The sequence below is a fragment of the Rickettsia canadensis str. McKiel genome, from assembly GCF_000014345.1.
GTDB lineage: Bacteria > Pseudomonadota > Alphaproteobacteria > Rickettsiales > Rickettsiaceae > Rickettsia > Rickettsia canadensis.
Map to the genome: position 1 here is coordinate 288,358 of NC_009879.1, position 96,643 is coordinate 385,000.

Here is a 96,643-nt window from a genome sequence, read left to right on the forward strand (position 1 = left end):
TTTGAAAGAAGCAGTAGAAAAAGCAGGGTTTACTTATACGCTAAACCCGGGTGAGGGTGCATTTTACGGTCCAAAGCTTGAGTTTGTATTAACAGATGCGATAGGGCGGCAATGGCAATGCGGTACGCTTCAGATGGATTTTGTATTGCTGGAGCAACTTGATGCTAGCTATGTTGCAGCAAGCGGTGAAAAGAAAAGACCTGTAATGCTGCATAGGGCAATACTTGGTTCACTTGAGCGTTTTATCGGTATATTGATAGAAGAGTATGCGGGGTGTTTCCCGTTATGGCTTGCACCAGTACAAGTTGCTATTGCAACAATTACAAGCGATTTAAACGATTACGCTTTAGCAGTACAAAAAGCTTTAATTGATAATGGTGTAAGAACAGATATTAATATCTCACCTGATAAAATTAATTATAAAATTCGTGAGTTTTCTAATCACAAAGTACCACTAATTGCTATAATCGGTAAGAAGGAAAAAGAAAATAAACAAGTAACAATTAGAAGACTCGGAACTACTGACCAGCAAGTATTATCGGTCAAACAGTTAATAACATTAATTAGCGAAGAGAATAGTAAGTATCTTTAAGAAAAAAATGTATACTTGTCTACCGACTCTTCATTTACTCGTAGTATATATGAAATTTGGAATTACCTAAAAAAAGAATTGCTAGAGACTGATCCACGCAACAATGCCGGTTCATAATGATGGCTTGGGTATTCATACAGAGAAGTTTGCTCAATTTGACCAATATTTCTTCAACTGATGTGAAAATTACAACTAATCCCATTTCTTTTTTATGGGCTGTTATAAAGCCATATATTTATATCTGATCATGATTTTTGGCACACCCTATTATATATTAACTAATAACTATAAAGCTTTTACTTGATTTATTTACACAAAATGAACAAATTACGTTTGTCCAAAGTTATAAACCGATAGTATGTTTAAATGGCACAATTTATACTTGACTAGGGCTTAGCATGTTCACGATTTTGCTCAACATGAAGTAATCACTGTTTTAATTTACACTATACGTATTAGCTAATTTTTATTATAAAATGTATCAAGCAATTGAATATAAATTATATCAAACTATACTTAGTACATTATTTTCCAGTATGACACTTGCATTATGGCTTTTTACCAAACTTGTCAAAATGGAGCAAATGATGCAAGATGTTTAGTATAATTTATTTGGTATGGTAGCTGATTGTATTAGCAACATCTTTACTATTTTTGCATTTGCAACAAAATAGTGAGAATTAAATAAAATAGACGATTATTACCTCAACGTACACAATTTAGCGATTAAAATTAAATATTATATATGATCGCATTATCTCTATAATACTGAACTTTAGTATATTTGGGATATTTAATAGGAGTATTTGTATATGTAATTTACCTATGTAATCTAGGTGATATTGGTATTGGGGATATAGTTTTTATTATTTTTCTAACGTTGCTATTTGTTGAAAATTCTTGACATGCTACTATCAGAGTTAAAGACCTTTTGGAAGATGTGGTGGCCGTTGTTTATTCTGTCTTTACAATCATGCAAATTTCGCAAGATAACATAGATAAAGAAAATTTAGCTGAATTAAAGATTTCTAAAGGTAAAGAAATATCCTTTGCTTATAAAGAAGGTAGCAAGTGGCTATTGTATGGTGTATTCAGGCGGTGGTAAATCTACTTTGATTGAATTATTGTTGAAAAATTTTAAAGCTTGAATCGGAGATATTATAATTGGTAACCAAAGCTTTTATGATACTTCCTCTAACTAAGAGATACGATATAATTCTTTAAGATATTATACTTTTGCATCGCTCAATCGGCGAGAATATTTGGTATGCAAAAGAGAATGCCAAGCAAAAGGAAATAAAAAGTGTTGCAAGAGCTGCGAATAGCCATGAATTTATTGATAGTTGAACAGCAAAATATAACACCATTGTCGGTGAGGGGTGTAAAACTAAGTGGTGGGCAAAGACGATGGATCGCAATTGTCTGTAACGGATGTGTTTGAGTCTTATTTTAACTGGTGTATAATGTAAGGTATCCTAATTCTATGAAACAAAAATAACTATAACCTAATAAAAGGCATTTGTTACATTTATAATCAAATATTCTATGAAATATTGTTTTTAATTGCCAATCTTTTTCACAAGATGGACAATTTGAATAATTAGAACGTACATATGAGTTTCCTGATACCGGTTCTGCTATAGAAAACTTTCTTTTTCAAACATTTTTGTATTTGCTTACTAATTTTTCTTCCTTCTTTTGATAATTGTGTTTCCATTAATGGTTCTAATTTTATAGCTTGAAAACTATAAGTTGTAAGACGCTGCATAATCATTTTTCCAAGCAGTAATATCTTCTTCAAGATAAGGATCTTTATCATTTATTATATATAAACGTAGATATTTCCCTTTATCAGTTAGGTAATACAAGCTACTCTTCATAAGTTTTTGACTATGACATACGGTATAAATAGAGAATTTTGCATTTTCAATATTTTCTTCTATATAAAGCGGTGTTTACTAAGATAACAGCTAACTATATCAGTAAACACCGTTTTATTGATATAGTTAGCTGTTATCTTATAATTGGTTATTATGCCTAGTTGCTTTAATTTATTTTTTGTTTCTAATGCATTATGACAAAATGTGAATCATATAAAGTATCTTTATTAGGAATTACACTATAAAGTACCAAACTATTTGTGGTTGGGTTAAAAATTTTTATTTAATATATTTCCATTTTTATACGAAGAAGCTGCAAATTGCCAAAGTAAATGCCAAGCTGTATCGTAATTCTTGAATAAGAATTACTTACTTTTATTAAACGATATAGTAACAAGATATATATTTGACATTTTTTAAATAAAATTTACCTATTTCGCTAGGAATGCTGCCTTTTATAATTTAACTTAATTGGAGTGTATGACTAAAAAAGATGAATATTTAGGAATAAATGCCTAAAAATAATAATAAGTATAAAGATAAAAACATAATTGAATTTGTAATAAAAGCAGAAATTGTCTTTCATCTTGGTTACTCAATATTTTAAACCTGCTTTGAAGAGGAGTATAAAATACTGCTCTCCAAAGCAAAGAAGTATATTATACCCCTAAAGCTTTTTTACCTTTAGACTGTTCTTGTTCAACTGTTTGGGTATGAGATTTGGCTTGAGGGATTGCAAGGTCGACTACATGTTCATATCTAACACCGTTTTCAAGTAAAATCTGACCACATTTATTCACTTGAATCACATCTTCTTTAGAGAATTTATTTAAAATAATTTCTGTGATATCATAAAGAAATTTCCAAGATAATTCTATTCTTTCTTGTAATGTTAGCTTTTTATTCTTTGGTTTTTTACTATTAAGAGCAACATTTTTGGTATTATCAACATTACTTCCTTTAGTAGGTAATATATTTTTTTTACGTGCTGCTATTTTTTTATACATTAAAAATATTACTATTAATGCTAAGCAACCTATGGTAATTAAAATATGAATATGAGAATTAGACACTATTTGCTCTTCCTTGTTGTTGAGTTAAATTTTGTGTTTTAGAAAGCATGATAAGCACTGCTTCACCTAATATTAACTAAGCTAGCTATATCAGGAGCTAACTTTACAACTGCTAAGACCGGAAACGGTAATAAGTTAGTTTTTATTGCTCAACTTATAACATTGCCAAGTCCCTCTTACTGCCGGGTATTAATTCCTACTATTTTTTACATTACTTGCAATTTCTGTAGCTTTTGCCACTGCTTTACATAAATAAGGATTCTATCTTTGCAGCAAAAGAAGCTTTTGGATTTTAATACTTTTAATAATTCTGTTTTAGTTTCATTGAGATTATATTGATAATAGTATTCTTTACGGGATTTAATTTGTCAATATTTATATCTTTCGGCATTGCAATTTTAATATTACTTTTTAGTTCTACTATGTTTTCTTCTACTTTATCTTTAACTTTTTGGTATATATTTAACAACCTATACAACATTCTCTAGGGAAGCTTTATTATTAGGATTTTTATTTGCTATTTCAATAATTTTTCGAGGCCGTTCTTTTGATATTTCTAAAATTGTGGCAACTTTCTCAGCTTTTGTATATCTTTTTAAGATTTTTATTGCCTTTAATTTCTTATCTCGTTTCTTTTATCATTATGCAATTTTGTTACTTTTGGCAATATCTTGTTAGAGTCAATAAGATTATTTATTTTTCAAATATTCTGCTTGTTTGGATAAATATCCCAAGAATCGGCATTTGAGTTGATATAACCTGACTAACATTAACATATTTTCTAATGATTTTCTAATTTGTTTATAAGCTCCAAGATAGAGTTTATCTAATTCTTGCTGAAATTTTAAAGCTTGTTCTAAAACGTTGAAACATTTTTCTATAATAATCCGGTCAAATAAAAAGATATCTTTTGTTTTTAACTGTTCTTGATATACTTACTCAAGTGTGCCGTGGATAGAGTAGTTAATTGTCCCATTAAAAATTTTTTCTATTGTTTCTACATCGATATTTTTAGTGTGAGATAATTCATTTAAAGAATTTTGTAAAATTATAAAATAAATGATCTTCTAAATCTTTTACATTTATTTTTAAAGTTGACGGTAAACCACCTATTATCACTTATAGCTTAAAAGATGAATTTATTATTGCTAATTTTATAGTCTCTTTGGTTGGTTAAAACCTCCATCTTCCAGATGCGAAAGCTTTAGCTTGCCATGTTGAGCCATGATGCGTTAGCATCATAAGCCCCATGACTCAATATAGCAACAAATCACGCACCGTTTACTATCATCGATATCACATATAGTGTGGATTACAAAATATCGATACAAGGTATTAACCTATGACATCAAAAAGCGAGTGAGAGAAATTATTGCAGTAGTTGTAGAAGAACTCAATGTTAAAATAGAAAATGGAGTAATATCAAGCGATCATATACATATATTTGCCAATATACCACCTCATATTAAAGTGAGTGAATTTGTGCAAAAAGCCAAAGGGAGATCATCAAAAAAAAATACAAGAAGAATTTCCAATATTAAGAAAAAAGTATTGGGGTAGACATTTATGGGTGGTAAGAGAATACTTTAGTGCGACTAGTGGTAATGTGACTGATGACATGATTAATGAATATATTAATAGACATACTGATGCTCATGAACCAGTAATGACTACTAATATAAGACTGGAATAAGCTTTAGCTTGATTCAGCGACTTCTAGTCGCTATAGACAAACTTTCATCTCTCAGATGAAAGTGATTGATTGTTAATCCACTGAAGCAAGAAAAATCAATTATAAACATAAAATTTATTAGTTTATTATCAAATGTTAATTTGAAAGCTTTATAATTATAAAATAAAATGTAAAATAGTTATCATTGCCCTTAAGATTAATTTTTGTTATATTATGTGCTAACTTGCTACAATAGATTTATGTTGTTTTATTGGGGTATTCTCACAAGATTAAACTACTCTAACTAACATATTATCAATTATTCAAAAAATTTATGCGTAAATTAACTACATTTATTGTTATATTATTACTCACTAGTTCAGCTACTTCTGTTGATTTGCAGGAAGCTTTAACTGAAGGGTATAAGAATAATGAGGAGCTGAAAGCTGCGAGAATTAAATTTCTGAACTCAATTGAGAGTTTTCCACGAGCTTTTGCAGAGTTTATGCCTAGTGCCGGATTACAGATTAATAGAAATAATACTAAAAATAAATATAATAAAAAATATGCAGATAGACTTGGTCTTATCCTAAGGGAAACAGATAGTGATCAAGGTGCATTCACAATTGAGCAATCATTATTTAATGGTGGTTCTAGTGTTGCAGCTCTTAAAGCTGCTCAAGCAGGATTTAGAGCATCACGAGGCGAATATTATGCTGGCGAACAAAAAGTATTATTCAATTTAATAACTGTTTATCTTGATTGTTTTGAGAGCAAAGAGAAATATGATATTTCCGAAAGTAGGGTCCGTACTAACATACAACAAGTTAATACTGTTGAAGAAAAATTAAGGCTTGGAGAAGCAACAGCAATAGATATAGCTACTGCAAGAGCAGGGCTTGCAGCGGCAGAAACGAATAAGCTAGCTGCTTATGCTGATTTTCAAGGAAAAAAAGCAAATTTTATTAGAGTATTCGGAATAGCACCAACTAATATAACTATGCCTGATTTACCTAAAATGTTACCTGCTTCATTAGATGAGTTAACAAAAAAAGCTGCTAAGTTAAATCCTGATATTGATTCGGCAAGGCATAATGTGACTTCTGCTAAAGCCTCAGAAATGGCAGCAAAAGGAAAATTATTGCCGCAAGTAAGCGTAAAGTTGCAATCTGGTAGAACTCACTATAATCCGCAAGATCCAGTTGTACAAAATATAAACACTAAAAGTGTTACTACTACTCTTTCAGTAAATATACCTATTTATCCTGAAGGAGGAGCTCAATATTCGAGAATTAGATCGGCTCAGAATCAAACAAGAAATAGTGCAGTTCAGCTTGATAGTGCGATAAAGCAGACCCAAGCATGGGTTGTAAGTGTGTGGGAGGGATTTGAAGCAGCAAAATCACGTATTGTTGCAGCTAATCAAGGTGTGGACGCTGCTCAAATATCATATGATGGTACTGTGCAAGAAGAAATAGTCGGGTCTAAAACGATATTAGATGTTTTAACTGCTGAAGAAAAATTATATGAAGCGAAAATAACTCGTGTAGATGCGTATAAATCTTTAGTACTTGCGGCATATCACATGAAATTGTTAACCGGAGAGCTAACGGCTCAAAATTTAAAACTTAAAGTAAAATATTTTAGTCCTGAAGAAGAGTTTAAGACTATTAAAAAGAAAATGTTTATAGGTTTCTAACGTGAGTATAGAAAGTAAGAAGAACCAAGATATGTCTATAGAAGACATATTAAAATCGATCAAAGGAGTAATTAACGAACCTAAAAATCCTATTCACGGAAATGATAGTGAGAATGAAGATATATTAGAGCTAACAGAGATAGTAAATCAAGTTGAAGAAGAAAAGTTAATATCCACTAAATCTGCTGAGGCCATAGGTGATATTTTGAAAAATTTTACCGATACTATTAAAGATAAAAAACTGGATAACAATTTTCCATCTAAAAATGCACTTGAAGAATTAGTTGTTGAGATGTTAAAACCCGAACTTAAACTGTGGCTCGATAAAAATCTACCTTTACTTGTTAAAGAGTTAGTAGAGATTGAAATAAAGAAATTGGTGCAGAATAGTAAGCGGTAGGGTAATTATGTCATTCCAGCGAAAGCGGGAATCCAGAAAAATACCTTAATATAGATAGGTGCATATTTAAAAAAATAAACCTATAGCAAAACAAGTTTTTTATAGGTTTTACTCGAATCAAGCCTACGCAGGAATGACATCGATCCTATTATCAACTAAATTATTTAATAAATAATTATATGTTAAATAAATTATGTAAGATATTATTTTTTATCAAGCTGTTATTAATGACAGGACAAAGTTATGCTGTACCTCCTACATTACCACCCTCATTACCTGATGTCGAAGTAGCTACTACCGAAGACAAGGAGTTTAGATATAATTCAGATACTTCTATTTTTGATAAATTTAAGCAATTTTTTAGTAAACCACAAAAGAAATATATATCTCCTAAATCAACCAATGAACAAACTAAAACAGCTGATCAAGAAGAACCAAAGCTTTCACAAGAGCCTAATGAAAATGAACATGCTGATTCGTTTATGGATATCAGTAATGTAGTATTGCCTAGTGCTGCAAGTAATAATGATGTGTATACAAATACCAATCATGAAAGTAGTGTAAATTTAGCTTCTTATGATAACATACCGGATATACAAGTTATGCAACAAGAACCTAGTGAGTCAGAAATAGCTGAGACTTTTATAGATATTGGGAGTACAAAGTTACCTAGTGCTACAAGTGATGAAATGCGTGATGCTGAAATTGCTGCTAATGTACATGATGAAAATCTAGCTTCCAATATTATAACTCGTAACAACATACCAAGACCGATGGTATCTATACCTCTGGCTCGTCCCGGAAGCTATGTAGTACCTCCATCACCGCCTGTGCAAATATATAAACCGACCAATTTGTTGGCTGTGCATAAGAAGCATATTCTGCTTAATCCACCTCCTGATGTTCATAAAACGCAAGAAAGCATAATACCTATAGCACCACCTGCAACATCGTCTATACCTAATATGCCTGCTATTTCTCTGCCTGCGGTTAGTACACCGGTAACCCAAGATACTAACCCAAGTACCATACCGGCAATAGTACCTCTGGTAGGAACTCCGGTAGTACCTAGTAATGTACCTGTACCGCTAGCAATGCCTACAGATCAACCGTCTACACAACCTATAATGCCGAGTAGTACAAATACAGCTATTAGCACTACGCCTATAGTAGTCCCTGACACTAATTTTTCGGCAGATATAAATAACTCGCAAGAGACATTGACGGCTAGCTCGAATATACCGAAAAAACAAGATTGGAATACTCCGCTCATACCTGTTGTTGTAGTGAATCCTAATCAAAGTAAGTCTTCAGAGATGCAAGTTAAGAATAGTCAAACTACAAATAATCAAGAGAAATCACTACCGGTAAGCTCTCCAAATGTTATGATGCAAGAACAATATAATAACATAAATAATGAAACATTGGAATCGGCAACAAAATTTGTTAAAGATGAAACGCAAATGTTACTTTTACCTGATGATGATATAGTCCTTGGTAAACTAACGGAGCAAGCGACTTTAGAGCAGATGGATATGTATGCATATATAAGGCTATTCCAAAAGAAAGAAGAATGGATAGTAAATGCCGAAAGAAGAAAAGTTGTAGAGAGTTTTATTAAATATGATAATGACATAAATAAAAAGAAAGATATTTATGCCAACCTATCTTATTATGGTGCAGTAGATAATGCTTTTAGAGCAGTGGATAGAAACAATCTTTTTGGGCTGCGTGCGTTACTTGATGTTTATCCGATATTGCAAGAAAAGAGCAGACTAGGTGAAACATTACTAACTGCTGCTACTTATAACGATAATTATTATTTAGCAAAATTTTTGGTCATACGCGGCATTAAAATTTCTACTTTAAATTATAAGTGTCAATATCCATTAGATATTGCCTTAGTTCAAGGAAATTCTAACATAGCGTGCATATTAATCAAAGCTAAAGGTTATAATTGACGGTATTCTTTGCATAATTGTCATCCCGTGATCAAGTCATGGGATGACGTCGGATATTTTTTCTTATCAAGATCATAATTCAAATAATTCTTGCAAAGCATAATTGCTTTTCTATATTAAATAGTTTAATTTAGGACAAAAAATAATTAATTACCTCCCTTGATATATGCATGATTTATTCAGCTTTAACAAAGAAAAAAAAATTAAGCTAGTTAATAATAGCTATAGTGCAAAAGATATTGAAGTATTAGAGGGGCTTGAGCCTGTTCGTAAAAGACCGGGGATGTATATTGGCGGCATCGATTCAAGTGCTATGCATCATTTAGTATCTGAGGTGCTGGATAATGCTATGGATGAAGCAGTTGCAGGTTATGCAAGTATTATCACGATAAAAATGCATCAGGATCATAGTATTACTATATTTGATAACGGTCGTGGTATCCCTATTGATAATCATCCTAAATTTCCTGATAAATCTGCTTTAGAGGTAATTTTAACTACTCTTCATTCGGGCGGTAAATTCTCAAATAATGTTTATCATACTGCAGGTGGTTTACACGGTGTTGGAATATCGGTAGTTAATGCTTTATCTAAACATTTAGATGTAAAGGTTTATAAACAAGGTAAATTATACAGTCAAAGTTACTCTAAAGGAGAAAAGTTAACTGGTTTAATATGTGAAGAAGCGCCTAAAAGGCTAAGAGGTACATCAATAAATTTCACTCCCGATCCAGAAATTTTTGGTGAAAAATTACATTTTAATCCTAAAAAGATTTATGAGCTGGCAAGGTCAAAAGCTTATTTATATCGCGGTGTTACTATAGAATGGGAATGCGAAGTAGAAGTGTCGTCAGATATACCTAAAAAGGCATTAATAAATTTTCCAAATGGTTTAAAAGATTATCTAAGTTCAAAAATAACTCTCGATAATTTAATTACTCAGGAAATTTTTTCAGGCAATATAGAGTCTAAGCCGGATGGGGTAATACTTGAATGGGCAATCTGCTGGCAAAATAACGATAACTCGGCATTTATTCAATCTTACTGTAATACTGTTCCAACTCCACAGGGAGGAACACATGAGCAAGGGCTTAAGTCGGCTATTTTGCGTGGGCTTAAAACATATGGTGAAATGATAGGGAATAAAAAAGCTGCTAATCTGACCATTGAGGATATTTTAGAAACCGCAAGCGTCGTACTTTCTATTTTTATATCTGAACCATCTTTTCAAGGGCAAACTAAGGAAAAATTAGTATCACAGGGTGTAAGTAAGCCTGTTGAGAATATAATAAAAGATCATTTTGACCACTTTCTTAGTAGTAATAAAGCTTTAGCTACTAATCTTCTTGAACATGTAATTGCTATTGCTGAATTTAGAATAAGTAAGAAAAACACAAAAAATATTTCTCGTAAAAATGCTACTCAAAAATTACGTTTACCCGGTAAACTTGCCGATTGCACACGAACATCACCTGAAGGAACGGAATTATTTATCGTGGAAGGTGATTCGGCCGGAGGATCTGCAAAACAAGCACGTAATAGAGAAACACAGGCAGTGTTACCATTATGGGGAAAGGTGCTAAATGTTGCGAGTTCTAGGCTTGAAAAAATCGTTAATAATCAAGCAATACAGGATTTAGAAATAGCACTTGCTTGCGGTAGTTTAAAAAATTATAAAGAAGAAAATTTGCGTTATGAAAAAATAATTATTATGACTGATGCAGATGTAGACGGAGCCCATATAGCTTCGTTATTAATGACTTTCTTTTTTTTACGAATGCCGAAATTGGTAGAAAAGGGGCATTTATATTTAGCGAAACCTCCGCTTTATCGCTTAACACAATCTAATAAAACTTATTATGCAGCTGATGAAGAGGAAAAAGCTAGGTTAACGGATAAATTATCCAAAACAAGTAAAGCTCAAATTGAAGTCGGTAGATTTAAAGGGCTCGGTGAAATGATGCCTGCTCAATTAAAAGAAACTACTATGCATCCTGAAAAAAGATCGCTTTTAAAGGTGACTTTAGAAGATTTCCAAAATGTCGATAAAATAGTAGATGATTTAATGGGTAAAAAGCCGGAAAAAAGATTTCAATTTATTTATGAACAAGCTTTAGTTAAAATGGACAAAATTATCAATGATTTAGATATTTGAAGAAAAATGTCACTACGTGGCTTGAGACCATCAGGGTCTTAGCAGTTTGTGATACAAGATCCCATGATCAACTCGTGGGATGACATTGAAGAATTTTATTCACACATTGCTGATGCATCTTTCTCAATGACGTTAAAAACACAAAATTAAACACATATTTGGAGTATTATGTTATTACGTTTAATTATAACACTATGGTTTAGTATAAATTCTATTTGTACATTTGCAGAAGAAGAAAAAGAACCTGAAAATAAAATATCGAATCAGGAAGCTTATAAGCAATTTCAAAACGTATTTGAACGTATAGAAAAGGATTACGTACAGATACCCGATAGGCAAAAAATGATAGATGCAGCAATTAACGGTATGTTAAATTCGCTTGATCCTCATTCAAGCTATTATACCGATGAGGATTTAGAAGATATTTTTACTTTTACAAAAGGTGAATTCGGCGGAATCGGTGTTGAAATAATGTATGATAGTGGAGTAATTAAGATAATATCTCCTATTGACGATTTACCGGCTTTCAAAGCAGGGCTTAAAGGTGGGGATTATATAGTAGGCGTAAATGACGAATTAGTCTCTACACTCGGTCCTCATAAAGCTATAAAAGAAATGCGTGGTACAGCCGGTACTAAGGTTAAATTGTTGATAATTAAGGAAGAAGAGGCAAAACCGCAAGAAATAGAACTTACTCGTGAAATAGTAAAAATCAAGCCGATCAAAGCACATTTAGAAAAAAATAATATTGCGTATATACGTATAACTACTTTTAATGAGTCAACAATTTCTGAGCTAAAAGCGGCGGTAAAGAAGTTGAAAATTGAAAGTAAAGATAACCTTAGAGGTATTATTCTTGATTTACGCAATAATGCTGGAGGTATACTCGATCAAGCTATTGCCGTTAGTGATTATTTTATTGATTCCGGTGTAATTGTAACAACAAAAGGTAGAACTGCATCAAGTAATAGCGAAATTAAAGCAAATGAGTTTTCGTTAAAAGCTCCCAAAGTACCTATGATAGTTTTAATAAACGGTAATTCTGCCTCTGCCTCGGAAATAGTTGCTGGAGCTTTGCAAGATCATAAAAGAGCAATAATACTTGGTACTAAGTCTTTCGGCAAAGGATCAGTTCAGTCTTTAACACAAATCAATTCTAGGGCTGCCGTAAAACTCACCATATCTAAATATTACACCCCAAGTGGTCGTTCTATTCAAGCAGAAGGAATAGAGCCTGATATTATAATTGAGCCGGCAAAAGTCGAATATCCTGAGGTAAAAAAAATAGATAAGCGTTTTTCAGAGAGTTCTTTAAAAAATTACTTAAAGAATGATAATGAAAAAAATAAAGATCATTCATCTAAAAACAAAGATAGTAAAAAAGAAACAAAAACTAAAAATAATAAACAAGAAGAGAATGAATTATCGGAATTATACAAAAAAGATTATCAATTTGCTCGTGCTTATGATGTAATTACAGGGTTAATTATTAATAAGAAGTTGGAAACAAGCGATATTAAACAAGAAGATAAGGACAAAGAGTAATATCATTCTCTGTTATTCCCACTTTGTTGTATGGATCATCCCCTATGTCATACACGTGTAGGCAGGCGGAAAAAACCTTAATATAAAATTATATTAACAAAATAAACCTAAAAAACAAGTTTTTGTAGGTTTTACTGGATTCCCCCCCGGTCTACCTGGGGCATGATATCCTAAACGTTTGTATAGGGGCCAAAGCTACAGGGTGATATCGGTGTTGAGCTAAAAAACTACTAGGTCTTGTAATGAATCATAATAAGTATATAGTAAGATTATCATTCATTATATTGTTTCTTAATATTGTCATAAATATGATGTTTTACCGTTATTTTATGATAAAAGAAATGATAGTAAAACACGTAGCTTTGGAACATACTCAAATTGTAAAACTTTACACTGATAATATTTGGAATACTCATAAGAACGTAATCAGTAAATTACATAAATTCGGTTATTTAAAATTATTACAAGATCAAGAGTTTATTGATTTTGTAAAGATTACCGCTCAATGGTTCACCAACCTTAATATTAATATTTCTATCTACGATCTTAAAGGTAATAAATTCATCACTAGTAATATGTTACATATGTATAGTGTAGAAAACTATAAAGATGATAGTTTGGTTGAGATGGTTACCGCAAAAATCGATAAATTTTTTTTAAAGTCTTTTACTTCAAAAGCTCCGCTTCAAGATGCTTTTGAAGGTATTGCAAGTCATATATTATTACCAAGGGTAATAATAGAAAATGAGAGTGACTTAACAGTGGAAGAAGCTTCTTTTGTTACTAGCTATATCCCTGTTATAGATAATAATTTAGATTACCCTGTAAATGCAGTATTTGAGATTAATACTAATATTACCAACCAGTGGAAAAATATAACATCTCTTGAGCAAAAGGTTTTTATAACTTTTATTATTATTTTTATAATATTCTGTACTATTATTATTAGTAATACTAACTATGCTAGACAAATTATTGAGGAGCAGCTTGAAACAAATAGAAATTTAAAAGCTCAAATAGTAAAATTAGAAAGAACCAGCTCTTCAAATACAAAGTTTTTTGCTAATATTAGTCATGAGTTGCGTACACCACTTAATTCTATAATAGGTTTTTCGGAAATTCTTATGTCAGAAAGGGATGCAGAAAAAAGTAAGAATTATATTAAAGATATAAATGATGCCGGTAAACATTTACTTAGTATGATTAATGATATTTTAGATCTGTCTAAAGCTTCTGCCGATAAATTAAAAGTAGATAGTATGGATCTTGATTTAAATAAATTAATTAGTTCTTCACTGGCACTTGTTAAGTCTCGTGCCGATCAAGCCGAAGTAGCTTTAATTAGTAAATTACCGAAAGAGCATGTTGTTATAAAGGCTGATCCAAAAAGGCTAAAACAAGTATTATTAAATCTTTTATCAAATGCTGTGAAATTTACAAATTCTGGAGGAAGTGTTACTATTGCACTTAAAAAAGACGAGTTAGCAAAATTAGTATATATAAAAGTTATAGATACTGGCATCGGTATTGAGGAAAAAGATATTCCAAAAACTTTGTCAGTGTTTGGTCAAATTGATAGTGAGCTTAGTCGAAAATATGAGGGCACCGGTCTTGGGTTGCCGCTTACTAAAAAGCTGGTTGAACTTATGAAAGGTAAATTTGATTTGCAAAGTAAGATAAATAAAGGTACCACCGTAACAATAACTTTTACATATGACGATAGTATTGAAATATAGGCATTGTAAAATAAGAGTTGATAGCTTTAAAATTCTACGTCATTGCGAGGAAAAACTATAAGTGTTGACAAAACAAGGAAGAAAAACATGCTAATTCGTAGTATTTTTTTTGTTATGTTTTTGGATTGCTAGACTCCTTTTAGTCGCGTAGCTCATGATGAAATCTATAGTTATTAGGCAATGCCAAAAAATTATGTAGAATATTAAAAAATTTTCGGTATTATAAGAATAAGTTATAAATTTTTAAACAATATATGAGACTGATTATCTTATTATTTACTTTTTTATTTTCTATAGTGTCCTTTGGAGAAAGCGAAACTATAAAAGGAAAGCCTTTAAAATATGTAGTAAATAATGATTTTGAAAATAGGCTAGATGAACAGGAAAAAGAAATCAGAAGATTAATTGGTGAAGTTGAGGTTTTACAGCATAAAATTGATTTGTTAACACAAAACTCAAATATTCCGAATCAAGAAGAAAATACTGAAATTTCAGAAGATAATAATTCAAAAAGCCAAGATGTTTTTGATGTAGTTTTGCTAAGAGATATGCCTGATGATACTGCTTCTAAAAAACCCATTACGGTTAATCAGGATATAGCTCCCGATAAGCAAGCTTATGATTTAGCTCTAGCTGCTTATAAAGATAATAAGCTTACTGAAGCACAAGATAAATTTAAAGATTTTATCAAAAAATATACTAACAGTTCGTTAATTAGTAATGCTTATTTTTGGTACGGGGAATGCTTTTTTAAACAAAAAGATTATAACGGAGCAGCGGTTAACTATTTAAAAGGCTATAAAGAGTCACCGAAAGGGGCAAAATCTTCCGATGGGTTATTAAAGTTAGCACTGTCCTTAGGTGAACTAAAAAAAACTCAGGAAGCATGTAATATGCTTGCTAAGCTTGATAGGGAATTTCCAACTAATAGAACGGTCGCATTAAAGAAAATGACAGAAGATGCTAAGATCAAATTTGGCTGTAAAAATAAATAAAAATAATAAAATATGACTGATATTTTAAACGAAGTATTAAGTGATCAAAATGAAGTAAAAAGGTTAATTTTTTTCAAAAAGCTTTTACCTATAATAATAATCATTTCTATAATAGTTATTACTATAATGGTTGTTATTAATAATAATAAAGATAAAAGAATTAAAAATAACCAAAAAAACGGAGATATTCTTGTTAAAACCGTTGGTTTGGAAATTATAAAAGATAATAAAGAATTAGCTTTTAATACTTTAGAGAATTTAGTTACGAATAGTAATACTAGAATAAAAGAAATAGCTGCATTAGAACAAGTAGCTATAAAGATTTCGGAAAAAAAATATTCAGAAGTGAAAGATCTGCTTAATAAAATTATTGCAAATAAAGAATATTCTGAGATTTCTACTTCTTATGCACGTATTGCATGGTGTGCCCTTGCCATTGATGATCAAAATCTAGATATTCAAGATAAAGCAAAATTGACAAAATATTTAAACTATTTTGATGATGAGAAAAAACCTTTTTGGGCTACAGCAACTATTATGAAAGCTATGTGGGATATTAAGAATAATATGACACTGCAAGTAGAAAAAAATCTAAAAAATTTATTAATTTCAAATAATGTATCTGATTTGTTAAAAGATCAGGCTAAGGCTCTACTCGTAAATTTAAATAAATAATAATTCGTACTTAAGGAAAGATATGACAAAAAAAATAGCACTTCTGTTATTACCGTGGATTTTAATTTCATGTAACGGGCTTGGACCGCAAAGGGTAAAAAATATTGTTGAACTGACGCCTAAATTATCAATACAAACTAATGAGCCGATATATTTAGATTCTAATGCAAATATATATGCGTTTAATGTAAATATGCTTAAGAATAAACAGTATAGTGTCACTACAAGCAAAACAATTACCGAGCCGGTTTTTATAGGTAATATTATTTATGCATTGGATGTTAGATCAAATATTTCTGCATTTTCTATAGAGAAAAATAAGATTATTTGGTCTTATAATTTAAGTAGACATAAAAAAGATAATTATATAGGCGGTGGAATTTTACATTATAACGGAAAGTTATACGTAACATACGGTTCAAGATTGTTAGTAGTACTAGATGCAAAATCAGGTTATGAAATAATTAGAAAAGAACTTCCGGATATTATTAGAATGAAGCCTGTTATGTTAAATGATAATACTGTCTTAGTGCAAACTATCAGTAATCAAACAATCGCTTTAAATGCAGAAACTTTAAAAACTGTATGGGAGCATGAAAGCCTTGCAGAAGTTTTATCGGCTAGTTATTTTATGAGGCCGATAGTACAACATGACAATGTAATAGTAACTTATAATTCTGGGCAAGTACTAGCCTTAAATATAAAAAACGGTGAAGTAAGATGGAATTTTGACTTTGCAAATCTTAGCGATCATATAGCTATACCAAATTTTGACGAATCAAGTATTTTGTGTGCACCCGTTCATGATAATATGAATTTATATATAGCAACCGGTCTTGGTAAGCTTATTAAACTTAGTACAGCAACTGGCAGTGTGATTTGGCATGTAAATGCAGAGGGTATCCAATCAATGTCTTTAATCGGTAATAGTCTATTTGTCACAAATAATGCAAGACAAATAGCAGCCTTTAATCCTGAAACAGGGAAGGTAAAGTTTGTAGCTGATTTAAATGACAGGAAAGATCCTAAGAAACTAAAATCTGCTACTTTTTTAGCACCTTTCATTGGAGTTGATAATAACAATAAGCGAAGTTTAAATGTTATTTCCATTAACGGTGTTTTATATAGTTTTGACTTGGATAATAATGAATTAAACATAATGCCTCATATCGGCAAAATTATAAAGAATATTCGTTATTATGGTTTAAGTACAAATAATCATCTATATTTCTCTACTGAGAGAAATATCATATTCGGAAGTAAATAGATTATATTTCACTTGACAAATGGCAGGTGTTAATGCTATTAAGTATGTTGCTTAAGTCTTTATTTAAAAAATTAAAATTAAAAGATACTATTGTGAAAACTTATTCTGCAAAACCATCGGAAATTGAAAAGAAATGGTGGGTTATAGACGCAAAAAATATTGTACTCGGACGACTCGCTAGCAGAGTTGCTAATATGCTACGCGGTAAGCATAAACCTAGCTTTACTCCTCATTTAGATTGTGGTGATAATATAATCATAATAAATGCAGCGCATGTAAAATTAACAGGTAAAAAAGCAAATACTAAAGACGGCAAAATATATTACAGACATACAGGATTTCCAGGGGGTATTAAAAATACTACGGCAGGTAAAATCTTAGCCGGTAAACACCCTGAGAGAGTGATTAAAATGGCTGTAAAACGAATGATTACAAGAAATGCTTTAGGTGCTAAGCAAATGAGTAATTTGTATGTTTATGCAAATAGTGATCATCCTCATGTAGGACAGGAGCCTGTTATTTATGATTTTGCAAGCCAAAATCCAAAAAATAAAAGTAATTACCTATGACAAAGTTAAAGATTAAGACAGACAAGCCATTAACTACAGCAGTTCTAACTTCTAAGAAGCTAACAGTAAAAGCACCTAGAGAAAAAATAGATAGTGCAAGTAAGTTTTATGCTACAGGGAAAAGAAAAAATGCTATAGCACGAGTATGGCTTAAAGTAGGAAAAGGAAAAATAGTTGTTAATAAAAAAACAATCGACCAGTATTTTTCTTCTGAAACTTATGTGAAAACAATCTTACAACCTTTTGTTTTAACAAAAACTATTGATCAGTATGATGTAATTTGTACCGTTAGAGGTGGAGGAATTTCAGGACAAAAAGGAGCTATTTTACATGGGATTTCTAAAGCTCTAGATAAATCTGCTCCGGATTTTCATGCTATGTTGCGTAAAGGCGGTCTTTTAACACGTGATTCTAGAGTAGTAGAGCGTAAGAAATACGGACAGCGTAAAGCACGTAAGAAAACACAATTCTCTAAACGTTAAGATAAAATTTAAGGTATTTGCCATTGTTGCATGGCTCTAATAATCACTCCCGCTTTTGCAACAACTTTAGTTAGCGCAATATCTGTTAACAATATATTATTTCTCCCCTGGCGGGGTAGCTCAGTTGGTTAGAGCGACGGAATCATAATCCGTGTGTCGGGGGTTCAAATCCCTCCCTCGCTACCATTCATTCATCTTTTTGAAAGTTCTAGTTTTTTAATAAATTTTTGTATAAGATAAATGTATAAATATTTTAATTAAGCTCTTTGGAGGTTTCTAACAAGATTTAATTTTCATTAAAAAATATATCAAAATAACAAATATATCAAAATAACAAATCAATTAGAAACTTTCACAGAGTCTAGCATTTTATGACATTGATTTTAAAACTTTAATTTTTATATTTATAGTCTGATATATGTCAGATCATTACCTAAAGGGTTTATGTATCTAAAAGATATCGACCCTACAATTATCCAAAGTATGTGTTATTATGCAGATGAAAATTTTGTTGGTAAAAAGGTAGAGGGTTATAAAGCACCGGAAGCAATTTTAACCATAGACGCTGCGATGATTATTCACTTAATTATATATGATGCATATAGACCACAAAAAGCTGTAGAACACTTTTAAAGATGGACCAAAGATAATATTGATCAAAAAAATAAGAAAAACTTTTATTCATATATAGATAAGTCTAAATGTTTTACATTAGGCTTATATAGCTGAAAGATCCAGTGCATATAATGAATGTAGTACAGTAGATTTATTAATAAAAAACTTTGGCATAGAAGTTATCTAAAGTCATTAAGAGAAAGTTGAAAGACGAGCGTGTTATATCCTATTTAATAGCAGACATGTTGACCTATTTTATGCAGCTTCACATCATGATAATAAATTAGTTGATAAGCAATATTTAGCAAAGCAAAACATTACATTCTGAAATATAAAAACATAATTTTAAAGCATGTCAAATTGAGTAGTAGCATTATATACTTGAAGATGAACATTATAAAGATTAATATTTTAACTTTAATATAGAATAAAAAACTATGACAGTATTAAGTGAAAAAAAATGTATTCCGTGTGAGGGTGGAGTTCCACCACTTGAGAAAAAAGAAATTGATAAATTATTAGCTGAATTACAAAATGAATGGCAAGTAAATGAATTAGGACATCTTTATAAGAAATATAAATTTCCTAACTTTGTAAAAGCTCTGGACTTTGCAAATAAGATAGCTGCAATTGCAGAACAGGAAGTACATCATCCGAATCTAAATATATCTTGGGGAGTATGCAATGTTGAAATATGGACTCATAAAATTAATGGTCTTACGGAAAACGATTTTATATTGGCTGCAAAAATAGAAAGTAAAATCTAATTGTTTTTGGGCTGTAATAGTTAATTATTTAAGTGAAAATAATAATAGCAAAGGATGAGCAGCTAAATGATGGTTTCTTATTAAGTTATTGAATTATAAGAATTAATAATCTTAATAATAAGCTATACTTATTATAAACATAAAAGTAACATTATGCCAAATTATCATATTAAGTTTTTACCAAAGGTATATTCCATGCATTTAAAACTTTTTCGAATACCTCTTTTGAGATGAGCATACTGATCATACTTTGTACATATTGCTGAAAAAATATATTTTATGTGGATTGGTTAAAGAACTCAAATTTACATTTGAAGATATAAATTCGTGGTTTTTAATGCTGTAAGATCACATTGATAAGGTTAATTGGGAAACTGAACCCACCACAAATTACTTCCTAAGTAATTTTATTATAAATAAAGAATCAATAATATTATATGGTTGAATCTAGTTGCGATATTAGTTTTGTCTAGAGGTACAAAATGAGTGTGCTTGTATTTATATTTTAGGCAATGATACAGATACCTCATTATAAATGCTGATCAACAAAATAGTGATCAGCATAATGTATGTCTAGGTTTCAAATAGAGGATCAAGAGGCTCTGAATAATTAAGTATATAAAACTCTTACTGAATTAATGAGTCAAATTCTTTTACGACGGCTTGATAAAGTTTCCGTTTGAAAGGAATTATAATAGATAATAGCTCGTTAAGTGATGCCCAACGCCATTGGTCAAATTCCGGATTAGAGGTATTGATATTAATATCTTCGTTATTTCCGGTAAATCTAATTAGAAACCAGCGTTGTTTCTGTCCACGAAAATTACCATTCCACAATTTAGGTATTAAAAAACTTGGTAAATCATAACTATACCAGCATTTGCTTTCGGCAATAATATATCCTTTATCACTCCCTATTTCTTCGAGCATCTCACGCATTGCTGCAATACTTGGAGTTTCGCCGGGCACTATACCACCTTGCGGCATTTGCCATGCAGATATTTTTGTATCTATTCTTTTACCGACGAATATATGGTTATCAGCATTTAATATCATCATGCCGACTCCTGGTCTATATGGTAAATCAAGATGTTTTTTAGAAGCATTTCTCATTATTTTTTTACTTTAAAAAATCAATTATAATTTTACTACTTTATTTTTACCTGTTCTTTTAGCTTCATACATAGCGTTGTCAGCACGTGCAATGAAAGATTCTATTGATTCTTCTTTTTTATATTCCGTAACTCCAATTGAAATAGTTTTTTTTAAAGGTTCTATTTGATCTTCAATGTGAAAATCCATATACTCTATTTTAACTCTCACTCTCTCCGCAGTTTCAATTGCTTTAGAAATATCTATATCCGTTAAGAGTATAGTAAATTCTTCACCGCCAAATCTTGCTATTAAATCTGTTACTCTGAGATTATTCTTCAAAATACGGGATACAATTGTTAAAATCTTATCGCCTGCTTGGTGACCATAAGTATCGTTTACATATTTAAAATTATCGATATCACACATAAGTAAATATAATTTAATACTTTCTTTATTAGCTTTCTCAATCATTTGTTTGAGGTGTATATCGAAATAGCGACGATTAAATAAGCCGGTTAAGCAGTCTTTAGCTGCTAAATTAACACTTTGTTCAAGATAATTACGTAAATTATCTTGATACTGCTTACGCCTTAATTGTGTTCTAATTCTAGCAAGCAATTCACTTTCCTCTATAGGATAAACAAAGTAATCATTAATGCCGAGTTCAACACCTTTCACAACTAAAGGCATACCGTCTTCATCAATTTGTAAAATTATTACCACTCCGCTTATTTTTGCTTTACGTCTTAAAATAACACTGATTCTTAAAGGATCGTCATTTTCGAGTGTACTACTGATAATTACTAAATCAGGTGTATATTCATTTATAATATCTAATTCATCGGAATTACTGATCACCTTTATACTTGCGGTAATCTTAAGTAACATTTGCCTTATATTTTTTGCTTGTACTACATCATCATTAATGAGTAATATTTTTTTATCTGCAAAAGTGTCATGCATTTCAATATTTGTGACACCTAATAATGCATTAGTGCTATTACGAAGTTTTAATTCATCAATTAAGCTTTTCATTCTGTATAACGATTTAAGCCTTACAAATAAAGCAGTATCATTAATCGGCTTTGTTAAAAACTCATCAGCTCCTGCTTCAAGACCTTTAACTCGATCATCAATATCGGAAAGTGCAGTTACCATTACAACTGGTATATGAGTAGTTTCCAGATTGGTTTTTATCCTTTTACATACCTCAAATCCATCCATTTCCGACATCATAACATCAAGTAGTATAATATCAATTTTTTCCTTTGTAAGAATTGCTAATGCTTCTTTGCCGCTATTTGCAGTAAGAACCGTATAATACTCTTTTAAAAGTTTAGCTGTTAGTAACTTGATATTAGTTTCTATATCGTCTACTACTAATATTGTGGTCATAAGATTAAATTCTTGTTTTTAAAGGAAAAAATTTGTATATTTATACTTTATTTTAAGTCTTAACATGTATAATATATGAAAATTTCAGCAAATTCAATTAGAACAGGTAACATATTAGTGTATAGTAATGATTTATGGGTTGTAAGCAGAACGCCGGAACATACGCAACCTGGAAAAGGTGGAGCTTATGTACAAGTTGAGATGAAAAATTTAAAAACAGGGACAAAGCGTAACGAAAGATTCAGTTCTTCCGATTATTTAGAAAAAGCCGAACTTGAACAAAAAGATTATCAATTTTTATATTTTGAAGGTAACGATTTAGTATTGATGGATATAAAACATTTTGATCAAATAAATGTGCCCAAGGAAATTTTAGAAGAAAAATTACCTTTCTTAGCTGAAAATATGATTGTTAAAGTCGAGTTTTATAATGAAAAACCTTTAAATATTGAGCTTCCTCCAACCGTTATAATTGAGATTAGTGAAACTGATCCGGTAATAAAGGGAGCAACGGCTACCGCTTCTTATAAACCGGCAATTTTAACAAACGGTATTAAAGTTAAAGTACCGCAATATTTAGAAATAGGGGAAAAAATTGTTGTCAAAACTGATGATATGACATATGTCGAAAGAGCAAAATAAGTATACTACTTAAAAAAAATGGCGTTGTCGTTCTACAAGAGCTACGGTACGAACTATATTAAGTATATACTGCGTTCCGATGACTTTGAACTTATTGCTCTTTTTAAAGTTGAGCTTCGTATACTGTTCATTTACTTTAATATTAATTAAATGCAGCCTATAACTAATTTATTAATTAATGCCCTGCGTAAAGCAGTTAAGTTTTTGCATAGGGATTTTTTAGAACTCGAAATGCTACAAAAAAATGCTGTAAGAAATGAGGAATTTTGCAAGCGATCTTATTTAAAATTGAAAACTTTATTATGTGAAGAATTACAAAAACATACAAAATATTTATTTTTTTCAGAAGATAAATTCGATTTAAATAATAATTATGATAGTGTTTTTTTAATGAACCCTATAGATAGCTTAAATAATTTCGTTAGAAGCATACCTTTTTTTGCAATATCTGTCACTTATTTAAAAAGGAATCAAGGAGTTTTAACTCCTATTTCTACAGTAATATATTTTCCCGCTCTTAATGAAATTTATTATGCTGAAAAAGGTAAAGGAGCTTGGATAGAAAAAAATAATTTAAACTCTCATTATCAAAGATTAAGACTTAGAGTTTCTGATAATGCCGATTTAAAGAACTGTTTAGCAATTATTGAAGATTTAAATCGTAATAATTTGGGGGAGGAGATAGATAATATTAGATCTTTTGGTTCTCCTTGCTATGCAGCTACGCTTGTAGCGTCAGGTAAAGCTGATTTGATATGTTTATCATTATTAAATTTTACATTATATTATGCATTTGAGCTTCTTATTAAGGAAGCAGGCGGTATAATTATAGATTCTAGCAATAAATTTATATATTCAAATCGCTATCTTGCTAAGAAACTTAAAAAATATTAGATAAGAAATTATTTTAGATTTGCATTTTTATTGTTAGAATATAATAATATTACTATATAATTATTATGCATAAAGTTATGGCACATTATAAACAGTTTGAATTTGACTGTGATTTTGGTGGACAAAGATCCAAGTTTAAATTTTATATAGGTACGCCGCAAGAAGGGCATCATCCGCTACAATTTCAAGCAAAATGGTTATCTGAGGAACGAGGCGGTACTATTCCTGATGAGGTTATGAAAGCAATATCACAGCTAAATGATCTTGCCAAAAAAAATGGTGTTCCACTGTCGGATTTATGCGTATATGCTCTTGGTACTGCTCAAGAAGTCCAAACTCAAGAAGAATATGAAGACAAGAATGAGAACCAAGAAGATAAAGCAGAGCAGGCATAGTTAAATAATAAGGAGATTCATAGAGATTAAAATGAAACACTATAATGATTTATTTAAAATTATTCACCGCGAAGGATATATCTTTATTGCTAGTTTTGCATTAGTAAGTTTTTTATTAGCATCATTTAATACAAAACTTGGCTGTATTGGGTTTATTGCTACTGCGTGGTGTATTTACTTCTTTCGTAATCCCGATCGATATGTGCCTATAAATGATGATTTGGTCATAAGTCCTGCAGATGGAGTAATTCAAGAAATTAAGGAAGCCTTGCCTCCGCCGGAATTAGGGCTTGGTGATGTGGCAATGATTAGAGTTAGTATTTTTCTAAATATTTTTAATGTACATGTTAATAGAATTCCAGCAAACGGAAAAATTTTAGCTCTTCATTATAATCCAGGAAAGTTTTTTAATGCTTCACTTGATAAAGCTAGTATTTATAATGAACGTCAATCAGTATTAATGGAAACTGATCAAGGGCAGAAAATTATTTTTGTTCAAATAGCTGGACTTATAGCAAGGCGTATAATTTGTGATTTAGAAGAGGGGAATGAAGTTAAAACAGGTGAGCGGTACGGTATAATTCGTTTTGGTAGTAGAGTAGATGTTTATCTACCGTTGAAAACAGCTTTATTAGTGAGTAAGGGGCAGACCACTATAGGCGGTGAAACTATCATTGCTGATTTTGGACGTAAAAAAACAGCACAATTCAAGTTTAAGAGGAAGTAGATATTTTTACGTGTAGTCAGGTTTGATCCACTGCTATATGAGCGTCTAGAATATTACATTCCGGTAGATGCAGGAATCTAGTAGAACATATAAAAAACAAGTTTTGTATATGTTTGTTTTATCAAATATGCAATTTTTCAATTAAGGTTATTTTTATCTGGATTCCTGTTTTCACAGGCATGAAGTAAAAGACGTATATTTATTAAAATACATTTTGAGTATAAAATTGTTAAAAATTCGAAAATCTATAATAACTAAGCCTGTACCTATAATAAAATTAATTCCCAACTTTATTACGTTGCTTGGTCTTGTAACCGGTATGAGTTCTATAAAATTTGCTTTGGATAGTAGATGGGAACTTGCGGTATATTGCATTATAGTAGCGGCAATTATTGACGGTATCGATGGTAGAATAGCAAGGATGCTAAATGCAGCTAGTCCATTTGGTGCAGAGCTTGATTCATTATGCGATTTTGCTAATTTCGGTATTGCTCCTGCTTATTTAATATATTTATGGTCTTTTCAACAATATGAGTATAAGGTATTGTCATCAGCAGTTATGCTATTATTTATAGTGTGTATGGCGTTGCGTTTAGCTCGCTTTAACGTTGGTATTTATCAACCGACACAAGATAAAAAAACTGAATATTTTTTTACCGGTTTACCTGCTCCATGCGGTGCTTTACTTGCTTTAACGCCTGTAATGATAGATTTTGAAATCGGTACGTTATTAAATATCAATACTCGTACTCACACTATAACAATTAATATATACTTGGCTATTATAGCTTTGCTACTTGCTAGTAGGCTTCCTACAATCTCAACAAAAAATTTAAGTATTAAACCTGAGTATTTATCGCTTGCAATGATTTTAGTTGCTATTGTTATTATAAATCTTATCATATATCCATGGTATTCAATGCCGTTAATTGCAGTTATATATATTCTTTCTATACCAATTTGTTATTTTTTTAAACATAGAGGATATTGGTCAAATTAAATGCTGAGGGTATTACAACACGCTATCAACAAATATACACATCATCCATTTACTAAATATGTAATTATTATAGCCTTAGTAATATTTATTTATTTTGGATATAGAATTTATGTTTGGGCAAATACACAATCCACGGATAATGCTTACATAGATGCAGATATTTCAAACGTTAGTGCTGAAGTTAGTGGTGTTTTAATAAAGTTATTTGTCACTAATAATACTAAAGTTAATAAAGGTGATCTGATAGGTGAAATTGATGATAGAGATTATAAAGCAAAGCTTGCAGCACTTGAAGCATCTATTGAAGCTTGCAAAAAAAATATAGAAATTATAGAACAAAAAACCTCAATAGGGCGGATTAGCTTGGAACAAGCGGCTGAAAAATTAAAGCTTACTAAAATAAGCTTTGATATTGCTACAACGGATTTTACTAGGGTGCAGGAATTAAATAAGGCAAAATTGGCTAGCTCTAAAACATTAGATGATGCTAGAAATAATTATCAAAAAGCAAAAACAGCTTATAAACAAGCACAATTAGATTTAGATATATCTAAACAAAATGTTGCTCTTTTAGATCTTGAGAAATCTGCAGCAAAAGAAAAATTCAAAGAATTAACAGAAAATAAAAAAGTTACCTTAAGAAGCTTACAAAGTACTAAACTTATTGCTATGGTATCGGGTATATTCGGTAATAGTAGTTTAGCAATCGGAAATTATATATTACCTGGAAGAGTCTTGTTCTCTATAGTTCAAGATAATACTATGTATATTCAAGCTAATTTTAAGGAAACGCAAATTAAGAAATTTAAGTCCGGTATGAAAGTAAAAATTGAGTTTGATGCTTTGCCTAAAAAAGTAATTTACGGGAAGATTCGTAATATTGCTCCTGCTACCGGTTCTAAATTTAGTTTAATCCCACCCGATAATGCTGCCGGTAATTTTACTAAGATAGTACAACGTGTACCTGTTTTAATAGATTTTGAATCCCCAAATGCCAATTTAGTGCCAGGCATGTCAGCAATAGTATCAATTAGAACTGATCAAAAGATATAAAAATTATGATTATATATATTGTTAGCGATGATAGTGCATTTGCTGCTATAAAATATATACTTATATACTTGATCCTCACAGAATTCTCATAGTCAAAAAATCATGTAAAATATTATAATGATTTATCTATAGGTCCATTATTTGATGTAGATAGTATTAACCCTCCTGCTAGAATGATCTTTTGGGAAAAATTATTACAGTAAAGAATTATTGTATCTCTACCATACAATGAAACCTATAAGTACTAATACCTTAAAATTATGGGCTCAAGAATGAAATATAATCAGTAATATTTCCAATTATATACGTAGGCGAGGCTTGAGTATCAACTAGAGTAGTAGGTGAGGTGATGGGTAGATCATATTTCGCATAGCGAATGCTTTGGAGGTTAAAAGTTCTGATAGATATTGATAAGGTAAAAATGTAGCAAATGCCACATCATTACAGGGTACATATTCCCGCGAAACTTTTTATGTACTTAAAAATATTAACTTCTTATTATTTACCCGTTAATTCTGCTAATTCTTTTTTTAGTTTTATTACTAAAATTTGTAATTTTTCAAATTCTTCGCGAGTGACGTAGTGACCTTTAAGTATTTTATCCTCAATTATGCTGCAGCTTTTATCCACTATACTATTTAAAGCTTTTTGTGCTACGCTGCTAGCTCCTACTGCAACTTTTATAATATCGTTTGTTTTCATCATAGTACCTCTATAGATAACGCATGTAGACCGTTATTAAATTCATCGACAAGTAAGTTATTAATAGTGCGATGATTAGCAATTAGGCTTTTCCCCTGTAAAATTTTTGCAGAAATTCTTATTTTTATATGGCTGTGGATTCCATCATAGTGACTCGTATGTTTATAGCTTTCATCTATTATTTCTTGAAAATATGGTTTTAACACACTTAATTTCGCTTGTATCCTTTCTATGCGGCTCATATTTTTATTTTTTATTTCATTTACAGTAAAAATATCCTACTATTCTTAAGTATATAATTTTATGATAAAAATGGCAATGTCGGAATTAATAACGGATTATAAAGATTTACAAGATGAGATAGATAAATTGGAAAAAGGTGTATGTTTTGCTTGTAGATTAGTTAATTATGATGAAATAGAATTTATAGAGCAAGATAAATACTTTATAATTAAAGATTTAGCTCAAATCATTGAAAATGTAAGCGCAGAACTTAATATTTTGTCAAAGTTTAAGAAAATAAAGCAAGATAGAATATTATTTATCCTAAATACTATTGATTCTAACTTAATTAAAAATTTTGCTAGAAAATTATACTTATTTTCGCAGCTTTATATTAATGAACAGAAGCCGGCAATTTATATGAATTGTTGTATTGCTAGTATTAAATTTCCAAAAGTAAGTAATAATGCTAAAGAAATTGAAAAAACATTAAATATGTTACTTGCACAAAATAATAATTATTATTACCGTGAATATAGCAGCACAGCACATGATTTGGGAAATATACGAAAATCTAACCTTCAGCTTAACTTACTACGACAAGCCTTAGCAAACAAGACTATGCGATTTGCTTACCAACCTATAATAGATCGCAGTACTATGAAAATTCAATATTATGAATGTCTGCTTCGTATACCTGATGAGAATGGTGTTTATATTTCCGTAGGTCCTATAATTCCTATTGCTGAAAATAAAGGATTAATTTTTATAATTGATCAAATTGTTTTAGATATGACTGTTAATGAACTTGCCCAAAACCCAAACTTAATATTAGCTGTTAATATTTCAAATATAGGAACAATCGATGAAGCTTTATGGGAAATAGCAGAAAACTTATTAAAAGCTTATAATGTTCGAGATCGCTTAATTATTGAAATTACGGAAACTTCTTTCAATGAGCATTATGATAAAATAATTTTGTTTATTAATAAGCTACGTCAGTATGGATGTAAATTTGCATTAGATGACTTTGGTTCAGGTTTTACTTCTTTTAAACAACTCCAAAGCTTACCTATTGATATTATCAAAATTGACAGTAAATATGTACGTAGTATTACAAGTGACGTACAAAGTAGGTATTTTGTAGAAAGATTAATTAGAATTTCAGAAGATTTAGGTATTGCAACGGTAGCTGAATTCGTAGAAAACGGAGAAATAGCTAAATTTTTAATTGATCTAAAAGTTGGTGGGTTACAAGGGAATTTCTATTCTGAAGCAAAGTTTGATAGGGTGGATGTCATTCCTACAGAGTCGGGAATATAGATTGTAAGGAAAAACATAGTTTTGATAAAGTAATCTCTTGCCAAAGTCCTTAGATTGCGACGCTCTCTTTGTTCGCTTGCAATGACATGAATTATAACCCTTGACAACATCCATAAAAATCTATATGCAAAACTCAACTTTAAATGATTAAACTTAGATGCTGTTACTTGAATTAAAAAAAATTAATCAAACCTTAGAAACTATACATTTTATAGGTATCGGTGGCGTTGGAATGAGCGGTATTGCCGAGATATTACATAATCTAGGTTATAAAGTACAAGGTTCTGATTTAGTAGAAAATTATAATACTAAAAGGCTTGAGTCATACGGCATTAAAATATTTTTAGGACATGTTCCACAAAACATTACCAATGTTTCATATGTTGTTATTTCATCGGCAATTAATCCAGATAATCCTGAAATACAAGAAGCATTAGAACGTAAAATTCCGATTATTAGACGTGCGGAAATGTTGGCTGAACTTATGAGATTAAAATGTTCCGTAGCAGTTTCGGGATCGCACGGTAAAACCACTACTACTTCTCTAGTTGCTTGTTTATTTGAGGCAGCAGGCTTATGTCCCACGGTTATTAACGGTGGAATTATAAATAACAGATCTACTAATGCATATCTTGGTTCAAGTAATTATTTAATTGCGGAGGCCGATGAGTCCGATGCGACATTTATTCATATCCCATCAACTATTGCGATAATAACTAATATTGATCCTGAACATTTAGATTATTATAAAGATTTTGCAACATTAATTAGTGCTTTTAGAAGCTTTATTATCAATTTGCCGTTTTATGGTTTTGCAGTTTGCTGTATCGATCATAAAATAGTTCGTAAGTTAGTAGATGATATTACCGAAAGGAAGATTGTTACTTATGGCATTGATTCGGCTGATGCTCATATTATAGCATTTAATATTAACACTGATATTGCATCCTCTACTTTTGACGTAAAAATTAGTTTACCAAATGTGCTAGGTACAACGATTATTGAAAAAATTACTATTCCAATACCTGGAAGACATAATATTTTAAATAGCCTTGCTGCAATTGCTGTTGGGATAGAATTAGATTTTGGTATTAAAGCTATTAAAAATGGCTTTAATAATTTTAAAGGGGTGAAGAGGAGGTTTACTAAGGTAGCTGAATATAATATGGCTTCAATTATCGATGATTATGCTCATCACCCTGAAGAAATTAAAGCAACGCTTGCTACGGCTAAAAATATAGCAAATAAACAAAATGGTAAAGTTATTGCTATTTTCCAGCCTCACAGATATTCAAGAATGCAGCATTTATTTGATGATTTTATGCTTTGCTTCGCTGATGCCGATATACTCTATATTACCGATATATATGCTGCAGGTGAAAACCCTATAGAAGGAATAACAGGACAAAGTTTAGTTGATAAGATTACTAAGAATAAGTATCACGATCAAGCCAATTTTCTAGCCACACTAGATGATGCGGTTGGAGTTATTATAGATAATGCAGTTTCCGGTGATGTGATCATTATGATGGGAGCAGGTAATATTTCAAGTTTTGCAAATGAGTTACCAAAAAAATTTGGTAATTTATGATGACGTTACCGATAGTAAAAGGCGAGTATAAAAAAGATTATAATTTAAAACATTTGACATGGTTTAAAGTAGGTGGTAATGCCGAAATTTTCTTTAAACCTTTTGATAGCGAAGATTTAGCAAGTTTCTTGAGACAAAATAAGCAAAAATTACCTATAACTACTTTTGGTGCAGGCTCAAACATTATTATAAGAGACGGCGGTATAGAAGGCGTTACAATAAAGCTTGGTCAGAGTTTTAGTAATATTGATTTTATAGATGATAATCATTTAGTAGTGGGCAGCAGCTGTCTTAATTATAATTTAGCAAAATTTTGTCAAGCAAATGCTATTTCCGGTTTTGAGTTTTTAGTAGGTATTCCTGGTACTATTGGTGGTGGTGCTGCTATGAATGCCGGTGCTTACGGCTCTGAATTTAAGGATATTATAGTTAGAATTGAAGCGATCGACTTTGCAGGAAACTTTCTAACATTTACTAACGAAGAAATCGGTTTTAAATATCGTAGTAATAATTTACCAAAGAATTTAATTATTCTCAAAGCCATTTTTAAAGTAAATAAAGGCGACAGTGAAAATATATTATTACGGATGAATGAAATAAATGCTACGAGATCACGGACGCAACCTATTAAGGAACGTACAGGTGGTAGTACTTTTGCAAATCCTGAGGGGGGGCTTAAATCGTGGCAGCTTATTGACAAAGCAGGACTTAGAGGCTATAGAATAGGTGGTGCTTCGGTGTCAGAACTTCATTGTAATTTTATGATAAATAACGGTGATGCTACTGCTAAGGATTTAGAAGATTTAGGGAATTTTGTTAGGCAAAATGTATTTGAAGATAGCGGTGTTAAATTAAACTGGGAAATAAAACGAATCGGTAAATATGTTTAGGATGTCATTCATGCATTCTATGTCCATTCCTGCTTCCGTGGGAATGACAATAAGAGCCATGCGAAAATATGCATCAATATCAAATACATTGGGTGGAACATTCTGAAGTTAAAATATTGAGTAATATAGTTGTTCGACTTGAATACAAGGAGCGAGGAGTGAAGTCTATAACTAATAGGAGAGCGAGACACGATGCAGTAAGTGAGTCCAAATCAATTGACTATAGCGGTAAAAAGCATATAGCGTTAGTAGCAGGTGGTATGTCTGCTGAGCGTGAAGTATCTTTAGTGTCAAGCAAAGGGGTAAGTAAAGCCTTAATTGCATTAGGATATAAAGTAACCTTTATTGATATGGGAGCAGATATTGCATTTAAATTACAAGAAATAAAGCCTGATATCGTTTTTAATTGTCTACACGGTACATATGGTGAAGACGGTTGTTTGTCAGGATTACTTAATATAATGCGGATTCCTTATACTCATAGCGGTGTGTTATCTTCAGCGTTAGCATTCGATAAAATATATTCTAGGAGCTGGTTTTTAACAAATAATATTAATATGGCAGAAAGTATTGTCGTAAATAAAAGCGATAATATAAAGATTGAACCTATGAAACGACCATATGTAATTAAGCCTATAACGCAAGGATCAAGTATCGGTATTGAAGTAATATTTGAAGAAGATGATTTTAACTTTGCCAATTATGATTTTCCTTATGGTGATCAGGTAATAATAGAGAAATATATAAAAGGGCGAGAGTTGCAAGTAGCAGTATTAAATGGCAAAGCTTTAGGAGTTTTAGAGATTAAATTACTGAAAAATCGTTTTTATGATTATGAGACTAAATATACTGAAGGATTTGCTGAGCATCTTTGTCCTGCTCCAATACCTACTAATTTATATGACAAATTACTTATAGAATCAGAAAAAATTTATAAAACAATGAATTGCAAAGGTCCTGCTAGAGTAGAGTTTCTTTTAGAAGATCAAACAAATAAATTATATGCTTTGGAGATAAATACTCACCCAGGTATGACTCCTTTGTCAATAGTGCCAGAAATTGCAGCTTATGCAGGGATAAATTTTACTAACTTAATTGAAGAAATTATAAAGGCGGCAAGCTTTGAATCATGAGACAAAAAACAATCTCAAATAAACAAAAACAGACAAAAAAAACTAATAATATCTCATTACGCCGTAAATTAGGACTAATGTACACAAAAGCAATATTAGCGCTTAAGGTTGCTTTAATGATTTTTGTATGTCTATTTGTTTTTACAAAATATTTTGCCGGCGTAAAAACCTACTTAACAACAAATATATATAAAATAACAACAAAACTTGGTTTTAAACTTGAGAATGTTATAATTGAAGGACAGCAAAATGTCGATGAACCTACAATATTAAAGGTTTTAAATGCGAGTAGTGGTAGCCCTATTTTTGCTCTTAAGTTAGATGCAATTAGAAATAATTTAAAAAAAAATAAATGGATTAAGGAAGTATATGTCACTCGAAGGTTACCAAATACGGTATATATAAAATTATTTGAAAGAGAACCTATTGCTATTTGGCAAATCAATAATCAGCTTTTCTTGGTTGATGAAGAAGGTTACAAAATTAGTAAAAATATTCAGCCTTTTCCTCATTTATTACATGTTGTAGGGGAAGGGGCAAATATCTATGCAGGTAAATTAGTAAGTGAGCTACAGAAATATCCGGCATTAATTAATAAAACTTCAGCCGCTGTAAGGCTTGGAGATAGAAGGTGGGATTTAAATCTTGAAGGTAATATAAGTATTAAGTTACCTGAAAAAGAGTTTGAAGAAGCGTTAAAATATATCGATGCACTCAATAAAGCTAACAAGTTATTTAACCAAAATTATAAGGTTTTGGATTTGAGAGATAGGAATAAGTATTATATAGAGAAGTACTAATTGGCATGAAAATAATTTACATAAAAAAATGAAAGAGAAAATATCAAATTTTGTTACACTTGATTTCGGTAGTAGTAAGATTGCCGTAATTGCTGCCTATATTAGTAAAAAAGGTGAGATTAAAGTAGCAAGCCAAAATTTGCATCATTCTAAAGGTATAAAATCAGGAGTTATATCAGATTTAAAAAATGCGGAAACTAGTATTGTTTCGGCAATTTACGCACTTGAAAAAGATTGCGGTAAAAATATCAAAAAAATTATATTATCGTTATCAGGTGCTGATACTAAATCTTATTATATAAATTATACAATGAAAGTGAACGGACAAACTGTAACACAGCAAGATATTAAAAAATTATTACAAAAAGCATTGCTTGAATTTAAAGTTAAACACCAAGAAATTATTCATTATTTTCCTCTTGAGTTTACCCTTGATAATAATTCAGTTGAAAACCCTATAGGTATGTACGGTAGAGAACTTAGTTGTGAATTACATATTATTGCAGCTAGTTCAAATATGTTATCAAATATTGTACAATGCTTCGCTAAATGTCATGTTGAAGTCACAAATATTACTCTTGCAATTTATGCTTCTGCTATTAGCTGTCTTACAAATGATGAAAAAAATCTAGGTTCGCTTATCATCGATATGGGAGATAAAACTACTTCTTTTGGTATTTTTTTTGCAGGTAAATTAATATATACGGGGCATATAAATGTAGGTGGTTTTCATATTAGCTCAGATATTGCTAAAGTTTTTGGTATTGATTTTGTTACAGCAGAAAAATTAAAAATTTTATACGGTAATGCAACTATACCTTTATTTGAGAAAGATAGTATTATCAATATGGATGATTTTCAAGTTGATACTCATCATAATTTAAATACGTCTGTAACACTTTATCAATTGGCTGAGGTAATAAGAGCAAGAGCTGAAGAAATATTATCAATGGTAAAAGCAGAATATGACAAAGCAACAAAAGGACAAGTTGAAGTTTTGAGAGTTGTAATTACGGGCGGCGGGTCTCAGCTTAGAGGACTTAAAGAGCTTTCAAATAGAGTTTTTGAAAAACAGAGTAGAATCGGTAAACCGGAGATTATTGCTGGTTTTATAGAAGATAATAACCCTGCTATATATGCGGCAACTATAGGTATGCTAAAGATTCATGCATTAAAACAGCAAAAAGAATTTGCTCATATTAGATTTGATGAAAATAGCAGTTTCTTTAAAAAAGCCTTTGATTGGTTTAAGGAGAATGTTTGAAAAGATAAGATTTTAAAAACCTTATCTCTATTCAATATTACTTGACTTATTAAGTATTTTCGATATTACCTCTAAATTTAATGTATAATAAGCATCAGTAATTGACACTTGGAACATTTTTTTTGAGTAATTACTCTGTAAAAGATTTATTCATCCATGCTACTAATAGAGTTGCATAAAAGCCATTCTGGGGTAGAAGTAGTGCGAGCAATTTTGAACCTGTTGTAAGTAATAACGGTTTTTTCTATTACTGCTTTAACTATATACGGATTTCCTGTTTTAATAGTTATAACTGTATGTGAATCAGTGGCTTTTTCTTCTCCAGTTAATATTTTAGCTATAGTCTTTATAGTCCAATATGAATCATTAGTTTTTACCATTTGCTCAAGTGTTTCTTGTACTATGTTAGTGTTACATGTTTTAATAGCTATATCAAAATGTATAGCATTAGCTATATTCTTACTTTGTTAAGTAGTATTTTAAATATAGCCGGATTTTTTGACATGGCAGCTGTATAAAAGTTCATGCTACCAACTTCTTGTATTCTCTCAAACATCATATTAATTACTTGAATACGATCATTTATAGTTATTGAGTATGAATTCAATGCCAAAGTTATGTTGTATTGTTTAATAGCATCACTTAAAATGCCAAAAGCAGATGAATTATCTATTTCAAAAATGTTCTATTTTTAAAGCAGTGAGGTTAGTATAATTTATATTTAATATGGAATTAAAAGTGGAATTAAAAGCTTCTTTTAGTTTTGTGGAGTATATGATTTTATTGCTGAAAAATCATATTTAGGTATTAATTCTTTGTATTTGTCAGAGTATTGCTGTTGAAGCTCTTTATAAAATTTAATTACATTATCATATTGTCAAATTTGGAAAAAGTATCTAAATTCATTTGTTTTATAGGTGTATGATCAAATACAAGAGTATATACACTATCAGTTAACTAATAGATAATAGTAAAATCAGGAAGCTATACGTATTAGTAGATTTAGTATAAGTACAATATCTCCTTCAAACTGATTTAAGTTAGCTGCTCCTGAATGACCAGAAAGTATATGTACGGATACTAGGCATATCTCCAACTGTATTTTTTGCTATCTTTGTAAGTACATTATGAGAAGTCTTTCAGATAAATTAGATTCATCCTCTTTTGAAAACAAGTTTATAGTGAATTAAGGAGGTAGATTTTCCTGCAGATATTCTTGGCCATGAGTATTTATAAATAATTAATCAATAGGAGCATGGAGAGTATTTAGATAGTAATGTATTATATTCTTGAAAGCATTGCTAATTGTTCAGTATTAGTATAGTTGACACATTAAGTCCTTGCATTATTACTGTTCTCATATTGTTACCCCCTTGATTAATTATTAAACTTTTTAAGAATAAATTCAATTATTGAAATAGATAATTAAATAATAATTCACACCTTATTATCGCTTCTATTTTGTATTATAAACAAAAATTTTCTTTTACAAGAAAAGGGTTAATTTCCTAATTATTTATTAGGAAATAATAATAGATAGGAAAATATGAGGATATTTAGTGATGATTAGGTTTGTGTCTAGAACAAACTAAAATGTTACCTTTAACCTTGATAATAAAAAGTTGGTCGCCTGTTTTTGCTTCTTCTTCATTTGGTGCAAGATAAGCATTCATAATCACACCCGACCATTTTACTTGCCGTACTATAGTATGGGAAGAGATGGTAGAGCTATGAACTTCTACAGTTTTGCCTACCATATCTGAATAATTTTCTGCTTTAGCAGTTGTACTATATACATATTTTTTAAGAGGTAAGTATAATATACTAAACCAAATAAGCGATAATATACCAAAAATCATTATTTGATTTTGTAAGTTAATATCGTAGTTATACACCACAAGAGTGTTTGATAATGCTCCAAGTCCCAAAAATAAGAATCCGATGCTTGGAACTGTAAAAAATTCAATAACTACGCAAATTATGCCTATTATTAACCATATTTCGGTGAGATAATTATGTATCATGAACATAAGTTTTTAAAAATAATATTATATCAGCTATTTCTTGCAGTTTTGAGATACCAGCAAAGGACATTTTAGTTCCTGGGGCATAGCTACTTGGTTTATGTAAGAAAGCAAATAAACTGTCATCATCCCATACGCCGTCAAGTTTTGATAGAGCAGAGGAATATTTATAGTCTGCTATGCTTGCTTTAGGGCGACCTGCTACGTCCCAAAGATGTGGTCCTAGTTTATTTGGACCATCTTTATCAAGAGAATGACACATTAAACATTTTTTGGCTATTTCACGACCGTTATCGGCATTAGCGGTTTTCATCAATTCTGCTATATTTACTGCTGCTGGTGCTTCCGATGTAGAGGCTACTGAATTTTCATGAACTGCAACACTATAACCACGATGTAAAACTTGTAAGTTTGGTTTGTATAATATATTTGCAACAAACCCAACCATCATAGCAATTAAACTAGCAAGTAAGATGGCTGCAACAATTTTATTTAATTCTTTTCCAGACATTTATTTTGTTTTTTTATTAGAATTTTAGCATTTATATTATAATTTAAGTTGTAAGAGAAGTTAATTAAATAAATAAAAAATAAAAGAAAATTTTATAAAGATATTGTTTTTTGGAGAGCACAATAAATGTCTGATTCAAAAAAATCAAGTATTAGAAAAATGTTGAATAAGTCCAAATCTTATTAGAATAGTTTTAGACAACGCAAAATCAGTAAAATGTTATTTAGTAAGTAATAGCTTAAGTTATACAGTTTCCGCAGCTTCTATTTCTATAACAAGTGCCGTTTTCAGACTTTTTACACTCTTATATAACCGATAATTATAGCTTTAGCTAATTGTTTTAGGTGTTAGCTTAGCAATTCACACTATAAACAAGACTTTAAAAGTGCATAGTTTGCGTAAACTTCATAAAGAGAATAATTTTTAGAATTATATATTATCATTAGAACCGAGCTTAAAAGATATTTTGAAAAATGAATTATATACGGCACAGACGGCAGGTAAGGATTCTACTCAAGATAAGTATCAGTGAAATGTAAACAAATTGAAAAGTACAGGACAAATATTTGGAAATCATTTAGGTGGAGCAGCAAATTTGGCTGCCTCTATTATTAAAGGTGCTAGCGGTAATGTGCTTGATATATTAAAAAATATGGGTTACGGCATAGTTACAACCGCATCATTAATTATCAATGGTCTTTCCTTATGCAGAATATAACACAAGATACTCCTATACATGAAATATTTAGAACAATTATAGCATTATACTAAGAGTCAAGTATTACAAACATTAGTTTTAAAAAAATTAATAACGGATAAGAATTATTGGAGTATGAATAAAGACCAAAAAAAATTACGAAATAAGAGGTAGTTTTAATTTTGAAATAAAAAGAAACGCTTTAGCAGGATTTTTTAAAAATAAAATAACAATAGGTAATAAAAAAGAGAGTTATGTTAAAGATATTAAAAATGTAATGAATCCATTTTATGAAAACCCTAGTAAAGCCGAAGGATATAATACTTCTTTAACTAAAGCTATGGATAAATAATGCTAAAATAAAAAGGATGAAAAGTGAAAAGTCAAAAAGGATGCAGAAAAGAAAGCGAAATTTAATAATATAAAATTAAATGATTCAACTGAATTCATTATAATTCGCTTGCAGTAACAAATTTGTAAGAGGTAGTATCGCAAAATATTTTATGCAATAATTCATTATTAAGAGCATGGCTGGTTTTGTAGCCTTTAATTGAACTTACAACGTTAGTGCCGCTGGTATATAAATCACCGAATAAATCTAATAGTTTATGCCGAACAAATTCATCTTCATAACGCAAGCCATTTGGGTTTAGAATTTTGTCCTCTTCATTTATTGCTATAGCATTTTCAAATGAAGCACCTAGGGCAAGTCCTTTGCTTTGCAAATCATGAACATCTTTTATAAAGCCGAAAGTTCGAGCATCTGCAATATTTTTAGTAAAAGATTCTTGATTTGAAAAACTGAGATTTTGTTTGCCTATAGCTTTACTGTTAAAATCAATGGTTAAATCTACAGTCATGTGATTGGAAGGAGTACAATATAATTCACAATCTTTATGAATTACTTTTATATCTTTTAAAATTTTTAGATATTTTCTAGGAGCATTTTGTAATTTTTTACCTGCACATTCAATCATAAACACAAAAAGTTTACTACTGCCATCCATAATGGGCACTTCAGGACCGTCAATTTTAATAATTGCATTATCGATTTCGCATCCCCAAAGTGCTGCCATTAAATGTTCAATTGTTGAAATTTGAACTTTATGATCATTACTTATAGTGGTAGATAACAACGTACCGGAAACATTGAGATAGCTAGCCTCAATATAATTATTTTCAGAAGATATGTCGGTTCTAATGAATATAATGCCTGTATTTTCTTTAGCAGGTTCTATAGTTAACTGAGTACGTTTTCCTGAGTGAACTCCGATCCCATAACAACTAACCGGTTTTAATAATGTACTTTGCTGCATTTATACATTGTAAAAATATATATTAAATATTAATATTTAATGCCAAATTATACAAGTTATATTATGTTACAAAATATTACATAAATACTTAGATAACACTTGTCATACTGCGACTTGTGAGCTAGATCCAGTCTTTTTAAATTTCTTTCTAAGATACCCGTGGTCAAGCTAAAGTATGACATTGAGCTAAATTTAAAATCTATATAATTTATACTTAATAAAATACCAAAAATGATAAGCTACAAAACTACCGACTACGGCAAAAACGGAAAATAAGAAATCACTACCGTTAATAGTGCCGTAAGGTACATGAGATGATAAAGCTCCAGCATATATACCGATGCTACACATTGAAAAATATGAAAACAAGGCTGTTCTGAGTTCGTAATCTCTAAATTTATCAATTAGTATTAAAATATTGCAAATAAAAATCGCCCCTAAACAATTACCGATTAGTATTATATATAATATATTAAGTTTTTTATTAGTGCCATGAAGTGGTAGTAAAATAAAGCAGATGAGTAAAATTATAGTTAGTGATAAATTAGCCAAATATTTATTTACTTTGCTTAATATGTAGCATATAGGAATTATAGACAAACCTATTAATAGGAAAATATATTTTAGTATAAGTCTTAAATTAATTAATGCTAATTTTTTCTTTAATGCAAACGCTTCATAATACCATAATATATCCAAGGTGACATAAGCAACTACGAAGCCTGTCAATAATTGTAGTTCAACATTTTTTATTAAGGATGAGAATTGTGAATTTAAATTTAATTTATGAGATGTAGGATTATAATGCAGAAATTCGGTTAGAATATTGATGCAGTATAATAACGCACACATTACTATAGTATTATTTGTTGGTTTTATAAATGGATTTAATAAATCCACCATTAAATTTCCACCTGCCCATAACAATATTATACAAGCTAAAAAAAAATATTTCTTTCCTTTAACACTTTCAATAATGTGTAATGTTATAGAAGTGAAATATGAAAATATTCCAAAATTAATTAAAATAAAATTAATTTTAATTAGGGTATAATTATTCAATAAAATTAAATTTATTGTACAAATAATTAATAAAGATAAGCTAATTAAAATAATTTTTGTATTGCTTAACTTATTAATTAACTGTGTTAAGGCAAAGCCTGCGATTATCGAGCCTATAAATTTAGTTTGATTTATATGATTTATTTGTTCTCCACCTAGATTTTTATTTATCAGTAAAAAATTTTGAAAATTATAAAAATTTATGGCATTGATACAGGAAAAAATAAATATTCCCAAAAGTGAGAAAAAAATAGTTTTATAATCGTTTTTAAAAGTCATAAATTAAGTATTTGCTAAACATAAATACATGGTATATAACTCATAATTAAATGATTAAGATTATTATCTTAAAAAATTAAAGAGATTCGTAATTCCATTATTTAAGTATATATATTTAAGTATATATGGATAGTTATTAGATTAACAGCTTTTAATCAAGTATGGTAGTCTTATTTATAATTTGTATATAATTATTGTTTAATTTTAAAAAAATTAATGAATTAAATTATGAAAATATTTTAATGTAAGAAAAATAATAATATATTTTTTGGTATTTTAAAGAGGTGTTATTTGCAGTTTATCTAGAATTTCATTTTTGCTCTTTATAGATAAATTATCTATTTAAATTACAAGATAAGCAATGCTTTTTCTTAAGATACAAGCATTATATTAATTATTTGTTCTTCAAGTTCGTGAGCAAGATAAATGAATAAAAAAATTATAATTGATGCTAATTTTCCAACTGAAACAAGAGTAGTTTTATTAGGACAAAGCAACAATATAGAAGATATTGAGTTTCAAACAACTGTAAGACAACAAAATAAAGGTAATATTTATTTAGCACAAGTCACAAGAATAGAACCGTCGCTACAAGCTGTTTTTATAGAGTACGGCATGGATAAAAGTGGTTTTTTACCATTTAGTGAAATTCATCCTAACTATTACAATTTGCCTGCCTCGGAGAGAAATTTTCCGGTTAATGCTTTTCCTGAAATAGCTCTTGCAAATATTACGGTTGAAGATGATCAAGAGAAACCGATTGCTATATATGATTCTTTAGTTGATAGTGAAGAAATTGACCTAAAAACCATAGAAGATTTAGTAGAGAGTAAATTGCAGTCAGAACTTAATTTAGAAGGGGCTGATGATATTGAAATTATTCAAAGCGGCATCGATTCCAATATTCCACAATATAAACAATATAAAGTTCAAGAAGTAATAAGAAAAAACCAAATATTATTGGTGCAAGTTACTAAAGAAGAACGAGGAAATAAGTGTGCCGCTTTTACTACTTACATATCCTTGGCTGGTAAATATTGTGTTTTAATGCCTAATAAAGGTTCGCAAAATGGTATATCGCGTAAAATATCAAATGTAGAAGAAAGAAAAAGACTGAAAGATATTTTAAATAAAATAGTAAGTGGAAATAGTTACAGTGTCATTGTTAGAACCGCAGGTAGAGGAAGTAGCTCCTTAGATTTGAAAAAAGACTATAATTATTTAGTAAGATTATGGAATAAAATTCGTAAAAGTACTATTAAATTCCCGGCTCCGTGTTTTATTCATGAAGAAGATAGTATAATACGTAAAACCATACGTGATATGTGTGATCACAATGTTAAAGAAGTAGTTATTCAAGGACAGGAAGCTTATGATGATGCTGCAAAATTTATGCAGGATTTATTACCTTCAGAGCTTTCAAAACTTAAAGCACATAAAAATAAAACTCCTATATTTACTCAGTTTCAAGTAGAAGAACAATTAGTTAAATTATATCAGCCTGTCGTAACATTACCTTCAGGAGGATATATTGTTATTAATCCTACGGAGGCTCTAATTTCAATTGACGTAAATTCCGGTAAATCAACTTCTGAGAAAAATATTGAAGAAACAGCACTAAAAACTAATTTAGAAGCAGCTAAAGCAGTAGCAAAGCAAGTAAAGCTTAGAGATCTATCAGGTTTGATAGTTGTTGATTTTATAGACATGAGCGAAGCAAAGAATCGGAAAATTATTGAGCGATCCTTTAAAGAATTTTTAAGTCGTGATCGCGCTCGTATACAAACAGGTAATATTAGTCAGTTTGGATTACTTGAATTTTCACGACAGAGATTGCGTTCTTCTTTCTTAGAAACTAATTCGTCAATTTGTTCTCATTGTAATGGTAAAGGAGTCATTAGAGCTAATGATGCTAATGCTATGTTAATTTTACGCACTATAGAGAACGAAATTTTTGAAGAAAGAATTGATGTAATAAATGTTTTTACCAATATCGCTTCAGTTATTTATTTACTTAATAATAAACGTGCCGAGATAAAATTTATTGAAGAAAAATATAATATAAAGCTTAATTTTTATTCTGATCCTAATGCTACATCAGATAGTTATTCGATTGAAAAGGTAAAATTATTGAAGAAAAATAACAATAATGTTAATTCTGTTAAGCCGGTGATCCAAAATCATAGTGCCGATTATACTGAAGACGAACCTCAAAAAGAACAATTACGCAAGAATAAACATAAATGGAAGACAGTTAATAATAACGTTTCAGTTGAAGAAAAGAATAAAAAACTAGAGACCAAGCAAGAAGTGGAACAATCTACACAAAATGTAGAGGTTGTAAATGAAGAGTCACAAATTATAGAAAATGATGTAGTAACAGCAGAAGTGCCAGCAACAAAAACATTAAAGCGTAGATATCGTAATAAAAAATCCAATAAGAAAGGTGCTGCTAATACCGCCACGGATACGGCAAAGAACGCAGACTCTTGATTTTACAGCTTTAATTGTTAAGGTATTGTATATGACTCGGTAAATGTTCTTTATGTAATTCCCGCAGAGGCGGAAAATAACCTTAATTCAAAAATTACATATTTGAAAAATAAGTATATAAAAACAAGTTTTTTATATATTTTACTGGATTCTTGCCTCCGCGAGAATTAAATATAAAAAAACAAAAACATAAACTTTAAATAAAAGTGCAGCAAAGTTTAATTACAAAATGGTTGTCTATCAGTTGTATAATGGTCATAGCGATGATTGTTATAGGAGGTATAACAAGACTTACAGGTTCTGGTTTATCTATAGTAGAGTGGCGTCCGATAACAGGTATTTTACCACCTTTGAGCTTTGAAGCTTGGCAAGTGGAGTTTGCTAAATATAAAGCTTTTCCCGAATATAATTACGTTAATTACAGAATGACTTTATCACAGTTTAAATTTATTTATCTGTTAGAGTTTATACATCGGTTACTTGGTAGAATTACAGCTTTAATATATATTGTACCTTTAATATATTTTTATTTTAAAGGCATTATAAAAAATCGTGATATTGCACCTTATATCATTGCTTTGTTGTTATTGTATGTACAAGGTTTTATGGGGTGGTATATGGTTAAAAGCGGTTTATTGAATAACCCTTCTGTGAGTCATTTACGGCTTGCTTTTCATTTAATTATCGCCGTAATTATTTATCACATACTTTTTTATCAATTAATAAAAAATCGTTGTGATATTTTGTTAATCCTGTCACAAACAGATTTAAAATTACCGTTACGATTTTCTAGTGTTGCTATTACTGTAATATACCTGCAAATTTTTTTAGGTGCTTTAGTTGCAGGGCTTGATGCAGGGCTGATATATAATAGTTTCCCGCTAATGGGTGATAATTTTATTCCAACGGCGATAAAAGATAATTTCTTTGATCTTAAAAATTGGTATGATCCGGTTTTTATACAATGCATACATCGTTTAGGCGGTTATAGCGTATTTTTGGTTGTTATGGCTTTAGCAACTTACTTATTAAAAATAGAGCATCCGAAATTAAATAAAATAGCATATTTTCTAATTATTGCATTATTAATGCAGATATCTACCGGAATAATTACTCTTTTATATTCTGTACCTATAATCATTGCCTCTACTCATCAATTTTTTGCAATAGTGCTTTTATCAGTAATAATTTGGTGCTATTTTTTAATAAAAACTTCTAAATGATCATCGATGTTAATACTCCTATTTCTTCTAGATTAGATAAATATTTAAAACGTCTATATCCGTTATTAACTCAAGGAGTAATAGAGAAAGCATTACGTCAAAAACAAATTATCGTTAATGCTCGGAAAGCAGAAGCTAGTTTAAGAGTAATAGACGGTGATAAAATTTTTATTAGTGATAAGTTTAATTTACCTGTTAAACAACCCGAAAAATTAGTTTTTACCGATGCCGAAATTAAGCTAGCAAAGAAAATTACCACCGATTATTTGATATATGAAGATGATAATTTAATAGCTATAAATAAACCTGCAGGGCTTGCTACTCAAGGTGGTAGTAAAATCAATTTATCTATTGACTCTGCATTAAAATATTTGAATTATAAAGGTGCTGATTTTAAACTAGTACATAGGTTAGATAAAGAAACAAGCGGTTTGCTCTTAATAGCCAAAAATTATTTAAGTAGTATAAAGTTTCATGATGCTTTTAAAGATAAATTGGTTGTAAAAACATATTTTGCCGTAACCTATGGGAAGCCAATTAAAAATGTAGGCGAAGTTAGAAGTAATATAGAAAAGAGTAAGGGAAGTACACGTAAAATTACTGATATTGATAGTGAAAATGGTAAACTTGCCATTACTTATTATAAATTACTTAAATCACTTGATAATAACTTATTTTTAATTGAATTTACTCCGATTACAGGTAAAATGCATCAATTAAGGTTGCACGCTAAATTATTAGGTTGCCCGATACTTGGAGATGATAAGTATGGCAATAAAGAAATTATGCCGTATAGTCAATATATGTTCTTGCATGCTAATCATATATGTTTATCTGAAAAGGTTTTTGGTACAGAGATTAATTTAGAAGCAAAACTACCGTTTTATTTTACTAGGCGTCTTACATAACTTGCTTCTAAAGGTCATTTGGACAATGATTGGTACACTCGAATCCTCACGTACTTTTTTTGTACGCTGTGGTTTTCTGCGTTCCGTTTCTTCTTCAAATTCCTCTGTATTAACTTCGTTATGTAAGACGTCTACTGATAAGTTTGTGGAGTGTTGAAGTTATGATTCGTAGATATCTTTTATTATTACTTTTTTTAATTAATAATTGCATTAATTGTTTTGCAGATATACAGCAAAGAATCAATGAGGCAGAAAAAGAATATCTAAGTAATAGATTTTTAAATGCCGTTTTTATGTTTGCTGATGATTATAAACCTTTATTAACCGGTGCTAAAGGAATCTTTGCTTTAAATGGTGAGCAATTAAAAGCAAATGAAATGATGCCTATTGCTTCTGCTACAAAGCCTTTTACAGCGGCAGGAATCTTAAAATTACAAGAACAGGAATTATTAAATATTAACGATAAAATCTATAAATATCTTGATCCGGAAATGTGGGGTGGAAAAGTGCCGGATTGGGCATATAAAATATCTATTCATAATTTATTAACGCATAGTAGCGGTATTGCCGAATATTTTAGTTTTGTTAAACTTGATTTTAATATGTCTAAGAAAGAAATTCACAAGAAAATATTACAATTTGTTTCTTCTAAGCCTTTAGAAATATCTATAGGAAAAAAATTTAAATATAGTAATACTAATTTTGTTATACTTGGTATGATTATCGAAAAAGTAGCTAAAAAAGATTTAGGTAACTTTTTTTATGATGAATTTTTTAAACCTCTTAATATGAAATCTACTAGTTTTGCTTCATATAGTGAAGCCGCTAGAATCCAAAAGAATGTTATTAGTTCTAATTATCCGGTAAGATATTTTTTAACACCCAATAATAGTAATAAGCCTATATTTACTCCTGTAACAGCTGATTTTTTAGCTGTTCCTTATGCAGATGGGGGAATAATATCGACACCAAATGATCTAGTTAAATGGTACAGGGCATTAAATGATGGGAAAATTCTTTCTAAGAAGTCATATAAACTTATGACTACTAAATATTTTTTAGCAAAAGATATAGACGGGCGTAAATCTTATATGGGTTACGGTATTTTTCTTACCGATCTTGATTCTAAGCATTTAATGATTCATTATACGGGAAAGGCACTTGGAATACAAAGTGAAGTAGGATATGTTTTGCCTAATAATCTTTACTTTGCTATACTTAGTAATACTATGATTAAAATTCCTGAAGCAGAAAAAGATAAAATTGACATGAAAAATCCTTTAAATCAGCTTGGAATAATTTATTTCAGAGATGCAATAATAGGGGCAGCTATAAAAAATTAAATGAAGATAGTTACTTGGAATATTAATTCATTGCGTCTACGGATTGATTTATTAAGAAAATTAGCGCATGAACATAAGCCGGATATTATCTTGCTTCAAGAAACAAAGGTTGCTGATTCATTATTCCCTCTTGAAGTTATTAAAAATATAGGCTATGAACATATAATATATTCAGGACAAAAATCATATAACGGTGTTGCTATTATTTCTAAATTTCCTTTGAATAATGTTTTTTCTTTGGAATTATATAATAGTGATAAAAGGCATATAGCAGCTACTGTTAATGATATAGAAGTACATAATTTTTATGTTCCTGCCGGTGGTGATATACCTGATATAGAGATAAACTTAAAATTTAAGCATAAGCTGGAATATGTAAGGTTAATGCAGGAATGGTTAACCGTTAACCGTACTAAAAATGATAAAATTATCATTGTCGGTGATCTCAATATCGCTCCGCATGAGCATGATGTATGGTCTAGTAGGCAATTGCGAAATGTTATCAGTCATACCGATATTGAGCGCTCATTATTGGTAGGGTTACAAAACTCGTTAGGTTTTATCGACAGTAGCAGGCATTTCATATCACTTGACGAAAAGTTCTATACTTGGTGGAGTTACAGAAATATAGATTGGAAAAAATCTAACAGAGGCAGAAGACTTGATCATATTTGGGTGAGTAATAATTTAAAAGATGCATTATTTTCTATAAATTTACTATCAGAAGCACGTGATTGGGTACCGCCGTCAGATCATGTGCCATATTTTGTGAATTTTAATTTTGATGGTGTCATGCCACGAGCTTGTAACAGGATCCAATAAGAAAAAGACTAGATCCCGTGATTAAGTTATAGAATGACATAAGACTAAAAATATTAAGGAGTAATTAGTGGATATTAAGTTAGGAAAATATAAGCCGATAAAGGAAGAATATATAAAAAGCTTTAAAAATATGATCCTACTGCGGCGTTTTGAAGAAAAATGTAGTCAGTTATATGGAATGGGAGAAATAGGTGGTTTTTGTCATTTATATATAGGTCAGGAAGCAGTAATTTCTGCAGTAGATATAGTTAAAAAAAAAGGTGATAGTACTATTACTAGCTATCGTGATCATGCTCATGTTATTTTAGCGGGAACTGAGCCTAAGTATGTTCTAGCCGAGCTTATGGGGCGAGCTACAGGCTGCTCAAAAGGCAAGGGCGGTTCTATGCATTTATTTGATGTACCGAACAAATTTTATGGTGGACACGGTATAGTAGGTGCTCAAGTGCCGATAGGTACAGGGCTTGCTTTTGCTGAAAAATATAATGGTACTAATAATATTTGTTTTACTTTTTTAGGTGACGGTGCCGTTAATCAAGGTCAGGTATATGAAGCCTTTAATATGGCTGCTTTATGGGGTTTAGCAGTAGTTTATATTATTGAAAATAACGAATATTCAATGGGCACTTCCGTTGTCCGCTCAACCTTTATGCGTGATTTATATAAGAAAGGGGAATCATTTGGGATTAAAGGATTTCAGCTAGACGGTATGAATTTTGAAGAAATGTATGATGGTACTAAACAAGCTGCAGAATATGTTAGGGAGACTAGTCAGCCGCTGATATTAGAAGTAAAGACTTATCGTTATCGTGGGCATTCAATGTCTGATCCGGCAAAATATCGCAGCAAAGAAGAAGTTGAGCAATATAAAAAGCGTGATCCGTTAGTAATAATAAGAAAAACGATACTCGACGATAAATATGCAACCGAAGCGGATTTAAAGGAAATAGAGCAGTCGGTAAAAGAAATTTTAAAAGAAGCAGTAGAGTTTTCAGAAAATTCGCCGTTGCCTGATGAAGGTGAGTTATATACGAATATTTTTCATACCATGGTTTGACTACGGTATCTAGCAAAAATAAAAAAAGACTGGACCTAGCTCACAAATCGTGGGATGACCATTTGAGATTACTGGATTCACGCTTTCGCGGCAATGACATCGCACATTTAACTTAAATAAGAAGAAAAATGCAAATAACGGTACGTGAAGCATTGCGTGATGCGATGCAAGAAGAGATGATACGAGACGATAAAGTTTTTATCATGGGTGAGGAAGTTGCAGAATATCAAGGAGCTTATAAGGTAACTCAAGGATTGCTTGAGCAATTTGGTCCTAAAAGAGTAATTGATACGCCAATAACGGAGTATGGTTTTGCAGGACTTGCAGTTGGAGCAGCTCTTGCAGGACTTCGTCCAATCGTGGAGTTTATGACCTTTAACTTTGCTATGCAAGCTATGGATCATATAGTTAATTCAGCTGCAAAAACTCATTATATGTCAGGTGGGCAGGTAAAATGTCCAATAGTATTTAGAGGACCAAACGGGGCAGCAAGTAGAGTAGCAGCACAGCATAGCCAAAATTATACAGCTTGTTATTCCCATATTCCAGGGTTAAAAGTAGTAGCTCCTTATAATGCAGAAGATCATAAAGGACTTATGATTACAGCTATTAGAGATGATAATCCAATTATTTTTTTGGAAAACGAGATTTTATATGGTCATAGTTTTGATGTACCGGAAGAAACAATTGAGCCTATTCCTTTCGGTAAAGCAAAAACTTTAATAGAGGGTAATAGTGTCACTATAGTCACTTTTTCAATTCAAGTAAAACTTGCCCTAGATGCTGCAAATGTTTTACAGAATGATAATAATATTGACTGTGAGGTTATTGATCTGCGTACTATTAAGCCTCTTGATACTCAGACAATAATAGAATCAGTGAAAAAAACTAACCGTTTGGTTGTAGTAGAAGAAGGTTGGTTTTTTGCAGGTGTTGGAGCAAGTATAGCCTCTATAGTTATGAAAGAAGCATTTGATTATTTAGATGCTCCGATAGAGATTGTCAGCGGCAAAGATGTCCCTCTTCCTTATGCCGTTAATTTAGAAAAATTAGCTCTGCCTAGCGAGAGTGATATAATAGAAGCCGTTAAGAAAGTTTGTTATTATAGTGTTTAGGTTTTACCATTGTATTTGTGTTATTCTTAGCTAACGTTGTTATTGCATGGCTATAATGTTATTCCCACGAAAATAACCTTAGTACAGGTACAAAATTGCATATTAATTGATAAAATAAACCTAAAAAACAAGTTTTTTATAGGTTGTATTGGATTCCCGCCTACGCGGGAATGACATCAGGATCACTGCAACAAGGGGTTGCTTTTAGCTAGGAGCGACCTTTTACTTTACAGCTCTTTTACGGTCGTTAGGGTCAAGTAGAGCTTTACGTAGGCGAATAGATTTTGGAGTTACCTCCACTCTTTCATCATCTTGTATATAGCTAATTGCCTGTTCTAAAGTTAAAAGCATTGGCGGAGTTAGCCTTATGGCTTCGTCTTTACCTGCTGCTCTAACATTGCTTAGTTGCTTTGCTTTTAGCGGGTTTACCTCTAAATCATTATCACGATTATGTTCCCCGATAATCATACCTCTATATACTTTATCACTAGGTTTTATAAACATTTTTCCCCTTGCTTCTAGATTCCATAGAGCATATGCGACTGCCTCCCCGTCACTGTTTGAGATAAGAACACCGTTACGTCTCCCCTCGATATTTCCTTTATAATCGGCATATCCGTGAAAAATACGGTTTATAATACCTGTGCCACGAGTTTCAGTTAAAAACTGACTATGGTAACCGATTAACCCTCTAGACGGTCCGATGAACGTAACACGGGTTTTACCTCCGCCTGATGGTCTCATATCAGTCATTTCAGCTTTTCTAAGTGCTAAAGATTTTACGACCACCCCGACATAATCGTCATCAACGTCAACCTGAATTTCTTCCATCGGTTCTTGCTTATTGCCGTTCTCATCGGTTTGAAATAATACTTCAGGTCTACTGATAGATAGCTCAAACCCTTCACGACGCATAGTTTCGATTAATATACCTAATTGTAACTCACCGCGTCCTGCAACTTGAAAAGTATTTTTCTCGGCAGCTTCAGTAACTTTTAGTGCAACATTACTCTCAAGCTCACGCATTAATCTATTACCTATTAGACTTGATGTCACTTTTGTTCCCTCACTTCCTGCAAGCGGTGAATCGTTAACGCTAAAGGTTATGGATAGAGTCGGGGGATCGATCGGTAGAGATGGTATGGCCTGTGTTACTTCGGGAGAGCAGATAGTATCGGCAACATTGGCGTTTTCAAGACCTGCCATAGCAATAATATCACCAGCTGTAGCCTCATCTATAGCGATTCTCTCTAAACCTCTGAATGCTAATATTTTAGTAATTCGTCCGTTTTCAAGTACCTTATTCTCACGATTTAATACTTTAACGTTTTGGTTAATTTTAACAGTACCGCTTTGCACACGTCCTGTTAAAACTCTACCAAAGAAAGAATTGTATTCTCTAGTAGTGACAAGCATAGAAAACGGTGCTTTATCGTCAGCTACGGGTGTAGGTACATGTGTTACTATGAGATCAAAAAGCGGCGATAAATCATCTGCTAAATTATCTAAAGGATTAATTTTATCATCAAATGTTAAAGCAGCTCTTCCTGCTCTACCTGATGCATAAACTATAGGAAAATCAAGCTGATCGTTATTTGCTTCAAGTGCTACAAATAGCTCAAATACATCATCAATAACTTCTTTAATTCTTTGATCGTCTCTATCAATTTTATTAATAACAACGATAGGTTTTAAGCTGAGATTTAAAGCTTTAGATAATACAAATTTTGTTTGCGGCATTGGTCCTTCTGAAGCATCAACGAGTAATACAACACCGTCAACCATACTAAGTATACGCTCTACTTCACCGCCAAAATCAGCATGTCCAGGTGTATCAACGATATTAATACGTATATCGTTCCACATAAGAGCAGTGCATTTGGCAAGTATAGTAATACCGCGTTCACGCTCAAGATCGTTAGAGTCCATAGCACGTTCAGCAACCGCCTGGTTAGCTCTAAAAGTACCGCTTTGTTTAAGCATGTTATCTACAAGCGTAGTTTTTCCATGATCAACGTGGGCAATAATCGCTATATTACGAATAGATTGCATCTTTAAAATTCTCACAAGTTTACAATAGTTTTCCGTATTATATACTAAAATACTAAAAATTGGAATAAAGTTCTTGAAAAAGAAACTGATTTAGCTGCAGTAATAAAAATTACTAAGAATTTTTAAACTTTAATTAATGAGCATTTTCATCCATTATATTGGGCAGCTGGTATTAGGCTTAGTAGAGTGAAATATACAACATTGCTTTTTTAGCTCATATGATGAATGTGCTAAAGAGATGGATAGGCTTGAGAAAAAATTCTTTATAGAGCTAATTGAGAGATTTCTAGATAATGATAATTTTAGGTTGGAACAATGACATCTTTTAAATATTATATTATTATACGTTATAATATAGCTATAGCATCATTTAATGCTTATCATGATGCTGTAAAATATGTATTAGAACAGTTATTAGGTGAACAAATGGTAAAAAATATATTAGAGTAGTGATGAACAATACTGAAATAACGAATAAGCAAATGTATTTTTTATATATGATGCTGTAAAACATACCGATGCTGCAAACAAACTATAAAATCCAAGCGGTTTGGGTTAAGAAAGACGACAAGGACTATATTCAGGAAGCTTGTAATTTTTTGTATGACTTTAATGAAAAACACGAAATTTATGTTGAGCTAGAAGATCCTGCTACTGAAATATATGATAAAAACAGTATCTGTTTTAGCCAGGAAGAAATAAACACTATTCCGTTTGAACCTTTTTCTAGTGGTTATGATTCGGATGGCGAATATACCACAATGGGTGTAGGAATGTGCTAACGTTAGGTATAATAGTGCAGTTTTAAATTATAGACAAATTACTTGATGTTATTTATTCTTATATTACATTATTACATGGCCTTGGTGTCATGCCGTGGTTTGACCACGGCATCTAGAAACAAAATTTTAACTGGATCCCGTGGTCAAACCACGGCATGACAATCCTAGCGACGACATAGTTTAATCTAAAAGGATTATCAATGATATATCGAATATTATGTTTATGTATATTCATAATAAATTTCTCAATGATTACGGAAGCACAAAATGTGCCGATTAAAGAAGATAATTTCAAAGTTAGAGTAGCTGTTGCTGATGTCCAATCTATATTGGAAGGTTCGATAGCTATAAAAGATTTGCGTAATAAAATCGAAAAGCTTAATCATAAAATTCAAGAGGATATTGCTGCAAAAGAAGCAGAATTTAAACCGTTAGAAGAGCAATTGCTAAATGAACGTTCTAATTTAAGTGAAACTGAATTTGAACATAAAGTAAACGAATTTAATGCAAAAGTTAGCCACGTTAGAAAAGAAATTCAGATTAAGAAAACAAAACTTGAACAAGCCCACGCTGAAGCTATGAGTAGAGTTCATGGAACAACTATTACAATAATTAGTGAACTTGCCGAGAAATATAACCTTAATTTGGTAATTCCAAGTGCTCAAGTCTTATATGCCAAAAATAATTTGAATATAACTTCCGAAGTGACTTTTATGTTGAATGAGAGGTTAAAAGAAGTAACAATTAACTATTAATGATGTTGTTGTCTGGCTCAGAAATGCGTTCGGTGTTACCTAGTTGCTTGACCCAGTAGTGTACAAACGTTTAGGATGTCATTCCCGCGAAAGCGGCAATGACATAGGAGTCGCACAACAATGCTATTATTTTAATGAGCGTATTTAATATGGCAGAATTTACACCGATTACAATTGCATATGGGGACGGTATAGGTCCTGAAATAATGGAGGCAGTGCTTTATATATTACGTGAAGCCGAAGCTCGTATTCGACTTGAGACTATAGAAATAGGTGAAAAGCTTTACAAGAAGCATTATACTTCAGGCATAAGTGAGGAAAGCTGGGCATCAATACAACGTACCGGCGTTATACTTAAAGCCCCGATTACTACCCCGCAAGGCGGAGGATATAAAAGTTTAAATGTCACGATTCGTAAAACATTACAGCTTTTTGCTAATATTCGTCCTTCTGTTTCCTTTTATCCTTTTACTAGAACATTACATCCAAATTTGAACCTCACTATTATACGTGAAAATGAAGAAGATTTATATGCAGGTATAGAATACCGCCAGACTCATAACATGTATGAATCGGTAAAGTTAATTAGCCATACCGGTTGTGAAAAAATTATTAGATATGCTTTTGAATATGCAGTAAAAAATAACCGTAAAAAAGTTACTTGCTTAAGTAAAGATAATATCATGAAGTTTTCTGATGGGATTTTTCATAAAGTATTTAATGAAATTGCAAAAGAATATTTGCAAATTAATAATGAGCATTATATTATCGATATCGGGGTGGCAAGGCTTGCTACCAAACCGGAAATGTTTGACGTAATTGTGACTTCTAATTTATACGGTGATATTATCTCTGATGTAGCTGCTGAAATTTCAGGTTCGGTAGGGCTTGCTGGTTCTGCAAATGTCGGACAGCATTATGCGATGTTTGAGGCGGTACATGGAAGTGCTCCCGATATTGCAGGTCAGGATATCGCTAATCCTTCAGGGCTTTTAAATGCTGCTATAATGATGCTAGTGCATATAGGGCAGTGTGATGTTGCTAGTTTAATCGAAAATGCTTGGAAGAAAACTATAGAGGATGGCATTCACACAGCTGATATATATAATGACCAGACTTCTAGTAAAAAAGTCGGTACAAAAGAATTTGTTGAAGCAGTAGTTAAAAGATTAGGACAGTTACCAGTGGAGCTATCTAAAGCAGATTATCCGTTAATTGCCAAGAAACAAGAAAGTAATATAGATTATAAAATTGATACCAAAGAAGTTAAGAAGCTGGTTGGCACCGATATATTTGTAAATATGAATGTTTTGTCTGCTCATGATATAGCAGATAAAATTAATAAGCTTGATATTGGTAATTTTGAGTTAAAAACTATATCTTCAAAAGGGTTAAAGTTATGGCCTCGTGATGCAAGATTTGAAACTGTTGCTGATCATTGGTGTTGTCGTTTTATGAATAAAGACGGTACGGAAATAAAGTATCTAGATATAACAAGATTGCTTGAAGCTTTAAGCAAAGCAAATATTACTTTTATTAAAGTAGAGAATCTATTTGAGTTTGACGGGGTGGCAGGTTATAGTTTAGCCCAGGGGGAATAATTGAATTATTGTCACCTAGTTCGTTTGACTATTGGGTCCATAATAACAATATATAATATATTAGTTGTTTAAATATTTTCTTGGATCTCATGGTCAAGCCACGGGAAACCGCTTAGGTTTTTAGTGCCATACAACAAATGACATCATAAAGAAATAAAATAATGACACTATATTATATGGGAATATTATTGGTAATTATTGGATTATTTGCTATATTTTCAGGAATAATCGGGTTTTTTAGATTTTCTGGTTTTTATCCTAAGTTACATGCTGCAAGCGTTATTGAGAGTTTTGGAGTACCTATTTGCTTAATAGGCTTTGCTTGTATTAAAGCAGATATTATTAACTTTGTTAAATTAATTTTAGCTGCTTTATTGATTTTGCTACTAAATCCGGTAGCAACTCATGCACTTGGTAAAGCCTCGCTGCTTTCAATGTCATTTCCACGAAAGCAGTAATCTAGGAATCATGAATTATTGTTATAATGTGACTTGAGCACGGCATCCAGAAAAAAAATAAAAAAAGACTGGATCAAGTTATCTAGGATGACAATAAAGGTTACTGGATCCCTGCTTTTATGGGAATGCAATTAGACAATACAGTCAACATCCTATAAAACTAATGAATATAGCTTTAAATTTTAATCTCAGCAATTACCTACTTAACTTAATTGCTTTTTTATTGATTTTAATATCCATAAAAATAATTTTTGCTAAAGATTTACTAAATGCAGTGATTGCTTCTTCTGTCTTTAGCTTATTAATCGGCATATCTTATCTGATTATGGATGCTCCAGACGTTGCAATGACTGAAGCAGCACTTGGAGCTTGCTTATCAACATGTGTATATTTGAATTTGTTATGTACATTACCTCCTGATTTAAAGAATATTGAGAACACTAATATTATTCCCGCAAGTTTAATATGTTTAGTATTTGTAATAATTCTTACTTATATGGGGCTAGAATTACCAAATTACGGTGATGATAATGCTCCTCTTCATATGCATTCAAGTAAATATTACATCGAAAATACTACTAACGATATTGGTATACCTTCACTTGTTGCAGCTATTCTTGCTAGCTATCGTGGCTATGATACTTTAGGTGAAACTAGCGTAATTTTAATTGCAGGAATTGCCGTTTTGTTGGTATTTTCAAAAAAATTTGAAGGAGACGATGTTTCAAAAGATGTCATCCCGCAGCTTGACCGCGGTATCCGTAAAAATATAAACTGGATGCCATGGAGGGACTACGGCATGACCAAAATAATAAAATATATTACTAGTTTTATAATCCCTTATATAATTTTGTACAGTATATATATTCAGCTTAACGGTGAATCTTCGCCGGGTGGTGGCTTTCAAGCAGGTGTTATATTTGTGTCTAGCTTCATTGCTTATGATTTAGTTTACGGTAATCAAAAATTAAATCGATACTTCTCTCCTAATGTATTAATTTATATTGCTATTTTAGGGGTAGCAATATATGTAATTGTAGGAACAATATCACTATTTTTTAACGATAATTATTTAAATTATTATTCACTAACAAATTTTATCAATGATAAGCTACTTGCTCAACATATCGGAATATTTATCGTAGAAATCGTTATAGGTGTAACTGTTGCAGCTATTATGTATTTAATTTATAACTTATTTAACCATGAATAATTTATTTGTATTAATTAAGCGTGAATTTATAGTGCAGAATCGCATTAATAATATAATTAAATATCTAGTGATATTTTGTTTGTTTTGCATAATTAGTACTGTTTTAGTTAATAGTGAAAGGGATATTAACAAATTCGGTTTAATTTTTTCGGTAATTTGTTTATTAATTTCATTAATAAATTTTTCTTCTATTATATTTAAATCTGATTTGGAAGACGGAAGCTTAGAGTTGTTATTATCAATTGTCAGTTATGAAGAAATTATATTAGCTAAATTTTTTGCTATATTTATCAGTAGTACGGTAGGTCTGGTTTTTATTTTACCTATTATTTATATTTTTTTTGATCAAACTTTGCTTGAGATAATATTTTTCTTTATGAGTGTATGGCTGATGTTAGGTTTATCAAGTAGTTTAGTAGTTTTATCCGGTAGCGTGCAATGTTATTTTAAGAAGAATGCTAATTTTGTTGGTACGTTTATTATGCCGTTATTAATTCCGGATATTATAATGACAGGTTTAATATTACAAGATAATAACTTACAATTAATTTTTATTATGATAGGAATTAATTTAGTATTTTTACCGATTTCATTCTTCTTAAGTTCCTATTTAATTAAAAATATTTATAATATTACGTGATTTTGCTTTATTTTTACTAATGTAGTGATATAAAATAAGATGAATAGTAGTAATAAATTTTGTGAGAAAAATATATGTGGCAGGCTTTACGAAGGTTAATTGCAGCGAATCCTATGGGGTTTTTTTTGTGGTCTATTATCACTAAATGGTATTTAATTATAACAGTTGCTTCCTTAATTACTTTATATTATACGGTATTAGGCTTAAAAAAAATCGGATTTATAGATTATTTTACTAAAACTATGGTCGAGATATTAGATGTAAGTAAAGCAGTTGCTCAAAATTGTACTACAAAACTCGGTCCTGATTGGAATCATTTAGTTAGCTTTTGGAATTGTTTAAGTGAACCTGGAGAATATCAGTATGAAGAACGGATAGGAGCAAAAGAGTTAGAAGATGCAATAAATAAGCTTAGGCCAAAACAAGTAGATAGTGTTGCAGACGCTGAACATCCTATAATAAACCCTTATGAATAACTATCAAAATAAGCTTATTAATACCTCAAGCGGTATTAATAATAATCGTTAATTTATTTCACTTTAAATTATATGTCAGATACTGAAGATAATAAAAACAAGCAAACTACACGTCGTGATTTTATGGTTCTAACAGCTAGTAGTGTTGCAGTGGTCGGGGCTGCATGTGCACTCTTACCTCTTATTGATTCTTTAAACCCTTCTGCAGATGTGCTAGCTTTATCATCAATTGAGGTTGATCTATCAAATATTGCGGTAGGGCAGACAGTTACGGTTAAGTGGCAAGGTAAACCGGTTTTTATCACCAACCGTACTCCTGATAAAATAGCCGCAGCAAGAGCAGTCAAAATGTCAGAGCTTATTGATCCTGAAACAGATGAGGCGCGCATTAAAGCGGGCTATGATAATTGGCTTGTAACAATCGGGATCTGCACGCATTTAGGTTGTGTGCCGCTTGCTAATCAAGGTGAATATGATGGATGGTTCTGTCCGTGCCATGGCTCACAATATGATTCTTCAGGTAGAGTTAGAAGAGGTCCTGCGCCTTTAAATTTAGCAGTACCGCCTTATACCTTCATTAGCGACAAAAAAATTAGAATTGGGTAGTGTGATGTATGAATGAAGATATTACCACTAAAAAGTCTAATGCTATTATAGAATGGATAGATTATCGCTTACCTATTTTTTCTTTCCTAAAGCATTTTAGCCATTATCAAACTCCAAAAAATCTTAGCTATTTATGGAATTTAGGCTCTATTGCCGGTATTGCTTTAGTAATTCAGATAATTACTGGTGTGGTGCTTGCTATGCACTATACTCCGCATGTTGATCATGCTTTCGATAGTGTTGAGCGTATCATGCGTAATGTAAATTACGGCTGGTTACTACGTTATACTCATGCGGTAGGTGCATCGATGTTTTTTGCTGCCGTATACTTACATATAGCAAGAGGCTTGTATTACGGCTCTTATAAAACACCTAGAGAACTGCTTTGGCATATCGGTATTATCATTTTTCTAACTATGATGGCTACTGCTTTTATGGGGTATGTACTACCATGGGGGCAAATGAGTTACTGGGGTGCAACAGTAATTACTAATTTATTTTCAGCTATTCCGCTAATAGGGGAATCCATAGTTACATGGTTATGGGGTGGTTTTTCTGTTGATAATCCGACATTAAATAGATTCTTCTCTCTGCATTATTTATTACCGTTTATTATCGTTGCCCTTGTAATGCTCCATTTAGTAGCCTTGCATCAGCATGGTTCAAATAACCCAAAAGGTATTGATGTTAAAAGCTCTCAAGATACTATTCCGTTCCATCCTTATTATACCGTAAAGGATTTTGTCGGTTTTGGGGTGTATTTCATGATATTTGCCTATTTTATTTTTTACGCACCGAATTATTTAGGACATCCCGATAATTACATTCAGGCAAATCCGTTAGTGACACCTGCTCATATCGTACCTGAATGGTATTTTCTACCATTTTATGCGATCCTTAGAGCCGTGCCGTCTAAGCTCGGCGGTGTGCTATTAATGTTTGGAAGTATATTCGTATTGTTTTTACTACCTTGGCTTGATACTTCAAAAGTCAGAAGTAGCAATTATAGACCAATATACCGCATTGCTTTTTGGATATTTATGGCAGATTGTTTATTGCTTGGTTACTTAGGGGGACAGCCGGTAGAAGAGCCGTATATTATCATTAGCCGTTTTGCTGCTTGTTATTACTTTTTCCATTTCTTAGTCGCCGTACCACTGATCGGTAAATATGAGAAGCCGTTGCCATTGCCGGAACAGTTGTAAAAGTAGTATATCATTCCTGCGTGGCATTGTTGTGTGGATCAATTCCTGAAAAATAAAGTTATAAGTTGTTATTTTGGATGCCATGGTCAAGTCACAGTATGGCATCGGAGCATTTTTCAAGAGCTATGTAATAACACTGATCAAGAAACTAGAATTACACAGTGATATAAATTTAAAAATACTATGAAAATTAAACTCATTATCTCCATCATCATACTAATAATCTCTAGCGTATGCCTAGCAGGTCAAGAAGCATTGCCACTGCACAAGATGAAATGGTCGTTTGATGGTGTATTTGGTACAGTTAAGCGTGAAGCTGCACAAAGAGGTTTTCAAGTTTATAAAGAAGTTTGCAGCGTTTGTCACGGTTTGAATAATTTATATTACCGTAATTTAAAAGATATTGGTTTTTCTGATGATGAAATAAAAGAAATCGCTAAAGTATATACGGTAAAAGATGGACCAAATGATGCAGGTGAGATGTTTGACCGTCCTGCGCTTCCATCTGATCGTTTTGTAACTCCTTACCCTAATGAGCAAGCGGCAAGATCAGCTAATAATGGAGCATATCCTCCTGATTTATCTTTAATAATAAAAGCACGTCATGACGGAGCTAATTATATATATTCGCTGCTTACCGGTTATAAAGAACCACCGGCAGATTTTAAGCTGATGCAAGGCACTCATTATAATCCCTATTTTCCTAGTGAGCAAATAGCAATGCCGCCGCCGCTTACAGATGGGCAGGTTACTTATATGGACGGCACTAATGCAAGCGTAGAGCAGATGTCGCATGATGTTACAGTATTCTTACAATGGGCAGCTGAGCCGGAAATGGAACACCGTAAAGCTATGGGTCTTAAAGTCATGATGTTTTTAGTAGTATTTACTATCTTTTTCTATATTGCCAAAAACCGTATTTGGTCTAATTTAAAGTAGTTTTTAACATCTTGTTGTATGGCTTCTATGTCATTCCCACTTTTACAGTCATGACATAAGAAATTTTTAAACCCATGAGACAACTCCGCCTTTCCCTTTCTTGGTGTGGTAATTTTGCTATACTTTATCCTAAGATTTATATAGGTGTAGGTATTTATTATTACTTTATTTGCAGTTATAATAGGCTTTATTAGCTCTATCATTACTGAAATTTTAAAAATATACGACATTATAACGACAAAAACACGAGATAAATGTTTCAGATCGCCAAATTGCTAATAACAAACTCAATCAATCTAAAACTTTTACAGGGCTTACCATATCGCAAAATGACATAGCAATATTCTCTCTTTACTCCACTTATAAATCAGGTGTTAGTTGGGTTGATGCTTTTGAACTGCTCAGTAAGACCAGTGCTTGTTTATAGCTGCTTTGTAATTTATGTAGGAGTTAAATTATGTTCAATATAAATCATTAAAAAGTTATACCCTGTTAGTGGAATATTTAGACATATTATGGAGTATAGAGGATCAAACTATTTTTGTAGGGATTATTAGTTTTCACTTTGGTCAGCATACTTTCAGTAAATTATGGAAGTATTATACTTGAATTTTAAATAGATAATTTTTATATATTATAAATATATAACTAACAAAATTAATGGTGGTTTTATGTTAAAGAATGTAAGATTATATATTCCGTCTATAGCAGCTATTATTTTATCAAGTAATATTGCAATGGCTAATAAGAATTATGATGCTGGTCATGCGACGGCTTTGCGTCAAGTAGCCGATTTAATAGATAATCAAATGACAAATATTGATAATTTATTTAGAAATAGATTGTCGTTGTATGAATCTAATAGCATAAAAAGTAATTTTATTACTAAAGATAAGCAGTATATTGTTGTTATGGAAGTACCTGGATTTGAAAAAAGTCAAATTAAGGTCAAAGTAAGCAGAAATAAATTATTTATTACAGGGAATATAGAAGAAAAAAATAAATCTGATGATTTAGATAATTATATGAATAAAAATTTTAATTATGTAATATCATTATATGAGGATGTAGATCAAACAAATATCTCTTCAAACCTTAAGAATGGAATACTTACTATTATTTTACCTCGCACTGAGGTTAAAGAACAAGATGCAAGAGAGATACCGATTAATTAGTATTGTAAGTTGTATTTCTGGATAGCGTGGCTTGGACACGATATGATACACTAGGTATGTGTTTTTCGCTCTACGTAATAAAGCCTAGTGAAAATGACATAGATAGAGTACAATATATAAATAATTTATCTTTTACTACCGGCGTTCATAGCAAGGCTTGCAGAAACAAATTCTTCAAGGTTACCATCAAGCACTCCTCTAGTGTCGGAAGTTTCATAATCGGTACGTAAATCTTTCACCATTTGATACGGTTGCAGTATATATGACCTAATTTGGTGTCCCCAGCTATTATCGGTTTTAGCTGCATTCTGTTCGTTAATATTGTCTGTGCGTTTCTGCATTTCAAGCTCATAGAGTTTGGCTTTAAGCATTCTCATAGCTTGAGCTTTATTCTTATGCTGTGACCTATCGCTTTGACATTGCGTTACTGTTCCTGTCGGTATGTGGGTTATACGTACGGCAGAATCTGTAGTGTTAACATGCTGTCCGCCAGCTCCTGATGCTCTGAAAGTATCAATTCTTAAATCTTTATCATCAATAGTAATTGATATATTATCATCAATTTCGGGATATACCCAGCTACTTGCAAAACTAGTCATTCTTTTACCTGCCGCATTAAACGGGGAAATACGCACCAGCCTATGAACTCCTGCTTCAGTTTTAAACCAGCCGTAAGCACGTTTGCCTATTATCCTAATTGTACATGATTTAATGCCTGCTTCTTCGCCGTTAATCATATTGATTATTTCAGTTTTAAAGTCTAATCTTTCGGCAAAACGCAAATACATACGCATCATGATAGATGCCCAGTCATGGCTTTCAGTTCCTCCTGCTCCAGCATTAATTTCCAAAAAGCAATTATTACAATCTGCTTCCCCTGAAAATAAATATTCTGTTTCAAATTTAGCAGCAATTATGCTTAAATTTTTAAGATCTTGTTTAACTTGTGCAAGTGTTTCTAAGTCATTTTCAGTTTCAGCTAGTGCTTCAAGTTCTAAAGTATCTTTTAAATTAGATTTCAGTTTATTCAAAGTATTTAGTTTTTCTTCTAAAGTACTTTTTTCTCGAAGTAATGTTTGTGCATTAACCTGATCATTCCATAAATCAGGGTTTGTTGTTAGTTCTGCTAATTCTTTTAATCGTTTAGTTGCAGTTTTGATATCAAAGAGACCTCTCAAGCAATTCTAAAGATTGCTCAATTTTTTTTACATAATTTTCTATTTCGGCGTACATTATTTTTTCCTGTTATAAATTTTGATTTTGCTATATATTATCGTGATTGTTTGGGGTGTGTTTATGTCACTCCCGTGTGTAGTGGTTGTTGCATGGACTGAAAAATACATTTGCTGTCATACCGTGGTTTGACCACAGTATCCAAAAAAAATTAAAGCAGACTGGATCCCGTGATCAAGTCGTGGGATGACAGGAGTATAATTGATACACGCAACAATGTATATGCGGGCATGACAAAGGTGATAACCGCAATAAACAAATGTAAATTATATCACAATAATTATGAATAATCAAAAATATATAAGGAACTTTTCAATAATTGCTCATATCGATCATGGTAAATCTACGTTAGCAGATAGGTTAATTGAACATTGCGGTGGATTTCAGGCTAGAGAAATGAGCAAACAAGTGCTAGATTCGATGGATATCGAAAAAGAACGCGGCATAACTATTAAGGCACAAACAGTAAAGCTTTTATATAAGGCTAAAGACGGTAATACTTACTATTTGAATCTAATGGATACTCCAGGACATGTCGATTTTGCTTATGAAGTTAGCAGGTCTTTAGCTGCTTGTGAAGGCTCATTATTGGTAGTTGATAGTACGCAAGGAGTAGAGGCACAAACGCTTGCAAACGTTTACAAAGCAATCGAGAATAACCACGAAATAGTACCGGTGCTTAATAAGATTGATTTACCTGCTTCCGAACCTGAGCATGTTAAGCAGCAAATAGAGGATATAATCGGAATTGATGCAAGTGAGGCGCTGCTAATTTCTGCTAAAAGCGGTATAGGGATTGATTTAGTTTTAGAAGCAATAGTAAATAAATTACCTCCGCCAAAAGAAAGTAGTGATGATATTTTGAAAGCTTTGCTTGTTGATAGTTGGTATGATCCATATCTTGGCGTGGTTATTTTAGTACGTATTATTGATGGGGCTTTACGTAAGAATATGCGTATTAAAATGATGGCTACAAACTCAGTTTATAAAGTTGAGCATGTTGGATATTTTACTCCGAAAAAACATATTGCGGATGTTTTATATGCAGGGGAGATTGGTTTCTTTACTGCTTCTATAAAGCAGGTAGCGGATTGTAAAGTCGGGGATACTATAACTGATGAGAAAAAGCCTTGTGAGCAAGCATTGCCTGGCTTTAAACCAAATTTACCTGTAGTGTTTTGCGGCTTTTATCCAACGGATAGTTCAGAGTTTGAGTATCTAAAGGATTCGCTTGCTAAATTGCACCTTAATGATTCCAGCTTTGAATATGAAATGGAAAGCTCCTCAGCACTCGGAGTAGGCTTTAGGTGTGGCTTTTTAGGGTTACTACATTTAGAGATTATTCAGGAACGTTTAAGTAGGGAGTTTGATTTAGATTTAATTACTACCGCACCAAGCGTGATATATAAAATTTATATGCGAGATGGTGAGAGCTTGGAAATTTATAACCCAGCAGATTTACCTAATTTACAAAAAATCGAGTCAATCGAAGAGCCATGGATTAAGGCAATTATAATTGTACCTGATGAGTTTTTAGGTGCAGTATTATCGCTTTGTACTGAAAAAAGGGGAGTACAGTTAGATCACAGCTACATAGCAAACAGGGCTAGAATAGTTTATAAATTACCGTTAAATGAGATAGTTTATGATTTTTACGATCGTTTAAAAAGCTGTTCTAAAGGTTATGCAAGTTTTGAATGGCAAATGGATGTTTATGCACCTTCTGAGCTTGTTAAACTTGGAATTTTGGTTAACGGTAAGGCGGTTGATGCATTATCCACAATCGTACATCGCTCTCGTGCCGAGCAGACGGGTAGGGCGTTATGTGTAAGGTTAAAGGACTTGATACCAATACAGCAAATCGATATAGTGATTCAAGCAAGTATAGGTAGCCGTATTATTGCCCGTGAGACTATTAAAGCCCTGCGTAAAGACGTATTATCTAAATGTTATGGTGGTGATATAACCCGTAAGCGTAAGCTTCTTGAGAAGCAAAAAATAGGTAAAAAGAGAATGAGACAGTACGGTAATATTGAAATCCCGCAATCTGCCTTTATTGCTGCTTTAAAAATAGGTGATGAGTAATTTTTGATCGCTTGATCTGTATTAATTTTTTTATTTGATATAAAGAAAACGCTAGACGTTATAGAAAAGATTTGTTATAAGAAGTTATCTAAAATTCTTCCTCGGTAGCTCAGTGGTAGAGCAAACGGCTGTTAACCGTTCGGTCGCTGGTTCGAATCCGGCTCGGGGAGCCATTCCATACAGTTGGATACTTGTTTAAGTTCATTGAAACGGGAAAACAAAATTTTAAAATTTTCTTTTTTTGGCAATTATTGAACCTTTAAAAGGTTCATGTGCATTTGTAGTTACATTTATAAATTCTAGAAGTTTTTTAGAGAACTTGTAATCGACTATGTCATAATTTTTAATTGACTCGTTTGATTTGTATTGATATTCTTTTAATCCTTAGCTAAAAAATTCTGCTCTAGTTATAAAACTCCATCTGCTACGAAATCCATATATGAATTGAGCTTATTGGGTCTATGTTAAAAACTAGCAGGACTTGTTAAACATCGTCAAATAGAATGCACAGTATTTTTAGAGAAAGAGGATTTATTAAGTACATAGTTATTACAATCAACAATTATAGTGATTGATTTATTTTCATTGCCTCTATAGATGACTTTTATCAGGTGATAATTAAACTTTATCATTTAGATATAAGTTAATTTTAAAGAATTAAAATATGGACAATCAAGAAGAAGAAATTTTAACCTCTGAATCTTATATTGATGAAGAGGAAGAAAAGCATTTAAAAGCTAAAAATGCAAGGACAGAGCTTAAATTAATATTAATAACTTTTACTATTATTCTTACTAGTTTTTTAACTTTTACTTACTTCTTTTTAAATTATGTAGAAGAAAAAGCAGCAGAGTATAAATTACAGCAGGAACAAGAAGCTAAAGCAGCTAATAAACCAAAATGATAGTTGCTAAAATATAAAATAACCGAAAGTTACTAATATGTTTATAGTTAGAAGATGATTTGTTATTGCAATTTTTAATTTTTGCTTTAATTGTCATCAACTATTATTAACAAAAATAAAAAATAACTTGTATTGAAGGTATAAGCTTGTGGTAAAACAAGTTTGAAATTTATCTTTATGCTAAGAAACTACTTGATAATCTTAAAGATTTAAACACTAAAGTGCAAAATCCTGTGATATAGAAGAGAAAGTCACACAAGATATTTACTACACCCGTAAATATAAATATCACGGCTCACAAATCTGTTAATCAAGTGTCCTTATTATTATCATCTGATTAAACTGGCGATTATGCGTGCTGAGTTTGTAGCTGAATAAGTAGCTAAGCTTTTTACTGCAATAATGCTACAAGCTGCTTTACTTCATGATACTATTGATAATACGTCATTAACTGACGAAATGATTAATAGCATTTTTGGATTATAAGTATAGAGAAACATATGGAAAGTTTCATTAGAATTAAACCTTACTGCCGAGGAAAGCTTAAATTTGTTGATTAAGCAAAAAGATATAATACAGCTCTATAAAATTATCTGATCGTATACATAACATCTAAACTTTAGGTGCAATTACTTGGGAAAATTACTAAAATCTTAAAAGAAACTTTAATGCGCTTTTTACAAGTTTGTGCATATCTGGAGATATAGAATATATATTTATTCAGCTTTGTTCGAATATATTAAAACAACAAACTCATTTAAGTGAATTAAATTTGAAAGCACAGATTTTTAACTCTAATAATTATACTGTACGTTTTCAAGTGATTCAAAATGTGTCATGTCACTCCCAAGTAGAATGCTTACCTACCGGTGTCATAATAAGAAGCATTCTGTAAGTTCCTATATTTACTACGTTAAAGCTATACCAAACTAAGTAATTACATATATAAAAATTAATGAAAACGCATAAATAAGAGTAGTAAACGTAAATCTTTTCAATATTTCAAAGTTTTTTAAAGTATTGATACAGTAGTATTGGTAGTTATACTCCTAATAGTAGTTGGATTTTAGATCAACTTGAATAAGTATTTATTAAAATAAATACTATAGGGCATACAAATTAAAAATATAATTGCTATAGCTTTTAATAGTTTAAGAGGGTAAAATTTTTTGGTTAATAAAATTAATGTAATCATTAAAATTAGTTGGAGTAATAGCAAGCAAAAAGTTATTTTTAATAATGATGTACAATAAATATAAGTCAAAACAAGCAACACCAGAATTTACACGAAAAAAATATGCTAAAATAGTTTGTATATTCATTTTCTCTTCTACATATAAATTATAATTCTTTGCAATTTATTCCAAAATTTTCTATGATATATCTGCACGATACTACACATATAGTTACTATCTAAGCAGCACTAGCACCTGTGCTTGGGTCCATAATTAGGAAGATTAGCCATGATGACGTAAGAAACGGATATTAAAATAGTGGTAATAATGCAGTGGGTTTTTAACCCATATTATCTTCTATCCAGCAAAATAATAGAGTTCCTAAGGGTCTAAAAGTATAAAAGTAGATTCAAAAGAAAAAAAGCTGCAAGAAGTCGATTAACGTGAGTATAGTATTGCAAAAGAAAAGCTTATTAAATAGTACTGAACATAGAATAAGATCAAAATATTCTAAAAAAGTACCTATAGATAATAAACCTATAGCCGGTTTTATTTTCTATTTAAACTTTTTGTTCTTTTCCGTATCCTAGCACAAATTTTTCTAAAAAGTTAAATTATAGAAAGATAATGAGCATGATTTAAAGTCAAGGAAAAAGTTATAATATTGTATGACTATACTTATTTAAAACTTCTTTGACTAATGAAGTAGTGATTTTTCTTTTGGAAGTTAGAGCAATTTGATTAATATTCTCTAATATTTCTATGATTTTAGAATGTTCCCTAGGTAAATTTACTAAAAGAAAATCTATGATTTGCCTGGATATTATTACTGAAGAAATAGAAAAATGCTTAAATATTAGAACTTTGATTAATTCATCATCAGGAGAGTTTAATACTATACTAAGCACTGATTTAATACGTGAAGATAAATCAGGTAAAGCAAAATTTTTGCTTTTATCAAACGAGGTAAGTAAAAGATATTTTCGTTTTTCGTTAATAATATTAAATATATACAGTAATGCCGGCTCTTGCCAGTTTTCAATATCTTCAATAATAAAAGCATTGTATTGTTCTAAAATTTCTTCATTAAAAAAGATATCTTTAATAATATAGGCATTGCTTAAATTTTGCCATATTTTGGTTAAATAAGTTTTGCCTGAAGAAGAAGGACCTTTAATTAATAAAGTAAATTTATAAGGATTAACGCCAAATCTGTGTTGCCAATTTTGTATAATATTATACGCTTGATCGTTAGAACTAGAAACAATAAATTCATCAGGATGATATTTATTAGGAGTAGTAAAACGAAATATATATTGCTGCATTTATTGATCCTTAGCAGCATTGTTCTAGGTTTATGGTGTCATTCCCGTGAAAGCGAGAATCCAGAAAAATAACCTTAATACCGGTAAAATTAGACATTAATTGACAAAATAAACCTAAAAAAACAAGTTTTTTATAGGTTTTACTAGATTCCCACTTTCTTGGGAAGAACATTGATCGCTTTTTAAAAACCATACAACAATACTATACTTATCCCTCTAATCGATAGAACTTACTGAATTTATAAAATGTAATTAGATTCAAGAGTAAAATTTTAGTAATGCCGGCAATCGGTATGGCAAAAAATATTCCAATAATTCCAAATAAACTACCGCAAGCAAAAATTGAGAATATAATCCAAAGTGGATGCAAACCTATTTTATCACCGATAATTTTAGGGGTTAAAACATAAGATTCACAAATATTCCCGACTAAATAAATCATCATTATATATAATAATTTTGCAGTCATACTGAAAGTTACATAACCGATAATTAGGGTCAAGAGAAACGCTATAAAAGTACCAATAAAAGGAATAATAACTAAAAACCCTGTTAAAATGCCGAGTAAAAGAGCAAGATCAATACCTATTACGGTAAATGCAATGCTATAATAAGTAGATAATAATAAGCAAATATTTAGCTGTCCTCTTATGTAAGCAGATAACAGATCATTAATTTCCGATATTATTTCAAGGATTTTGTTTCTGCTTTTTATAGGTAATAATGATTTCATATTTTCAATAATATTATTCCAATCACGTAGGAAATAAAATAATATTATAGGTATAAGTAACAATAAAACAAATATGTTAATAGTGATAATAGTATAACGCCAAAGATTATTAGCAATACTACTAAGTATAGTAAATATACTATTTATAAAATTGCTTAAAGAATCCTTGATCTTATAGGCAATATCCGGTTCTATCGAATAAATTTTTACCATTATAGGCGGCAATATTTCTCCTTGAAAATAATTTTTATATTTCGGAATATTATGTATAAAAGTAAAAATTTGTCCATAAATTATTGGTACTAAAATAGTTAAGCTTAAGAAAAATATGTTCAAAAATATTAGATAAATTATGCTCGATGCAAATTTATTTGATATTTTAAATTTTGATGCGATAAAATTGATAGTAGGTTGTAGTAAGTAAGATATTATAAATGCAATAAAAAATGGTTTTACTGCATCTGAAATTAGCATAAAGCCGCTTATAAAAATCCCTAAAAAAACTAGCCACAATATAGCAGTTTTACTCATATTATTCTTCTTGCTTAGGTTTTTTAGTAACCTGTACGGTAGCAGGGCGAAGTAGTCTATCTTTAATTTTATATCCTGATTGCATTACAGTAATAACGCTATTTGGTGCATATTTCGTATTATCTATTTGTGAAATTGCATTATGTAGATTATAGTCAAACATTGATCCTATTTCCGGCTTTATTTCTTCAATATGATGTTTATGAAAGATTTTATCCAGCTCATCTTTAGTCATCTGAACGCCTTCAATAATATTTATGACTTCTACATCAAGCTTTGCCGGTGTATGTGCTAATGCTCTTGCAAGATTATCACTAACATTTAGTAGCTCTTTAGCAAATGTAGCAATCGCATAATCTTTTGCTTCGTCACGTGCTTTTTCTAAACGCTTCCTTGTATTGTCTATTTCGGCAGTAGTTCTTATTAGCTTATCTTTTAGCTCTTCAATTTGTGCTTTTAACTCTGTTAATTCCTCTCTATCGTTAGCACTTGGTGCTTTTCTTATTTCTTCTTCGTTATTTTCTATATTATTATCCGTCATATTATCTACTTTGTTATTTTAAGATTAATAAGATATAATAAAAAATCTAAAATTTTCAATATAATATTATAGTAATATGAGACAGTCAGGAAGAAAAAGCAACCAATTACGTCCTATTTCATTAGAATTATCACCACTTGTTAATGCAGAAGGTTCATGTCTTATTAAAATAGGTAAGACGCATGTCATATGTAGTGCTACTTGCGAAACTACCGTACCACCGTTTTTACGTGGGCAGAATCAAGGTTGGGTTACTGCTGAATACGGTATGCTTCCAAGCTCTACATCACAGCGTATTAAAAGAGAAGCAGTACTTGGAAAACAAGGTGGAAGAACACAAGAGATACAGCGTTTGATAGGTAGGGCGATGCGATGTGTAATTGACCTAAAAAAACTTGGTGAAAGACAAATTATTATAGATTGTGACGTGATTAATGCTGATGGTGGTACTAGAACGGCAGCAATAACAGGGAGCTACATAGCATTGCACCTAGCTATTAGATTATTGATGAAAAAGAGCATTTTAAAAGTAAACCCGTTAATTAGCCAAATTGCAGCTATTTCTTGTGGTATATATAAAGGTGAGACGATACTAGATTTAGATTATTTAGAAGATAGTGATGCTGAAGTGGATATTAATTTTGTGTTTGCAGGTAATGGTAATCTAATAGAAGTACAAGGCACAGCAGAGAAAAAGCCTTTTTCCGAAGAGCAATTTTTAGCAATGTTGAAACTTGCTAAAGTCGGTGCAGCGGAATTGTTTAAACTACAAAATCAGGTATTGCTTGGGTCTTAATATATAAAGCTAAAGAAGTCCTCGATATTATACCATGGACTGTCTTGATGGGCTTTGATGTATGGATCGAAAAACACGTTTGGTATCATTTCCGCTGTGGCGGGAATCCAGTAAAACCTATAAACACTTGTTTTTTTAAGTTTATTTTGTCAATTAATGTGTAATGTTTATACTGATATTAAGGTTATTTTTTTGGATTCCCGCCTACGCTGGAATGATATAGAGGAGGTTAGGAATAACATGAGATGTGATTTCCTATAGTCATTGTCTTCAACACATTATAATCATTGTGTGGATGATAGAGTGAGTAATATTCAAGATTATCAGATGAAACATTTCTCAAAATGAGGAAAAAGCTTTGCCGATTTATACAATTTTAGTGCTGTTATATCAAGAATCAAGTAAGCTTAATAAAAAATATTTTATTAATTAATTATCTGAAAGATAAGCTAGATGTCAAAATAATTATTGCAGATGATGATCATTTAATGATTAAAGAAATAGCTTTATATAATTTACTATCTTACTCTTATGTGATATTTGTGCTAAAAAGTTTACCTGGAACTAAACCGAAAGCACTTAATGATGCTCTAGAATATTTACGTGGTGAGTATTTAGTGGTTTATGATGCTGAAGATAACCCTGAATCTGATCAGTTGCTTAAGGATCTAGCAATGTTTAGAAACTTGCCATCCTAATATGTTTGTCTTTAAGCTAAGCTTAATTTTTATAATAAAAATGAGAATCCAAAATGTTTAATTATAGAATATAGTTTAGGTTTGCATATATCTTATCTTGAAAGTATTAAGTTTGCTAAAACTGCCTACACCTCTTTCTTGGTAGTACTAGTAATCATTTTAAAACGGATATATTAACATAAGCTTGGCCGGGTGGATACTTATAATGTAACAGAAGTAACGGAAGATGCCGAGCTTGGTATAAGACTAATCCCGGAATTATACAGTAGCTATTCTTGACTCCTATACTCTAGATGAAGCACCGAATAGTTTAGGGAAATTGGCTCAATCAAAGGTCATGATGGATTAAAGGCTTTTTACAAATATTTTTTGTATTTAAAAGCACACAAGAATAAACACCGTATTGCAAATAATAACAATTTATATTTTCATCGGCTTATCTACTTATCATTTTTTGAGTTTACCCTTTATAATATTTGTATTGTTATAAATAAAAATTCCATAATTAATTATTTTATGGTGTGTTAAGAGTGTTTTTCGCTTTTATATTTGTATGGTAGCGCTCTTTAATATATTAAAGAATTCTTTGAAAAGTAGAAAAATAAAATTTCAAAATATTAGTAGCTTTGATCTTATGGGCTAGTTATTTTATATTACATAAATGTAGCATCATAAAATGTATCATCTAAAGCAGTATTTAAATAATTTTTTGTCCCTTTAAATGGAGTAAAACTAAACATGGAGTTAGTTTAGAGGATTTTGATAAAGAATAGATCTATTATCTAACCTCTTGCAAATTATTCTTTATAAGATAGGTTATAGCAAGAGGTCTAATAAAAAATTTTTGTTCTTTCCCCTTGAACTAACAAAAATAAAATATATATAGTATGTACATATTTAAAGATTTAATAATTGGAGGTTAAAATGTCTTTTAAACCATTACATGATAGAATTGCAATAAAGCCTATCGAACACGAAGAAAAAACTAAAGGTGGAATTATTATTCCTGATACTGCTAAAGAAAAGCCTATGCAAGGTATTATCACCGCTGTAGGCACAGGTACTCGTAATGAAAAAGGTGAAGTTTATCCTTTAGAGTTAAAAGTCGGTGACAAAGTTTTATACGGTAAGTGGGCAGGTACCGAAATCGAAATTAAAGGTGAAAAACTGATCGTTATGAAAGAAAACGATGTTCTTGGTATAATTAATTAATTGTTTATTTATAAAAGGAGAAATTACATATGGCAACAAAACTTATTAAACATGGTTCAGAAGCTCGTGAAGAAATGCTAAAAGGTGTTGATATACTTGCAAATGCAGTAAAAGTTACTTTAGGTCCAAAAGGAAGAAACGTACTTATCGAGCAGTCATTCGGTGCACCGAAAATTACTAAAGACGGTGTTACGGTTGCAAAATCGATTGAATTAAAAGAGAAAATTAGAAATGCAGGAGCTCAGCTATTAAAATCAGCTGCCACTAAAGCTGCGGAAGTAGCAGGTGACGGTACTACTACAGCTACAGTACTTGCTAGAGCTTTGGCTCGTGAGGGTAATAAGCTAGTAGCTGCCGGTTATAATCCTATGGACTTAAAGCGTGGTATGGATTTAGCGGTAAACACAGTAGTAGAAGAAATTAAAAAATCTAGTAAAAAGATTAATAGTCAAGAGGAAATCGCACAGGTTGGTACTATATCTTCAAACGGTGATAAGGAAATCGGCGAAAAAATTGCTAAGGCAATGGAGGAAGTCGGTAAAGAAGGTGTAATAACCGTTGAAGAAGCAAAGAATTTTAGCTTCGATGTTGAAGTAGTTAAAGGTATGATGTTTGATAGAGGTTATCTATCACCATATTTTGTAACAAATTCCGAGAAGATGGTTGCTGAACTTGAAAACCCTTTCATCTTATTATTTGAGAAAAAATTATCAAATTTACAACCGATGTTACCTATACTTGAAGCTGTAGTGCAATCGCAGCGTCCACTACTAATTATTGCTGAGGATGTTGAAGGTGAAGCTCTTGCAACGCTTGTAGTCAATAGATTACGTGGTGGTTTAAAAGTTGCAGCAGTAAAAGCTCCAGGTTTTGGTGATAGAAGAAAAGCAATGATGGAAGACATCGCTATCTTAACTAAAGGTGAGCTTATTACTGAAGATTTAGGTATGAAGCTTGAAAATGTTAGTATTAAAAGTCTAGGTACTGCAAAAAGAGTAACCATTTCCAAAGAAAATACCGTAATTGTTGACGGTAGTGGTGATAAGAAAAGTATTGAAGATAGAGTGTTGCAAATTAAATCTCAAATAGCTGAAACTACTTCTGATTATGATAAAGAAAAACTACAAGAGCGTTTAGCTAAACTTTCCGGTGGTGTTGCTGTATTAAAGGTGGGTGGTGCTACGGAAGTTGAAGTGAAAGAGCGTAAAGACCGTGTTGAAGATGCACTTGCTGCTACAAGAGCTGCAGTTGAGGAAGGTGTTGTTGCTGGCGGTGGTGTAACATTACTTCATACGTCACAAATTTTAACAAAGCTTAAAGTAGAGAATAAGGATCAACAAGCAGGTATTGAAATAGTAATAGAAGCTTTAAAGGATCCGCTAAAACAGATTGTTGAAAATGCTGGTGAAAACGGTGGTGTAGTAGTTGGTAAATTACTAGAACATAAGGATAAAAATTTTGGCTTTAATGCTCAAGATATGCAATATGTCGATATGATTCAAGCAGGAATTATTGACCCTGCTAAAGTAGTACGTACTGCTCTACAAGATGCGGCTTCCGTTGCTTCGTTAATTATTACCACAGAAACTTTGATTGTTGATGAACCTTCGAAGGAAGAGCCAATGCCAATGCGTGGTAGCGGTATGGGAGGCATGGGCGGTATGGACTTCTAAGTCTATATTAAGATAAGTTATGCGATAAGTCTAAATAAAAACTGGTCTTGTTGCATGGATTGATGTCATCCTCTCGAATGCGTGTATTGAAACACACTCTAGGTCATACCGTGGTCTCAAGTCGCGGTATGACAGTAAAAAAACTGATTTATGCAACAAGAATAAAAGTTGTACAAATGGGTTTTACAGTGATTTTTTGCTTGATTTAAAAATAAATTCTTTGATAAAACTCTTCCACAAAAAATAAAATATAATAATTTTTCTAAAAACAAATCAATTAGAAATGTTAACATAATAAATTTATTGCTTTATTTGGTGTTTAGTTATTTGTAAAGTATAACTATTAACTGAATTAGTATAAATTAAGGAGGTGGTTTTGCTCCAAAGGGTTATTAAACATTTGAATCATAATTTATCTAAACATGACATTACTGCTCAAATAACAGGTAGGATCAAACATCCAATATCAATTTTATATAAATTATATCGTAAGGGTATAAAATTAGAAGAATTAACAGATATTTTTGCAATAAGAATAGTGGTAATAGATGAAGAGAAATGTTATAAAGCTTTAAAAGTAGTTCATAATCTTTATGAGTATGAAAAGGATAAATTCAAAAATTATATTCTTAATCCTAAACCAAACGGCTATCAATCTTTGCATACTATTATTATAACTGAGGATAATTATAAAATAGAGATACAAATACGTGATCATAAGATGCATTATCATGCAGAGAGCGGTGAAGCTGCACATTGGAAATATAAAAATAGTTTTTAGCTTATAACATAAAAGCTGAATAAGCTGAATTTTTATTTTGTATTATTGTGAATGTTTAAAAAGAAATTTCATAAAACGACTTTTTGCAATATTCTTTTTTGTTCTGAAGTGAAAATGTTGCTTGATAAAATTAGTGGAAACATTTAATAGTTGTTATTATTTCTAAATACGCTGCTATTATAAATAAGCAAGAATCTTTCTATAGTCTCTGTTACTTTTTCTAAAGCCTTTTCCGGAGGTTTTTAGCATTTATAGTTTGTAAATTATGAAGGCATTTAAATGCTTTAATAAAGTACGATATCATATTTCTGTTCTTGAATTAATAAATTTAACATTTAACCTGTGCTAATTTTACCATACGTCTTAATTGGCTACGTTCATCTAGTAAATACTATGCGGTACTCATGCATGGCATTGCATCAACCATGGGTTCTTGAATATGAAACAAGTTTAGGCGCTGGAAGACAAACCCTGGACATAGATGGACACACCATCATCACGATGCTTAATTAAGCGTTAAAGCAACTTAATAGTTGTTTATGAGTTAAGTGACCCAAGACTTTGTTGTGTAGATACCCAAGTCGTCATTGTGAGTAGCCAGATTGTACGACAATCGATAAAAATGCTGAAGATTAGTATTTTGTGACTGTATTACTTTGTTGAAACTTACAGTTTCTTTTCGCAATGACGATGAAAAACAGTCCACGCAACAAAGTTTAATTTACTAATTATTTATTATCTACTCAAAGCTTTTATTCCTTCCTTTAAGCCGTCTTTTATAAATGAAATTTTAGCTTGTTTACCGTCTGCAGTTATTAGTTCTACATAATTGTTGTTTGATAAAATTATATCTAGATCATTTTGCGTAATAGTAGCTAGAGCCTGACAGCCATTTACCGTACAATTTACATATTTTCCTGCTGCTATTCGTTTATCACCGCTATTAATAATAGTACCTGCCGGAATTTGAACATTTGATGGGACTATTTCGATTATCTTTAGTTCCTGTTCTTCTTGTTCTTGATTAAAGTATCCTATATGATAAATGGCTAATATTTCCTTTTCTTTATCTTTCTCTAGATTATTAATTTGTTGTGATAAGAAACAAAGTTTTTTTTTCTCATTAAGAGTACAGTTTAAAGTCCAAGCTCCATACTTTTTTGGTGTCGTTGATGCATTGACGTTTTGTATGCTATACAAAACAAAATTACCGGTTATTATAAATAACCCGCTAAAAACAAAAGCAATTTTCTTTACATAATCTTTCATATAATTTTTAACCTCTTTAAAATATTTTCTTTTCCTAAAATTTCTGCAATTTCAAACACGCTCGGTGAAGCTGTCATGCCGGTTATTAAAGCTCTAACCGGTTTCATAAGCTCATTTAGTTTTAAGCCATTATGAGTTGCTATTTCTTTAAATTTATTCTGCACTGATTCCTTATCAAACTGCTTAAGCTTGTTTAAATTTTCTATAACTTGCTTGATTAAATCCTTATCGCAATTTTCAATAATTTCTTTTGCATCTTGCTTGTAGATGATAGGAGAATCGACAAGATAAATTTGAGCAAGCTGTACTAGATCTAGCAACGTTTCACTTCTGACTAACAAACTCCGTATTGCTTGATTTATATAGATTACTTCCTGCTTGCTAACATTATAATTTTGTCTCAATCTCTCTACAGTCTTTGAAGTTGCACTATCATTATCAAGTAGTCGTAAATAGTGGGCGTTAAGGCTATTCATGTTAGCAAAATCAAGTTTAGCCGGTGATTTACCGAGCGAATCAAGATTAAACCATTTTATAGCCTGATCCATTGAAATAATTTCATCATCGCCGTGGCTCCAACCAAGACGCAATAAATAATTACACACACTTTCCGGTAAATATCCCATATCTTTATAAGCTGCAACGCCTAAGGCTCCATGCCTTTTCGATAATTTTGCCCCGTCTGCTCCATGAATTAGCGGTATATGAGTCATGCTTGGTACGGCATAGCCGCAAGCCTGATAAATAGCGATTTGTCTTGCTGCATTGGTTAAATGATCATCACCTCTAATAATATGAGTTATACCCATATCGTGATCGTCTACTACAACCGCTAGCATGTAAGTAGCAGTGCCATCGCTACGCAATAACACCATATCGTCAATATGAGAATTTTCTATTACTACATCGCCTTGTAAAGTATCACGAATTGTTATACTACCTTCGCGTGGGGTTTTTAGACGTATTACCGGCTTAATATCAGTAGGGTAGGCCGCAGGATCTTTGTCACGCCAATCGCTATTAAAAATAAAATACTGCTTATTTTCTAAAGCTTTTTGTCGCTGTTTTTCTATTTCTTCTTGGCTAGTAAAACAATAATATGCTTTACCTGCTTGCAGTAATTTTAGTGCAGTTTCTTTGTAAAGATCATTACGTTTTGACTGAAATATAACTTCACCGTCCCAATCAAGACCTAGCCATTTTAGACCTGAGAATATAGCTTCTACAGCTTCGTTTGTGGATCTTTCTTTATCAGTATCTTCAATGCGAAGCAAAAACTTACCGTTATGATGCCTTGCAAATAAATAGTTAAACAAAGCGGTTCTTGCCGAACCTATATGTAAAAACCCCGTTGGTGACGGAGCAAATCTAGTAATTACGTTAGTCATTTATTATATCCTCCTATTTACCCACTACTTGATCACGGGATCCAGTCTTTTTTAATTTTTTCTGGATACTGTAGTCAAGTCACGGATTACATCTAATGTGTGTTTCTTTCTAAATACATAAAATAATTTACTTCTATATTGTCGCTTAATTTCCATTCATTTTTAGCCATATCATATATCAAACCTTTCAGCTCCTTAATTTCAATACCGGTATCTGTAAGCATTTCATAAATTTCCGAGGGTTTTAAAAATTTACTATAATTATGAGTGTTTTTCGGTACCCAGCCTAAAATATATTCAGCAACTATTATTCCGAGTATATAAGCTTTTTTCATGCGGTTAATCGTAGAAATTATTGCTATACCGTTTGGTTTAATATGCTGCACCAAATTTAGTATAAATTGCTGTACGTTTTCTACATGCTCAATAACCTCAAGACAAATTACCACATCATATAGCTTATTGCTCTTTAATTCTTCTATAGTAGATTGTAAATAATTTATCTTTACACCGTTTTCCTTAGCATAAGCAGTTGCTGTTTCAATGTTACTTTGCAGTGCATCAATAGCCGTAACGTTAAAACCTTGCGCCGCTAGAGGAGTTGCAATTAATCCTCCCCCACAACCTACGTCTAATATTTCTAATTTAGAAATATCGTTGTAATGTGAGGTTATTTTCTCTATTATATACTCAAGACGAATAGGGTTTATACAGTGTAAGATACCGAAATCTCCGTCCTTATTCCACCAATTATGAGAAATTTTCTCAAATTTTTCTAATTCTTTTTTATCAATTGAAGACATAGTCTATAGGTATATTATATGATTCTTTCCAATGTCATCCCGTGGCTTCTTGACTACAGGATCCAGAAACAATTTTATAATACTAACAATTTTAGTATTTTTCCTGGATTTCTGCTTTCACTGGAATGACATGAATATTATCCCACTGTGCAACAAATATATATAATATATTGAGATGACTTTAATAATACTAGCCTTAATTTTAATTAGCTGCATATTTGCTCCCCTTGGCTGCATTGCCTTATGGAAGAGATATATTTATTTCAGTGACGGACTTGCTCATAGCAGTTTTTTAGCAGCTAGCATAAGTATTATAGCACATTTCCCATTAATATATTCAGGCATAATAGTTGCGATTCTTTTTTCGTTTTTTGTGTTCATTTTTAAAAATAATGCTGAAAAAAATGCAGTTATTAACTTAATTTCTAGCTTTATGTTAGCTATAGCTTTAGTTATTAATTATTTTACTTCTTTGCAAAATAATATAGTAAATTTGTTGTTTGGAGATATTTTATCTGTATCTTTTAATGATTTTATTATACTTGCAATAGTGTTAATAACTATTATAGGTTTTATAATATATTTTTATAATCAAATTCTTCTTATAATTATCAATAGGGATATTGCGGTTATAAAAGGCTTAAAGGTTAATATTATTGAGCTAATATTTTTACTTTTGCTCTCATTATCGGTATTTTCTGCTATAAAGATTGTTGGGGTACTTATGGTGACTGCTATTTTACTTATTCCTGCTATGATCGCACGGTTTATGTCATATAGTCCCTCTCAGATGATTATAATATCAATTCTTATCTCTTTATTTATTAATTTTTGTGCTGCACTGAGCTCTTTCTATTTTGATCTGCCTTTAACTCCAATATTTATCATAATAGGTGTGTTGATTTATGGTTTGCTGTATTTAAAGCAATTATTTGTGGATTAACGTAGTAGTTAGTTGGACGAATGTTCAGGATGTCATTCCCGCGTAGGCGGGGAATTTAGTAAACCATATAAAAACCTTGTTTTATATGGTTATCAAGTATGTACTATATACTATTTATTGTGGATTCCCTCTTTCGTGGGAATGACATCCTGAGCGTATTTTGTGAAGCATGTGTAATAACGCCGATCAAGTCGATGGATGTTGAGAAGTTAATTCACAATGATTCCTACTTTAAAAACTACCAAATAGTGCTATTAATATTACTTTACTTGTATATAAGGAATATTGTCTATTAAGTTGTGTTATACCTTCTTCAAGGCTTGTCTTAGGCTTATATTTCGATTTTTTAATGCCTTCTTCAATTTTTTCCTATTTGGTGTATTGAGAAATTCAATAGTATAATCAATATCTTCTTGGGTTTCATAAAATTCTGTAATAGTTATCTTATCTTGTTGCCAAGTCTGTAGTAAACTTATTAGATATTTTCTAGTGACTACAAATGATGCTATTATGTACTGACATATATTTTCCTTTTGTAAAAATTCATTGTATATACCTATCCACGTTTTTCATTATTTCAAGATAGTCAATCTTACCATTTGCAAGCAGAGGTATTTCTGAATCGGTAATAATTACTTTCGGTAAATGTAATAAAGAAATTTGAGCTTTAGATACGACATCTGTAAAGTTTTTGCTATTTATAATGGAACCGGTAGTAAATAAAATAATCTTTTCTCCGTGTGTTTTGTCAGGGACAGAAATAGCGGCATGCAGAGAGTCAGGATCAATCTCACTTGCAAGTTCTTCAATTTTTGTAAGAGATATCATGTACCCTGCTATTTTAGCAAAGTGCTTAACACGTCCTAAAATTGTTATATATCCTTCAGAATCTATTTTGACTATATCGTTGGTGTCGTACCATTCTCTATAAGTATGGTTATTTTCTGATTCTAAGTAACCAAGCATTATATTAGGTCCCCTGATGAATAAACGTTCCCCTTCATTTATTCCTTCTACTTTTTCAAGTTTATAATCAATTTTTGGTAATAATCTTCCGACCGTGCCTGCTTTATTGTGCATAGGAGTATTACAAGCTATAATAGGTGATGCTTCTGTAATCCCATATCCTTCAAAAATACGTATGCCGTATTTATTAAGCCAAAATTTTCTTGTAGATTCTTTTAATTTTTCGCTACCGGCAAATATATAGCGTAATGAGTAAAAATCATATGGGTGAGCGTAATTAGCATAACCATTTAAAAAAGTATCGGTAGAAATTAATATGGTTGCGCCGACATCGTATATAACTTCAGGAATAGTACTATAATTTAGTGGAGAAGGATATAAAAATAGCTTAATACCGTTTAAAGTTGTAATAATTGCACCTCCAAGACCAAAACAATGAAATAAAGGTAATGAGTTAAATACTATATCTTCAGGGCTAAAAGGTACTTTAGCAGTTATTTGATATCTATTAGTTTGTAAATTTCTGTGAGATAGTAATACGGCTTTAGGTTCTCCTTCAGTACCTGAAGTAAAAATGATCACTGACGGTTTTTCGTCATCACGATTACGACACAAATAATTGTAATAAGTGTGTGCAAAATAACTACCTATTTTGGCTTTTAGTTTTAGAGCTATACTAATCTGATTTGTAAAATCTTCTAAATATATTATTTTAATACCGAAATCTAATAAGTTGGTTATCAATTCATGTAAATTTGCTTTCTCGATAAATTGTTTTGAGGTGTAAACTACTTTGATTTGTGCAAGTTTACAGGACTTAATAATAGTACTTATGCTGCTACTCCAATTAATTATAGCAGGAACATAATCGCTAGATTGCATAGCATAAAAAGCAATTAATGTATTTGTGGTATTAGGTAACATTAAGCCTAAATTTCTGCCAAAGATGTTGTTCGTTTTGATTAAATTACCGAGAATAAAAGATTTTAATATTAACTCTCGATAAGTAACCACATTATTTTCAAAATCATCAACTATTTTTTTCTTAAATCCATGAATTTTAGCGGCTTCTATAAGAGACGAAAATAAAGTATTTTTATAGTCTGAACTCTCAAACATCATGTCAGCCATGATATCATAAAGAGTCCTCGCTATATAACTGCGTCGTTCTTGATTACTTACAGCATTCATATTAGCAAATTTTACCGGCGGTAAAACCGTTATAGTAATTTTAGGGAATATTTTTCTTTTTAATATGTGTTTTAATTTTGATAAGTGAGTAAATTGAGTTCCGTCTATTCTAACCGGTAAAATGGTAGCACCGGCTTTATCGGCAATCATGCCCGGACCTTCATAAATTTTCATTAAAGAGCCGGTAACGCTTATCCTACCTTCTGGAAAGATAGCGACTTTTTGTTCTTTTTGTACTTCTTTTATTAAGGTCTTTATTGCCATTGGATTACTTGGATCAACCGGCAAAGTTTTTGCCATACGTAAAAATGGTTTAATCCACCATATTTTTTGTATATCGGGACTAATTGCAAAAGTCATTTCTTCACGTAAGTAAGTAGCAATTAGTGGTGGATCAAGATATGAAATATGATTAGCAACTACTACTACTTTTTTGCCTGCTTTTTGAAAATTTTTAAATCCTTTAACTTCAACCTTATACATAAGGTCAAAACAGATTTGTAATATTCTCCGCAATAGTGTATACGGAATAATTTTAACTTCAGGTATTAATTGGTAAATATGTATAGTAACGATTATATTAGCTAGGCTAATAAATAATATAATCCAGGGTATAGTGAAATTTAGGTAAAATAATAAAGATAAAATAATTGTTGATCCCATCATGAAAATGGAATTGATAAGATTGTTAACAGCAATAATTCTGCTACGATGAGCAGGGTTTGCGTAATGCTGTAATATTGCAAAAAGTGGAACGAGATATAAACCGCCTATTGCTGCTAAGAAAAATAAATCGATAACTATGCGCCAATTATGTCTTTTCGATAAAAATACTAAAATACTTTTTAGTTGAGTAGGTTCGTAGTTAACTGAACTAATTCTACTTGCAAAGAATAAATCAATACCGAAAATACTGATACCTAGTGCTGAAATAAATAGATATTTAACGGTAATTTCATCTTCAAATATTTTGCTACATAAAAACGCACCAACCCCAACACCAAGGGAGAAAACTGCTAAGAATAAGTTAGCAACATTCTCATCGGCTTTAAAAGTTATCTTAGCAAGTAAAGGTATTTGAGAAATTATAGCAGCTCCGATAAACCAAAACCATGAAATGCCGAGTATAGCTAGATATATCTGTTTTTTTGCTTTAGCATATTTAATCATGTTGATGCTTTCATCTATAATATTTAAATTTATTTTAATATCACGATTTGCGTTACCCGATTTTGGTACAAAAAGGCTTGTAATGAAGCCGAGAAAGGCAATGGTAATTAAGGAATAAATTATAAAATTATTGCTGATTGTATAATAGCTACCGATTATAGTACCGATAAAAATACTGAGAAAAGTTCCAGCTTCAACAAAGCCGTTAGCTCCAAGTAATTCGTATTTATTGAGGTGATCGGGTATTACGCTATATTTGATTGGACCGAAAAAAGTAGAGTGTATACCCATTAAGCAAATAGAACAAAACAGTATTAGCAGATTATTATAATGAAATCCATAAATTGTAAAGGCAATTATACCGATTTCACAAATCTTAATTATTTTAATAAGATTAGCACGTTCATATTTATCGGCAATTTGTCCTGCTATGCTTGCGCATATTATAAAGGGTAGTACAAAAGTAGCATTAGCAATTAAAACAAGTAGATTATTATATTTACTTAAAGCTCCTGAAATACTGTAAGTAATAAGAATTACAATAGCATTTTTTAATATATTATCATTAAGACAACCACATAATTGTATTATAAAATTTGGTAAAAATCGTCTATCTTTGAAAAGATATAATTTATTTGTGTCCATAACATCAAAATACTATGAAATTTATATTAATATGTCAAATCGGGTTTATTGCCAATATTATTCTTTTCCTTTTGGACTTTTTTCCTTCTTTGTAAATTCTTCTTTAAGGCAATTGATAAGTCATTAAATTTGGCCGTTGATTTGACGCTTTTCGGTTTTTCTTTAGTATCTTCGATAGATGACATAAATAATTATCTTTTCAGGGTAACATTATTATATTATACTATCGATATTTTCAAAAATAAAACTATAAAATAAATATCTATGAATCAAAGTAATATAATATCTCCTGAGTTACTGGATGAGAGAAAAAATATTGCAAGGCAAGGGGGCGGTGAAGCTAGAATCAATGCACAACATCACAAAGGTAAGTTAACTGCACGTGAGCGGATAGAAGTATTATTAGATCCAAATAGCTTTACCGAAACAGGTATGTTTGTAGCACATAGATGCGCTAATTTCGGGATGCAGGATAAAAAGTTTTTAGGTGACGGTGTTGTAACGGGACACGGTACAATAAATGGTAGGTTGGTATTTATTTATAGCCAAGATTTTACCGTACTCGGGGGCTCACTCGGTGAATATCATGCTAAGAAAATCTGTGATATTATCGATCAAGCTATAGCAACCGCTGCTCCCGTAATCGGTATTAACGATTCAGGAGGAGCAAGAATTCAAGAAGGTGTAGATGCGCTTGCCGGATACGGTGAATTATTTCAGCGTAATGTTTTAGCTTCAGGTGTTATTCCACAAATTACTTTAATTATGGGACCTTGTGCCGGTGGTGCAGTATATTCTCCTGCCTTAACCGATTTTATATTTATGGTTAAGAATAGTTCTTATATGTTCGTAACCGGTCCTGATGTAGTAAAAACTGTTACGGGTGAAGAAGTGAGTCAAGAAAAGCTCGGCGGTGCTAGGATGCATACCACTAAAAGCGGCGTTGCCGATCTTGCATTTAACAATGATATAGAAGCATTGCTCGAAATTCGTAAGTTCTTTAATTTCCTACCGTCATCCAATCGTAGTCCTCTTCCTGTTCGTTCGACTGTTGATCCTGCCGATAGAGTCGATATGTCTCTTAGCACGTTAATACCTAATACTCCTAATAAGCCTTATGATATGAAAGAGCTTGTTGAGCGTATCGTTGATGAGGGAGAATTTTTTGAACTGCAACCTGATTTTGCTAAGAATATCATTATTGGTTTTGGTTATATGGAAGGTTATCCGGTAGGTTTTGTTGCTAATCAACCATTACATTTAGCCGGATGTTTAGATATAAATGCTTCAAGAAAAGCAGCAAGATTTATTAGATTTTGTGATGCTTTCAATATTCCTATAGTGAGCCTTGTGGATGTACCTGGATTTTTACCTGGTACATCTCAAGAGCATGACGGTATTATTAAACATGGTGCTAAACTGTTATATGCTTATGCTGAAGCTACAGTGCCGAAGATTACCGTAATTACCCGTAAAGCCTACGGGGGGGCTTATATAGTAATGAACTCTAAGCATCTTAGAGGCGATATAAACTATGCTTGGTTTAATTCTGAAATCGCTGTTATGGGTGCAGAGGGAGCAGCCGAGATAATATTTAAGGAAGAATGTAAAGCCCCTGAAGCTAAAAAACAAAAAATCGATGAATATAGAAAAGTAGTAACTTCACCTTTTGTTGCAGCATCTAGGGGATATTTAGATGATATTATAAGACCGCAAAATACTAGATGGAGAATATGTAAGGCATTAAATTTCTTACGTACTAAAAAGGTAGAATTACCTTGGAAAAAGCATGATAATTTGCCGCTATAAATGTTATTCCCGTGTAGGTGAATCTAAAAAAGTAATAAAAAAATGCTAAAAATTAGCATTTTAAACTGGATTGTTTCCATTCTATGTAGTGTCATCGCAATGACAAAAAAAGTCGATCTATGCGGGAATGACATTGAGAATCAGGCAATAAAGACAGCTGCAGTATGACAGTAATGAAAAAATTTGAATATAAATATTGGATAGTTAATATGAAAACAACAATTCCGCCTCCTTTAGAGCTTACAAAAATACTGGAAATAATATATATGAAACATCCTATTCCTAAAGATCAAAATAGTAATAAATTAGTGAATGCATATACAGTTACTAGAATTATTAGAGATATTAAAGAAATTAAGGATACATCTACAGTTTCTATGACTCTGGTAACTCCTATTACTCCACATGCGCCAACTTTAGATAACAAATTTTATCATTTGGAAAGTCAAAATTATTATTTATGTTATATAAAGCATACACTTATTAGTCCTATTAAACACTTAGCAGAAGAAGCTCTAACTCTTGTACCTGTGCAAGTTCAAGATATATATGCGCAATGCCGTTAGAAAAAAGTAATATATATGCTATTCTTGAAGAAAATAGTAATAATAAATATGGAATGTATTGGATTAATAACTGAGTTTGTTTAATTATTTAGATCTTATTAAGTTAAGAATAAAGCTTATTTTATAATAAAAACTATGAATAAACCATTATTTGATAAAATTTTAATTGCTAATCGTAGTGAAATTGCTGTTAGGATAATACGTACCTTAAAAAAGATGGGTATAAAGTCTGTTGCAGTATATTCTGAAGCAGATACAAACTCGATATATGTGCAGCATGCGGACGAGGCTTATTATATAGGCGATTCTCCTGCAACGGAAAGTTATTTATCTATTAAAAATATTATTTCGGCGATTCGTGAAAGTGGGGCAAGTGCAGTACATCCAGGTTATGGTTTTTTATCGGAAAATCCGAATTTTGCCAATATTCTTAAAAGAGAAGGGGTAGTTTTAATAGGTCCTAGTGCTACAACCATTAAGAAAATGGGTGATAAAATCGAAGCAAAGAAAATTGCGATAGAGGCAGGCGTTAGTACCGTTCCCGGTTATATGGGAACTATAAAAGATGTTAAACAGGCAGTAGATATTGCCAAAGAAATAGGTTTCCCGATAATAGTAAAAGCGGCTGCCGGTGGAGGTGGGCGTGGTATGAGAGTGGTGAATAATCCTGCTGAAATGGCAAATGCTTTTGAGTCGGCAAAACTTGAAGCAGCCAATAGTTTTAGTGATGATAGATTATTTATTGAGAAGTTAATTCAAACTCCCCGTCATATTGAAATTCAGTTACTTGCTGATCAATACGGTAATAGTGTATGTCTTGGAGAGCGTGAATGTTCAATACAGCGTCACCATCAAAAAGTAATCGAAGAAGCACCAAGTTCTTTTATTACTGAAGATGTAAGACAAGAAATGTATAAACAGGTGATATCTTTATCTCAAAAAGTTGGATATTATTCTGCAGGTACTGTTGAGTTCATAGTAGATAGCAATAAAAATTTCTATTTTTTAGAAATGAATACTAGGTTGCAAGTGGAACATCCTGTTACTGAGCTAATTACCGGTATAGATATTGTTGAAGAAATGATAAAAATTGCTGCCGGTGCAAAATTATCTTTTACGCAAGATGATGTAAAATTAAAAGGTTGGGCATTTGAATCACGAATTTGTGCTGAAAATCCAAGCCGAGGTTTCTTACCTTCTAGCGGTAGAATTATAGCTTACTCTGAACCTGCAAAGAGTCCTAATATCCGTATAGATACAGGGATCGGGCTTGGCGGTGAAGTAAGTATGTTTTATGATTCGATGATTGCAAAATTATGTACTTACGGTGAAACAAGAGAGCAAGCAATTGAGGTAATGCGTTCTGCTTTGAGTTCTTATATAATTAACGGTATTGCTCATAATATCAGTTTCTTAGAAGCAGTAATGCTACATCCGCGTTTTGTTAGCGGTGATATTTCTACTGCCTTTATTCAAGAAGAATATCCTGACGGTTTTTCAGGAGCTAGTCTAACCTCAGAAGTAACAACCGTATTTCTAGCAACAGCTATTTTCATTTATATATCGGAACAAAGACGTGCTTCTTTAATTTCTGGCAATATTAATAATCAAGCTAATAAAATAGGTACTAGATGGGTAGTAACTATCGATGATAAACTATTCCCTGTATTAATTACACCTGTTGAAAACGGCTATAATATACGTCATGAAAGCGACCGAATATATATTCGTAGTAACTGGAATTTAGGTAATGAACTTTTTACAGCTATAATTAACGGTAAAAAGACAAATGTGAAAATTGAGAATATCAGAACCGGTTATTTATTATCACATGCCGGTATTAGTGTAAAAGCATTTGTGCGATCTCCGCGTATATCGGAACTTGAAGCTTTGATGGTCTCAAAAGTAGTAGTAGAAGAAAATACTGAATTACAAGCTCCTCTAAGCGGTCAGATTGTATCGATAAAAGTTATGGAAGGGCAGCAAGTAATAGCAGGGCAAGAAATTATGGTTTTAACTGCTATGAAAATGGAAAACCTGATTCTTGCCGAAAGAGACGGGAAAATAGCTAAAATTTATGTTAATGAAAAGGATAATGTTGTAAGAGGACAGATATTGTTGGAATTTGCTTGATATACTCATTTAATTTAAAAAATTGTTACAGTATATTTTAGAAAGCTCGATATAAGCGAATTTTCGAGGATTTGCCTTTGCTCACGTGGTATCTAAGCTCTACAAATTCATATTTAAATTCATCGTGTTTGGCACTTTCTGAAATATGCTGCATATTGTTTTTTGCTTATAATCTATATGCTGAGGCTATAAGCTTCAAAGTGTCTTGTTCTTTTTAAGTTAAACTTAGTCTATCTACTATTCATTTATTCAGCATATATCCAAGTCAAAATTTAAAATATTTTGTTTACCTTATTATATGCCTCTAATAGCTTCTATAAATTCTTCTTGATTAAGGTGACACTGTCCTAAATAATATTGTGCTTCTTGATAATAATTAGAGCGGTTTTATATTTATCTAAATTGTAAAAAGAACTACCGTAATAAAATACAGCATTTTGATAGAGCGAGTGGTTATTAAGGATCTGACTATAATATTTTATTAGTTTCTATAAATTTTTCTTGTTGAAAGTAACACTCTCCTATATTAAACAGTGCATAAGGATAAGAGATATACTATTTTTATCTATTTTTTGCTATAAGCTTCTTTCTATAGCTTCTTTTCTACCGTAAAATAATGATTTTCTTCCATAAATGTAGATTAAGATATATTCTCTCTATATTTTAAGATTTGTAAAAAGTATATTTTAGCATGAAATGTGATAACCATGGTTCATGGTAATATATTGGTTACAAGTTGTAAGTTTTGTTGCTAGGCTGCATATGTCATTCTTAGCTAAAGGCAGGAATCTAAGTTTTTCTAGTGCCGTATTACAGCTTGACCACGGGCACGGTGTGACAATAAAGGTTATTTCCTACCTATGCTGGAATGACATAGCTACTGTACGAAAGCCTAGCAACAAAGCATTCAGTCACTGAAATGATGATATGTTAGCTAGAGCGACATTAAGTTAACTATTAAACTCAGAATCACATATCTTAACTTTACTGCCTCAAGAAGTTCCATCCAGCTCACTTAAGGCCCTCAAGAGAAAAAGTACGAAATATACCTTAAATTTACCTTTTATATGCAGTTCTTCCAAAACAGCAGCGAATCTTAGTAGATTAGAACCGAAATAACTAGTATTAACATAACCGGCTTTTTCATCAATAAAATACTTTACTAAAGTTAAACTTTGGTTTTGTATTGCTTGTATTACATTAATGTTAGTGCAATTAAATCATCAGTTTGCTGATAATTTTTTTTCTGAATTGCAAATTCTAGTGCTTTGTATTTATCTACCTTTCTATGTAATATTATATTTATTAGGTTCATTTGAACTTATATGAAATGCATTACCTTCCTCAGGATGGATTTCATTAATGTATTTATCTCAATATTCTTTAGTTATTACATTTGTGGTTTCTGATTCTGTTTTAGTAGTTTTCGGCTGATTAGTTTAAATCCAAGAACCTTTTTCCCCCTTGGAGTTACGGAGGAGTGTTTCTACATAATTTACCTAATTTATAGTATACTAATATATTAACCTAAGTACATTATCAATATCTTAATTGATAGTATAATAATTTACTATCTTTTAATCTTAAGTTGTATTTTATGGTTCTCTAATTCTATTTCATTGACATAATCGGGGGTAAAGTCTTTAGCAAACTCGCTTAAAGTTTGTTCTTTAATATAATCTCCATAAATGTTGATTATTTTAGATAAATCGGACTCGCTTATTATCTCAATTAAAATCCTGTCAGTGATAGAACAATCGGCATCTTTACGAGCTTGTTGTATGAAGCGTACAATATCTCTAGCTATTCCTTCTTTTATTAATTCAGGCGTTAGCTCTAAATCAAGTATTAACAAACTGCTATTGTCTGCAAAACTTGCGGCTCCTTTAATATGTGAGTAAGGCTCTAAAACTAGCTTATATTCTTCACTCTTTAAGGTTTCGCCGCATATAGCTAAAGCACTTGCAGTAGCTTCCCACTCGCCTTTTTTAGAAGCGGCTATAATTTCTTTCATTTTATAAGGCAAACGTTTACCGAGCATAGGGAAATTAAGCGATAATTTTGTAGTTGCATAATTCTCTAGATCATCACGATAAATTATCGCCTTAACATTAATCTCGTCTTTAATTAAATCTTCAAAATCTTTAAGTTTATCATTATGTTTACTGATGATAGTTATACTAGCAAGCGGTTGTCTTACTCGTACATTTTCATTACTTCTAATAAATAGACTATTGCTGCAAATATCAAGGACAGTATCCATAGTAGCAACTAGCTCGTGATTTACCTCAAAGTTTGAGAGCTTGGGATAGTTGCATAGGTGGACTGATAAGTTGTCATTCCTGCATCCTCTTATACCATCCTGCGATTTGATTATGGGATCTTGTGCCCCAGGTTTATCTCCTGAGATACCGTAGTCAAGCTGCGGGATGACAGTATTGTGTAACCCCAAATATATTGCTTCGGAAATCATAGGCACTAGTGCCGACATCGCAATAGCCATGGTCTCTAAACATGAATATAGAGTATTATAAGCATTTTGTTTATCTGCATCTTTTTCACTTTTCCAAAACCTTGCTCGGCTTCGTCTTATATACCAATTATTTAACACTTCGAAAAATTCTGATACTTGATGATAAGCTGCTTGCGTATCAAAATTATCTAAACTTTTTTCAATTTTTTGTACGGCTATTTTAAGTTTAGATAATATATAAATATCAAGCACGTTTTCAGAAGCAAAATCAGACTTGCCTTTAAGTGAATCGGCATTAGCATACATCGTAAAGAAATGGTAGGCATTCCAAATCGGTTTGATGAATAAACGCAGTGTATCAAATACCATCTTACCATCTTTATCGATTAACAGCTCCTGACCTTTAACAACGTTTGAAGATAGCATTGTAATTCTTAAAGCATCAGAGCCGTATTTATCAAATAGCTCCAGCGGATCCGCATAGTTATTAAGACGCTTTGAAAGTTTTTGACCGGTAGTGTCTAAAATCACGCCGTGGCATATACAGTTTAAAAACGGTGGACGATCAAATAAAGCGGTAGATAGCACCATTAAAGTATAGAACCATCCGCGTGTTTGTGCCACATACTCAACTATAAAATCAGCTGGAAAATGATCCTCAAACCACTTTTTATTTTCAAAAGGGTAGTGGGCTTGCGAATAAGGCATAGAGCCACTTTCAAACCAGCAATCAAACACATCTTCTATTCTACGCATTGTTGATTTACCGGTTGGATCATCAGGATTGGCACGAGTCAGTTCATCGATAAACGGACGATGTAAATCAGTAACTTTAACGCCAAAATCTTTCTCTAATTCCTCTATAGAACCGTAAACATCTATGCGTGGATATTTTGGATCATCGGACTTCCATACAGGCAATGGGGTTCCCCAAAATCTATTACGACTTATAGACCAATCACGGGCATTTTCAAGCCACTTACCAAACACATTATCTTTAACGTGGGAAGGTATCCAGTTAATTTGCTGATTTAACTCTACTATTCTATCTTTAAAGTTTGTTACTTTTACGTACCATGATGGAACGGCCTTATATATAAGAGGTGTATCGGTACGCCAACAATGAGGATAATTATGAATATACTGCTCGGTTTTTAGCCAATTTCCTTGCTCTTTAAGTTTGATTATTATTTTGTCATTTGCATCAAATACTTGTAAGCCCTCTAAATCAGGAATTTCTTTAGTAAACTTACCGCTATTATCAACAGGACAAACTAGCTCAATGCCTTTTGATTCACAAAGTATTTGGTCATCTTCACCAAAGCCTGGAGCCATATGAACAACACCTGTGCCGTCACCCTCAACGACAAAATCGCAGGCAAATATCTTAAAGCTATTTGGATGATTCTCGAAATAGTTGAATAAAGGTTTGTATCTTAATCCTTCAAGCTCTGAGCCTTTAATAATAGTAAATTGCTCATCACCTTTTAATTCTAATTCTTTAGCATATTTAGAAACTGATGCAGCAGCGATAATATAACAAATATCATTTTTAGGGACTAATGCATAATCTATATCACTACCAACTGCAAGGGCTAGATTTGCAGGCAGTGTCCAAGGTGTTGTCGTCCAAGCAAATATACGATATTCTTTATATTCACTATGCGGTAGTTTGTCTCTTAACATGAAACTCACCGTTACTGCTTTATCGGCTCTCTCACGATAAGAATTATCAAGTCTTGTTTCAAAATGAGAAAGCGGCGTTTCGCATGCCCAAGAATAAGGCATTACCCGCATAGATTCGTACAATAACCCCTTATTATATAGCTCCTTAAATGCCCAAAGGACGGATTCCATAAAATGCGTATCCATCGTTTTATAAGAATTTTTAAAATCCACCCATCGTGCTTGACGAGTTACATATTGCTCCCACTCACCGGTATATTTCATTACCGAAGCTCTGCAATGACTATTAAACTTCTCTATACTGAAGTTAGTTATTGCAAGACGCCCTGAAATGCCAAGCTCTTGCTCTGATTGCATTTCTGCAGGAAGACCATGACAGTCCCAACCAAAACGACGCTCGACTTTTTTACCTTTTATGGTTTGGTATCTAGCATATACGTCTTTAATAAAGCCGGTAAGCAAGTGACCGTAATGTGGCAAACCGTTTGCAAAAGGCGGACCGTCATAAAAGATAAATTCGGCATCTTTTATTCTATTATCAATAGATTTTTGGAATATATTATTATCTTGCCACAATTTTAGTATTTCTCGTTCTATAGCTGCAAAATCAGCATTTGAACTAACTTCAGGATAATATTTAGTATTTGTCATGATTGAGAAATTATTATAATAGTTTGGTTTATAATAATAGATAATGATCAAGAGATAAATACATAATTTGTACTAAACTATTTAATTTTAGGAGACAAATGAAAACTAAAGAACTTTCTAACAATAATATTATTAACAAGCAAATTAATAATGATAACCAAGCTGTGTTATCTCCTATTCTGGATATAGTCGGAATATTTTCAAAATATAAGAAAATAACGAGCTTTCTTTTGAAGAAATAAGAGATTGAGCTTGGAGAGAAATCTTGAAGATAATTATTGGGCTAAAGCATTAATAAACATCGAACAATAACTGTAGTGGTTATCAGCATAAGAATCAGAAAAGTTTCTTAAATAAAATATTTTTTGATAAAAATTAGCGAATCAAAACAATATTACAACTGAATTACAAGCTAGCCCAAGCTTTGTCTGCTGTATATACCTGATAATTAATTTTACCCATAATATATTTACGTAAACATTCTAACTATGGGAATATTTGAAGGGTCGAGTAGTTTTCTCATCTGTGAGAAAGTTTTTACTATATTTTCTACGGAATTCTCAATAAATTTATCAGTATCAATATAATGTTCCGATTCGTCTTGAATATAAACAAGAATAGACGAGACATAAACCGAGAGTAATACACTTCTTTTAGTGTAGTAATTAAAATCAAGAGATTTATCGCCGGCATAACGCCAAATAGTATCACAGCTACGGAATGCAACCTTAGCACCTTGTATTGGGTTTAATGCAAAATAAGCAGCATTCTTACTATGAATAATAGGGAGTGTCGATTTGATTCTGATCTTTATTGCTAAAGATATTTTCTCTCTTATTTTTGCCGGTTCTTCTATTATGCTTAAGCTTTCTAGTAAAATTTTATCTAAATAGCTCTCACAGAATTCTACTATTTCAGATAACCCTTCCGGAAAAAGTATTAAGCTATAGCCTTTGTCAAAGCCACACTTTTCTTCTGCTTCTTTAAGTAGCTTATTATTCCATTCATTAAACGGTAATAATTCTAATGAAGATTGCACAAAGCTTAATTTTTTAATATAGTATTCTTCCTGGATGCTCATATTTTTAACCTTGACATATAACTTAATTATAGGTTATAGTTTAACATAGTGCAAACCACAATATCTTTTAAGGAGAGTAATTTTAGTGATACTAGTGAATGTTCACGCCGGTAATTGTGACAATACGCTTAAGAATTTTAAGAAAAAGCTACAAAGAGAGCTTTATTTTCGTAAGATGAAGGAACAGCGTTATTATGAAACGCCTTCAGCAAAACGTGTCCGTAAAGCACAAGAAGCAGCGAGAAGACAAAGAAAATTTGCTCGTAAAAAAATGTTTGATGAATAAAATTTCAAACTATTTTAATACTAAATTAAAGCTAGAAATATTAATGTTTCTAGCTTTTTTGTTATGTAGATTACTCTAGTACGAAAGTTACCCCAATATCATTTCTGCGCAAGTGTTATTGCATAACTTTTAAAAGACTTATTACTTTTTCTATATTTTCTTCTTCAACTGCAGTAAAAAAATATTTTGTTCTATATCCATTACTTGAGTGTTATATTTTGCACTATTCTTTTCAAGAAAATCTCTCATTTGCTTATTTATGTAATCAAATCTTAGGGTACACATATAAGTGGTTGCGCATAAAATCTAGTATTAATAATATTAGAATCAAACCCTTTATCTGGTAATAATTGAGGCATTGGGACATTGTTGTTTATATTGGAATAATGAAAGGTTGTATTTACTGTACACTCTTAAATTAATATCAGTTCCGTTCTCTAAAAGAGCTATAACTTATATTACCGTCCTGTATGGCTTCTATAAGTTTCTCATTTATTGAATTTGGTTTTTTATTAATCATAAATTAACCCTTAATTTGTTAACATTTAGTATATGTTTAGAATAGAATAATTATTTGATTAGTAAACCCAAAAGATTAAGAACTTTAACGGTATTGTAATATAAAGATTGATATTGTCATTGCACGCGACTGTAAGGAGCCTGGTGCTCCAGAAAAAAATTAAACAAATGCTATAAATTAGCATTTTTACTGGATTGCTTCAGCAATTACTTCATAATTTTTCTCGCAATGACGTAGACTTTTTAAGTCATCAATACATTATTTAGCAATACCATTTCACTATAGAACTTGAAATGTTTCCAATTAACTTTTTTTATGTTATAAAGAACTCTTATAGTTAGTAATATAAACAGTATTGATGCTTAGTTATTTTAAACAAAATCTACGTTCTTATTTTTCTAGTAGAATGCTGATTTTTATTTTAATGGCATCTTCCGTTATTGTCGCCTGTGCTACTTTTTATGTGATATCTTTAGAATCGAAGAGTTTTAGTACGATTATTGGGTTTTTATTAGTTGATTTAGCAGTTTTTTTAATTTTAGGTATTTTACTCACTCAAAAATTCTTTGCTAAAAACAATAATAATGATACTTCTAAATTACAAAATCGTATTGTAATTGCCTTTAGTTTAGTCGCTGCTATTCCAACCATCATTGTTTCAGTATTTTCTGTTTATTTTTTTAATCTTAGTGTTCAAGCATGGTTTGATAAGAAGATTTCTACGGTCCTTGATCAATCGGTAATAGTTGCAGAATCTTATATTGCTGAGCATAAATTACAGCTAAAAGAGACGGCTTTAGCTGTTGCTGAAGATTTAGGTGATATGTATTATGATTTAATTCATAATCCTGCTTTGTTTACTAAAACGCTTAATACCGAAGCAGAGATGCGTTCGCTTGATGAAGCAATAGTTTTAAACAAATCTACCAATACTATAGTAGCTAATAGTTATTTAAGTTTTTCTTTGTCGTTTGCAACTATCCCTGCACATTTAATTAAAAAAGCAGATTTAGGTGAACCGGTGGAAGTAAAATCCGATCCAACCAAAATAAGAATGCTGATTAAATTAAAAGAATATAATGATGTATATTTATTGGTTGGTAGATTAGTAGATAATAAAATTATTGATCATATAGATGCAACTAATGGAGCGGCTGCCGAGTATAATAGTCTTAAAAATGAAATAGATAATATACAAATCAAGTTCTCTATAATGTTTATTTTTATCGCCTTATTACTTCTGTTTGTAGCTATAAGTTTCGGGGTTATATTTACTGCTAAAATAGTAAACCCTATTAAAAAATTAGTTACTGCAACCGATAAAGTTAAAGACGGTGATTTAACAGTACAAGTGCCTGAAAATGAAGTAGATAAAGACGAAATAGGAACGCTTTATGCAGCGTTTAATAGAATGA

81 protein-coding genes, 2 tRNA genes and 6 pseudogenes (2 of these 89 running past the window's edge) are annotated in these 96,643 nt (G+C 31.4%); 64 read left to right on the forward strand and 25 right to left on the reverse strand.

Annotation, left to right across the window (positions count from 1 at the left end; genetic code table 11):
* Positions 1 to 592, forward strand: partial view of a threonine--tRNA ligase gene (thrS, locus tag A1E_RS01170; protein WP_012148397.1) — the 3' portion only. Its footprint begins 1,316 nt before the window's first position; 592 of the gene's 1,908 nt are visible here — the last part of the coding sequence; the start codon falls outside the window, past its left edge; the stop codon is at positions 590 to 592.
* Between the two features lie 931 nt (positions 593 to 1,523).
* Entirely contained in the window at positions 1,524 to 1,697 is a 174-nt protein-coding gene (locus tag A1E_RS06435; protein ID WP_196792446.1) for a hypothetical protein, read from the forward strand.
* A 344-nt stretch (positions 1,698 to 2,041) separates the two neighbouring features.
* Here A1E_RS06435 and A1E_RS07395 read toward each other — a convergent pair whose 3' ends face one another.
* The 4 genes from A1E_RS07395 to A1E_RS06745 form a co-directional block, all read right to left on the reverse strand.
* A complete protein-coding gene (locus tag A1E_RS07395) occupies positions 2,042 to 2,233 on the reverse strand; it encodes a DUF2310 family Zn-ribbon-containing protein (protein ID WP_231259272.1) in 192 nt (63 codons plus the stop codon).
* A 104-nt stretch (positions 2,234 to 2,337) separates the two neighbouring features.
* On the reverse strand, positions 2,338 to 2,472 hold the full coding sequence (locus tag A1E_RS07065; RefSeq protein WP_269146061.1) for a hypothetical protein: 135 nt from the start codon (positions 2,470 to 2,472) through the stop codon (positions 2,338 to 2,340).
* Positions 2,473 to 3,131: 659 nt separating this feature from the next.
* Positions 3,132 to 3,545: a DUF2660 domain-containing protein gene (locus tag A1E_RS01180; RefSeq protein WP_012148400.1), complete on the reverse strand. Its 414-nt coding sequence runs from the start codon at positions 3,543 to 3,545 to the stop codon at positions 3,132 to 3,134.
* Positions 3,546 to 3,846: 301 nt separating this feature from the next.
* On the reverse strand, positions 3,847 to 4,014 hold the full coding sequence (locus A1E_RS06745; RefSeq protein WP_012148401.1) for a hypothetical protein: 168 nt from the start codon (positions 4,012 to 4,014) through the stop codon (positions 3,847 to 3,849).
* Positions 4,015 to 4,794: 780 nt separating this feature from the next.
* Between A1E_RS06745 and tnpA the strand changes: the two are divergent.
* From tnpA to A1E_RS07410, 16 genes and pseudogenes are all read left to right on the forward strand, one after another.
* Positions 4,795 to 5,238 (forward strand): annotated as a pseudogene (gene tnpA / locus A1E_RS07545) (IS200/IS605 family transposase).
* 313 nt (positions 5,239 to 5,551) lie between these two features.
* On the forward strand, positions 5,552 to 6,916 hold the full coding sequence (locus A1E_RS01195; RefSeq protein WP_012148404.1) for a TolC family protein: 1,365 nt from the start codon (positions 5,552 to 5,554) through the stop codon (positions 6,914 to 6,916).
* 1 nt (position 6,917) lies between these two features.
* On the forward strand, positions 6,918 to 7,316 hold the full coding sequence (locus A1E_RS01200) for a DUF2497 domain-containing protein (protein WP_041405226.1): 399 nt from the start codon (positions 6,918 to 6,920) through the stop codon (positions 7,314 to 7,316).
* A gap of 179 nt (positions 7,317 to 7,495) precedes the next feature.
* Positions 7,496 to 9,277 carry an ankyrin repeat domain-containing protein gene (locus A1E_RS01205; protein ID WP_012148406.1) on the forward strand — a complete coding sequence of 594 codons (1,782 nt, stop codon included), beginning with the start codon at positions 7,496 to 7,498 and terminating at the stop codon, positions 9,275 to 9,277.
* Between the two features lie 166 nt (positions 9,278 to 9,443).
* Complete coding sequence (gene parE, locus A1E_RS01210) at positions 9,444 to 11,432, forward strand: DNA topoisomerase IV subunit B (protein WP_012148407.1); 1,989 nt, start codon at positions 9,444 to 9,446, stop codon at positions 11,430 to 11,432.
* Positions 11,433 to 11,600: 168 nt separating this feature from the next.
* Positions 11,601 to 12,977, forward strand: a complete 1,377-nt coding sequence (locus A1E_RS01215) for a S41 family peptidase (protein ID WP_012148408.1) — start codon at positions 11,601 to 11,603, stop codon at positions 12,975 to 12,977.
* Between the two features lie 242 nt (positions 12,978 to 13,219).
* Positions 13,220 to 14,713 carry a sensor histidine kinase gene (locus A1E_RS01220; protein WP_012148409.1) on the forward strand — a complete coding sequence of 498 codons (1,494 nt, stop codon included), beginning with the start codon at positions 13,220 to 13,222 and terminating at the stop codon, positions 14,711 to 14,713.
* Positions 14,714 to 14,967: 254 nt separating this feature from the next.
* Complete coding sequence (gene ybgF, locus A1E_RS01225) at positions 14,968 to 15,708, forward strand: tol-pal system protein YbgF (protein ID WP_012148410.1); 741 nt, start codon at positions 14,968 to 14,970, stop codon at positions 15,706 to 15,708.
* A 12-nt stretch (positions 15,709 to 15,720) separates the two neighbouring features.
* The gene (locus tag A1E_RS01230) at positions 15,721 to 16,383 is read left to right on the forward strand and encodes a DUF2659 family protein (RefSeq protein ID WP_012148411.1); all 663 of its coding nucleotides are present in this window, start codon (positions 15,721 to 15,723) and stop codon (positions 16,381 to 16,383) included.
* Positions 16,384 to 16,405: 22 nt separating this feature from the next.
* The gene (locus A1E_RS01235) at positions 16,406 to 17,650 is read left to right on the forward strand and encodes an outer membrane protein assembly factor BamB family protein (RefSeq protein ID WP_012148412.1); all 1,245 of its coding nucleotides are present in this window, start codon (positions 16,406 to 16,408) and stop codon (positions 17,648 to 17,650) included.
* Positions 17,651 to 17,742: 92 nt separating this feature from the next.
* The gene (gene rplM / locus A1E_RS01240; RefSeq protein WP_012148413.1) at positions 17,743 to 18,219 is read left to right on the forward strand and encodes a 50S ribosomal protein L13; all 477 of its coding nucleotides are present in this window, start codon (positions 17,743 to 17,745) and stop codon (positions 18,217 to 18,219) included.
* The gene (gene rpsI / locus A1E_RS01245; RefSeq protein ID WP_012148414.1) at positions 18,216 to 18,701 is read left to right on the forward strand and encodes a 30S ribosomal protein S9; all 486 of its coding nucleotides are present in this window, start codon (positions 18,216 to 18,218) and stop codon (positions 18,699 to 18,701) included. The genes rplM and rpsI overlap by 4 nt, the downstream gene beginning before the upstream one ends.
* Before the next feature lie 109 nt (positions 18,702 to 18,810).
* Positions 18,811 to 18,887, forward strand: a tRNA-Met gene (locus tag A1E_RS01250).
* Between the two features lie 258 nt (positions 18,888 to 19,145).
* Positions 19,146 to 19,334, forward strand: coding sequence for a M15 family metallopeptidase domain-containing protein (locus A1E_RS01255; protein ID WP_012148415.1), 189 nt, complete (start codon positions 19,146 to 19,148; stop codon positions 19,332 to 19,334).
* 419 nt (positions 19,335 to 19,753) lie between these two features.
* Positions 19,754 to 20,083 (forward strand): 4a-hydroxytetrahydrobiopterin dehydratase, encoded by a 330-nt coding sequence (locus A1E_RS01260; protein WP_012148416.1) that lies wholly within the window; start codon positions 19,754 to 19,756, stop codon positions 20,081 to 20,083.
* 153 nt (positions 20,084 to 20,236) lie between these two features.
* Positions 20,237 to 20,429: pseudogene (locus tag A1E_RS07410) on the forward strand (hypothetical protein).
* Between the two features lie 281 nt (positions 20,430 to 20,710).
* Here the strand turns inward: A1E_RS07410 and A1E_RS01265 are convergent.
* Together A1E_RS01265 and A1E_RS01270 are read right to left on the reverse strand one after the other, a co-directional pair.
* A complete protein-coding gene (locus tag A1E_RS01265) occupies positions 20,711 to 21,196 on the reverse strand; it encodes an RNA pyrophosphohydrolase (RefSeq protein WP_012148417.1) in 486 nt (161 codons plus the stop codon).
* Positions 21,197 to 21,220: 24 nt separating this feature from the next.
* On the reverse strand, positions 21,221 to 22,573 hold the full coding sequence (locus A1E_RS01270) for a PleD family two-component system response regulator (RefSeq protein WP_012148418.1): 1,353 nt from the start codon (positions 22,571 to 22,573) through the stop codon (positions 21,221 to 21,223).
* Between the two features lie 75 nt (positions 22,574 to 22,648).
* Here A1E_RS01270 and efp point away from each other — a divergent pair, with 75 nt between their 5' ends.
* The 6 genes from efp (at position 22,649) to A1E_RS01300 (ending at position 27,284) form a co-directional block, all read left to right on the forward strand.
* Positions 22,649 to 23,215 carry an elongation factor P gene (gene efp / locus A1E_RS01275; protein ID WP_012148419.1) on the forward strand — a complete coding sequence of 189 codons (567 nt, stop codon included), beginning with the start codon at positions 22,649 to 22,651 and terminating at the stop codon, positions 23,213 to 23,215.
* 150 nt (positions 23,216 to 23,365) lie between these two features.
* Entirely contained in the window at positions 23,366 to 24,109 is a 744-nt protein-coding gene (locus A1E_RS01280) for an inositol monophosphatase family protein (protein WP_012148420.1), read from the forward strand.
* Between the two features lie 77 nt (positions 24,110 to 24,186).
* Positions 24,187 to 24,504 (forward strand): DUF2610 domain-containing protein, encoded by a 318-nt coding sequence (locus A1E_RS01285; protein ID WP_041405266.1) that lies wholly within the window; start codon positions 24,187 to 24,189, stop codon positions 24,502 to 24,504.
* 31 nt (positions 24,505 to 24,535) lie between these two features.
* Positions 24,536 to 25,231 (forward strand): phosphatidylserine decarboxylase, encoded by a 696-nt coding sequence (locus tag A1E_RS01290; RefSeq protein WP_012148422.1) that lies wholly within the window; start codon positions 24,536 to 24,538, stop codon positions 25,229 to 25,231.
* A 226-nt stretch (positions 25,232 to 25,457) separates the two neighbouring features.
* A complete protein-coding gene (locus A1E_RS01295; RefSeq protein WP_012148423.1) occupies positions 25,458 to 26,231 on the forward strand; it encodes a CDP-alcohol phosphatidyltransferase family protein in 774 nt (257 codons plus the stop codon).
* Positions 26,232 to 27,284, forward strand: coding sequence for an HlyD family secretion protein (locus tag A1E_RS01300; protein ID WP_012148424.1), 1,053 nt, complete (start codon positions 26,232 to 26,234; stop codon positions 27,282 to 27,284).
* 498 nt (positions 27,285 to 27,782) lie between these two features.
* Here A1E_RS01300 and A1E_RS01305 read toward each other — a convergent pair whose 3' ends face one another.
* Together A1E_RS01305 and A1E_RS01310 are read right to left on the reverse strand one after the other, a co-directional pair.
* Entirely contained in the window at positions 27,783 to 27,986 is a 204-nt protein-coding gene (locus tag A1E_RS01305; protein ID WP_012148425.1) for a hypothetical protein, read from the reverse strand.
* Positions 27,986 to 28,228 carry a BolA family protein gene (locus A1E_RS01310; protein WP_012148426.1) on the reverse strand — a complete coding sequence of 81 codons (243 nt, stop codon included), beginning with the start codon at positions 28,226 to 28,228 and terminating at the stop codon, positions 27,986 to 27,988. Before A1E_RS01310 ends, A1E_RS01305 begins: the two co-directional genes overlap by 1 nt.
* 61 nt (positions 28,229 to 28,289) lie before the next feature.
* Between A1E_RS01310 and A1E_RS01315 the strand changes: the two genes are divergently transcribed.
* The 6 genes from A1E_RS01315 (at position 28,290) to ftsA (ending at position 35,209) form a co-directional block, all read left to right on the forward strand.
* Complete coding sequence (locus A1E_RS01315) at positions 28,290 to 29,531, forward strand: EAL domain-containing protein (protein ID WP_012148427.1); 1,242 nt, start codon at positions 28,290 to 28,292, stop codon at positions 29,529 to 29,531.
* Between the two features lie 157 nt (positions 29,532 to 29,688).
* Complete coding sequence (gene murC / locus A1E_RS01320) at positions 29,689 to 31,122, forward strand: UDP-N-acetylmuramate--L-alanine ligase (protein WP_012148428.1); 1,434 nt, start codon at positions 29,689 to 29,691, stop codon at positions 31,120 to 31,122.
* Positions 31,119 to 32,012, forward strand: coding sequence for a UDP-N-acetylmuramate dehydrogenase (gene murB, locus A1E_RS01325; protein WP_012148429.1), 894 nt, complete (start codon positions 31,119 to 31,121; stop codon positions 32,010 to 32,012). Before murC ends, murB begins: the two co-directional genes overlap by 4 nt.
* Positions 32,013 to 32,080: 68 nt before the next feature.
* Positions 32,081 to 33,145, forward strand: coding sequence for a D-alanine--D-alanine ligase (locus A1E_RS01330; RefSeq protein ID WP_012148430.1), 1,065 nt, complete (start codon positions 32,081 to 32,083; stop codon positions 33,143 to 33,145).
* A complete protein-coding gene (locus A1E_RS01335) occupies positions 33,142 to 33,945 on the forward strand; it encodes a cell division protein FtsQ/DivIB (RefSeq protein ID WP_012148431.1) in 804 nt (267 codons plus the stop codon). The genes A1E_RS01330 and A1E_RS01335 overlap by 4 nt, the downstream gene beginning before the upstream one ends.
* Positions 33,946 to 33,973: 28 nt before the next feature.
* Complete coding sequence (ftsA, locus tag A1E_RS01340) at positions 33,974 to 35,209, forward strand: cell division protein FtsA (RefSeq protein ID WP_012148432.1); 1,236 nt, start codon at positions 33,974 to 33,976, stop codon at positions 35,207 to 35,209.
* A 146-nt stretch (positions 35,210 to 35,355) separates the two neighbouring features.
* Here the strand turns inward: ftsA and A1E_RS01345 are convergent, their stop codons facing one another.
* The 3 genes from A1E_RS01345 to A1E_RS01355 form a co-directional block, all read right to left on the reverse strand.
* Entirely contained in the window at positions 35,356 to 35,589 is a 234-nt protein-coding gene (locus A1E_RS01345) for a hypothetical protein (RefSeq protein ID WP_012148433.1), read from the reverse strand.
* Positions 35,590 to 36,765: 1,176 nt separating this feature from the next.
* On the reverse strand, positions 36,766 to 37,239 hold the full coding sequence (locus tag A1E_RS01350; RefSeq protein WP_041405227.1) for an NfeD family protein: 474 nt from the start codon (positions 37,237 to 37,239) through the stop codon (positions 36,766 to 36,768).
* The gene (locus tag A1E_RS01355) at positions 37,223 to 37,744 is read right to left on the reverse strand and encodes a c-type cytochrome (RefSeq protein WP_012148435.1); all 522 of its coding nucleotides are present in this window, start codon (positions 37,742 to 37,744) and stop codon (positions 37,223 to 37,225) included. The genes A1E_RS01350 and A1E_RS01355 overlap by 17 nt, the downstream gene beginning before the upstream one ends.
* 126 nt (positions 37,745 to 37,870) lie before the next feature.
* Between A1E_RS01355 and A1E_RS01360 the strand changes: the two are divergent.
* Positions 37,871 to 38,866: pseudogene (locus A1E_RS01360) on the forward strand (hypothetical protein).
* A gap of 24 nt (positions 38,867 to 38,890) precedes the next feature.
* Here the strand turns inward: A1E_RS01360 and lpxC are convergent.
* Complete coding sequence (gene lpxC / locus A1E_RS01365; RefSeq protein WP_012148437.1) at positions 38,891 to 39,757, reverse strand: UDP-3-O-acyl-N-acetylglucosamine deacetylase; 867 nt, start codon at positions 39,755 to 39,757, stop codon at positions 38,891 to 38,893.
* Between the two features lie 192 nt (positions 39,758 to 39,949).
* The gene (locus A1E_RS01370; RefSeq protein WP_012148438.1) at positions 39,950 to 41,098 is read right to left on the reverse strand and encodes a hypothetical protein; all 1,149 of its coding nucleotides are present in this window, start codon (positions 41,096 to 41,098) and stop codon (positions 39,950 to 39,952) included.
* Between the two features lie 426 nt (positions 41,099 to 41,524).
* Here A1E_RS01370 and A1E_RS01375 point away from each other — a divergent pair.
* From A1E_RS01375 to A1E_RS01405, 7 genes and pseudogenes are all read left to right on the forward strand, one after another.
* Positions 41,525 to 43,421: pseudogene (locus tag A1E_RS01375) on the forward strand (Rne/Rng family ribonuclease); the annotation flags it as partial.
* Positions 43,422 to 43,797: 376 nt separating this feature from the next.
* Complete coding sequence (locus tag A1E_RS01380; RefSeq protein ID WP_041405228.1) at positions 43,798 to 44,814, forward strand: COX15/CtaA family protein; 1,017 nt, start codon at positions 43,798 to 43,800, stop codon at positions 44,812 to 44,814.
* Positions 44,811 to 45,722, forward strand: coding sequence for an RluA family pseudouridine synthase (locus A1E_RS01385; RefSeq protein WP_012148441.1), 912 nt, complete (start codon positions 44,811 to 44,813; stop codon positions 45,720 to 45,722). Before A1E_RS01380 ends, A1E_RS01385 begins: the two co-directional genes overlap by 4 nt.
* A 161-nt stretch (positions 45,723 to 45,883) precedes the next feature.
* Entirely contained in the window at positions 45,884 to 47,065 is a 1,182-nt protein-coding gene (locus tag A1E_RS01390; protein WP_012148442.1) for a serine hydrolase domain-containing protein, read from the forward strand.
* On the forward strand, positions 47,066 to 47,887 hold the full coding sequence (gene xth, locus A1E_RS01395; protein ID WP_012148443.1) for an exodeoxyribonuclease III: 822 nt from the start codon (positions 47,066 to 47,068) through the stop codon (positions 47,885 to 47,887).
* Between the two features lie 67 nt (positions 47,888 to 47,954).
* A complete protein-coding gene (gene pdhA, locus A1E_RS01400; protein ID WP_012148444.1) occupies positions 47,955 to 48,944 on the forward strand; it encodes a pyruvate dehydrogenase (acetyl-transferring) E1 component subunit alpha in 990 nt (329 codons plus the stop codon).
* Between the two features lie 128 nt (positions 48,945 to 49,072).
* Positions 49,073 to 50,059 (forward strand): pyruvate dehydrogenase complex E1 component subunit beta, encoded by a 987-nt coding sequence (locus tag A1E_RS01405; RefSeq protein WP_012148445.1) that lies wholly within the window; start codon positions 49,073 to 49,075, stop codon positions 50,057 to 50,059.
* 222 nt (positions 50,060 to 50,281) lie between these two features.
* Here the strand turns inward: A1E_RS01405 and typA are convergent, their stop codons facing one another.
* Positions 50,282 to 52,111, reverse strand: coding sequence for a translational GTPase TypA (typA, locus tag A1E_RS01410; RefSeq protein ID WP_014363712.1), 1,830 nt, complete (start codon positions 52,109 to 52,111; stop codon positions 50,282 to 50,284).
* 315 nt (positions 52,112 to 52,426) lie between these two features.
* On the opposite strand from typA, the gene A1E_RS07070 reads away from it, so the two are divergent.
* The 12 genes and pseudogenes from A1E_RS07070 to A1E_RS01465 all read left to right on the forward strand — a co-directional run bounded on the left by A1E_RS07070 (position 52,427) and on the right by A1E_RS01465 (position 61,961).
* On the forward strand, positions 52,427 to 52,561 hold the full coding sequence (locus tag A1E_RS07070) for a hypothetical protein (protein WP_012148447.1): 135 nt from the start codon (positions 52,427 to 52,429) through the stop codon (positions 52,559 to 52,561).
* A 68-nt stretch (positions 52,562 to 52,629) separates the two neighbouring features.
* Entirely contained in the window at positions 52,630 to 52,893 is a 264-nt protein-coding gene (locus A1E_RS06450; protein WP_012148448.1) for a hypothetical protein, read from the forward strand.
* A 200-nt stretch (positions 52,894 to 53,093) separates the two neighbouring features.
* Positions 53,094 to 53,648 (forward strand): OmpH family outer membrane protein, encoded by a 555-nt coding sequence (locus A1E_RS01420; RefSeq protein WP_041405229.1) that lies wholly within the window; start codon positions 53,094 to 53,096, stop codon positions 53,646 to 53,648.
* A 149-nt stretch (positions 53,649 to 53,797) separates the two neighbouring features.
* On the forward strand, positions 53,798 to 55,249 hold the full coding sequence (locus A1E_RS01425) for an NADP-dependent isocitrate dehydrogenase (RefSeq protein WP_041405267.1): 1,452 nt from the start codon (positions 53,798 to 53,800) through the stop codon (positions 55,247 to 55,249).
* A 161-nt stretch (positions 55,250 to 55,410) separates the two neighbouring features.
* Positions 55,411 to 55,707 carry a Na+/H+ antiporter subunit G gene (locus A1E_RS01430; protein WP_041405230.1) on the forward strand — a complete coding sequence of 99 codons (297 nt, stop codon included), beginning with the start codon at positions 55,411 to 55,413 and terminating at the stop codon, positions 55,705 to 55,707.
* A 163-nt stretch (positions 55,708 to 55,870) separates the two neighbouring features.
* Positions 55,871 to 56,920, forward strand: coding sequence for a DUF4040 domain-containing protein (locus A1E_RS01435; protein WP_012148452.1), 1,050 nt, complete (start codon positions 55,871 to 55,873; stop codon positions 56,918 to 56,920).
* The gene (locus tag A1E_RS01440; protein ID WP_012148453.1) at positions 56,913 to 57,560 is read left to right on the forward strand and encodes a heme exporter protein CcmB; all 648 of its coding nucleotides are present in this window, start codon (positions 56,913 to 56,915) and stop codon (positions 57,558 to 57,560) included. The genes A1E_RS01435 and A1E_RS01440 overlap by 8 nt, the downstream gene beginning before the upstream one ends.
* Before the next feature lie 74 nt (positions 57,561 to 57,634).
* Positions 57,635 to 58,088 (forward strand): annotated as a pseudogene (locus A1E_RS01445) (DUF2670 domain-containing protein).
* Between the two features lie 20 nt (positions 58,089 to 58,108).
* Positions 58,109 to 58,642: a ubiquinol-cytochrome c reductase iron-sulfur subunit gene (gene petA / locus A1E_RS01450; RefSeq protein WP_012148455.1), complete on the forward strand. Its 534-nt coding sequence runs from the start codon at positions 58,109 to 58,111 to the stop codon at positions 58,640 to 58,642.
* 8 nt (positions 58,643 to 58,650) lie between these two features.
* Complete coding sequence (locus tag A1E_RS01455) at positions 58,651 to 59,847, forward strand: cytochrome b (protein WP_012148456.1); 1,197 nt, start codon at positions 58,651 to 58,653, stop codon at positions 59,845 to 59,847.
* A gap of 183 nt (positions 59,848 to 60,030) precedes the next feature.
* Positions 60,031 to 60,786, forward strand: coding sequence for a cytochrome c1 (locus A1E_RS01460; protein ID WP_041405231.1), 756 nt, complete (start codon positions 60,031 to 60,033; stop codon positions 60,784 to 60,786).
* A gap of 671 nt (positions 60,787 to 61,457) precedes the next feature.
* Positions 61,458 to 61,961: an Hsp20/alpha crystallin family protein gene (locus tag A1E_RS01465; RefSeq protein ID WP_012148458.1), complete on the forward strand. Its 504-nt coding sequence runs from the start codon at positions 61,458 to 61,460 to the stop codon at positions 61,959 to 61,961.
* A gap of 125 nt (positions 61,962 to 62,086) precedes the next feature.
* On the opposite strand, the gene prfB is transcribed toward A1E_RS01465, so the two are convergent.
* Positions 62,087 to 63,194, reverse strand: a protein-coding gene (gene prfB / locus A1E_RS01470) for a peptide chain release factor 2 (RefSeq protein ID WP_155799160.1) whose coding sequence is annotated in 2 segments (ribosomal slippage) — positions 62,087 to 63,124 and positions 63,126 to 63,194 — 1,107 coding nt in all. Because the reading frame shifts where the segments join, the coding sequence is not laid out codon by codon here.
* 282 nt (positions 63,195 to 63,476) lie between these two features.
* Between prfB and lepA the strand changes: the two genes are divergently transcribed.
* The 3 genes from lepA (at position 63,477) to A1E_RS01485 (ending at position 66,183) form a co-directional block, all read left to right on the forward strand.
* The gene (gene lepA / locus A1E_RS01475; protein WP_012148460.1) at positions 63,477 to 65,279 is read left to right on the forward strand and encodes a translation elongation factor 4; all 1,803 of its coding nucleotides are present in this window, start codon (positions 63,477 to 63,479) and stop codon (positions 65,277 to 65,279) included.
* 98 nt (positions 65,280 to 65,377) lie between these two features.
* A tRNA-Asn gene (locus A1E_RS01480) sits at positions 65,378 to 65,452 on the forward strand.
* 491 nt (positions 65,453 to 65,943) lie between these two features.
* Positions 65,944 to 66,183, forward strand: a complete 240-nt coding sequence (locus A1E_RS01485) for an RP671a family tick cell line-upregulated protein (RefSeq protein WP_012148461.1) — start codon at positions 65,944 to 65,946, stop codon at positions 66,181 to 66,183.
* A 1,515-nt stretch (positions 66,184 to 67,698) separates the two neighbouring features.
* Here A1E_RS01485 and A1E_RS07415 read toward each other — a convergent pair.
* The 4 genes and pseudogenes from A1E_RS07415 to grpE form a co-directional block, all read right to left on the reverse strand.
* Positions 67,699 to 67,951, reverse strand: a pseudogene (locus tag A1E_RS07415) (hypothetical protein).
* A gap of 63 nt (positions 67,952 to 68,014) precedes the next feature.
* Complete coding sequence (locus tag A1E_RS01495) at positions 68,015 to 68,683, reverse strand: HdaA/DnaA family protein (RefSeq protein ID WP_012148462.1); 669 nt, start codon at positions 68,681 to 68,683, stop codon at positions 68,015 to 68,017.
* A gap of 208 nt (positions 68,684 to 68,891) precedes the next feature.
* On the reverse strand, positions 68,892 to 69,947 hold the full coding sequence (locus A1E_RS01500; protein ID WP_012148463.1) for an AI-2E family transporter: 1,056 nt from the start codon (positions 69,945 to 69,947) through the stop codon (positions 68,892 to 68,894).
* A gap of 1 nt (position 69,948) precedes the next feature.
* Positions 69,949 to 70,488: a nucleotide exchange factor GrpE gene (gene grpE, locus A1E_RS01505; RefSeq protein ID WP_012148464.1), complete on the reverse strand. Its 540-nt coding sequence runs from the start codon at positions 70,486 to 70,488 to the stop codon at positions 69,949 to 69,951.
* A 76-nt stretch (positions 70,489 to 70,564) separates the two neighbouring features.
* Between grpE and rph the strand changes: the two genes are divergently transcribed.
* The 5 genes from rph to A1E_RS01530 all read left to right on the forward strand — a co-directional run bounded on the left by rph (position 70,565) and on the right by A1E_RS01530 (position 75,648).
* Entirely contained in the window at positions 70,565 to 71,284 is a 720-nt protein-coding gene (gene rph, locus A1E_RS01510; protein ID WP_012148465.1) for a ribonuclease PH, read from the forward strand.
* 488 nt (positions 71,285 to 71,772) lie between these two features.
* Entirely contained in the window at positions 71,773 to 71,982 is a 210-nt protein-coding gene (locus A1E_RS06750) for a glycosyltransferase family protein (RefSeq protein ID WP_012148466.1), read from the forward strand.
* A 924-nt stretch (positions 71,983 to 72,906) separates the two neighbouring features.
* Positions 72,907 to 73,194: a co-chaperone GroES gene (locus A1E_RS01520; RefSeq protein WP_012148467.1), complete on the forward strand. Its 288-nt coding sequence runs from the start codon at positions 72,907 to 72,909 to the stop codon at positions 73,192 to 73,194.
* 29 nt (positions 73,195 to 73,223) lie between these two features.
* Entirely contained in the window at positions 73,224 to 74,867 is a 1,644-nt protein-coding gene (gene groL, locus A1E_RS01525; RefSeq protein ID WP_012148468.1) for a chaperonin GroEL, read from the forward strand.
* 376 nt (positions 74,868 to 75,243) lie between these two features.
* Positions 75,244 to 75,648 carry a bifunctional (p)ppGpp synthetase/guanosine-3',5'-bis(diphosphate) 3'-pyrophosphohydrolase gene (locus tag A1E_RS01530; RefSeq protein ID WP_041405268.1) on the forward strand — a complete coding sequence of 135 codons (405 nt, stop codon included), beginning with the start codon at positions 75,244 to 75,246 and terminating at the stop codon, positions 75,646 to 75,648.
* Positions 75,649 to 76,383: 735 nt separating this feature from the next.
* Here A1E_RS01530 and A1E_RS01535 read toward each other — a convergent pair.
* The 3 genes from A1E_RS01535 to ubiG all read right to left on the reverse strand — a co-directional run bounded on the left by A1E_RS01535 (position 76,384) and on the right by ubiG (position 79,108).
* Entirely contained in the window at positions 76,384 to 76,917 is a 534-nt protein-coding gene (locus tag A1E_RS01535) for an invasion associated locus B family protein (protein WP_012148470.1), read from the reverse strand.
* Positions 76,914 to 78,305 carry a glutamate--tRNA ligase gene (gltX, locus tag A1E_RS01540; RefSeq protein WP_012148471.1) on the reverse strand — a complete coding sequence of 464 codons (1,392 nt, stop codon included), beginning with the start codon at positions 78,303 to 78,305 and terminating at the stop codon, positions 76,914 to 76,916. The genes A1E_RS01535 and gltX overlap by 4 nt, the downstream gene beginning before the upstream one ends.
* Positions 78,306 to 78,397: 92 nt before the next feature.
* Positions 78,398 to 79,108, reverse strand: coding sequence for a bifunctional 2-polyprenyl-6-hydroxyphenol methylase/3-demethylubiquinol 3-O-methyltransferase UbiG (gene ubiG / locus A1E_RS01545; protein WP_012148472.1), 711 nt, complete (start codon positions 79,106 to 79,108; stop codon positions 78,398 to 78,400).
* 175 nt (positions 79,109 to 79,283) lie between these two features.
* On the opposite strand from ubiG, the gene A1E_RS01550 reads away from it, so the two are divergent.
* Entirely contained in the window at positions 79,284 to 80,051 is a 768-nt protein-coding gene (locus A1E_RS01550) for a metal ABC transporter permease (RefSeq protein WP_012148473.1), read from the forward strand.
* A gap of 543 nt (positions 80,052 to 80,594) precedes the next feature.
* Here A1E_RS01550 and A1E_RS01555 read toward each other — a convergent pair.
* Entirely contained in the window at positions 80,595 to 84,023 is a 3,429-nt protein-coding gene (locus A1E_RS01555; RefSeq protein WP_012148474.1) for an acyl-[ACP]--phospholipid O-acyltransferase, read from the reverse strand.
* Between the two features lie 264 nt (positions 84,024 to 84,287).
* Between A1E_RS01555 and A1E_RS01560 the strand changes: the two genes are divergently transcribed.
* The 3 genes from A1E_RS01560 (at position 84,288) to A1E_RS01570 (ending at position 88,531) form a co-directional block, all read left to right on the forward strand.
* Positions 84,288 to 85,832, forward strand: coding sequence for an acyl-CoA carboxylase subunit beta (locus A1E_RS01560; protein WP_012148476.1), 1,545 nt, complete (start codon positions 84,288 to 84,290; stop codon positions 85,830 to 85,832).
* A gap of 209 nt (positions 85,833 to 86,041) precedes the next feature.
* The gene (locus tag A1E_RS01565) at positions 86,042 to 86,398 is read left to right on the forward strand and encodes a hypothetical protein (protein ID WP_155799161.1); all 357 of its coding nucleotides are present in this window, start codon (positions 86,042 to 86,044) and stop codon (positions 86,396 to 86,398) included.
* Positions 86,399 to 86,533: 135 nt separating this feature from the next.
* A complete protein-coding gene (locus tag A1E_RS01570) occupies positions 86,534 to 88,531 on the forward strand; it encodes an acetyl-CoA carboxylase biotin carboxylase subunit (protein WP_012148479.1) in 1,998 nt (665 codons plus the stop codon).
* 1,570 nt (positions 88,532 to 90,101) lie between these two features.
* Here A1E_RS01570 and ileS read toward each other — a convergent pair.
* Together ileS and A1E_RS01580 are read right to left on the reverse strand one after the other, a co-directional pair.
* Positions 90,102 to 93,341 (reverse strand): isoleucine--tRNA ligase, encoded by a 3,240-nt coding sequence (gene ileS / locus A1E_RS01575; RefSeq protein ID WP_012148481.1) that lies wholly within the window; start codon positions 93,339 to 93,341, stop codon positions 90,102 to 90,104.
* A gap of 469 nt (positions 93,342 to 93,810) precedes the next feature.
* Entirely contained in the window at positions 93,811 to 94,422 is a 612-nt protein-coding gene (locus tag A1E_RS01580; protein ID WP_012148482.1) for a COQ9 family protein, read from the reverse strand.
* An 85-nt stretch (positions 94,423 to 94,507) separates the two neighbouring features.
* Here A1E_RS01580 and rpsU point away from each other — a divergent pair, with 85 nt between their 5' ends.
* Both rpsU and A1E_RS01590 read left to right on the forward strand, forming a co-directional pair.
* The gene (gene rpsU / locus A1E_RS01585) at positions 94,508 to 94,708 is read left to right on the forward strand and encodes a 30S ribosomal protein S21 (RefSeq protein WP_012148483.1); all 201 of its coding nucleotides are present in this window, start codon (positions 94,508 to 94,510) and stop codon (positions 94,706 to 94,708) included.
* 878 nt (positions 94,709 to 95,586) lie between these two features.
* A protein-coding gene (locus tag A1E_RS01590) for a sensor histidine kinase NtrY-like (RefSeq protein WP_012148485.1) crosses the window boundary here: on the forward strand, positions 95,587 to 96,643 show its 5' portion. 746 nt of this gene lie beyond the right edge of the window; the window shows 1,057 of its 1,803 coding nt (coding positions 1-1,057); the start codon lies at positions 95,587 to 95,589; the stop codon falls past the right edge of the window.

What these genes read in the sequence shown, in the direction of transcription:
- gltX (WP_012148471.1), bottom strand. Translation starts at nt 78,305, where the DNA reads ATGACTAACGTAATTACTAGATTTGCTCCGTCACCAACGGGGTTTTTA.
- A1E_RS01205 (WP_012148406.1), top strand. Translation starts at nt 7,496, where the DNA reads ATGTTAAATAAATTATGTAAGATATTATTTTTTATCAAGCTGTTATTA.
- A1E_RS01385 (WP_012148441.1), top strand. Translation starts at nt 44,811, where the DNA reads ATGATCATCGATGTTAATACTCCTATTTCTTCTAGATTAGATAAATAT.
- A1E_RS01305 (WP_012148425.1), bottom strand. Translation starts at nt 27,986, where the DNA reads ATGAAAACAAACGATATTATAAAAGTTGCAGTAGGAGCTAGCAGCGTA.
- ftsA (WP_012148432.1), top strand. Translation starts at nt 33,974, where the DNA reads ATGAAAGAGAAAATATCAAATTTTGTTACACTTGATTTCGGTAGTAGT.
- A1E_RS01195 (WP_012148404.1), top strand. Translation starts at nt 5,552, where the DNA reads ATGCGTAAATTAACTACATTTATTGTTATATTATTACTCACTAGTTCA.
- ybgF (WP_012148410.1), top strand. Translation starts at nt 14,968, where the DNA reads ATGAGACTGATTATCTTATTATTTACTTTTTTATTTTCTATAGTGTCC.
- A1E_RS01535 (WP_012148470.1), bottom strand. Translation starts at nt 76,917, where the DNA reads ATGAAAGATTATGTAAAGAAAATTGCTTTTGTTTTTAGCGGGTTATTT.
- A1E_RS01300 (WP_012148424.1), top strand. Translation starts at nt 26,232, where the DNA reads ATGCTGAGGGTATTACAACACGCTATCAACAAATATACACATCATCCA.
- rpsI (WP_012148414.1), top strand. Translation starts at nt 18,216, where the DNA reads ATGACAAAGTTAAAGATTAAGACAGACAAGCCATTAACTACAGCAGTT.
- A1E_RS01425 (WP_041405267.1), top strand. Translation starts at nt 53,798, where the DNA reads ATGGCAGAATTTACACCGATTACAATTGCATATGGGGACGGTATAGGT.
- A1E_RS01215 (WP_012148408.1), top strand. Translation starts at nt 11,601, where the DNA reads ATGTTATTACGTTTAATTATAACACTATGGTTTAGTATAAATTCTATT.
- A1E_RS01560 (WP_012148476.1), top strand. Translation starts at nt 84,288, where the DNA reads ATGAATCAAAGTAATATAATATCTCCTGAGTTACTGGATGAGAGAAAA.
- A1E_RS01485 (WP_012148461.1), top strand. Translation starts at nt 65,944, where the DNA reads ATGGACAATCAAGAAGAAGAAATTTTAACCTCTGAATCTTATATTGAT.
- A1E_RS07065 (WP_269146061.1), bottom strand. Translation starts at nt 2,472, where the DNA reads ATGAAGAGTAGCTTGTATTACCTAACTGATAAAGGGAAATATCTACGT.
- A1E_RS01440 (WP_012148453.1), top strand. Translation starts at nt 56,913, where the DNA reads ATGAATAATTTATTTGTATTAATTAAGCGTGAATTTATAGTGCAGAAT.
- rph (WP_012148465.1), top strand. Translation starts at nt 70,565, where the DNA reads ATGAGACAGTCAGGAAGAAAAAGCAACCAATTACGTCCTATTTCATTA.
- parE (WP_012148407.1), top strand. Translation starts at nt 9,444, where the DNA reads ATGCATGATTTATTCAGCTTTAACAAAGAAAAAAAAATTAAGCTAGTT.
- A1E_RS01285 (WP_041405266.1), top strand. Translation starts at nt 24,187, where the DNA reads ATGGCACATTATAAACAGTTTGAATTTGACTGTGATTTTGGTGGACAA.
- A1E_RS01350 (WP_041405227.1), bottom strand. Translation starts at nt 37,239, where the DNA reads ATGTTCATGATACATAATTATCTCACCGAAATATGGTTAATAATAGGC.
- A1E_RS01495 (WP_012148462.1), bottom strand. Translation starts at nt 68,683, where the DNA reads ATGCAGCAATATATATTTCGTTTTACTACTCCTAATAAATATCATCCT.
- A1E_RS01435 (WP_012148452.1), top strand. Translation starts at nt 55,871, where the DNA reads ATGAATATAGCTTTAAATTTTAATCTCAGCAATTACCTACTTAACTTA.
- A1E_RS01390 (WP_012148442.1), top strand. Translation starts at nt 45,884, where the DNA reads ATGATTCGTAGATATCTTTTATTATTACTTTTTTTAATTAATAATTGC.
- A1E_RS01565 (WP_155799161.1), top strand. Translation starts at nt 86,042, where the DNA reads ATGAAAACAACAATTCCGCCTCCTTTAGAGCTTACAAAAATACTGGAA.
- A1E_RS01330 (WP_012148430.1), top strand. Translation starts at nt 32,081, where the DNA reads ATGCATCAATATCAAATACATTGGGTGGAACATTCTGAAGTTAAAATA.
- ubiG (WP_012148472.1), bottom strand. Translation starts at nt 79,108, where the DNA reads ATGTCTTCAATTGATAAAAAAGAATTAGAAAAATTTGAGAAAATTTCT.
- A1E_RS01255 (WP_012148415.1), top strand. Translation starts at nt 19,146, where the DNA reads ATGTATCTAAAAGATATCGACCCTACAATTATCCAAAGTATGTGTTAT.
- A1E_RS01430 (WP_041405230.1), top strand. Translation starts at nt 55,411, where the DNA reads ATGACACTATATTATATGGGAATATTATTGGTAATTATTGGATTATTT.
- A1E_RS01580 (WP_012148482.1), bottom strand. Translation starts at nt 94,422, where the DNA reads ATGAGCATCCAGGAAGAATACTATATTAAAAAATTAAGCTTTGTGCAA.
- xth (WP_012148443.1), top strand. Translation starts at nt 47,066, where the DNA reads ATGAAGATAGTTACTTGGAATATTAATTCATTGCGTCTACGGATTGAT.
- lepA (WP_012148460.1), top strand. Translation starts at nt 63,477, where the DNA reads ATGAATAATCAAAAATATATAAGGAACTTTTCAATAATTGCTCATATC.
- A1E_RS01420 (WP_041405229.1), top strand. Translation starts at nt 53,094, where the DNA reads ATGATATATCGAATATTATGTTTATGTATATTCATAATAAATTTCTCA.
- A1E_RS01270 (WP_012148418.1), bottom strand. Translation starts at nt 22,573, where the DNA reads ATGACCACAATATTAGTAGTAGACGATATAGAAACTAATATCAAGTTA.
- A1E_RS01230 (WP_012148411.1), top strand. Translation starts at nt 15,721, where the DNA reads ATGACTGATATTTTAAACGAAGTATTAAGTGATCAAAATGAAGTAAAA.
- grpE (WP_012148464.1), bottom strand. Translation starts at nt 70,488, where the DNA reads ATGACGGATAATAATATAGAAAATAACGAAGAAGAAATAAGAAAAGCA.
- A1E_RS01345 (WP_012148433.1), bottom strand. Translation starts at nt 35,589, where the DNA reads ATGGTAAAAACTAATGATTCATATTGGACTATAAAGACTATAGCTAAA.
- A1E_RS01555 (WP_012148474.1), bottom strand. Translation starts at nt 84,023, where the DNA reads ATGGACACAAATAAATTATATCTTTTCAAAGATAGACGATTTTTACCA.
- A1E_RS01520 (WP_012148467.1), top strand. Translation starts at nt 72,907, where the DNA reads ATGTCTTTTAAACCATTACATGATAGAATTGCAATAAAGCCTATCGAA.
- A1E_RS06750 (WP_012148466.1), top strand. Translation starts at nt 71,773, where the DNA reads ATGATTAAAGAAATAGCTTTATATAATTTACTATCTTACTCTTATGTG.
- A1E_RS01460 (WP_041405231.1), top strand. Translation starts at nt 60,031, where the DNA reads ATGAAAATTAAACTCATTATCTCCATCATCATACTAATAATCTCTAGC.
- A1E_RS01370 (WP_012148438.1), bottom strand. Translation starts at nt 41,098, where the DNA reads ATGACTTTTAAAAACGATTATAAAACTATTTTTTTCTCACTTTTGGGA.
- A1E_RS01280 (WP_012148420.1), top strand. Translation starts at nt 23,366, where the DNA reads ATGCAGCCTATAACTAATTTATTAATTAATGCCCTGCGTAAAGCAGTT.
- groL (WP_012148468.1), top strand. Translation starts at nt 73,224, where the DNA reads ATGGCAACAAAACTTATTAAACATGGTTCAGAAGCTCGTGAAGAAATG.
- A1E_RS01315 (WP_012148427.1), top strand. Translation starts at nt 28,290, where the DNA reads ATGATAAAAATGGCAATGTCGGAATTAATAACGGATTATAAAGATTTA.
- A1E_RS01355 (WP_012148435.1), bottom strand. Translation starts at nt 37,744, where the DNA reads ATGTCTGGAAAAGAATTAAATAAAATTGTTGCAGCCATCTTACTTGCT.
- A1E_RS01335 (WP_012148431.1), top strand. Translation starts at nt 33,142, where the DNA reads ATGAGACAAAAAACAATCTCAAATAAACAAAAACAGACAAAAAAAACT.
- A1E_RS01265 (WP_012148417.1), bottom strand. Translation starts at nt 21,196, where the DNA reads ATGAGAAATGCTTCTAAAAAACATCTTGATTTACCATATAGACCAGGA.
- murC (WP_012148428.1), top strand. Translation starts at nt 29,689, where the DNA reads ATGCTGTTACTTGAATTAAAAAAAATTAATCAAACCTTAGAAACTATA.
- murB (WP_012148429.1), top strand. Translation starts at nt 31,119, where the DNA reads ATGATGACGTTACCGATAGTAAAAGGCGAGTATAAAAAAGATTATAAT.
- ileS (WP_012148481.1), bottom strand. Translation starts at nt 93,341, where the DNA reads ATGACAAATACTAAATATTATCCTGAAGTTAGTTCAAATGCTGATTTT.
- efp (WP_012148419.1), top strand. Translation starts at nt 22,649, where the DNA reads ATGAAAATTTCAGCAAATTCAATTAGAACAGGTAACATATTAGTGTAT.
- A1E_RS01235 (WP_012148412.1), top strand. Translation starts at nt 16,406, where the DNA reads ATGACAAAAAAAATAGCACTTCTGTTATTACCGTGGATTTTAATTTCA.
- lpxC (WP_012148437.1), bottom strand. Translation starts at nt 39,757, where the DNA reads ATGCAGCAAAGTACATTATTAAAACCGGTTAGTTGTTATGGGATCGGA.
- A1E_RS01550 (WP_012148473.1), top strand. Translation starts at nt 79,284, where the DNA reads ATGACTTTAATAATACTAGCCTTAATTTTAATTAGCTGCATATTTGCT.
- A1E_RS01290 (WP_012148422.1), top strand. Translation starts at nt 24,536, where the DNA reads ATGAAACACTATAATGATTTATTTAAAATTATTCACCGCGAAGGATAT.
- A1E_RS01465 (WP_012148458.1), top strand. Translation starts at nt 61,458, where the DNA reads ATGTTAAAGAATGTAAGATTATATATTCCGTCTATAGCAGCTATTATT.
- typA (WP_014363712.1), bottom strand. Translation starts at nt 52,111, where the DNA reads ATGCAATCTATTCGTAATATAGCGATTATTGCCCACGTTGATCATGGA.
- A1E_RS01455 (WP_012148456.1), top strand. Translation starts at nt 58,651, where the DNA reads ATGAATGAAGATATTACCACTAAAAAGTCTAATGCTATTATAGAATGG.
- A1E_RS01500 (WP_012148463.1), bottom strand. Translation starts at nt 69,947, where the DNA reads ATGAGTAAAACTGCTATATTGTGGCTAGTTTTTTTAGGGATTTTTATA.
- A1E_RS01310 (WP_012148426.1), bottom strand. Translation starts at nt 28,228, where the DNA reads ATGAGCCGCATAGAAAGGATACAAGCGAAATTAAGTGTGTTAAAACCA.
- A1E_RS01260 (WP_012148416.1), top strand. Translation starts at nt 19,754, where the DNA reads ATGACAGTATTAAGTGAAAAAAAATGTATTCCGTGTGAGGGTGGAGTT.
- A1E_RS06450 (WP_012148448.1), top strand. Translation starts at nt 52,630, where the DNA reads ATGCTGCAAACAAACTATAAAATCCAAGCGGTTTGGGTTAAGAAAGAC.
- A1E_RS01405 (WP_012148445.1), top strand. Translation starts at nt 49,073, where the DNA reads ATGCAAATAACGGTACGTGAAGCATTGCGTGATGCGATGCAAGAAGAG.
- A1E_RS01220 (WP_012148409.1), top strand. Translation starts at nt 13,220, where the DNA reads ATGAATCATAATAAGTATATAGTAAGATTATCATTCATTATATTGTTT.
- A1E_RS07070 (WP_012148447.1), top strand. Translation starts at nt 52,427, where the DNA reads ATGACATCTTTTAAATATTATATTATTATACGTTATAATATAGCTATA.
- A1E_RS01570 (WP_012148479.1), top strand. Translation starts at nt 86,534, where the DNA reads ATGAATAAACCATTATTTGATAAAATTTTAATTGCTAATCGTAGTGAA.
- petA (WP_012148455.1), top strand. Translation starts at nt 58,109, where the DNA reads ATGTCAGATACTGAAGATAATAAAAACAAGCAAACTACACGTCGTGAT.